Source organism: Microbacterium sp. NPDC057658 (assembly GCF_042799975.1).
In the GTDB taxonomy this organism is placed as follows: domain Bacteria; phylum Actinomycetota; class Actinomycetes; order Actinomycetales; family Microbacteriaceae; genus Microbacterium.
Window position 1 is genome coordinate 904,773 of sequence record NZ_JBHVHT010000001.1, and the last position, 115,343, is coordinate 1,020,115.

At 71.5% G+C, this 115,343-nt stretch carries 94 protein-coding genes (1 of these 94 only partly in view); 65 read left to right on the plus strand and 29 right to left on the minus strand.

The window, feature by feature from the left end:
• Positions 1-84: 84 nt before the first annotated feature.
• The 4 genes from ACFU8V_RS04320 to ACFU8V_RS04335 all read right to left on the minus strand — a co-directional run bounded on the left by ACFU8V_RS04320 (position 85) and on the right by ACFU8V_RS04335 (position 3,964).
• Positions 85-1,377 (minus strand): MFS transporter, encoded by a 1,293-nt coding sequence (locus ACFU8V_RS04320; RefSeq protein WP_378869270.1) that lies wholly within the window; start codon positions 1,375-1,377, stop codon positions 85-87.
• Complete coding sequence (locus tag ACFU8V_RS04325) at positions 1,374-1,853, minus strand: helix-turn-helix domain-containing protein (RefSeq protein WP_161973070.1); 480 nt, start codon at positions 1,851-1,853, stop codon at positions 1,374-1,376. Before ACFU8V_RS04325 ends, ACFU8V_RS04320 begins: the two co-directional genes overlap by 4 nt.
• Positions 1,854-1,964: 111 nt before the next feature.
• Positions 1,965-3,242, minus strand: coding sequence for a phosphoribosylamine--glycine ligase (gene purD, locus ACFU8V_RS04330; RefSeq protein ID WP_378869273.1), 1,278 nt, complete (start codon positions 3,240-3,242; stop codon positions 1,965-1,967).
• A gap of 47 nt (positions 3,243-3,289) precedes the next feature.
• Positions 3,290-3,964, minus strand: coding sequence for an NUDIX hydrolase (locus tag ACFU8V_RS04335; protein ID WP_378869276.1), 675 nt, complete (start codon positions 3,962-3,964; stop codon positions 3,290-3,292).
• A 49-nt stretch (positions 3,965-4,013) separates the two neighbouring features.
• Here ACFU8V_RS04335 and ACFU8V_RS04340 point away from each other — a divergent pair, with 49 nt between their 5' ends.
• Positions 4,014-4,382 (plus strand): sterol carrier family protein, encoded by a 369-nt coding sequence (locus tag ACFU8V_RS04340; protein ID WP_217582796.1) that lies wholly within the window; start codon positions 4,014-4,016, stop codon positions 4,380-4,382.
• Here the strand turns inward: ACFU8V_RS04340 and ACFU8V_RS04345 are convergent.
• Genes ACFU8V_RS04345 through ACFU8V_RS04355 form a run of 3 tightly spaced genes read right to left on the minus strand, consistent with a single transcriptional unit; the run spans position 4,379 to position 7,328 of the window.
• Positions 4,379-5,152: a heme ABC transporter ATP-binding protein gene (locus ACFU8V_RS04345; protein WP_378869279.1), complete on the minus strand. Its 774-nt coding sequence runs from the start codon at positions 5,150-5,152 to the stop codon at positions 4,379-4,381. The genes ACFU8V_RS04340 and ACFU8V_RS04345 overlap by 4 nt on opposite strands.
• Complete coding sequence (locus ACFU8V_RS04350) at positions 5,149-6,222, minus strand: FecCD family ABC transporter permease (protein WP_378869282.1); 1,074 nt, start codon at positions 6,220-6,222, stop codon at positions 5,149-5,151. Before ACFU8V_RS04350 ends, ACFU8V_RS04345 begins: the two co-directional genes overlap by 4 nt.
• On the minus strand, positions 6,219-7,328 hold the full coding sequence (locus ACFU8V_RS04355) for a hemin ABC transporter substrate-binding protein (protein WP_378869285.1): 1,110 nt from the start codon (positions 7,326-7,328) through the stop codon (positions 6,219-6,221). The genes ACFU8V_RS04350 and ACFU8V_RS04355 overlap by 4 nt, the downstream gene beginning before the upstream one ends.
• A gap of 162 nt (positions 7,329-7,490) precedes the next feature.
• Here ACFU8V_RS04355 and ACFU8V_RS04360 point away from each other — a divergent pair, with 162 nt between their 5' ends.
• Together ACFU8V_RS04360 and ACFU8V_RS04365 are read left to right on the plus strand one after the other, a co-directional pair.
• Entirely contained in the window at positions 7,491-10,937 is a 3,447-nt protein-coding gene (locus ACFU8V_RS04360; RefSeq protein ID WP_378869288.1) for an HtaA domain-containing protein, read from the plus strand.
• 94 nt (positions 10,938-11,031) lie between these two features.
• Positions 11,032-11,367 (plus strand): potassium transporter Trk, encoded by a 336-nt coding sequence (locus ACFU8V_RS04365; protein ID WP_378869291.1) that lies wholly within the window; start codon positions 11,032-11,034, stop codon positions 11,365-11,367.
• On the opposite strand, the gene ACFU8V_RS04370 is transcribed toward ACFU8V_RS04365, so the two are convergent.
• Complete coding sequence (locus ACFU8V_RS04370; protein WP_029989711.1) at positions 11,364-11,969, minus strand: hypothetical protein; 606 nt, start codon at positions 11,967-11,969, stop codon at positions 11,364-11,366. The genes ACFU8V_RS04365 and ACFU8V_RS04370 overlap by 4 nt on opposite strands.
• 152 nt (positions 11,970-12,121) lie before the next feature.
• Here ACFU8V_RS04370 and ACFU8V_RS04375 point away from each other — a divergent pair, with 152 nt between their 5' ends.
• Genes ACFU8V_RS04375 through ACFU8V_RS04385 form a run of 3 tightly spaced genes read left to right on the plus strand, consistent with a single transcriptional unit; the run spans position 12,122 to position 13,979 of the window.
• On the plus strand, positions 12,122-12,997 hold the full coding sequence (locus tag ACFU8V_RS04375; protein WP_378869294.1) for a hypothetical protein: 876 nt from the start codon (positions 12,122-12,124) through the stop codon (positions 12,995-12,997).
• Positions 12,994-13,416: a phage holin family protein gene (locus ACFU8V_RS04380; RefSeq protein WP_025104718.1), complete on the plus strand. Its 423-nt coding sequence runs from the start codon at positions 12,994-12,996 to the stop codon at positions 13,414-13,416. The genes ACFU8V_RS04375 and ACFU8V_RS04380 overlap by 4 nt, the downstream gene beginning before the upstream one ends.
• Positions 13,413-13,979 carry a DUF3618 domain-containing protein gene (locus ACFU8V_RS04385; protein WP_378869297.1) on the plus strand — a complete coding sequence of 189 codons (567 nt, stop codon included), beginning with the start codon at positions 13,413-13,415 and terminating at the stop codon, positions 13,977-13,979. Before ACFU8V_RS04380 ends, ACFU8V_RS04385 begins: the two co-directional genes overlap by 4 nt.
• A gap of 73 nt (positions 13,980-14,052) precedes the next feature.
• Here the strand turns inward: ACFU8V_RS04385 and ACFU8V_RS04390 are convergent, their stop codons facing one another.
• The gene (locus ACFU8V_RS04390; protein ID WP_378869300.1) at positions 14,053-15,558 is read right to left on the minus strand and encodes a DUF5979 domain-containing protein; all 1,506 of its coding nucleotides are present in this window, start codon (positions 15,556-15,558) and stop codon (positions 14,053-14,055) included.
• A 232-nt stretch (positions 15,559-15,790) separates the two neighbouring features.
• Between ACFU8V_RS04390 and purM the strand changes: the two genes are divergently transcribed.
• Genes purM through ACFU8V_RS04405 form a run of 3 tightly spaced genes read left to right on the plus strand, consistent with a single transcriptional unit; the run spans position 15,791 to position 19,704 of the window.
• Complete coding sequence (gene purM, locus ACFU8V_RS04395) at positions 15,791-16,903, plus strand: phosphoribosylformylglycinamidine cyclo-ligase (RefSeq protein ID WP_378869303.1); 1,113 nt, start codon at positions 15,791-15,793, stop codon at positions 16,901-16,903.
• A gap of 6 nt (positions 16,904-16,909) precedes the next feature.
• Complete coding sequence (gene purF, locus ACFU8V_RS04400) at positions 16,910-18,382, plus strand: amidophosphoribosyltransferase (RefSeq protein ID WP_025104714.1); 1,473 nt, start codon at positions 16,910-16,912, stop codon at positions 18,380-18,382.
• Entirely contained in the window at positions 18,382-19,704 is a 1,323-nt protein-coding gene (locus tag ACFU8V_RS04405) for a CynX/NimT family MFS transporter (RefSeq protein ID WP_249520689.1), read from the plus strand. The genes purF and ACFU8V_RS04405 overlap by 1 nt, the downstream gene beginning before the upstream one ends.
• Positions 19,705-19,713: 9 nt before the next feature.
• Here ACFU8V_RS04405 and ACFU8V_RS04410 read toward each other — a convergent pair whose 3' ends face one another.
• The gene (locus tag ACFU8V_RS04410) at positions 19,714-20,748 is read right to left on the minus strand and encodes a LacI family DNA-binding transcriptional regulator (protein ID WP_025104712.1); all 1,035 of its coding nucleotides are present in this window, start codon (positions 20,746-20,748) and stop codon (positions 19,714-19,716) included.
• 93 nt (positions 20,749-20,841) lie between these two features.
• Here ACFU8V_RS04410 and ACFU8V_RS04415 point away from each other — a divergent pair, with 93 nt between their 5' ends.
• From ACFU8V_RS04415 to ACFU8V_RS04430, 4 genes are all read left to right on the plus strand, one after another.
• The gene (locus ACFU8V_RS04415) at positions 20,842-22,659 is read left to right on the plus strand and encodes a beta-galactosidase family protein (protein ID WP_378869308.1); all 1,818 of its coding nucleotides are present in this window, start codon (positions 20,842-20,844) and stop codon (positions 22,657-22,659) included.
• Between the two features lie 185 nt (positions 22,660-22,844).
• Positions 22,845-28,028, plus strand: a complete 5,184-nt coding sequence (locus ACFU8V_RS04420) for an endo-alpha-N-acetylgalactosaminidase family protein (RefSeq protein WP_378869311.1) — start codon at positions 22,845-22,847, stop codon at positions 28,026-28,028.
• Positions 28,029-28,195: 167 nt separating this feature from the next.
• Positions 28,196-28,429 carry a hypothetical protein gene (locus ACFU8V_RS04425; protein WP_025104709.1) on the plus strand — a complete coding sequence of 78 codons (234 nt, stop codon included), beginning with the start codon at positions 28,196-28,198 and terminating at the stop codon, positions 28,427-28,429.
• Entirely contained in the window at positions 28,426-28,818 is a 393-nt protein-coding gene (locus ACFU8V_RS04430; RefSeq protein WP_025104708.1) for a type II toxin-antitoxin system VapC family toxin, read from the plus strand. The genes ACFU8V_RS04425 and ACFU8V_RS04430 overlap by 4 nt, the downstream gene beginning before the upstream one ends.
• On the opposite strand, the gene ACFU8V_RS04435 is transcribed toward ACFU8V_RS04430, so the two are convergent.
• From ACFU8V_RS04435 to ACFU8V_RS04450, 4 genes are all read right to left on the minus strand, one after another.
• Positions 28,808-29,728 carry a carbohydrate ABC transporter permease gene (locus tag ACFU8V_RS04435; protein WP_062637376.1) on the minus strand — a complete coding sequence of 307 codons (921 nt, stop codon included), beginning with the start codon at positions 29,726-29,728 and terminating at the stop codon, positions 28,808-28,810. The genes ACFU8V_RS04430 and ACFU8V_RS04435 overlap by 11 nt on opposite strands.
• Entirely contained in the window at positions 29,725-30,699 is a 975-nt protein-coding gene (locus tag ACFU8V_RS04440; protein WP_025104707.1) for a carbohydrate ABC transporter permease, read from the minus strand. The genes ACFU8V_RS04435 and ACFU8V_RS04440 overlap by 4 nt, the downstream gene beginning before the upstream one ends.
• A gap of 89 nt (positions 30,700-30,788) precedes the next feature.
• A complete protein-coding gene (locus ACFU8V_RS04445; protein ID WP_338565336.1) occupies positions 30,789-32,102 on the minus strand; it encodes an extracellular solute-binding protein in 1,314 nt (437 codons plus the stop codon).
• Between the two features lie 290 nt (positions 32,103-32,392).
• Complete coding sequence (locus ACFU8V_RS04450; protein ID WP_025104705.1) at positions 32,393-32,584, minus strand: DUF3073 domain-containing protein; 192 nt, start codon at positions 32,582-32,584, stop codon at positions 32,393-32,395.
• A 149-nt stretch (positions 32,585-32,733) separates the two neighbouring features.
• Here ACFU8V_RS04450 and ACFU8V_RS04455 point away from each other — a divergent pair, with 149 nt between their 5' ends.
• Positions 32,734-33,276, plus strand: coding sequence for a universal stress protein (locus ACFU8V_RS04455; RefSeq protein ID WP_025104704.1), 543 nt, complete (start codon positions 32,734-32,736; stop codon positions 33,274-33,276).
• 63 nt (positions 33,277-33,339) lie between these two features.
• Here ACFU8V_RS04455 and ACFU8V_RS04460 read toward each other — a convergent pair whose 3' ends face one another.
• Positions 33,340-33,966, minus strand: a complete 627-nt coding sequence (locus ACFU8V_RS04460; RefSeq protein WP_378869319.1) for a PadR family transcriptional regulator — start codon at positions 33,964-33,966, stop codon at positions 33,340-33,342.
• Positions 33,963-34,802, minus strand: a complete 840-nt coding sequence (locus tag ACFU8V_RS04465; RefSeq protein WP_025104702.1) for a DUF4097 family beta strand repeat-containing protein — start codon at positions 34,800-34,802, stop codon at positions 33,963-33,965. The genes ACFU8V_RS04460 and ACFU8V_RS04465 overlap by 4 nt, the downstream gene beginning before the upstream one ends.
• Positions 34,803-35,016: 214 nt before the next feature.
• On the opposite strand from ACFU8V_RS04465, the gene ACFU8V_RS04470 reads away from it, so the two are divergent.
• The 3 genes from ACFU8V_RS04470 to ACFU8V_RS04480 all read left to right on the plus strand — a co-directional run bounded on the left by ACFU8V_RS04470 (position 35,017) and on the right by ACFU8V_RS04480 (position 37,167).
• Positions 35,017-35,859: a MerR family transcriptional regulator gene (locus tag ACFU8V_RS04470; protein ID WP_378869322.1), complete on the plus strand. Its 843-nt coding sequence runs from the start codon at positions 35,017-35,019 to the stop codon at positions 35,857-35,859.
• 113 nt (positions 35,860-35,972) lie between these two features.
• A complete protein-coding gene (locus tag ACFU8V_RS04475) occupies positions 35,973-36,356 on the plus strand; it encodes a hypothetical protein (RefSeq protein WP_378869325.1) in 384 nt (127 codons plus the stop codon).
• Positions 36,357-36,360: 4 nt separating this feature from the next.
• Positions 36,361-37,167 (plus strand): nitroreductase family protein, encoded by an 807-nt coding sequence (locus ACFU8V_RS04480; protein ID WP_025104699.1) that lies wholly within the window; start codon positions 36,361-36,363, stop codon positions 37,165-37,167.
• Between the two features lies 1 nt (position 37,168).
• On the opposite strand, the gene ACFU8V_RS04485 is transcribed toward ACFU8V_RS04480, so the two are convergent.
• Positions 37,169-38,698, minus strand: coding sequence for an FAD-dependent oxidoreductase (locus tag ACFU8V_RS04485; protein WP_126894167.1), 1,530 nt, complete (start codon positions 38,696-38,698; stop codon positions 37,169-37,171).
• Between the two features lie 87 nt (positions 38,699-38,785).
• Here ACFU8V_RS04485 and ACFU8V_RS04490 point away from each other — a divergent pair, with 87 nt between their 5' ends.
• The 9 genes from ACFU8V_RS04490 (at position 38,786) to ACFU8V_RS04530 (ending at position 48,942) form a co-directional block, all read left to right on the plus strand.
• The gene (locus ACFU8V_RS04490; RefSeq protein WP_238695654.1) at positions 38,786-39,160 is read left to right on the plus strand and encodes a CrcB family protein; all 375 of its coding nucleotides are present in this window, start codon (positions 38,786-38,788) and stop codon (positions 39,158-39,160) included.
• Positions 39,157-39,516: a CrcB family protein gene (locus ACFU8V_RS04495; RefSeq protein WP_338565341.1), complete on the plus strand. Its 360-nt coding sequence runs from the start codon at positions 39,157-39,159 to the stop codon at positions 39,514-39,516. Before ACFU8V_RS04490 ends, ACFU8V_RS04495 begins: the two co-directional genes overlap by 4 nt.
• 112 nt (positions 39,517-39,628) lie before the next feature.
• On the plus strand, positions 39,629-40,891 hold the full coding sequence (locus tag ACFU8V_RS04500) for a sugar ABC transporter substrate-binding protein (RefSeq protein WP_025104695.1): 1,263 nt from the start codon (positions 39,629-39,631) through the stop codon (positions 40,889-40,891).
• A 4-nt stretch (positions 40,892-40,895) separates the two neighbouring features.
• The gene (locus tag ACFU8V_RS04505; protein WP_378869332.1) at positions 40,896-41,858 is read left to right on the plus strand and encodes a carbohydrate ABC transporter permease; all 963 of its coding nucleotides are present in this window, start codon (positions 40,896-40,898) and stop codon (positions 41,856-41,858) included.
• Entirely contained in the window at positions 41,851-42,741 is an 891-nt protein-coding gene (locus ACFU8V_RS04510) for a carbohydrate ABC transporter permease (RefSeq protein WP_025104693.1), read from the plus strand. The genes ACFU8V_RS04505 and ACFU8V_RS04510 overlap by 8 nt, the downstream gene beginning before the upstream one ends.
• A 3-nt stretch (positions 42,742-42,744) precedes the next feature.
• Positions 42,745-43,800: a LacI family DNA-binding transcriptional regulator gene (locus ACFU8V_RS04515; protein ID WP_371512850.1), complete on the plus strand. Its 1,056-nt coding sequence runs from the start codon at positions 42,745-42,747 to the stop codon at positions 43,798-43,800.
• Positions 43,801-43,841: 41 nt separating this feature from the next.
• Positions 43,842-45,038 carry a Gfo/Idh/MocA family protein gene (locus ACFU8V_RS04520; protein ID WP_197462162.1) on the plus strand — a complete coding sequence of 399 codons (1,197 nt, stop codon included), beginning with the start codon at positions 43,842-43,844 and terminating at the stop codon, positions 45,036-45,038.
• 159 nt (positions 45,039-45,197) lie between these two features.
• Entirely contained in the window at positions 45,198-45,785 is a 588-nt protein-coding gene (locus tag ACFU8V_RS04525; RefSeq protein WP_303709754.1) for a TetR/AcrR family transcriptional regulator, read from the plus strand.
• 16 nt (positions 45,786-45,801) lie between these two features.
• Complete coding sequence (locus ACFU8V_RS04530; protein ID WP_378869338.1) at positions 45,802-48,942, plus strand: efflux RND transporter permease subunit; 3,141 nt, start codon at positions 45,802-45,804, stop codon at positions 48,940-48,942.
• 96 nt (positions 48,943-49,038) lie between these two features.
• Here the strand turns inward: ACFU8V_RS04530 and ACFU8V_RS04535 are convergent, their stop codons facing one another.
• On the minus strand, positions 49,039-49,935 hold the full coding sequence (locus ACFU8V_RS04535; protein ID WP_025104688.1) for an aldose 1-epimerase family protein: 897 nt from the start codon (positions 49,933-49,935) through the stop codon (positions 49,039-49,041).
• A 273-nt stretch (positions 49,936-50,208) separates the two neighbouring features.
• On the opposite strand from ACFU8V_RS04535, the gene ACFU8V_RS04540 reads away from it, so the two are divergent.
• Positions 50,209-52,275: a DEAD/DEAH box helicase gene (locus tag ACFU8V_RS04540; RefSeq protein ID WP_374459626.1), complete on the plus strand. Its 2,067-nt coding sequence runs from the start codon at positions 50,209-50,211 to the stop codon at positions 52,273-52,275.
• A 70-nt stretch (positions 52,276-52,345) separates the two neighbouring features.
• On the opposite strand, the gene ACFU8V_RS04545 is transcribed toward ACFU8V_RS04540, so the two are convergent.
• Positions 52,346-52,885, minus strand: a complete 540-nt coding sequence (locus ACFU8V_RS04545; protein ID WP_378869343.1) for a YaeQ family protein — start codon at positions 52,883-52,885, stop codon at positions 52,346-52,348.
• Between the two features lie 43 nt (positions 52,886-52,928).
• Complete coding sequence (locus ACFU8V_RS04550; protein ID WP_378869346.1) at positions 52,929-54,023, minus strand: Rv2578c family radical SAM protein; 1,095 nt, start codon at positions 54,021-54,023, stop codon at positions 52,929-52,931.
• 74 nt (positions 54,024-54,097) lie between these two features.
• Between ACFU8V_RS04550 and ACFU8V_RS04555 the strand changes: the two genes are divergently transcribed.
• The 10 genes from ACFU8V_RS04555 to ACFU8V_RS04600 all read left to right on the plus strand — a co-directional run bounded on the left by ACFU8V_RS04555 (position 54,098) and on the right by ACFU8V_RS04600 (position 64,685).
• Entirely contained in the window at positions 54,098-55,027 is a 930-nt protein-coding gene (locus tag ACFU8V_RS04555) for a M15 family metallopeptidase (RefSeq protein ID WP_378869349.1), read from the plus strand.
• A gap of 163 nt (positions 55,028-55,190) precedes the next feature.
• A complete protein-coding gene (locus tag ACFU8V_RS04560; RefSeq protein ID WP_025104683.1) occupies positions 55,191-56,354 on the plus strand; it encodes an acyl-CoA dehydrogenase family protein in 1,164 nt (387 codons plus the stop codon).
• Between the two features lie 340 nt (positions 56,355-56,694).
• A complete protein-coding gene (locus ACFU8V_RS04565; protein ID WP_161973074.1) occupies positions 56,695-57,510 on the plus strand; it encodes a GntR family transcriptional regulator in 816 nt (271 codons plus the stop codon).
• A gap of 36 nt (positions 57,511-57,546) precedes the next feature.
• The gene (locus ACFU8V_RS04570) at positions 57,547-58,566 is read left to right on the plus strand and encodes an NAD(P)-dependent oxidoreductase (RefSeq protein ID WP_378869352.1); all 1,020 of its coding nucleotides are present in this window, start codon (positions 57,547-57,549) and stop codon (positions 58,564-58,566) included.
• Complete coding sequence (locus ACFU8V_RS04575; protein ID WP_378869355.1) at positions 58,554-60,158, plus strand: FGGY family carbohydrate kinase; 1,605 nt, start codon at positions 58,554-58,556, stop codon at positions 60,156-60,158. The genes ACFU8V_RS04570 and ACFU8V_RS04575 overlap by 13 nt, the downstream gene beginning before the upstream one ends.
• Positions 60,159-60,180: 22 nt before the next feature.
• A complete protein-coding gene (lsrF, locus tag ACFU8V_RS04580) occupies positions 60,181-61,071 on the plus strand; it encodes a 3-hydroxy-5-phosphonooxypentane-2,4-dione thiolase (protein WP_280569097.1) in 891 nt (296 codons plus the stop codon).
• Positions 61,068-61,442, plus strand: a complete 375-nt coding sequence (locus ACFU8V_RS04585) for a cupin domain-containing protein (protein WP_378869358.1) — start codon at positions 61,068-61,070, stop codon at positions 61,440-61,442. The genes lsrF and ACFU8V_RS04585 overlap by 4 nt, the downstream gene beginning before the upstream one ends.
• A 44-nt stretch (positions 61,443-61,486) precedes the next feature.
• Positions 61,487-62,812 carry an extracellular solute-binding protein gene (locus ACFU8V_RS04590; RefSeq protein ID WP_378869361.1) on the plus strand — a complete coding sequence of 442 codons (1,326 nt, stop codon included), beginning with the start codon at positions 61,487-61,489 and terminating at the stop codon, positions 62,810-62,812.
• Positions 62,813-62,841: 29 nt separating this feature from the next.
• Complete coding sequence (locus tag ACFU8V_RS04595) at positions 62,842-63,747, plus strand: carbohydrate ABC transporter permease (protein WP_249520591.1); 906 nt, start codon at positions 62,842-62,844, stop codon at positions 63,745-63,747.
• A gap of 2 nt (positions 63,748-63,749) precedes the next feature.
• Complete coding sequence (locus tag ACFU8V_RS04600) at positions 63,750-64,685, plus strand: carbohydrate ABC transporter permease (protein WP_378869365.1); 936 nt, start codon at positions 63,750-63,752, stop codon at positions 64,683-64,685.
• Positions 64,686-64,782: 97 nt separating this feature from the next.
• Here the strand turns inward: ACFU8V_RS04600 and ACFU8V_RS04605 are convergent, their stop codons facing one another.
• The 4 genes from ACFU8V_RS04605 to ACFU8V_RS04620 form a co-directional block, all read right to left on the minus strand.
• Entirely contained in the window at positions 64,783-65,658 is an 876-nt protein-coding gene (locus tag ACFU8V_RS04605) for a siderophore-interacting protein (protein WP_085604858.1), read from the minus strand.
• An 11-nt stretch (positions 65,659-65,669) separates the two neighbouring features.
• On the minus strand, positions 65,670-66,488 hold the full coding sequence (locus ACFU8V_RS04610; protein ID WP_249520590.1) for an energy-coupling factor transporter transmembrane component T: 819 nt from the start codon (positions 66,486-66,488) through the stop codon (positions 65,670-65,672).
• On the minus strand, positions 66,485-68,152 hold the full coding sequence (locus ACFU8V_RS04615) for an ABC transporter ATP-binding protein (RefSeq protein WP_378869370.1): 1,668 nt from the start codon (positions 68,150-68,152) through the stop codon (positions 66,485-66,487). Before ACFU8V_RS04615 ends, ACFU8V_RS04610 begins: the two co-directional genes overlap by 4 nt.
• An 80-nt stretch (positions 68,153-68,232) precedes the next feature.
• Entirely contained in the window at positions 68,233-68,778 is a 546-nt protein-coding gene (locus tag ACFU8V_RS04620; RefSeq protein WP_249520588.1) for an ECF transporter S component, read from the minus strand.
• A 175-nt stretch (positions 68,779-68,953) separates the two neighbouring features.
• Here ACFU8V_RS04620 and ACFU8V_RS04625 point away from each other — a divergent pair, with 175 nt between their 5' ends.
• The 7 genes from ACFU8V_RS04625 (at position 68,954) to ACFU8V_RS04655 (ending at position 78,723) form a co-directional block, all read left to right on the plus strand.
• On the plus strand, positions 68,954-72,139 hold the full coding sequence (locus tag ACFU8V_RS04625; RefSeq protein WP_378869373.1) for a S8 family serine peptidase: 3,186 nt from the start codon (positions 68,954-68,956) through the stop codon (positions 72,137-72,139).
• Positions 72,140-72,364: 225 nt separating this feature from the next.
• Complete coding sequence (locus ACFU8V_RS04630) at positions 72,365-74,650, plus strand: carbon starvation CstA family protein (protein ID WP_126894287.1); 2,286 nt, start codon at positions 72,365-72,367, stop codon at positions 74,648-74,650.
• Between the two features lies 1 nt (position 74,651).
• Complete coding sequence (locus tag ACFU8V_RS04635; protein ID WP_081811614.1) at positions 74,652-74,897, plus strand: YbdD/YjiX family protein; 246 nt, start codon at positions 74,652-74,654, stop codon at positions 74,895-74,897.
• A 91-nt stretch (positions 74,898-74,988) separates the two neighbouring features.
• Positions 74,989-76,170 (plus strand): sensor histidine kinase, encoded by a 1,182-nt coding sequence (locus tag ACFU8V_RS04640; protein ID WP_378869378.1) that lies wholly within the window; start codon positions 74,989-74,991, stop codon positions 76,168-76,170.
• A gap of 8 nt (positions 76,171-76,178) precedes the next feature.
• On the plus strand, positions 76,179-76,898 hold the full coding sequence (locus ACFU8V_RS04645; RefSeq protein ID WP_378869381.1) for a LytR/AlgR family response regulator transcription factor: 720 nt from the start codon (positions 76,179-76,181) through the stop codon (positions 76,896-76,898).
• Positions 76,895-77,269, plus strand: a complete 375-nt coding sequence (locus tag ACFU8V_RS04650; RefSeq protein ID WP_378869384.1) for a heavy metal transporter — start codon at positions 76,895-76,897, stop codon at positions 77,267-77,269. Before ACFU8V_RS04645 ends, ACFU8V_RS04650 begins: the two co-directional genes overlap by 4 nt.
• Entirely contained in the window at positions 77,266-78,723 is a 1,458-nt protein-coding gene (locus tag ACFU8V_RS04655; protein ID WP_378869387.1) for a cation acetate symporter, read from the plus strand. The genes ACFU8V_RS04650 and ACFU8V_RS04655 overlap by 4 nt, the downstream gene beginning before the upstream one ends.
• Before the next feature lie 642 nt (positions 78,724-79,365).
• Here the strand turns inward: ACFU8V_RS04655 and ACFU8V_RS04660 are convergent.
• Positions 79,366-80,283: a pirin family protein gene (locus ACFU8V_RS04660; protein ID WP_378869390.1), complete on the minus strand. Its 918-nt coding sequence runs from the start codon at positions 80,281-80,283 to the stop codon at positions 79,366-79,368.
• Entirely contained in the window at positions 80,280-80,648 is a 369-nt protein-coding gene (locus tag ACFU8V_RS04665) for a GNAT family N-acetyltransferase (RefSeq protein ID WP_025104661.1), read from the minus strand. Before ACFU8V_RS04665 ends, ACFU8V_RS04660 begins: the two co-directional genes overlap by 4 nt.
• A gap of 105 nt (positions 80,649-80,753) precedes the next feature.
• On the opposite strand from ACFU8V_RS04665, the gene recQ reads away from it, so the two are divergent.
• From recQ to ACFU8V_RS04730, 13 genes are all read left to right on the plus strand, one after another.
• The gene (gene recQ, locus ACFU8V_RS04670; protein ID WP_062635353.1) at positions 80,754-82,781 is read left to right on the plus strand and encodes a DNA helicase RecQ; all 2,028 of its coding nucleotides are present in this window, start codon (positions 80,754-80,756) and stop codon (positions 82,779-82,781) included.
• A 236-nt stretch (positions 82,782-83,017) separates the two neighbouring features.
• Positions 83,018-85,081, plus strand: coding sequence for an acyl-CoA dehydrogenase (locus ACFU8V_RS04675; RefSeq protein ID WP_378869395.1), 2,064 nt, complete (start codon positions 83,018-83,020; stop codon positions 85,079-85,081).
• Positions 85,082-85,179: 98 nt separating this feature from the next.
• Positions 85,180-86,226 (plus strand): NAD(P)-dependent alcohol dehydrogenase, encoded by a 1,047-nt coding sequence (locus ACFU8V_RS04680; RefSeq protein ID WP_292787816.1) that lies wholly within the window; start codon positions 85,180-85,182, stop codon positions 86,224-86,226.
• A 601-nt stretch (positions 86,227-86,827) separates the two neighbouring features.
• The gene (locus ACFU8V_RS04685) at positions 86,828-87,397 is read left to right on the plus strand and encodes a DNA-3-methyladenine glycosylase I (RefSeq protein WP_378869399.1); all 570 of its coding nucleotides are present in this window, start codon (positions 86,828-86,830) and stop codon (positions 87,395-87,397) included.
• 142 nt (positions 87,398-87,539) lie between these two features.
• On the plus strand, positions 87,540-88,661 hold the full coding sequence (locus tag ACFU8V_RS04690; RefSeq protein WP_249520624.1) for a serine/threonine-protein kinase: 1,122 nt from the start codon (positions 87,540-87,542) through the stop codon (positions 88,659-88,661).
• Positions 88,661-94,579 carry an Ig-like domain-containing protein gene (locus ACFU8V_RS04695; protein ID WP_378869401.1) on the plus strand — a complete coding sequence of 1,973 codons (5,919 nt, stop codon included), beginning with the start codon at positions 88,661-88,663 and terminating at the stop codon, positions 94,577-94,579. Before ACFU8V_RS04690 ends, ACFU8V_RS04695 begins: the two co-directional genes overlap by 1 nt.
• A gap of 34 nt (positions 94,580-94,613) precedes the next feature.
• The gene (locus ACFU8V_RS04700) at positions 94,614-95,603 is read left to right on the plus strand and encodes a MoxR family ATPase (protein WP_126894296.1); all 990 of its coding nucleotides are present in this window, start codon (positions 94,614-94,616) and stop codon (positions 95,601-95,603) included.
• The gene (locus ACFU8V_RS04705) at positions 95,600-96,970 is read left to right on the plus strand and encodes a DUF58 domain-containing protein (RefSeq protein WP_303709727.1); all 1,371 of its coding nucleotides are present in this window, start codon (positions 95,600-95,602) and stop codon (positions 96,968-96,970) included. The genes ACFU8V_RS04700 and ACFU8V_RS04705 overlap by 4 nt, the downstream gene beginning before the upstream one ends.
• Positions 96,967-99,510: a transglutaminase-like domain-containing protein gene (locus ACFU8V_RS04710; protein ID WP_378869405.1), complete on the plus strand. Its 2,544-nt coding sequence runs from the start codon at positions 96,967-96,969 to the stop codon at positions 99,508-99,510. The genes ACFU8V_RS04705 and ACFU8V_RS04710 overlap by 4 nt, the downstream gene beginning before the upstream one ends.
• On the plus strand, positions 99,507-101,027 hold the full coding sequence (locus ACFU8V_RS04715) for a DUF5684 domain-containing protein (RefSeq protein WP_378869408.1): 1,521 nt from the start codon (positions 99,507-99,509) through the stop codon (positions 101,025-101,027). Before ACFU8V_RS04710 ends, ACFU8V_RS04715 begins: the two co-directional genes overlap by 4 nt.
• Entirely contained in the window at positions 101,024-101,851 is an 828-nt protein-coding gene (locus tag ACFU8V_RS04720) for a PP2C family serine/threonine-protein phosphatase (protein ID WP_025104650.1), read from the plus strand. The genes ACFU8V_RS04715 and ACFU8V_RS04720 overlap by 4 nt, the downstream gene beginning before the upstream one ends.
• Positions 101,848-102,519, plus strand: a complete 672-nt coding sequence (locus tag ACFU8V_RS04725; protein ID WP_249521805.1) for a hypothetical protein — start codon at positions 101,848-101,850, stop codon at positions 102,517-102,519. The genes ACFU8V_RS04720 and ACFU8V_RS04725 overlap by 4 nt, the downstream gene beginning before the upstream one ends.
• A gap of 62 nt (positions 102,520-102,581) precedes the next feature.
• A complete protein-coding gene (locus tag ACFU8V_RS04730; protein ID WP_025104648.1) occupies positions 102,582-103,043 on the plus strand; it encodes a hypothetical protein in 462 nt (153 codons plus the stop codon).
• A gap of 15 nt (positions 103,044-103,058) precedes the next feature.
• Here the strand turns inward: ACFU8V_RS04730 and ACFU8V_RS04735 are convergent, their stop codons facing one another.
• The 3 genes from ACFU8V_RS04735 to eccD are packed head-to-tail and all read right to left on the minus strand — an operon-like array spanning position 103,059 to position 107,062.
• Positions 103,059-104,369: a S8 family serine peptidase gene (locus ACFU8V_RS04735; protein ID WP_126894604.1), complete on the minus strand. Its 1,311-nt coding sequence runs from the start codon at positions 104,367-104,369 to the stop codon at positions 103,059-103,061.
• Entirely contained in the window at positions 104,369-105,724 is a 1,356-nt protein-coding gene (eccB, locus tag ACFU8V_RS04740) for a type VII secretion protein EccB (protein ID WP_338565371.1), read from the minus strand. The genes ACFU8V_RS04735 and eccB overlap by 1 nt, the downstream gene beginning before the upstream one ends.
• A 3-nt stretch (positions 105,725-105,727) precedes the next feature.
• A complete protein-coding gene (eccD, locus tag ACFU8V_RS04745) occupies positions 105,728-107,062 on the minus strand; it encodes a type VII secretion integral membrane protein EccD (protein WP_378869413.1) in 1,335 nt (444 codons plus the stop codon).
• Between the two features lie 324 nt (positions 107,063-107,386).
• On the opposite strand from eccD, the gene ACFU8V_RS04750 reads away from it, so the two are divergent.
• From ACFU8V_RS04750 to eccCa, 8 genes are all read left to right on the plus strand, one after another.
• A complete protein-coding gene (locus tag ACFU8V_RS04750; protein ID WP_025104644.1) occupies positions 107,387-107,701 on the plus strand; it encodes a WXG100 family type VII secretion target in 315 nt (104 codons plus the stop codon).
• A gap of 41 nt (positions 107,702-107,742) precedes the next feature.
• Entirely contained in the window at positions 107,743-108,024 is a 282-nt protein-coding gene (locus tag ACFU8V_RS04755) for a WXG100 family type VII secretion target (RefSeq protein WP_081811619.1), read from the plus strand.
• 124 nt (positions 108,025-108,148) lie between these two features.
• Positions 108,149-108,496 (plus strand): hypothetical protein, encoded by a 348-nt coding sequence (locus ACFU8V_RS04760; protein WP_025104642.1) that lies wholly within the window; start codon positions 108,149-108,151, stop codon positions 108,494-108,496.
• An 11-nt stretch (positions 108,497-108,507) separates the two neighbouring features.
• A complete protein-coding gene (locus ACFU8V_RS04765; RefSeq protein ID WP_231729395.1) occupies positions 108,508-109,845 on the plus strand; it encodes a S8/S53 family peptidase in 1,338 nt (445 codons plus the stop codon).
• A 205-nt stretch (positions 109,846-110,050) separates the two neighbouring features.
• Positions 110,051-111,229 carry a hypothetical protein gene (locus ACFU8V_RS04770; protein WP_085604929.1) on the plus strand — a complete coding sequence of 393 codons (1,179 nt, stop codon included), beginning with the start codon at positions 110,051-110,053 and terminating at the stop codon, positions 111,227-111,229.
• Positions 111,230-111,351: 122 nt separating this feature from the next.
• Positions 111,352-112,716 carry a hypothetical protein gene (locus ACFU8V_RS04775; protein WP_139833252.1) on the plus strand — a complete coding sequence of 455 codons (1,365 nt, stop codon included), beginning with the start codon at positions 111,352-111,354 and terminating at the stop codon, positions 112,714-112,716.
• Entirely contained in the window at positions 112,713-113,948 is a 1,236-nt protein-coding gene (locus ACFU8V_RS04780; RefSeq protein ID WP_374459667.1) for an FHA domain-containing protein, read from the plus strand. The genes ACFU8V_RS04775 and ACFU8V_RS04780 overlap by 4 nt, the downstream gene beginning before the upstream one ends.
• Positions 113,945-115,343, plus strand: the 5' end (the start) of a protein-coding gene (gene eccCa / locus ACFU8V_RS04785; RefSeq protein ID WP_378869420.1) for a type VII secretion protein EccCa. Its footprint extends 2,576 nt past the window's final position; the window shows 1,399 of its 3,975 coding nt (coding positions 1-1,399); it begins with the start codon at positions 113,945-113,947; the stop codon falls past the right edge of the window. The genes ACFU8V_RS04780 and eccCa overlap by 4 nt, the downstream gene beginning before the upstream one ends.

The window sequence follows — 115,343 nt, forward strand, 5'->3', positions numbered from 1 at the left end:
CACGTTCCCTTTTCTCAGCTTCCCTCTTCCCTTGTGAACGCATAGCCCCTTCTCCCCCTCTTTTGGAGGCCCCCCCCCCCCCCGCTACTTCAACGGGGACGGTCGCCGACGAATCGTCGCACTGACGAGAGCGGCGACGGCGCACAGGCCCGCGGCGGCGAACCAGGCCGCGGTGTAGTGGCCGGTGTGGTCCCGTACGAGCCCGGCGAGGACGGACGCGATGCCGGCGCCGATCTGGTGCGCCGCGAACACCCACCCGAAGACCAGGGGTCCGCGGTCGCGGAAGACCTCCCGGCAGAGGGCGATCGTCGGCGGCACCGTCGCGACCCAGTCCAGGCCGTAGATCACGATGAACACCACGATGCTCGGCTGCACCTCCGCCGAGAGCAGGCTCGGCAGGAACACCAGGCTCACGCCGCGGAGGGCGTAGTAGGCGGCGAGCAGGATGCGCGGATTCACCCGGTCGGTCAACCATCCGGAGAACACGGTGCCGAGGATGTCGAACACGCCGACGACCGCGAGCAGGCCGGCGGCCGTCGTCGTCGGCATCCCATGGTCATGGGCGCTCGGGATGAAGTGCGTGCCGATCAGGCCGTTCGTCGTGGCGCCGCAGATAGCGAAACCGGCGGCCAGAGCCCAGAACGTCCGCGTGCGGGCGGCGTCACGGAGCGTCGTCAGCGCGAGTCGAGCGGCACCCCACGCCGTCCCGCGGGGGCGCGGAGCGGAGGCGATGGGCTCCGCGCTCTCGCCATAGCGTGCGACGCCGAGGTCGCTCGGGCGGTTGCGGAGGAAGATCCAGACGAGGGGCACCACGGCGAGCGCGCCGCCCGCGATGACGAGCGAGGCTCCGCGCCAGCCGATGTCCTCCGCCGCGGCCGCGATCACCGGGAGGAAGATGAGCTGTCCCGTCGCGCTGCCGGCGGTGAGCACGCCCGAGACCAGCCCGCGCCGGGTGGCGAACCACGTGTCGGTGATGGTGGCCGCGAACACCAGAGCCATCGATCCCGTCCCGAGGCCGATCAGCACGCCCCACGTGAGGATGAGCTGGCCGGGTGTCGCGACGAAGACGCTGAGCGCGGCCCCGGCGCCGATCACGAACAGCGCGACGACCGTCACCGCGCGGATGCCGAACCGTTGCATCAGCGCCGCGGCGAAAGGAGCGATCAGGCCGTAGAGCAGGAGGTTGACGGAGACGGCGAGGGAGAGCTCGGCCGTGGTCCAGCCGAACTCCTCCTCGAGCGGGACCATGAGCACCCCAGGGGCGGCGCGGAATCCCGCGGCGCCGATGAGGGCGATGAGGGCGACGAGTGCGACCGTCCACGCGGGGTGGAGGCGGCGACGGGTCTTGGCGGGGCGGTCGACGGACTCGGCGGTCATGCGGCGTGTCCGCCGTGCAGGGCGAAGGGCTCGCCGCCCATGCTCCGTCGCGCCCAGAGAGTGCTGTCGGCGTCGAGGGGAGCGGCGCACCGGGAGCACCAGTCCGCGGACTCGGCGGCGGTCCCGCACCGGGCACAGGACACGACCAGTCCCCACGGGCCCTCGGGGTCGGTGCGGCGGGAGAACCGTGCGTACGCATGCAGGATGGGCAGCGTCTCCTCGCCGGCTGCGGTGAGCCGGTACCCCTTCCGTCCTTCGCCGCGGTCGTCCCGGGTCACGAGTCCGGCCTCCGTCATCAGGGCGAGCCGACGTGCCAGGACCGAGTCCGCGGCGCCGGAGGCGTCTCGCAGCTCGTCGAACCGGGTGCGGCCCGAGAAGAGCTCTCGCAGGATGAGGAGAACCCACGGGTCGGCGATCACATCGGCGGCGCGGGCGATCGGGCAGGACGCGGAGGACCAGTCGGAGCGGAGCGGCATCCTGCTACTTTCTTGAAGAAAGTGAGGCTTGTCAAGCATCCGCTTCGAATCGCCCAAATGGCTGCATTCCCGGTCGGGATGCAGCCATTTGCGCTACTTCAACGGGGTCGGTCAGTCAGCGACGCGGGCAGCGATGTCGGTGCGGTGGTGGGACCCCTCGAGGCGGATGCGGCCGAGGGCGTCGTAGGCGCGGTCGCGGGCGGTGCGGAAGTCCGGGGCCACGGCGACCACGTTCAGGACACGGCCACCCGTCGCGATGAGCGAACCCCCCGGGGCGTCGGGGCTCGCGGTCGCGGCGTGCACCAGGCGGACACCCTCCACGGCGGCGGCCTCGTCCAGACCCTCGATCGGGCGCCCCGTCTGCGGCGCCTCCGGGTACCCCTCGCTCGCCAGGACCACGGTGATCGCGACCTCATCGCGGAACACGGGCTCCGGCTGGTCCTCGAGCGTGCCGGAGGCGGCGGCGAAGAGGAGCTGGGACAGCGGGGTCTCCAGTCGCGGCAGCACGACCTGGGTCTCCGGGTCGCCGAAGCGTGCGTTGAACTCGATCACGCGCACGCCCTGCGGGGTGAGGATGAGACCGGCGTAGAGGAGACCGATGAACGGGGTCCCCTCCGCGTCGAGCTGCCGGACGACCGGGAGGGCGACGTCGCGGGTGACCTCTTCCACGAACGCCTGCTCGCTGCCGAACTGCTCCGCGAGCCAGGGCAGCGGCGAGTACGCCCCCATGCCGCCGGTGTTGGGGCCGGCGTCGCCGTCGAGGGCCCGCTTGAAGTCCTGTGCCGGGCTGAGCGCGCGCACGGTGTCGCCGTCGCTGAGGAAGAACAGCGAGACCTCGGGGCCGGACAGGAACTCCTCGACGAGGACGGGACCGGCCGGGAGGTACTGCTCCGCGTGGGCCAGGGCCTCGGCGCGGTCGGAGGTGACGATGACGCCCTTGCCCGCAGCGAGCCCATCGGCCTTGACGACGTAGGGGGCTCCGAGCTCGCCGAACGCGGACTCGACCTCGGCGACCGTGGCGGCGCGGACCGCGCGGCCCGTTGGCACGCCGGCGGCGTCCATGACGCGCTTGGCGAAGGCCTTGGAGCCCTCGAGCTGCGCGGCGGCCTTGCCCGGCCCGAAGACGGGGATGCCGCGGCCCCGGAGCTCGTCCGCGACGCCCGCCACGAGAGGGGCCTCCGGGCCGATGACGACGAGGTCGACCGCGTGCTCGTTCGCGAAGGCCGTGACCGCGGCGCCGTCCAGCGGGTCGAGGGCGACGGGTGTCGCGTCCTGCGCGATGCCCGCGTTGCCGGGGGCGACGAGGATCTCGTGCGCGGGGGACTCGGCGCGCAGCGCCAGGATGATCGCGTGCTCACGGGCACCGGAACCGAGGACGAGGATCTTCACCCGTCCAGCCTATCGAGGCGCGTGCGCGGGGTTTCGGTCGGTCCCGGTCAGAGCTCGATGGGACGCTCGTCCGCCGTGTCCCAGGGCACGGTCCAGCCGGTGGCGTCGAACAGGGCGTCGAGCACCATGGCGGTGAAGCCCCACACGATCGTGCCGTCGACGTCGAACGCGGGCCCGCGGAACGTGCGCCCGGCACGGGACAGGGTCGAGGTGAAGCGGGTCGCCGGGTCGAGGAGCTGCGCGACGGGGACGCGGAACACCTCGACGGTCTCCGCGTGGTCGACGGCGACGACGCGCGACGGCGACTGCCACCAGGCGAGCACCGGGGTGACCAGGTGGTTGCTCGCGGCGAGGGGGATCACGGGGAGCGTGGCGAGCACCTCGACTCCCGCGGGATCGAGGCCGGTCTCCTCCTCGGCCTCGCGCAGCGCCGTGGCGACGGCGTCGGCATCGGCCGTTTCGGCGCGCCCGCCGGGGAAGGAGACCTGGCCCGGATGGGAGGAGAGGGTCGGGGCGCGACGCTGCAGCAGGACGTCGAGGTCGCGCGCGACGGCCGCGTCGACGGTCGGTGCGGGGATGCGGTCGAGGACGCCGAAGAGGATGAGGACCGAGGCGTCGTGGGCGCGGCCCGGATCCCCGAGCGGAGGGATCGGCACGCTCCAGGAGTGGTCGGCCGCGGCGGCGAGCAGCTCGGCGCGGGCGCCCTGGGGATGCATGCTCATGCCATCGAGCTTATGACCGGGGCCGCCGCGGCGGATCTAGGGTGGGGGGATGGCCAGGAAGATCGACATCGTCGACGGACGCGCGGCGCTCGGTGCCGTGCGCGACGCCGAGGCCGCGGGGACGAAGCCGGCGCGGCCGGAGCTCGCCACCGCGGTGCGCTACCTGCTGCAGCTGCTCGACGAGAAGGCACCGGGCAACAGCGTCGAGGTGCGCGTCCCGCCGTTCGGAGCCGTGCAGGTGATCCAGGGGCCGCGGCACACCCGTGGGACTCCGCCGAACGTGGTGGAGATGGACGCCGCCACCTGGATCGCGGTCGCGACCGGCGCGGAGGCATGGGCGGACGCCGCGACGGCCGGACGCATCCACGCCTCGGGCACGCGCGCGGATCTCACGGGAGTCCTCCCGCTGCGCCCCTAGCGCCGGGCCACGACGAGCGGCACCCCGGTGTGCGGGTGCGGGAAGACATCGACGGGCTGCCCGTAGACCTCCTCGATCCGTGCGGCCGTGAGGACCTCGGCCGGCGTGCCGGTGGCGGAGACCCGACCGCCCGCGAGCAGAGTGACGCGGTCCGCATGCGCGAGAGCGGCGTTGAGGTCGTGCAGCACGACCGCGACCGCGACCCCGGCCTCCGCCCGCCTGCGGATCACCCGCATGACGTCTTCGTGATGCTTGAGGTCCAGGGCCGCCGTCGGCTCGTCGAGCAACAGGATCCCGGTGTCCTGGGCGAGCACGCGGGCCAGCGCCACCCGCGCGCGCTCACCCCCGGAGAGCGAGGGGACGGAGCGCTCCCGCAGCGCCGTGACCTCGGTCGTCGCCATCGCCGCCGCCACGACGCTGTCGTCCTCCTCGGCGGCCGGGCTCCGCGCCCACGGCGTGCGTCCCATCCGCACGACCTGCTCGACCGTGAAGGGGAAGGTGACGGCGTTCTCCTGCAGCAGCACGGCGCGTTGCCGGGCGAGGTCGCGGGGACGGACACCCGCGACCGGACGGCCGTCGAGGAGGACGGTGCCGGACACCGGAGCGACGTCCCCCGCGAGCACGCCGAACAGGGTGGACTTGCCCGCGCCGTTCGGCCCGACGAGGGCGTGCACCTCGCCGGCGTGGATGGAGATGGCCGCGTCGTCGAGGATGGTGCGTCCGTCCCCGACCCGCACCGTGAGCCCCTGGCCCCTCAGGCGCGGGCTCACGCCCATCCTCCCGACCGCCGCCGCGTCCGCACGAGGAGCCAGAGGAAGAACGGGCCGCCCACGAGGGACGTGATCATGCCGATGGGGAGGTCCGCGAGCGGCACCGCCGTGCGCGCCACGAGGTCGGCGGCCGCGATGAGGAGCGCGCCGCCGAGGGCGGAGGCGATCACGAGCGGGAGGTGTGCGGGGCCGATCAGCATGCGCATCAGGTGGGGCACGACGAGGCCCGCGAACCCGATGATCCCCGCGAAGGCGACCGCGGCGCAGACGAGCAGTGCCACCGTGACGATCACGACCATCCGCAGCAGCTCGACCGGCACGCCCAGGTGCCGGGCGGTGCGCTCGCCGAGGGCGAAGAGATCCAGACCCGGCGCCACGATCAGGGCGACGACGATCCCGATCGCAACGAGCGGCGCGACGAGCTGGATGTTCGACCAGAGGGCGCCGTTCAGCGAGCCGAGCTGCCAGAACACGATCTGCTCGCGCGTCGAGGTCGTGCCGAGGAACGTGAGGAAGGCCATGCCGGCGCCAGCGATGGCGTTGATCGCGATGCCGGTGAGCAGCAGCGTGACCACTTCGGTGCGACCGCCGGAGCGGCTCAGGAGGTAGACGGAGAAGACGGCCGCGAGACCCCCGAGGAAGGCGAAGGCGGGCGTGGTCCACATGCCGAAGGTGGCCAGGCCGAACGTGATGCTGGCCGCCGCTCCGAGCGCCGCGCCGGAGGAGACGCCGATGACGCCGGCGTCCGCGAGAGGGTTGCCGAAGATGGCCTGCATGAGCACGCCGGAGACCGCGAGCGCGGCGCCGACGAGCAGGCCGAGGACCAGTCGGGGGAGGCGGAGGTTGTAGATCACGCCGTCGTCGGTCGCCGCGGCCGGAGTCCCGGCGGTGTCGATGCCGAGGCCGCGCAACAGGACGTCCAGGAGCGCGGTCGGCGACAGGTCGTACTGCCCGCTCGTGATCGACGCGACGCCCGTGACGAGAAGGCCGATGACGAGGGCGATGACGACCGTCGCGAAGCGTAGTCCCCGATGCCGGGTCGGCGTCGGGGTGACGACCTCGCCGGTCACGAGGCGGGTTCCGGCGCGTACAGGGCCCGGGCGAGGGCGCTGATCACATCGGCCGACCGGGGGCCGAAGCTGAGGATCTCGGCGTCCGCCATGTCGATCACCCGCCGGTGTGCTCCTGCGGGGGTCTCGGCGATGGCGGGGATGCGTTCGATGAGCCCGTCGACGCCGCCCACCGATTCCAACCCGTCCGTCATCATCACGAGCACGTCGGGCTGCGCGGCGACGAGTGCTTCCGCGGTCATCGGCTTCATGCCCTCCCAGCCGATCTCCTCCGCGACGTCGACACCGCCGACCGCATCGATGAGGGAGTCCGCCCCGGAGTCCTCGCCGAAGATGTAGTACACGTTGGCGCTCCCGCGTACGTACAGGAAGAGCATGCGTGCGCGGTCCGTCGCGGCGGACGGGGTGACTTCGGCGATCTCCGCGATGGCGGCGTCGAGCTCGGTGTCGAGGCGGGCGATGAGCGCCGTGCCACGCGTCGGGACGCCGAGGGCCGTGGCGATCTCCGTCACGAGCGCGTCGGTGGTGTCGATCCGGCGGTCGCTGGAGATGACGACGACCGCGATGCCCGCATCCCGCAGCTGCTGGCGGACCTCCTTCGGGCCGATCGTGGTGTCGGTGAGCACGACGGTCGGGGCCAGTTCGAGGATGGCCTCCGGGTTGAGCGTGTGCCCGGTCTTGGTGACGACCGGGAGATCCTCGGTGCCGGGGAACTGCGTGGACGCGTCACGTCCGACGACCTGATCGCCGAGCCCGAGCGCGAACACCGTGGCGGCGATCGTGCCGGAGATGTCGATCGGGAGGATGCGATCGACATCCGTGATCTCGACCTCGCGGCCTTCGCTGTCGGTCACGGTGACCGGGAGCGCCGGGGCGGTGTCGTCATCGACGGGCGCGACCGCGTGACTCGCGAGGCACGCGGTCGAGGGGCCCGTCGCTGCGCGCACGTCGGCGACCAGGTCCAGATCGGCGAGAGGAGTCGAGGCCTGCGGGCAGGCGTCGTCGACAGGGGGTGCCGCCGACCCGGGGCCGGAGTCCGACCCGGCGCACGCGGCCAGTCCGAGGGCCAACGCGGCGGCGAGAAGCAGGGCAGGAGCGCGTCGCATTAGGCAAGGCTATCCTAAAACTTGACGCCCTCACTGGCGCCCCTCTACGCTCGGGATCGGCGGCTTGCTTAGCCAAGCCTAACCAAAGTCCACCCTCGCCCGACTGCCGTGCGGCGCCGCAGGGGCGCGCGATCGATCGCGCCCGGCGCGCCGCGGAGAACCGTGAACGCCACAGCACATACGCCCTCAGCGAGCACACGCCTGCGTGTCCTGCTCGCCGCCCTCGTCTCCTTCGTCCTCGTCGCCGCCGGGGCGATGGTCAGCCCACCGGCCCACGCGGCTGCGGCGACCGTCACCGCGGCGGTGTCGTCCGCCGACACCAGCGGCCTCACCGTGCAGGTGCGGGCCGAGGGCCTGCCCGACGTGACGGGCGTCTATGCCGCACTGATCGTGTCGGGCACCGAGAGCGGCATCTCCGCCGGTGGTGGCTACGCCGCGTTCGCGCTGCCCTTCCCGAGCGTGCAGCAGGGGGCCGCGTCCTTCACGCTGCAGGCGCCCGTGGCGTCCCTGGACCGGACGAAGACGTACGAGGTGCTCGTCTGGCAGCAGCACACCGCGCCGACAGCCGCCACGATCTACGGCCGCGGCGACGTCACGGTGACAGCTGCGCAGTGGGACACGGTCTTCGGAACGACGCCCGTCGAGCCGGGTGAGACGGAGCCGGGAGAGACGACTCCAGGCGAGACGGAGCCGGGGGAGACGACTCCCGGCGAGACGGAGCCCGGAGAGACCGAGCCCGGGGAGACCGAGCCCGGGGAGGCCGAGCCCGGGGAGACGGAGCCCGGGGAGACGGCCCCGGGCGAGACCGAGCCGGCGCCCGCCGAAGCCGCCATCGAGGTGTTCCTCGCCGACGGCACGACGCCCGCTGCGGGCGCTCGCCTCCAGGCCGGCGACGAGATCGTCGTCAAGGGCACCGGATACGACCCGGCCGCGAACGTCGGCGGACGCGGCGTCCCGATCCCGTCGAATCTGCCCCAGGGCGCCTATGTGGTCTTCGGCAACTTCGCCGCGACGTGGCAGCCCTCGCAGGGGGCGCCGTCCTCGGCGCGTTCGGTCGGTGCTCAGGCCTGGGCGCTCGCCGAGGATGTGCTGACCCAGGTCCCGACGCAGTACCAGGGTGCGATCCGCGCCCAGTGGGTGGACATCTCGCCCGACGGCTCGTTCCAGGTCACGCTCACGCTCAAGGACACCCCGGCGACGCCCGGCTCCTACGGCGTGTACACCTACCCGGCAGGCGGTGTCGTCAACGCCGACCAGGAGCGCAGCGTCGCTCTGGACTACCGCATCGCCTCGGGGCTGACGACCACCGTGACCGCGGCGACCGCCGAGGACGGCCTCACGGTCACGGCCGCGGCGACGAAGCTCGGTGCCGTCACCGGTGCCTACGCCGCGCTGATCGAGAAGGGTACGGAGGCCGACGTCACCGCCGGAGGCGGCTTCCTCGCGATGCAGTACGTGCGCGGCATCACCGGCGGCGGCTTCAGCGTCGACCTGACCGCGGCGGCGAGTGCTCTGGACCGCTCGAAGACGTACGAGGTGATCGTGTGGCAGCAGCACACGATGCCGACCGCGGACACCATCTACGCGCGCTCCACCGTCACGGTCACCGACGCGCAGTGGAACGCCTTGCTGCCCTCCTCCGGACCGTCGGTCACGACCGCCGTCACCGGCGCCACCGCCGCGGACGGGCTCACGGTGAAGGTCACTGCCGCGGAGCTCGGCGCGGTCACCGGCGCCTACGTGGCGCTCATCGAGGCGGGGACGGAGTCCGAGGTGACCGCCGGCGGCGGCTTCCTCGCCATGCAGTACGTCCGGAACATCGGCTTCGGAGTCTTCGCCGTCGACCTGAACGCGGCGGCGAAGAACCTCGACCGGACGAAGACATACGAGGCGATCGTGTGGCAGCAGCACACGATGCCGACCGCCGACACCATCTACGCGCGCGCAGCGGTCACGATCACCGACGCGCAGTGGCGCGCACTGCTCGGCGAGAAGCCGACCGAGCCGAAGCCCCCGGTCACGCCGATGCCCCCGGTGACGCCGGCGAAGCCGGCCGCGACCGTCCCCGGCGGGTCGCTGCGCTGGGCCATCTCGTCCTCGTTCACGAACTACATCACCGGCCCGATCGCCCAGGGCGCGATCGCCGTGTCCGGTGGCGCCACCCGGTCCGGCGGCCAGTTCCAGTTCGGGCAGACCGTGGGCGGCGACTTCGACGCGGCTTCCGGACGCGGCAGTGTCGTCTACCGCGGTGCCGTGCGCTTCACCGGCCACCACGGGGTGCTCGACGTCACGGTCGCCGATCCGATGATCCGGATCACCTCGGCGTCCTCCGCCACGCTGTTCGTGACGAGCGGGGGTGCGCAGGTGCCGTTCGCGACCCTCGACCTCTCCCGCGCCGTCCGCACGACGGCCGGTGGCGCCGTAACCTACACGGCGGCACCCGCCGCCCTCACGGATGCCGGACGCGACCGCGTCCTCTCGGGGTACGGCACCACGCTCAACCCCGTCTCGTTCACGATCGGCTCCGTCGCCGCCGCTCCGTCGGGTACGACGGGAACGGTCGCGGCGGCCGCGGTCGTCCCGAAGGCCACGCTCCCGACGACCGCGCCGACGGCGGCCGGCATCGAGGTCGACGAGGAGAACCTCGCCGCGCTCGCCGCCGGGAAGACGGCCACGGTCTCCGCCTCCGGCTTCCGTGCGAACGAGGAGGGCATCAAGGTGGTCGTGTACTCGACCCCGGTGCTGCTCGGCACGGTGACGGCCGACGCGGCGGGCGTCGCGACGTGGTCGGGTGCCCTCCCGGCCACACTCGCGGACGGCGAGCACACGCTCACCTTCCAGGGCTCGGTCGATCGCGGTCTCGCGTTCACGCTCGCCAGAGCGACCACGGAGATCGGCGTGTGCACGGTCGAGGGGGCGACCCTGCACTGGGGCTACAAGGAGTCGTTCCGCACGTACATCGAGGGCATCGCGCGGGGCGGCTGGACGCTCACCGACGTGGCCTACGAGTACCCCGCCTTCGTGTGGTCGAACGGCACCGGTTCGCTGGACGACGCGGCGGGCTCGGGTCTGGTCACCTACGGCGGCAGCATCACCTTCACGGGCCACGATGGGGCGCTGAACACGACGCTGGCGAACGCGCGCGTCGAGCTCACGGGCGACACCGGCTACCTCGTGTTCGACGTGACCGGAACCACGCAGGCCGGAGAAGCCGTGGCACAAGAGGGGGTGCGTCTCGCCGAGTTCGCGCTCGCGGACGCCGCCGTCGTCGACGGCGCGCTGACCCTCGATGCGGTTCCCACGACGCTGACAGCGGCCGGTGCCTCCGCGTTCGGCACGTATGAGGCGGGCGAGGAGCTCGACCCGGTGTCCGCCGTGATCCCGGTCGACGGCGCCTGCGGCACTCCCGCCGAGGAGGAGTCCGAGCCGGAGGCCGAGGCGGACGCGGCGGTGACCGCGATCAGCGCGCCGGTCGCCACCGAGGAGGCTCCGGTGTGGCCCTGGATCGTGGGCGGTCTGGTGGTCGTGGCGCTGGCCGCGACGGGCGGGGTGCTGATCGTGCGGCGCACCCGGAGGGGGGAGCCGGCCGAGACGACGACCGAGGTCTGAGTCCGGCGGCTACCGGAACCGCCCTCCCCGGTGATCGGGGAGGGCGGTTCCGCGTGCGGCTGCGTACGCCCGCAGAGGGTGGGACAATGGAGGCATGCCCTCCCACGACACCCACCAGACCGTCGAAGCGACCGTGCGCCGCGTACCGCGGTACGGCGTGCTCATGGGCATCGGGGTCGTGCTGGGCATCATCGCCGCCGGCATCCTGACCATGGTCGGCAGCTTCGAGCAGTCGCAGGCGCTCGACGTTGTCTACCCGCCTGGTCAGGTCTTCGGCTTCCTGCTGCTGTGGACCGTGCCGATCGGGCTGGCGCTGGGTGGCGTCGCCGGTCTCGTTCTCGAGCGGATCGCCCGCCGCCATGACCGCGTCATGAGGGTCGACCGGGAGACCGTCATCGACGAGGACGACACGACGACCGACCGCGCCTAGGCGAGCTCGGCGATCACGGGACGGATGGCGGAGTCGAACGCCACGACGTCCCGGCGGAGCCCATCGGTCACCGCGACCGTGAGGTCGCCGATCCACCAGATCCCGCGCTGCGACAGCGGCAGCACCTGCACGTTCAGCTCGAACGAGTGCGCGCGGCGCCCGATATCGCGTTCGAACTCCGCGATCGCGCTCGCGTACGCCCGATAGGCGTCTCCGCCCGTGTGGCTCTTCATCGACCCGACGTATCGGTCGTGCGCGGCGTTGGCATACCGGAGCGCAGTGCCGGCATGCGGACGGATCGCGGTCGAGAGCGCTTCGGCGCCGGTCGCCGGGAGGGCCACCAGGGTGTCGAAACCGTCGATCAGCTCGAGCGGGACGCCGGAGTGGTGGGCCCGCGGCTCCACGGTCATGTCCCAGTAGCCCTGCCACTGCGTCTCGACCTCGGGGGAGGCGTCCGGAGCATCGGGCGCGCGCACGGACAGGTCGCGGAGGGACGGCAGATCGAGGGGCGCCCTGATGCCCAGCAGCTGGCGCAGGGCGAGCGCGACGAGCACGGGGACGCTCGCGTCTTCGCGGATGAGCCACTGCGGCTTGTCGGCCATGGCCCCCATCGTAGGCGGGTGCGGCAGCCGTGCGGAGTCCCGGCACGGTAATGCCCACTGCGAGCCGCGTCAACCCTCGCTGTGATCGCCGCACCCGGGGGTAGACCTGCTCACACGCCGGCGGCCGTCGGCGGGAGTCGAGAGGAAGAACGATGTCGCAGAGCAATGCAGAAGGTGCCGCGGGCAGCGGTACGACCGAGTCTCCGGGCACCGTCCGGACCGCCGCGCATGAGGCCGCGGGTGTCGCCGACACGGCGAAGGGCCAGGCCGCGGACGTCGTCGAGACGGCGAAGGCCGAAGCCGGGGCGGTCGCCCACGAAGCCAAGGATCAGGTGCGCGACCTGTACCACCAGACCAAGACGGAGCTGTCGGAGCAGGCGGCGGTGCAGCAGCGCCGCGTCGCGGACGGACTCCGGTCCGTGGGCGGGGAGCTGGGCACGATGGCGGAGCGGTCCGACGGCGGTGTCGCCGCCGACCTCGTGCGCCAGGCGTCGACACGCATCCAGGGCATCGCGGGCTGGATCGGCGACCGCGACCCCGGTTCGCTGCTCACCGAGGTGAAGTCCTACGCGCGGGCGAAGCCCGGCACGTTCATCGCGGTGGCTGCGCTCGCCGGTCTCGTCGCCGGCCGGCTGACCAGGGCGCTCTCCGAGGGTGCGGCGGAGTCCGCCTCGTCCGGCGCGGCATCGGGCTCCGGCTCCCCGTCGGTGGCGGGAGCGGCGGCCCCCGCGGTCCCGCCGCGTCCCGTCGTCGCCCCGGCGACCACGCCCGGCGCCGTCCCCGGCAGCGCGGGCGCCGCGGGAGTGGTCGGAGGCGCGGGCACCGCAGAGAACACCACTCTCGGTGAGCCGCCGCTGCCCACCGACGGCACCGTGCCCGGAGCGCCGGACGGCATGAGCGGGATCGATGCCGGCACCGCCCCGTGGGGCGTCACGCCGCGCGGCGAGACGGTCGACGACGGGGACACCCCGCTCTACGACCGCACCGACGCCGCCACCCGCGGATCCGACGAAGAGGGGCGACCATGACCGACGCCACCCCCACGCCCTCGGAGCAGAAGGCCGAGACCACGTCACTCGGCGATCTGCTCAGCGAGGTCACCACCGATCTGTCGACCCTCATGCGGCAGGAGCTGGAGCTGGCCAAGGCCGAGCTCAAGCAGTCCGCCACGCGCGCGGGCCGGGGGGCGGGGATGCTCGGCGGAGCGGGATACGGCGCACTCATGGCCGTGTTCTTCCTGTCGGTCGCCCTCTGGTGGGCCCTCGGCGCCTACGTCACCGGCCTCGGCTGGTCGGCCGTGATCGTCGCCGTCATCTGGGCGCTGATCGCCCTCGTCCTGTTCGTGATGGGACGCAAGCAGTTGAAGAGCATCGAAGGGGCTCCGCGCACCGTGGACAGCCTCAAGCGCATCCCTGATGCGGTGAAGAGGAATGAGGAGAACAAATGAGCGACTCACCCGACGCGATCCGCGCCGACATCGAGCGGACCCGAGCGGAGTTCGGCAGGGATGTCGATGCCCTCGCCGACAAGGTCACCCCCTCGAAGGTCGTGCACCGGCAGACGCAGAAGATGAAGGGCGCCGTGCGCTCGGCGGTCGACCGTGTCATGGGCGCCGCCGACGACGCCGGGGACCGATTGGGGGACGCATCCTCCTCGGTCGCCGACGCCGGACGGCACACCGTGGCCAAGGCGCAGGGCAATCCGCTGGCGGTGGGGCTCATGGCCTTCGCTGCGGGGCTCGTCGTGGCCGCCGTCATCCCCGCCTCCTCGAAGGAGAAGGAACTGGCCGAGGACATCAAGGAGAAGGCGCAGCCTCTCGTCGACGAGGCGACCGACGTCGCCAAGACCATCGGCCAGGATCTCAAGGAGCCGGCGCAGGAGGCCTTCGCCACCGTCAAGGACGAGGCCGCCGGTGCCGCCGCCCACGTCCGTGACGACGCGACCCACGCGGTCGACGAGGTCAAGAGCAGTGCGCAGGACGCCCGCGACAACGTCGCCGGCGGGAACTGATGCCCGCGCACCCGCCACATGAAGGGCCCGGTCCGATCCGTCGGACCGGGCCCTTCGCGTGCCGAGGGCCGGGTCAGGTCTCGATGCCGGTGCGTCCCGGTGCGGAGTCTGCGCGGGTCCGGACGCGCCGGCTGAGCAGGACCCCCGCCGCGAGGGCCAGCACCGCCCCGGCGGCGAGTCCGATCAGGCCGCCGGCGTCGCCGCCGGTGGCCGCGAGGCCCCGGGAGGGGGGAGCGGGCGGCGTCGCGGGAGCCGAGGGGGAGGGTGGCTCGACCGTGGTCGGCGGGGTGGTCGGGGATGGCGGGGAGAGCGTGGTCGGGTTGCGCAGCTCGACGGTCACGACGGAATCCGCGCTGATCGTGAGCTGTGCGCCTCCGTCGGTCGCGGTCACCCCGTCGCCGGTGAACTGCGGGCTTCCCCACACGACACCGGGCACGGCCTCCGCGGTGTGCTCGGACAGCGTCACGACCGCGCCCACCGGGATCTGCGCGACGTCGCGCGCGGTGCCGTCCGCGGGCAGCATGAGCGTTCCGGTCACCGCACCGTCCGCGGTGGGGTAGGAGTAGTCGACGGCGAACGTCGCATCGGCCGGGACGAGGGATGCTCCCTCGCCGACGATTCGTTTCGCGACCGAGAACCCGCCGCGCCCGTCCCCTTCGCCGTCGCCGCCCGCCACGCTCGCGGTCACGGTCGCCGTGGTGGTGGTGACGCTCGATCCGGAGACGGTGTTCGCGAACACCTGGCCGTTGTGCGCATCCGCCGGCAGCTCGGTCTGATACGACAGCCGATACAGGCGGTCGGCCTGCGCCGGCGCCGTGAGCTCCACGGTGAACGACGAGCCGGCGTCGCCCGGCGTGAGGACGAAGTCCGACCCCGCTGAGAGCGGGTGGAAGTCCGCCGGGTCGAACAGGCCGCCTGCCCACGCGTCGGTCGCGACCGAGCCGATCGCCACGGTGTCGGGCAGCAGGTTCAGTCCCGGGGTCGCGGTGTCCGTGAGGGTCGGGCGTTCTCCACCGAGCAGTCGTCCGGGGACCCAGATGTACCACTCGATCGTCCCGTCGGTCGTCTGCACGCCCGACTTGGTCGCATCCGTCGGCACCGGCTCCGGGCGCTGGGGGCCCACGCCGCCGCCGGGGATCTCCACGGTGATCGGACCACCGTCCCCGGTGGTGAACGTCACGGTGTCCTCCTCGGTGGACTCCTCCGCCTTCATCTGGAAGAACAGGGTGCCGTGGACGTTGTCATGCGTGAGGACGTAGTCGCTCAGCGTGCAGGCGATGGCGGTCGCCGCGACGGTGCAGGTGCCGACGGTCGCGCCGGCGGGGTCCCGCAGGGGGAACGTCGCAGCCACCCCGACGAAGCGGGGCGTCGTGGGAAAGGCGAGCGAGAAGGTGTCCCCCGGTTGCGCGCTGTCCGGAACGGCCCAGGTGGCCTCGAGTCGGAGGGTGTCGTACAGGTGGATGTCGCCTGTCGGTTCCACCACCGTCACCGCCGTGATGGCATCCAGCTCCGCCGCCTGCGCCGTCGGCGGCACCGCGAGTCCGACCAGGGCCAGGAGGGCGACGGCGCTGCTCGCCACGCCCCGGCTTCGCCTGCGTCGTCGCTCCGTTCTCTTCTTCTGTATGCGCACAGTCCACCTCTCCTGTTCTTTCCGGGACACCCGGTCGTCGAGCCCGCACGATTCGCCGACAGACTCTCACATGCGCGGATGATTACGCTACATATGAGGACGTTTCGGTATCGCTCGATCCGCCCCGCGCTCGAAGCGGGCCGCGAGCCGACGGGGCGCCCGCGGGCGGTAGGCTGTTCGAGTGGCTGCCTCCCCCACCAACCCCTATTCCGAAGCCGGCGTCGACACCGCGGCGGGTGACCTCGCCGTCGAACTGATGAAGTCGTCCGTGCGCGCGACGCACGGCCCCGAGGTGCTCGGCGGTGTCGGCGGTTTCGCCGGTCTGTTCGACGCCAGCGCCCTGCGCGACTTCCGGCGTCCGCTGCTCGCGACCAGCACCGACGGCGTCGGCACCAAGGTCGCCATCGCGCAGGCCATCGACAAGCACGACACGATCGGCCAGGACCTGGTCGGCATGGTCGTCGACGACATCGTCGTGGTGGGCGCGAAGCCCCTGTTCATGACCGACTACATCGCCTGCGGCAAGGTCGTCCCCCAGCGGATCGCCGACATCGTGCGCGGCATCGCCGAGGCGTGCGCCGCGACGGGCACCGCGCTCGTCGGCGGCGAGACGGCGGAGCACCCCGGTCTCCTGGGTCCGCGCGACTACGACGTCGCCGGCGCGGCGACGGGCGTGATCGAGGCCGACGCCATCCTCGGCGCGGAGCGCGTGCAGGACGGCGATGCGGTCATCGCGGTCGCCTCCAGCGGCCTGCACTCCAACGGCTACTCGCTCGTGCGCCACATCATCACCCGAGCCGGGATCTCCTACGGCGACAACGCCGCAGACTTCGGTTCGACCTGGGGCGAGGCTCTGCTCGAGCCCACGCGCCTCTACACGCTGCCGCTGCTGCGCCTGATCGAGGCCTCCGGCGGGGTCCACGCGCTGAGCCACGTCACCGGCGGCGGCATCGCGGCGAACCTCGCGCGCGTGCTCCCCCAGGGAAGCTGGGTCGAGGTCGACCGCAGCACCTGGTCGCCGAGCCCGGTGTTCCGCGTGCTGAGCGACATCGCCGGTTCCACGCTGGAATCCGCCGAGGGCACCTGGAACCTCGGCATCGGATTCCTCGCCGTGGTGGCGGCGGACAGGACGGACGCCGCGATCGCGGCGCTGAACGCCGAGGGCATGCCCTCCTGGCAGGTCGGCACGGTGGGCTTCGGCCCGCGTCCGGCCGGCGAATTCGAACAGGGCGCCAAGGGCGTCGATGGTGGAGCAGTGCGCCTCGTCGGCGCCTACGCGGACGGAGCGAAGTAAGAGCCCATGTGCGGCATCGTCGGAATGGTGGGCTCTGCCCCGGTCAATCAGGACATCTACGACGCCCTCCTGCTGCTGCAGCATCGCGGGCAGGACGCGACGGGCATCGCCACCGCCGAGGCGAACGGCGTCATGCACAACGCCAAGGCCCAGGGTATGGTGCGCGAGGCGTTCCGCACCCGCGACATGCGCGGACTGCTGGGCAACGTCGGTCTCGGCCACGTCCGCTACGCCACCAAGGGCACCGCGTCCAGTGAAGAGGAGATGCAGCCGTTCTACGTGAACGCGCCCTACGGCATCATCCTCATCCACAACGGCAATCTCACGAACACGCGCGAGCTCGCCGCCGACATGGCGCAGCGCGACCGTCGGCACCTGAACTCGTCCAGCGACACCGAGCTGCTGCTCAACGTGCTCGCCGGTGAGCTGCAGGCCACGACCTCCACGGTCGACCTCGACCCGGACCGGATCTTCGAGGCCGTCGCCCGCACGCATGACCGCATCGAGGGCGCGTACGCGGTGATCGCCGTCATCGCCAACTACGGCCTGCTCGCGTTCCGCGATCCGTTCGGCATCCGTCCGCTGATCCTGGGCCGCCGCCCTTCCACGGTCCCCGGAGCCGAGGGCAAGGACGAGTGGGTCGTGGCGAGCGAGTCCCTCGTGCTGGAGAACGGCGACTACGAGGTCGTGCGCGAGGTCGAGCCCGGCGAGGCCGTGTTCATCACGAACGAGGGCGAGCTGTTCACGAAGCAGTGCGCCACCGAGACGCACCTCGCACCCTGCGCCTTCGAGTACGTCTACCTCGCTCGTCCCGACTCCGTCATGAACGGCATCTCGGTGTACGAGTCCCGCCTGCGGATGGGCGACAAGCTCGCCGACACGATCGCGAAGCACGTGCCGATGGACAAGATCGACGTGGTCATGCCGATCCCCGACTCGTCCCGTCCCGCGGCCATGGAGGTCGCCCGCAAGCTCGGCATCGAGTACCGCGAGGGCTTCTACAAGAACCGCTACGTCGGCCGCACCTTCATCATGCCGGGGCAGGCGGTGCGCAAGAAGAGCGTCCGTCAGAAGCTCAACGCCATGTCGACGGAGTTCCAGGGCAAGAACGTGCTGCTGATCGACGACTCCATCGTGCGCGGCACCACCTCGAAGGAGATCATCCAGATGGCCCGGGATGCCGGAGCCGCCTCGGTGACCTTCGCCTCCGCCGCCCCGCCCGTCCGGCACCCGCACGTGTACGGCATCAACATGCCCTCGCGGCACGAGCTCATCGCCCACGGCCGCACGATCCCCGAGATCGCGGAGGAGCTGGGCTGCGACCACCTCGTGTACCAGGAGGTCGACGACCTGAAGGCCGCGATCACCGAAGGTTCCGTACTGGAAGACCTCGACATGAGCTGCTTCGACGGCCGCTACGTCACCGGCACCGTCACCGACGAGTACCTCGCCTGGGTGGAGGGGTCGCAGACCTCTTGATGTCCGGGTCCCTGAGCTCGCCGCAGGGCCGACCCCTCTGGCAGGGGCGCGCCCTCGCGTTGATCGGGATCGTGCTGGTCGCGTTCTCGCTGCGGTCGGCGGTCGCCTCGCTCTCTCCTGTCCTCGACCACGTCGCCGAGGACTTCTCGGTGGCCCCCGTGATCGTGGGGCTGATCGGCGCGGCTCCGCCCGTCTGCTTCGCGCTGTTCGGACTGCTGACCCCGCTGTTCGAGCGCCGGTTCGGGCTGGAGCGGATGGCGGTCGTGGCGATCGTGCTGATGGCGGCGGGCATGCTGCTGCGCGGCCTCGCCCCCGACTCCTGGAGTCTGCTGGCCGCGACCGCCGTCGTGTTCGCCGGTGTGGGATCGGGCAACGTCCTGCTGCCGCCGCTGGTCAAGAAGTACTTCGCCGACCGGCTCGGCGTCATGATGACCGCATACTCCACGACGCTCGCGGTCTCGACCTTCCTCCCGCCGCTGGTCGCCGTCCCCGTCGCCGACTCGCTCGGGTGGCGGATCTCGCTGGGTATGTGGGGCGTGGTGGCCGCCCTCGCGCTCGTGCCCTGGGTCACGCTGCTGGTGCGCTCCCGCGGCGACGACCGCGCGGTGCCGACGGAGCTCCTGGTTCCCGACCCCACCGACGGCGTGGACGATGTGCGCGACGCGGTCGCCGCCTCGACCGGGCCGATCACGACGCAGTCGGCGAGCCCCCGCGTCTTCGGCCGGCTCTGGCGGCTGCCGTTGGCGTGGGCCCTCGCGCTCGTGTTCGGCACGTCGTCGACCATGGCCTACGTCGCCTTCGCCTGGCTGCCCACCATCCTCGTCGACCTCGGTGGCGTGACCCCGGCGACCGCCGGCTTCCTGCTCTCGCTCTTCGCCCTCGTCGGACTGCCCTGCTCCATGCTCGTGCCGGTGCTCGTCGTGCGGTTCCAGGCCACCCGCCCGCTGTTCTTCGTGGCCGTGGTGGCCGGTCTCGTCGGGCTCGCCGGTCTCCTGCTCTTCCCGACCGTCGCGCTGCCGCTGTGGGTGGCGATCTTCGGGCTCACCGCGATCATGTTCCCGCTGAGCCTCGTGCTCCTGAGCATCCGGGCCCGTACGCCGGAGAGCGCAGTCGCCCTCAGCGGCTTCGTGCAGAGCATCGGCTACGCGATCGCGGCGGTGTTCCCGCTCCTCGTCGGCCTTCTCCACGACACCAGCGGAGGGTGGCAGGTGCCGCTTCTCGTGGTGGCAGGGGTGCTGGTCGTCTCGGTGCCCGCGGGCATCATCGCCGGTCGCCGCCGCACGATCGAGGACGAGTGGGAGCGGCGTCACGGCCGCTGGTGACGATGGCCGTCAACGCGTGACGCGAGGCGGCGCGGTCGAGGAGCGCACGATGAGCTGCGGGTCGGTGGAGGGCATCTCGCCGACCGGGTCGTGGCCCTCGATCTGGGTGATGAGCCGCAGCGCGGCGGCGCGGCCCATGGCCTCGAACGGCTGACGGACGGTGGTCAGGGCGGGGGAGGCGTAGGCGGCGAGGGCGATGTCGTCGACGCTCACGACGGAGATGTCCTCCGGCACGCTGCGCCCCGCCTCATGCAGGGCGCGGATGAGGCCGAACGCCATCTCGTCGCTGCTGACGAAGACCGCGGTCGCCTCGGGGATCGCGGCGATCGTGCGGCCCGCCCGGTACCCGGACTCCGGGGTCCAGTCCGCCGGGATCACGGGCGGCGGGACGATGCCGCGCTCGCGGAGCGTCTGCTCCCAGGCCTCGCTGCGCTGCTGCGTCTCCGTCCAGTAGTCGTCGCCGGAGACATGCCACACGGTCTCGTGGCCGAGGTCGAGGAGATGCTCCACGGCGAGGCGGGCGATCGCGCGCTGGTCGACCGCGAGCGGGGCGTCCTCCTCGAGGGAGGTGCGCTCACTCCGGGTGGCGGGCGTCCGTTCGGTACGCGCCCGCATCGCCGGCGTGTCCAGGGCGATCGGAACACCGAGGATGATGCCCTCCGCGCCCTGCCGCTCCAGGCGATCGAAGGCCTCGAGGAACGCGTCGTCCGAGGCATGGTCGGCCACCGCCGCCGTGGTCACGGTGTAGCCGTTCGCCGCCGCGGCCTGCTGGATGCCGACGCCGAGCGCGGCGGAGGAGTAGCGATCGGTCGAGACCACGATCACGCCGAGCACACGGGTGCGGCCCGAGGCGAGCGACGCGGCGGCGGCGTGCACCCGGTAGCCGAGCTCCTCGACCGCGGCGAGAACCCGTCGTGCGGTCTCCGGGCGGACGTTGTCCTGTCCGGACATCACGCGCGAGACGGTCTGGGTGGAGACGCCGGCGAGGCGGGCGACGTCGACCTGGCTGGGGGCGCGGTCGTCTTTCGGACGGCGAGGGGACATGCCCCAATGGTAGCGATCCATCGGCGGAAAACCAGGGAGCGCGGACATCGGCGATGCGATAATGTGAACGCAAACAATTCAGCTGGGAGTGCAATGTCCGACCTTCTCGCCGCGGCTTCCGACGGCTTCTCCACCGCCGTCGCCGCGCCGACAGACGCCGCCGCCCCCGGCGCCCCCGCCCTGTCCTGGCGCGACGGGGAGATCCTCCGCGACGGTGCGCCGCACCGCATCCTGTCGGGCTCGATCCACTATTTCCGCGTGCACCCGGACCAGTGGGAGGACCGCCTGCGCCGGCTCGCCGCGATGGGCGCGAACACGGTCGACACCTATGTCGCCTGGAACTTCCACGAACGGGTCGAAGGGGACATCCGCTTCGACGGCTGGCAGGACGTCGAGCGCTTCGTGCGGCTGGCCGGCGAGGTCGGTCTCGACGTGTTCCTCCGGCCGAGCCCCTATATCTGCGCGGAGTGGTCCAACGGCGGTCTCCCCTTCTGGCTCACCGGGCGGGTCGCGGCGCTGCGGACGAGCGATCCCGCGTTCCTCGCCGCCGTCGATGCCTGGTACGACGCGCTGCTTCCGCGGCTCGCGCCCCTGCAGGCCGCGTACGGCGGGCCGATCGTGGCGATCCAGATCGAGAACGAGTACGGATCGTTCGGCAGCGACGCCGCCTACCTCGCCCACCTGCGTGACGGGCTCCGGCGACGGGGCATGGTGGAGATGCTGACGACGGCCGACGGGATCACTCCGGACATGATCGCGCACGGGAGCGTGCCGGGCGCGATGACGACGTTCACTTTCGGCACCGGGGTGCCGGTGGCGGCCTCCCTGCGTCGGCACGGGGAGGCGCTCATGTGCAGCGAGCTCTGGGGCGGCTGGTTCGACCACTGGGGCGAGCGGCACCATGTGCGGTCGGCGGACAGCATGGGCGGGACGATCCGCGAGCTCCTCGACGAGGGCGGTTCGGTCAGCCTCTACATGGCGCACGGGGGCACCAACTTCGGCCTGTGGAACGGCGCGAACCACGACCTCGTGCTGCAGCCCACGGTGACCAGCTACGACTCCGACGCCCCGATCGGCGAGGACGGCACCCTCGGGAAGAAGTTCCATGCGCTTCGCGCGCTCTTCGCCCCCTTCCACGCGGACGAGCTGCCGCCGGTCCCCGACCAGCCGCGGCGGCAGTCCGCGGCGTCCGCGCCCCTGGAGCCGCGGGCGGCTCTGCTCGACGTGGTCCGGGCGACCCCTGCGGCGGGCGCGCTCTCGCCCCGTCCACTCACCTTCGAGCAGCTCGGGGCGGAGGACGGCCTTGTCGCCTACGAGGCCGACGTGTCGTTCCCCGACGAGGCGACACTGACCATCGATGGCCTGCACGATCGCGCGGTCGTCTTCCTCGACGACCGTCGCCTCGGTGTGCTCGAGCGGGACGGCGAGACGTCTCTCGCTCTCCCCGTGGACGGCGGCTCCGGTCGGCTGACGCTCGTCGTCGAGAGCCTCGGACGCATCAACTACGGGCCGTATACCGGCGAGGGCAAGGGCATCATGCGCGGTGTGATGATCGGCCGCCGCCTTGTGAACGGCTGGACGCATCGCCTCCTGCCGCAGACGGCACCGGCGGCGGACGCCGCCGGGTCGGGCGGAAAGGACGGCCTCGCCGTCGCCGGGTTCGATGTCGCTGAACCGCTGGACGCGTGGCTCGCCTTCCCCGGCGGCGGCAAGGGCATGGTGTGGCTGAACGGATTCCTGCTCGGACGTTACTGGAGCGTGGGTCCGCAGGAGACGCTCTACGCCCCCGCGCCGCTGTGGCGTGCCGGGCGCAACGAGATCGTGGTGCTCGACACCGACGGCCTCGGGGCGACGGTGGAGATCCGGGAGGCGCCGTCCTTCGGGGAGACCGAGGAGTTCATCGGCTCCTGAGCCGCACACGGGCCGCGGGTGATGACCTTCGGCCAATGTTTGCGCATACTTCGCGTTCAACTCTTGTCTTAAGCCACACCCTCGCTCTACGGTGATAGCGCAAACATCGGTTCCGATCGATGATCCACCTGCGGCGCATCGGGGCGTCCTTTCCTCCGGCCGTCGCACCGTTCGAGAGGCAAGACGTGTCGACACCTTCCCGACCGCCGCGCACCGCCGTCGCCATCAGCTCCCTGCTGGCGACGGCTCTCGCGCTCGGCGGAGCGCTCCTCCCCGCGACCGCTGCACAGGCCGCCGATCTCCTCCCCGTCCCGCAGACGGAGTACCGGTTGCACGCGGTGTCCAGCGAATCGGATCCGTATCCGGCGCCGCCCTCGCACGACGGCACGGCTCTCGGCGCCTTCGACGGCGACTATGCGACGCAGTGGACGTCGCGGTACTCGTCCAACGCGCCCTTCCCGCACTGGATCGCCCTCGACCTGCAGCGGCCCCTCTCTGTGAAGGCGCTGGACTACTCGGTCAAGCGCGGGCAGAGCGTCGCGGCCAAGACCGTCGAGGTGTACGTCACGGATGACGCCGACGCCGCGCGCACCTCGCCGGCCGATGGGGGATGGGGCGCCGCCGCCGCGGCCGCGACACTGCACGCACCCACCGCGAATGACGAGAAGCAGCGCATCACGCTGGAGACCGCGAAGGACGGCCGATACGTCGCGCTGCTCGTCATCGACGCGCAGGGCACCACGGGCGGCGGCGCCGGTGAGATCCAGGTGCTCTCCGACGAGGAGCTCCCGCCGATCGTCACGGAGCCGGAGACGCCGGAGCAGCCGGAGACCGGGGACACCGTCGAGATCGCCGCGGGCGGCACCACCGCCACCGTCTCCGCCGCGTTCCCGCAGATCCTCGGCTACCGCGTGGGCGATGACCGCCTCGGCGGGCAGAAGAGCTCCCCGCGCACCTGGGCGGTCAACGGCACCGCCTATGCGTCGACCACCACCTCCACGGCGACGGCGAGCGGCGTCGACTACGTCTCGACCCTGACCGGCATCGACGTCACGGTGCGCAGCAGCATCCGCGTCGCGGCGAACGGCACGGTCGAGTTCACCGTGACCGGGGTGGACGGTTCCGCCGCGGTGAACACCCTGGCGCTCCCCGACAACGCGTTCCTCTCCGCGACGGCCGCGGACGGCGCCGTCCTCGATCGCACCGTGATCAGCCCGAACAGCACCACGAACGCCGATGAGCACATCGCGGTGGGAGCGGCGACGGCCACCGGGACGAAGGGCGCGGCCTTCGCATTCCTCGGCGACGGGACCCTCGCCGGCAGCGTGATCACGAACGCGACGACGCAGGCCTCCGGCGGCACCGCCTCGTGGAACACCCGGCTCACGACGCGGGTGACTGCGGCCGACGGCCGGACCGCGGAGATCGGCTCGAACACCTGGCTCATCCATCCGACCTCCGCCGTCGACAGCCGGGTGACGACCTACGCCCTTCCGAAGGTCACGGTGCTCCTCACCGCCGACCGCAACGGCGACGAGACCGTGGACTGGCAGGACGCCGCGATCCGCTACCGCGAGGTCGACGCCCCGCGCCTCGGTGCCGACCGGGTGGCCGACCGCGTGGTCAGCCGCATCCCGTTCAACTTCGCCTCGAGCGCCACGAACTACTTCGACCTCGTGCTCGACAACACCAAGCGCATCGCGAACCAGACCGACGGCCTCGGGCAGTGGGTGCTCAACAAGGGCTTCGGCAGCGAGGGACACGACTCCGCGAACACCGACTACGGCGGGAACTACAACGAGCGTGCGGGCGGCCTCGCCGACCTCAACCGCCTCGTCGACGAGGGGGCGAAGCTCAATGCCGACATGAGCGTGCACGTCAACGCCACGGAGATCTACCCGCAGGCGGACGCGTTCGACGCGGCGATCCTCGATGGCACACCGCCCTACAAGCCGGGCTGGAACTGGCTGGACCAGTCGTACTACATCAACCAGCAGACCGATCTCGGCACCGGACGCGTGCTCGACCGCTTCCAGCAGCTGCGGGACGAGGTGCCGGGGCTCAGCGGCGTCTACATCGACGTGTACTACTCCAACGGCTGGGTGGCCGAGGAGCTCGCGGACGAGCTGAACGCCATGGATCTCGAGGTCGCGACCGAGTGGGGCGACAAGTTCGTCGACAGCACGGTCTGGTCGCACTGGCCGAACGACCTCGCCTATGGCGGTAAGGACAACAAGGGCATCAACTCCACCATGGTGCGGTTCATCCAGAACGCGCAGGCGGACGTCTGGAACGACGACGTCCTGCTCGGCCAGCAGCGTCTCGTCGACGCCGAGGGCTGGGTGGGCAACCGCAACTGGGACGGCTTCATCGGCAACATCTGGTCGCAGAGCCTGCCGACGAAGTTCCTGCAGCACTTCGACCTGCAGACGTACGAGGCGGGGGTCGAGGCGACCTTCACCGACGACGTGGCGGCCCGGATCGACGGCGGCACGCGGGTCGTCACGATGGACGGCGCGACCGTCCTGCGGGGCGACTCCTACCTGCTGCCGTGGCAGTCGCTGCCGTCGAGCGCCGAGTCGGGCTCGCCCGTCGACGCGGACAAGATGTACTTCTTCACGGCCTCCGGCGGCGAGAAGACCTTCGGTCTCACGGACGCCTTCCGCGGGAACACGACCTTCGACGTGTTCGCGCTCGGCGACCAGGGCCGCGAGAAGGTGCGCACCGTCACCGCGGTCGACGGCAAGCTGACGCTGTCCGGTGAGAAGGGGACGGCCTACGTCGTCGTGCCTCAGGGCGGAGCGCAGCGGGCGGCGATCGAGTACCGCGACGCGGGCCTGACCGATCCCGGGTTCAACTCGGGCGCGCTCGACGGCTGGAACCCCCGGGGCGACGTGACCATCGAGCGCACGGACCTCGGCGCGGCGAAGAACGCCTCACGGGGCGACAACATCGCGGTCTTCGGCTCGTCCCCCTCCGCGATCTCGCAGACCGTCACCGGCCTCACCCCCGGGAAGCGCTACGCGTTCTCCGCGCAGGTGCAGATCGATCCGACGGCCACGCGCGACGTGAGCGTCGCGGTCGACACCGGGGGCGGCGTCGTGAGCCGCACCTGGAACCTGTCCCCGACGTACAACTACATGCGCGCCGACTCGAAGGCCGGACAGTACTACCAGCGCGGATCGGTGTCGTTCCTGGCGCCGGCCTCCGGCGAGGTGACCGTCTCGGTCTCGGCGGTCGCCGGCGACGCGGCGGTGCGCATCGACAACGCCAGGGTGATGGCGGACACGACGGCGCCGGCCGCAGCCGGCACGGTGTACTCGAACGACTTCGAGGGCAACCAGCCCGGGTGGGGCCCGTTCGTGAAGGGCGACGCCAACGGCATCGACGACCCCCGCACGAGCATCTCGCGGCGGCACGACCCGTACACGACGAGCGACTGGCGCAACACAGCCAAGCCGTTCGACAGCGGAGCCCTCGCGGGGCTGGCGGTGGACACCACCCTCACCGGTGAGCACTCGCTGATGTCCCACTCCGAGAACTCCGGCGTCGTCTACCGGACCGACCCCACGCTGGTGCCGCTGCAGGCCGGGCACACCTACCGCATCGGGTTCGACTACCAGGCCGGCGCGAGCGGGGCCTACCGCTGGCTGACCGGCACCGACGCCGTGCTCGACGGGGAGATCTCCTCGACGACCCTGCGTCGCACCCCCGTCGTGCAGGCCCTGGAGACCACCGCGTTCCAGGAGGACGTGATCGTGGGGTGCGGCGACTACACGTGGGTCGGTCTGGAGCGGGTCGGCGGCCCGGACGTCGACTTCGTCCTCGACGACTTCACGGTCACCGACCTCGGTCCGACGGAGGGTGGCACGCCGTGCGCCACCGTCTCCGGCGAGGCCGTGACCCTGAGCCCCGGGGCGCAGACCCCGTTCACCACGACCTTCACCAACAGCGAGGACATCCTGGCGGAGAACGTCGGCGTGCAGCTCGACCTCCCGGAGGGCTACACCGTCGAGGTCGCAGACGGGTCGTCGAACCTGTTCGCGAAGGTCGCCCCCGGCGAGAGCGTGACGACGGACTGGCTGCTGACGGCACCGGCGTCGGCCGCGGGCTCCGCCGTGAGCATCGGCATCGCGGCCACCTACCTCGTCGACTGCGACGTGCGGACCGTGCAGACCGCGCAGGAGGCGGCTGTGGCCTCCCGCGCCCGCATCCCGAACGCGCAGATCACGGCGACCGCGAGCTCCGAGGAGACCGCGGGTGAGGACGGCCCAGCGACGAACATGCTCGACGGCAATGCCGGGACGTTCTGGCACAGCCGCTGGAGCAGCGACGCCCCCGGGTATCCGCACGTGCTCACGTTCGACCTCGGTTCCGCGGAGACGGTCGACGGCATCTCCTACCTGCGGCGCGGCGCGAACCAGAACGGCCCCATCAAGGGCTTCCAGGTCGCGGTCTCCACCGACGGGCAGACCTTCACCGACGTGGCGGTGGGTGAGTGGAAGAACGTCGCGGAGTGGCAGGATGTCGACTTCGCCGCGACGACCGCGCGATACGTGCGGGTGACGGCGACCTCGTCGATCTCGGGCACGCCGTTCGCGGCCGTGGCGGAGATGGCGGTGTACGGTGTCACGTCCCCGCAGACGGGGCACGCCCCGGAGAAGCGACCAGCGGACGACCTCGGGGCGTGCGCCCCGGAGACCGATCCGGTGCTCACGCTCGGCGCGGATTCCGTGCGCGCAGGGGAGACGGTCGAGGCCGTGCTCTCAGGCTTCGCGCCCGGCGCCGCCGTCTCGTTCTGGCTGGACGGCGTGCGGCTCGCGGACGCGACGGTCGATGCGCACGGCGCGCTGACCACCCGCGTGCTCATCCCCGCGGATGCGACGGTCGGGAAGCACCGCTTCCTCGTCAAGGACGCCTCCGGCGCGGAGGTGGCCGGCGCGGACCTCAAGGTCAAGAAGGCGAAGCCGGCGAAGAAAGCCGTCCTCACCCCGTCGGTCGGCACCGCGGTGGCAGGAGACTCCCTCCGCGTGCAGCTCCGCGGCTTCGACCCCGAGGCGGTCGTGCAGCTCTGGCTCCACTCGGAGCCGGTCCGCGTGGGCGAGGTGACGATCGCCGCCGACGGCGGCGCGGTCGCGACCGTCCTCATCCCGGCGGCCACGCCCGCGGGTGCCCACGCGCTCGTCGCGACGGACACCGAGGGCGCCGAGCTGGCCCGCGCGGATCTGGCGGTCACCGCGGCCGCGACCGCCGCGGGTGGGGCGCTGGCCACGACCGGCACGGAGGGGATGACCTGGCTGGCGGTCGCCGTCGGCGCGCTCGCCCTGAGCGCACTCGGTGCGGCGCTCTGGCGACGGCGACGCAGCTGAGTTCCTCTGCACACGAGAGGCCCGGGGTTCGCCCCGGGCCTCTTCTGCACGCGGCGGGGAGTCTGCCGGTTCTCCACGGGTCGCGGTTCCGGGGCGGGAGAGCGTGCCCCCGCTCCCCGATACTCGAGGGGTAGTCACGAAAGGAGCCGTACATGCATACTGTAAGCATGCCGAACGTCCTCATCCGCGACCTCGATCCGGGCGTGCATTCCGTGCTCGCCGCACGCGCGCGCGAGCGAGGACAGTCGCTTCAGCAGTATCTGTCGACGGAGCTCACTCGCCTCGCCTCGCGCCCGACGCTTTCGGAGTTCCTGAGCCGACGAGCGCGGCAGCCGGAGATGACCGCGCTCACCCCGGAGAGCATCGTCGCCGCCGTGCACGAGGGGCGCGCCGGGCGGTGATCGTCGTCGACGCCTCGATCGTCGTCGACCTGGTCTGCACCGGAACGTCGACCGGTGTCCTGGGGTCGCGGCTGGAGGACGAGTTTCTGCTTGCCCCGGAGCTGTTGCCGGTGGAGGTGGCCAGCGCTCTGCGGGGGCTCGAACGCGGCGGTGTCCTCGACGCCGCGGCGCTCGAATCCGCGGCCGGCGACCTCGCCCGCCTCCCGGTCGACCTGCATCCGACGCTCCCGCTGGTGCCGCGGATCCTCGCGCTGCGGGCGAACCTCACCGCCTACGACGCCGCGTACGTCGCGCTCGCCGCGGTGTTCGACTGCCCGCTCCTGACGCACGACCGGAGGCTCGCGCGGGCGGCCTCCGGTCTGTGCGCGGTCGAGGTGCCTAGCCCTTGACGGCGCCGGCGGCGAGACCCGAGCGCCAGTACTTCTGCAGCGTGAAGAACAGCGCGATGAGGGGGATCACGCCGAGCAGGGCCCCGAGCATGACGGCGCCCTTGTCGGGGGAGAAGTAGCTCATCATGCCGTAGAGGCCGAGCGTGACCGGCTTGAGGTCGGGGCTGGAGATCATCATGAGCGGGAGGAGGAAGTTGTTCCACGTGGCCACGAAGATGAACAGGAAGATCGTCACCATCGCGGGGCCGAGCAGCCGCAGCACGATCGTGAAGAAGATCCGGCCCTCACCGGCGCCGTCGATGCGGGCGGCTTCCAGCAGCTCCGTCGGCACCGACGACTGCGCGTAGACCATGCCGAGGAAGACGCCGAACGGCGAGACCGCCGAAGGGATGATGATCGCCCACACCGTGTTCGTGAGGCCGAGCGCCTGGAACTCGATGTACAGCGGCACCGTGAGCAGGGCGACGGGCAGCAGGAGCCCCGCCATGATGATGCCGACCGCGAGCTTCTTCCCCGGGAAGGCGAACTTGGCGATCGCATAGCCGGCCATCACGGCGAACAGCGTGCCGATGACCCCGGCGCTGAGCGAGTAGAACAGGGAGTTGCCGACCCAGCGCCAGAACAGCCCCTGCGTCCAGCCCATGAGGCTGTCGTAGTTGGCGGCGAGGTTCGGCTCGGCGAACCAGAAGCCGAACGTCGACGTGAGGTCGGTGTTGTTCTTCGTCGAGGCGACCACGAGCCAGAACACCGGCACGAGGAAGTACAGCGTGGCGACGACGAGGGCGATGATGCCGAACGTGCGCGCGGCGGGGCCGGGGGCGATCGACGGGGGAGGGGCGTCCGCCGCCTGCGGCTTCCGGGAGCGCCGCTTCGTCGGCGGAGCCACGGTGACGAGTCGTGTGGTGGTCATGCGTCGCCCTTCCGCCGCTGGAGCAGTGCGTACACGATCGCGAGCACACCCGCGATGCCGGCCATGAGCAGCGAGTACGCCGACGCCGGACCGCTGCCCGACGGCGACAGCTCGCCCATCATCGTGTTGTAGGTGAGCATCATCGGCGTGAAGTCCTTGCCCATCCAGGAGTTCGCGGCTTCCAGGATGACCGGCTCGTTGAACAGCTGGATCGTGCCGATGATCGACAGCAGCACGGCCAGCAGGGCGGCACCGCGCACGAGCGGCACCTTGATGCGGGTCGCGATCTGGAATCCGGTCGCGCCGTCCAGGCGGGCGGCCTCGTAGAGGTCGCGGGGGATGGCCTGCAGGGCGCTCAGGAAGATGAGCATGTTGTAGCCCGTGTAGGTCCACGTCGTCATGTTCGCCATCGAGAAGAGGATCGTCTGCGGCGACATGAGGTCGGTCCCCTCGGGCAGATAGGGCAGGAAGGGCGACACCTCGGGCGTGTAGAGGTAGAGCCACATCATCGCCGCGATGATGCCGGGGACCGCGTAGGGGAGGAAGAAGGCGAGGCGGAACAGCGCGGGGCGGCGCACGATGAACGAGTCCAGCAGCAGGGCCAGGGCGAGGGCCGCGATGATCATCACCGGGATCTGGAACGCCGCGTAGAGCACGACCCGTCCCATGCCGGCCCAGAACGCGCCGTCGGTCGCCGCGGCCGCGAAGTTGTCGAGGCCGACGAACGTGTCGACGAGCTCGCCGCCACCGTACAGGCCGCCGCCGGCGGGTACCTGCGCGAAGAACGACGACCGGACCGACACGATGATCGGGATGAGGAAGACGACGGCGAACAGCAGCGCGAACGGCGCCATGAACAGCCACCCGGTCAGCCCCTCCCGTCGGATCCGCGATCGCCTCGTCGACGGGGCGACGGGGCGGCGCGCGGGAGGGAGCGGCGCCGCTGCCCTCGTCTCGGTCACTGTGGCCATGATGTGCCTCTCGCTCTCACGACGACGGCGGAGTACACGATCGCCCGTGCACTCCGCCGTCGTTCATCCGATGATGCCGTCCGGTCCGGTCATTCCGCGACCGGGAGGCCGAGGTCCTTGAGCGACGCGACGGCCGTGTCCTGCGCCGTCGTGAAGATGTCGGCGACCGAGGCCGTGCCGGCGGCGGCCGCGGCGGCCGTCTCGTTCATGTTCGCCAGGGTCGAGAAGCCGGGGGCGTAGGGGAAGTCGGGGTTGAGGTTCTCGGTGGCGGTGCCGAGCTCGGCGAGCACATCCTGGCCACCGAACTGCCGCAGCATCTTCTCGGGGGTCTCCACCTCACCCTTCGCGGCGACGACGAGACCCTGCGACGCGAGGTCGTCGACCTGCGTGTTGAACCAGTCGTTGAACTCCATGGCGGCCTCGGGGTTCTCGCAGCCCTTCATGACCGAGACGCCGGAGCCGCCGTCGGGGCCGCTCATCGCCCCGGCGCCGAAGTCCGGGAGCTGGGCGACGCGCCACTTCCCCTCGGCCGGGGTGCCGTCCAGCGAGTCGAGGAGGAAGCCGGCCTCCCAGGCCGCGCCGACGTGGCCGATGAGGCTGCCGTCGTTCAGCGCCGCCGTGAAGCCCTCGCCCCAGCGCTCGGTCGCGAGCGTCTGCTTGCCGTCGAGCAGGCCCTGCCAGAAGGCGGCGACGCGCTCGGAGCCGGCGCCCTCGGCGTCCACCTTCCACTCCTCGCCCTCGGTGGAGAACCAGGTGTCGCCGGCGGCCGCGGCCTGTCCGGAGAGCCAGTTCTGCGCCTCGTCCGGAGTGAAGGCGGTGACGAACTTGCCGGCGGCGGCGGCCGTGGCGGAGGCGGCGGTCAGGTCGTCGAGCGTGGCCGGGGCGTCGAGGCCGAGCGCCTCGAACTCCGCGGTGTTGTAGAAGTAGACGAGGGGCCCGGTGTCCTGCGGGAGGCCCACGATGGCGTCGCCGACCCGCATGCCGCTGAACGCTCCGGCCGAGTAGTGGTCCTCGTACTTCTCGGCCTCCGCGGCGACGTCCTCCAGCAGACCCTTCACATAGAGCTGCGGCACCTCGGAGTATCCGGTCTGCGCGAGGCACGGGCCGTTCCCGGCCTTGATGTCGGTCTCGAGCTTGAGGATCATGTCGCTGGCCTTGCCGTCGAACTTCGTGGCCGTGACCTGGATGTCGGGGTGCTCCTCGTTCCAGCGGTCGACGATCTCCGCGACCGTGGTCATGCCCTCGCCGTCGGGCAGGCGGTGCATGTACTCGATGGTGACGGGCTCACCGCCGGCGTCGCCGCCCCCGGATGCGGCCGGCGCGCAGGCCGCGAGTCCGAACGCCGACACCGCGCCGAGGGCGACGACCGCGGCGACGCGGGGGGTGCGTGAGGTGGGTGCCATGCTGTTCTCCTCTTTGAGGTCATGTTCCTGCGGATCGCCCGAAGCGGGGACGCGGCGAGGGTGCGCCGTCGATCACATGCACATCAAATCAGAAAATGTTTGCGCTCACAAGACGCGGAATCGCGGGACGGGGACGAATTCGGATGCCGCGGAGGGAGCGCTGACATCGATCGGCGGCGTCGGGACGGAGTCGGGCACGGCGGGGCGCGGCGGGCCTCCCGCTGAGGGGCTCGCCGCCCGGGTACGACGAAACACCCGCACGAGCCGTGCGGGTGTTTCGAACCGAGGGGCTACGCCTTCTCTAGTTCGTCTTCGTCTTCGTCTGCGTACTCGTCGGCCCACTTGTCGACGTAGGCGTCTTCGTCGGAGTCGCTCGAGTGCGCGAGCTCGCGCTCCAGCGCCGAGTAGTTCACCGACGGACTGTACGCCTTGAGTTCGCGGGCGATCTTTGTGTGCTTCGCCTTCTGACGGCCACGGCCCATGCCTGAGACCCCCTCACGAGTTAAGCTGCGGGCAGACAGGCGCCCGAGTCATTCACGACACCGGCTCGAGGCCGGTAAGAGTAGCATTCAGGATAGCACGCGGGGAACAGACCCTGGCCGCGGCCAGGCCGGCGAAGGGAGCGATCTCCATGACCGACAGCACCTCCACTCCGTCCGATGAGGCCACGCAGAACGCCGCTCTGCAGAAGGCCGTGATCGTCGGGATGCAGCTCGACCAGGACCCGCACGTTCTCGATGAGGCCGTCCGGTTCGCCCGGCTGCTGAACGCCCCGCTCGTGGTGGCCCACGTCGACATCACGCGCTTCGTCACCTACGAGGATCCGGACGGCTACGTGCACTCCGCTCCCATCGACATCAACTTCGACGCGGGGGCTGCCGAGTTCGAGGCGGTCGAGGCGGCTGCGGCCACGATGCTCGACGGCAAGGGAGTCACCTGGACGGCACGTCAGCTCGTCGGCGACCCGGCGCTGGCGATCAAGCAGCTCGCGAACAAGCTCGACGCGCAGCTCATCGTCGTCGGCACCCGGAAGCGCGGCATCGGTGAGTCCATCCGGGAGTTCTTCACCGGCTCGGTCGCCGCGCGCCTCGCCCATCGCCAGCACCGCTCCGTGCTCGTCGTCCCCCTGGGGGAGTCCGTACCGGACGAGCAGAAGGAGATCTGGCCGGAGTGATCCGCACACGACGAGGCCCCGCCGACGGATGTCGACGGGGCCTCGTGCGGTCATGCCAGGGGCTCAGGAGTCCGGTTGACTCAGCGCCACCGTCACGCTCCGGGCGGCCTGGTCCAGCGCGTTCTCGAGGTCGGTGACCACCGACGACGGGAGGGCGCCGCCCTTGGCGACATGGGTGCGCAGGTCGGTGCGGATGTGGGCGCGGAAGGCGTTCACGACGGCGTCGGCGCGGTGCAGCTCCTCGCGGCTGGTCAGCCGTGCATCGTCGCCCGCGGTGCGCGGCCTGTTCTTCGCCGCCGCCCGGTCGTCCTTGGTGGCCGTCGCCAGGTCGGCGCGAAGACTCTTCATCGCCTCCTGCACGCTCTGGCGCACCTCGTTCGCGATGAGGCGGACGGTGTCGGTGATGCCCGCCTCGATGTCGGCGAGGTCGCTCTGGCGCGAGGCCAGCTCGGCGCGTCCGGCCTCGGTGATCGCGTAGATCGTCGTGCGTCCGTCGACGGTCTTGGTGACCAGCCCCTCCTCCTCGAGCTTCGCCAGGCGCGGGTAGATGGTGCCGGCGCTCGGCGTGTACGTGCCGCCCGTCCGGTCCGTGAGGGACTGGATGATGCCGTAGCCGTGCTGCGGGGACTCCGCGAGCAGCGACAGCAGGTACAGGCGCAGATCGCCGTGGGAGAAGACCGCGGGGCTCATGCTTCCCACTCCGGATCGTTCTCGATGGTCTGCGGAGCGCGGCGGAGGACCGTGACCCCTCCGGAGACGGAGTTGGCGCGGAGGTCGACGAAGCGTCCCGCGAGCTCCCCGGTGGTGCCGTTGTAGGTGCTCGGTCCGGACGAGCTGCGCTCGACCCCGTCGATGAGCAGGCGGCCGCTGAGCGAGCGGATGACGTAGTTCGCCGCGAGGGACTCGTCGAGCCGCACCGTGGTGCCGCCGGAGACCGAGTTCACGGTGATCGTGTTGACGTCGCCCGCCGCGTCCACCAGCGTCGCGCCGGAGACGATGTCGACCGTGGCCTTGCGGATGGCGCCCGTGACGGCCACGTCGCCGGAGACGCTGTTGGCGCTGAGCGAGCCGGTGAGGTTGCGGATCTGCACGTCGCCGGAGACCGAGTTCACGCTGAGGTCGCCGATGAGGGTGTCGACGATGATGTCGCCGGACACTGTGTTGAGACGGGTGTCGTTGCGGATGCCCGACACGAGGGCGCCGGCGCTCACGACGCCGAGGGTCAGGGCGATGCTGCGCGGGACGGCCACGCTCACCTCGGCGCGCGGACCGCCGGAGCCGAAGTTCCGGAACACCTCGAGGAAGTTGTCCCAGCCGAGCTGCGGGTGGTCGATCTCGACCTCGCCATCGCGGGACTCGATCCGGAGGTCCTTGGTGGTGACGCCGTGCACCTCGATCCGGATGCCGGGTTCGTCGTGGGCGATGACGTCGACCTGCCCGCCGACGAGGCCCACCTTGAGCCGGGTCGCGGAGGCGATGTCGATGACGCGTTCCTCGCCGGGGGCGATGAGCCACTTCTCGGTCATGTCTGCTTCTCCTGTGTCGAGGGATTCACGATATATCGTGTTGCCGTCACGATAACACGATATATCTCGATCCCGTCACCCCTCTTTCCTTCGAATCGCCTGATTGGTCCCATATCGGCCGGAAATCGAGCCAATCAAGCGATTCGAACGGGGTTGACCTTGACGTAACGGCAACTTCTACGGTGGAGGGGAACGACACGGAAGGGTGGGCGGGATGAGCGAGAAGGACTGGTCGATCCAGGAGATCGCGCGACTGGCGGGGACGACGAGCCGGACGCTGCGGCATTACGACGACATCGGGTTGCTGCCTCCGTCGCGCATCGCGCCCAACGGATACCGGCACTACGACGCAGCGGCGCTCGTGCGGTTGCAGCGGATCCTCCTGCTGCGGGAGCTCGGGCTCGGGTTGCCGCAGATCGCGGAGGTGCTGGGCCCTTCGACAAGCTCAGGGGCCCAGGGCGGGGGCTCAGGGGCCCAGGGCGGGGGCTCGGCGGCGGAGGCGTCGGCGCTCGAGACGCACCTCGCGCTGCTGCGCGAGGAGCAGACCAGGCTGGCGCGGCAGATCGCGTCGGTCGAATCCACCATCACGGCATTGAGAGGAGGTGAGAACCTCATGGCAGAGAACATGTTCGACGGCTTCGACCACACGCAGTACAAGCAGGAGGTCGAGGACCGCTGGGGGAAGAAGGCCTACGCCGACAGCGACCGCTGGTGGCGCGGGATGAGCGGCGCCGAGCGCGCCGAGTGGCAGCAGCGCGTGTCCGACCTCGGACGCGACTGGATCGCCGCGGCGGAGAGCGGGATCGATCCCGCGTCCGCCGAGGCGCAGGAGCTCGCGCGCCGTCACGTGGCCTGGCTCACGGGCATCCCGGGCACTCCCGCCGCCGCGCTCCGGCAGGGACCGGACGCGGATGCCAAGGCCTACGTCATCGGTCTCGGCGAGATGTACGTCGCAGATCCGCGCTTCGGCGCGAACTACGCGACGTCCGCGGGTGGGACCCAGGGCGCGGAGTTCGTCCGCGACGCGCTCCGCATCTACGCGGAAGCCTCCCTCTGATCCGTCGAGCGGCCCCCTTGCGTGCGACCCACCCCGCTGCGGTCGTACTCAAGGGGGTGGCTCGCACGCAAGGGGGTGGATCGGGGGAGGAGGGGAGGGCGTAGGGTCGTGCCATGACGGGGCGACGGAAACGGGGGCACGACGACCGCCCCGCGTCCGGAGCCTTCGCGGTGGCGGCGACGGCCTACGCGGCGAACTGCGCCCTCGGCGCCGCGGTGGCGGCGCGGCTCATCGACACGCGCCGCTTCCGCTGGGTGCACCACGCCCTCTACATCCTGACCTGCGCGACGGCCGGACTCGCCGTCGTCGCGGGTCTCGCCACCCGCACGCCGCGCACCCGTCGCGCCGCCCTCGCTTTCCTCCCCGCTGCCGTCCCCCTGGCCGCGATCCCCTACGCCGGGACGCACACCCGGCGGCACCCGCTCGTCGCCCTCACGGCGGCGCCCTTCGTCCTCGCGGGCCTCGTGGTCTCGCGCCTCCCCTCCGACCGGAAGTGACCGCATGGAACTGCTCGACGCCATCCGCCGCCGCAAGACCACGAACGGGGCGTTCCTGCCCGACCCGGTCTCCGAGGAGCACCAGCGCATCCTCCTGGAAGCGGCCGGGCGCGCGCCCTCGCAGCTCAACAGCCAGCCCTGGCGCTTCGTGGTGATCGAGAACAGGGACACGATCGACGAGATCGCGCGCATCTCCGGCGAGAGCATGACGGAGGCCATGTCGAACGGCACGTTCTTCGAGCGGTACAAGCCGTACTTCCGCTTCAGCCAGGAGGAGATGGAGGAGAAGCGCAGCGGCATGCTGTTCGACAAGCTCCCCGCGCCGCTTCGGCCCTTCACGTCCCAGGTGTTCACGAAGCGCGGCCAGACGCTCATGAACACGTTCGGCGTGCCGAAGACGCTGGGCTCGGAGAATCGCAAGCTCGTCGCCGGATCGCCGCTGCTCCTGGGCGTCATGCTCGACCGGAGCGAGTACCGGCCCGGGCAGCTGTCGTCGTTCTACTCCGTGTTCAGCATGGGGGCGGCCATGGAGAACGTCTGGCTGACCACGGTCGAGCTGGGCATGGGCATCCAGTTCATCTCGTTCCCGATGGAGGTGCCGGGGCGCTGGGACGAGATCGTCCGGCTGCTGCGGGTGCCCGACGATCTCGAGCTCATGGCCGTGTACCGGCTCGGCTACCTGCCGCCCGAGCAGCGCCGCCCGGCGATCGACTGGTCCAGCAGCCAGCGCAAGCTCGTGTCGCAGTACGTGTTCCGCGAGGACTGCGACACCCCGCAGCAGGGCTGGGACACGCCGCCGGCGCGGACCTGAGTCAGGAGCCCCCGACCGTCCGCGGCACCTCCGGGAGATCGTTCAGCGCCGGTCCCTCGATGCGCGTGCCGTCCGCGGCGAACCGCGACGCATGCAGCGGGCAGTCCCACGTGCACTCGGCGTCGTTCCAGTCGAGAACGCCGCCCAGGTGCGTGCAGACGGCGCTGACGGCCCTGGTCACCCCGTCGACCGTGGAGATGGCGACCGGGCGACCGCCGCGGTTCGCCACGACGCCCTCGCCCTCCGCGGGCTGCGGCACGGGGACCGGGGTGGTCTCGGCCTCGACCCAGCCCTTCGTGGCCGCGGCGGCCACCTTCGCCCCCTCGACGGCCCCCCGTGCGAGATCGGCGGGGACGGTGAGCCGGGTGCCGAGGCGCAGCATCCAGGACGGGCGCTCGCGGCGCTTCGTCCCGATGATCTCCTCCGTGAGCCGCAGGGCCGCAGCGGGCGCGTTCGACAGCCCCCACTTCGCATACCCGGTGGCGATGCGGATGCGCCCGAGGCCGCGCGGCAGGGCGCCGACGAAGGGGATGAGGTTGTGCGACTGGTAGTCCTGCGCGGACCAGCGGTGGGTCTCCTCCGCATCCGGGAAGTGCAGGCGGGTCCAGTCCACGAGGTCGTCGATCGCCGCGGTCTCGCCGTCCGAGCGGCCGACCGGATGCCCGTTGCCGCCGACGACGAGCTGCGCGGTGTCGGCGGGGCCGTCGGCGGCGGACACCGGCCGGATGGACCGCGTCGGGCCGTCGGCGGAGATGAACGTCCCCTCCGGCACGCCGCCGGAGACCCGGAACGAGACGCAGTACGACCGCATCCCGGCGACCTTGGAGAAGTACAGGCCGCGGTCGAGGATCGGGGTCCCCGTCGCGAGGACGATGTGCTCGGCGAACATCGGGCCCGCCGTCGTCTCCACCCGTGGCTCCGGCAGGGCGTGGGCGCCGGTCACGCGGACGCCGGTGTGCAGCGTGCCGCCTCCCGCGAGGAACTCCTTCGCGAGCGCGTCGGCGACGGCGACCGGGTCGATCGTCACCTGCGAATCGAGGGCGACCGCGCCCGCGACGGGGAACGGCGTCGACAGCTCGCCCGCGGTGAGCAGCCGGGTCGGAAGCCCCGCCTCCCGTGCGGCGGAGTGCTGGGCTCGGACCGCCTCGAGCCCGTCCGGACCCTGGGCGTAGGTGTGGTCGGTCCGCTCGGTGTAGCTCAGGCCCGCGCTGTCGGCGAAGCCGGTGAGCCACTCCATGCCGGCCCGGTTGGCGTCGACGTACGCCTGGACGAGGGCCGCCGGATGGTGCCTGCGGATGGTGGCGAGCTGCTGCCCCTGGAGGAGCGAGAGCTTGCCCGTGTTGCCGCCCGTCGACAGCTCCGCCACGTCCCCCGCGTCGACGACCACGACGTCGAGTCCGGCGCGGGTCAGGAGCACCGCGGTCGAGAGGCCGGTGAGCCCCGCCCCCACGATCAGCACGTCGTGCTGCGCGCCGGGATCGAAGGGAGTGCCGTGGGGTGCGTCCTGGTCGACCTTCCAGAGGGGCTTCATGCCGACAGTCAACGCCTGTCCCCGCCCCCACCCCAACGCCTTGACATCCGACGGTCGCGCTGTCATGCGGCGACTACAGTGGCGAGCGTGAGTCTCCGTCGTGTCCTGCTCGTCGCGCTCGGCGGCACGCTCGGGACGGCGGCGCGTCTGGGCCTCGGACTCCTCGTGGACGATCCCGGCGGCTTCCCCCTCGCGGTGCTGCTGGCCAACGTGCTGGGCGCCCTGCTCATCGGGGTCGTGGCGGCGCGGCTCCCGGCCTCGGCGGAGCTGCGGCTGCTGCTCGGCACCGGCGTCCTCGGCGGCTTCACGACCTACAGCGCCCTCATGACCGGGACGTTGGCCCTGTGGGGGTCGGCTCCGCTCCTCGCCGCCGCGTATGCCGTGGGCAGTCTCGTCCTCGGTCTCCTCGCGGCGGCCGTGGGGCTCCGGCTGGGGCGCCCGCGCCGGGGAGGGGTGTCGTGAGTCCACTGCTGTTCCTCGCGGCCGCGCTCGCCGGGGGCGTCGGCGCCGTCCTGCGGTACCTCGTCGACCTCGGCGTCGCGCGGCTCGCCGGCCGACGGTTCCCGTGGGGGATCCTCGTCGTCAACCTCACCGGCTCGTTCGCGCTGGGGCTCGTGACGACGGCGCTGCCGGACGCGGCGTTCGTGCTCGGCGCCGGCCTCCTCGGAGGCTATACGACCTTCAGCACCGCGATGCTCGATGCGGTCGCGCTGTGGCGGGACGGCGAGCGCGGCGCCGCGGTGTTCGACGCGGTCGGCATGCTCGTGCTCGGTCTCCTCGCCGCGGGGCTGGGGCTCGCGCTGGGCGCCGCGCTCTAGATCGACGCTTGCGAAGAGCCGACGTGCCGCGCTACTCTCGCTGCTAATCGTTTAACGCTAAACGGTTAACATCGCGCACCGCCTTCTCGTGCACCCGTCAAAGGAGACCTCGATGCCCCGCACCTCTCGCCGCGCCCTGGGCGCCCTCGCCGCCTCCGCGGCCGCCGTCCTGGCGCTCTCCGCCTGCTCCTCCTCCGCGACCGGGGAGTCGTCGGGCGGCGACATCACCCTCAGCTACGCGATCTGGGACGAGAACCAGAAGCCCGCGATGGAGGACATCGCCGCCGCGTACACCGAGGAGCACCCGAACGTCACGATCGAGATCCAGGTCACGCCGTACAAGGAGTACTTCACCAAGCTCCAGACCGCGGTGACGGGCGGCTCGGCCGCCGACGTGTTCTGGATGAATGGCCCGAACTTCCAGCTCTACGCCTCGAACGGACAGCTCGCCCCGCTCGACGACGTGGACGCGGCCGACTACCCCCAGGGGCTCGTCGACCTCTACACCTACGACGACGCGCTCTACGGCGCCCCCAAGGACTTCGACACCGTCGCGCTCTGGTACAACAAGGCGCTGTTCGACGCCGCGGGGGTGGAGTATCCGAGCGCGGGCTGGACCTGGGACGACTTCCGTTCCGCGGCCGCGAAGCTGACCGACCCGGCGAAGGGCCAGTTCGGCGTCGCCGCGAGCCAGTACGGCCAGGAGAACTTCTACAACTCCATCGCGCAGGCCGGCGGCGAGGTCATCTCCGCGGACGGCACCCAGAGCGGATACGGCTCCCCCGAGGCTCTCGAGGGCATCGAGCTGTGGACCGACCTCATCGCCGACGGCTCCTCGCCCACGGCGCAGCAGATGACGGACACGAACCCGGAGGACTTCTTCCTGTCCGGCAAGGTCGCCATGTTCCAGAACGGCTCCTGGGCCGCCATCGCCTACGCGGACAACGCGGACATCGGGGGCAGCGTCGACGTGGCGCCGCTGCCGGCGGGTCCGGAGGGCAACCAGAGCGTGATCCACGGCGTCGGGAACGTCGCGAACGCCAAGAGCGCGCACGTGGAGGAGGCCAAGGACTTCGCCGCCTTCGCGAGCGGCGAGCAGGCCGCGAAGATCCAGGCCGAGACCGGCACCGTGATCCCCGCGTACAACGGCACGCAGCAGGCCTGGGTCGACGCCCTCCCGCAGTACGACCTGCAGGTCTACATCGACGCGCTGGAGACGGCCGTCCCGTACCCCGTGTCGAAGAACACCTCCGCGTGGACGAGCATCGAGAGCGAGGTGCTGTCCCAGGTGTGGTCCGGAGCGGTCTCCCCGAAGGACGGACTGCAGGATCTCGCCGCGCAGATGCAGACCGCGCTGGACGCCGAGCAGGAGTGACCGCGTGACCGTCCTCGCGCCTCGCGCGGTCGCCCCCGCCGCCGGACGGACCCCGGAGGCCCCGCCCTCCGGGGTCCGCCGGCGGCGCCGTACGCCCGGTGCCTCGCCGTGGTGGGCTCTGGTGTTCCTCGGGCCCACCGCCCTGGGCCTCGCCGTGTTCTACCTGTGGCCGACCGTGCGCACGCTCATCATCTCCTTCACGAAGTCGGGGCCGTTCGGCGGCGCGGAGTGGATCGGGTTCGAGAACTACGTCCGGCTGTTCCAGGATCCGGAGCTCCTCGGCGCCCTCCGCAACACCGCGGTCTACACGGTGATCGCGCTCATCGGCATCCCCCTCGCGGTCGGGATCGCCGCGCTGCTGAACACCACCGGTCTCAAGGGCCGCAGCGCCTACCGCACGCTCTACTTCATCCCCGTCGTCACCATGCCCGCGGCGATCGCGCTCGTGTGGCGCATGATCTACAACGGCGACTACGGCGTGCTGAACGCGGCCCTCGGCGCGGTCGGCATCGAGGGGCGGAGCTGGCTGACCGATCCGAACACCGCGCTGGTCGCGATCGCCGTCGTCGGCATCTGGGCGGGCCTCGGGACCAACATCGTCATCTTCCTCGCCGGGCTCCAGGGCATCCCCGACACGATCATGGAGGCGGCCGACCTCGACGGGGCGGGCCCCGCACGCAAGTTCTTCTCGATCACGATCCCGCTGCTGTCGCCCTCGATCTTCTTCGTCAGCGTCATCAGCGTGATCGGGGCGCTGCAGGTGTTCGATCTCATCTACATGATGCTCGGCCGCAGCAACCCCGCGATGCCGAACACCCGCACCGTCGTCTACCTGTTCTACGAGGCGGGCTTCCTCGACAACGACCGCGGCTACGCCGCCGCCGTCGCCTTCCTCCTGCTGCTGATCATCCTCGTGCTGACGATCGTGCAGTTCCGGCTGCAGAAGAGGTGGGTGCACTATGAGTGACGTCTCCCTCGACACCCGCGCGGTCGTCGGTGCCGCCCCCGCACGATCGCGGAGGGCGGGCACCCCACGGAACCGCGGGCTGTGGATCGTCCACGTCGTGCTCATCGTCGGCGCCGCGCTCATGGTGTTCCCGTTCGTCTGGCAGCTGCTGACCTCGTTCAAGACGCTGTCCGACTCGGTGCAGGTGCCGCCGTCGTTCCTTCCGCGCGAGTGGGTGTTCACCAACTTCGCCGAGGTCTTCGACTCGATGCCGTTCGGGCAGATGTTCCTGAACTCCGTGCTCCTCACGGTCGGCCGCACGGTCGGGCAGGTCGCCCTGTGCACCATGGCGGGCTACGCGTTCGCGCGCATCGCCTTCCCGGGCCGGAACGCCCTGTTCGTCGTGTTCCTCTCGGTGCTCATGGTGCCCTCGCAGCTCTACCTGCTGCCGCAGTACGAGATCATCCAGGCGCTCGGCTGGCTGAACACGCTGCAGGCGCTCATCGTGCCCGGCATCTTCAGCGCCTTCGGGACCTTCCTGATGCGGCAGTTCTTCCTCTCGATGCCGGCCGAGCTGGAGGAGGCGGCGCGCATCGACGGGGCGAATCCGTGGCAGACCTTCTGGCGGATCATGGTTCCGCTCGCGAAGCCTGGCATCATCGCACTTGTGGTGTTCACTGTGCTGTGGTCCTGGAACGATCTGCTGTGGCCGCTGATCGTGACGACCGATCCGGCGAAGATGCCGCTGTCGGTCGGACTCTCGCAGCTCGTCGGCATCCACGGCACCGACTACCCGGTGCTCATGGCGGGTGCCCTGCTGGCGACCCTGCCCATGCTGGTGACGTTCATGATCCTGCAGCGGCAGTTCATCCAGGGCATCGCGTTCAGCGGGACGAAGGGCTGAGACATGGCACAGCGTGAGCACGCCCCGAGCCGCCGCCCGACCCTGCGGATGGTGGCCGAACGTGCCGGAGTGTCGACCGCGACCGTCTCGTACGTGTTCTCCGGGCGAGCAGGGGCCAGCGGGGCGGGCGTGGCCGAGGCCACCGCGGCGCGGGTGCTCGCGGCGGCGGACGAGCTCAACTACCGGCCGAACACGGCCGCGAGGGCGATCCGCACGGGTCGCAGCGGCATGGTGCAGCTCTCCCTGCACATGCTGAGCGATCCGTGGTCGCTGGCGGTGGCCGACGCCGTGAACGCCGAGGCGAACCGGCACGGGCTGACGACGCTGATCCTCGCCGACGGCGACTGGCACGCGGCCCTCGACCGTGTCGAGAGCGACGTGGCGTATCTCGACGGCGTCGGCCTGGACGAGGAGGACGCGCGACGGCTGGGCGACCTCGTCAAGCGCGGCCAGCGGCTCGTGGTGTTCTCGGAGCACCTGGAGCCGGACGGCTTCGACGTCATCCGTTCGGACGCGATCCCGGGGTGCGAGCTCGCGATGGATCACCTGCTGGAGCGGCACACGGCCATCGGCTGCATCGCCGCGGAGGGTGCCGTCCGCCTCGCGGGAACCCAGGTCACGCGCTACACGCCGTACGTCGAGAAGCTCGCGGCGGCCGGCATCTCCCCGGATCCGGCGTGGACCGTGACCTATGCGGAGACCCAGGCCAGCGCCTTCACCGCCGCGATCGAGCTGCTGTCGCAGGAAAACCGCCCGGACGCCGTGTACGCGACGACCGACTTCGCCGCGATCGCCGCGATCAACGCCGCGCATATGCTCGGGCTCCGCGTGCCGCACGACGTCGCGGTGATCGGTGTCGGGAACACGCCGGACGCACGGCTCATCGCGCCCACCCTCACCACCGTCGGCCCCACGGACTTCTACGAGCGTCAGGCGCGGATCATCGTCGAGAAGGCGCTCGAGAGCGAGCCCTCGCCCGGGGCGCTGCACGAGTTCCCCTGGGCCCTCGTCCCCGGCGGCTCGACCGACCTCGACGCCCCGGCAGCCCGCGGCCGCTGAGCCGCCCCCTTTCTCTCCCCCTCTGTCACGAAGGACTTCTGTTGGACCTCCACATCGGCATCATCGGCTTCGGCGCGCGCTCCACTCTCCAGGAGGAGGTGCACCGGCCGGGGCACGGCTCCCGCATCACCGCCGTCTGCGACCTCGCCCCGCGCGCCCGCGAGGACGCCAGGGCGCTCGTCCCCGACGCGCTCATCACCGACTCCCTCGACGAGCTGCTCGCATCCGGCGTCGACGCGGTCATGGTGCTGACCCCGGACGACACGCACGCCGCCCTGACCATCCGGGCGCTGGAAGCCGGGGTGCCCGTCTTCTGCGAGAAGCCCCTCGCGATCGATCTCGCCGACGCCGACCGCATGCTGGAGACCGCGCGACGCACCGGCACCCGGCTCTACATCGGTCACAACATGCGGCACATGCCCGTGATCACCCTCATGCGCGGGCTCATCCAGGACGGGCGCATCGGGCAGGTGAAGGCCGTGTGGGTGCGCCACTTCGTGGGGCACGGCGGCGACTTCTACTTCAAGGACTGGCACGCCGACCGGAGCCGCACCACCGGACTCCTCCTGCAGAAGGGGGCGCACGACCTCGACATCATCCACTGGCTGGCCGGCGCGTACACCGAGCAGGTGGCGGCGATGGGCGGCCTGAGCGTCTACGGCGACATCACCGACCGGCGGGACCGCGCGGGGGAGCGGATGCCCGACTGGTTCAGCATGGACAACTGGCCGCCGACCGCGCTCACGGGACTCCACCCCGTCGTCGACGTCGAGGACATCTCGATGGTGAACCTGAGGCTGGAGGGCGGGATCTTCGCGTCCTACCAGCAGTGCCACTTCACCCCGGACTACTGGCGGAACTACACCGTGATCGGCACCGAGGGGCGCATCGAGAACTTCGGCGACGTGGCCGGCAGCGAGGTGAGGCTGTGGAACCGTCGGCATGCCGGGGCGGCCGACGCGGACGAGGTGTTCATCGTGCCCGAGGTGCCCGACGCCGGACACGACGGTGCCGACGCGCTGCTCGTGGCCGAGTTCCTCCGGTTCGTGCGGCACGGTGGTCTCACGGCGACCTCTCCCGTCGCGGCGCGGGAGGCCGTGGCCGCCGGGATCCTCGCGACCGCGTCCCTCCGGGGCGACGGCTCCGCGATCTCCGTCCCTCCGCTCGACCCCGAGCTCGTCGCCTACTTCGAGCGCGGCCAGACCCCCTCCTCCACCCCCTCCTCCTCCGCCGCCTGACCCACCGGCAGGGGAGTGCAATAGGGCACCCGAACCGCGTCTCCCAGGCACGTTTCTGATCCCGCAGCGAGGGGGAGGGGGAGAGGGGTGGGGCTCTCAGGGAGTTCACACCGGAGCGAATGTACAAACGTACATGTACGGATGTCCAGGGGGTGAGCGATGGCGGAGAGCGCGCGTCGGCGGCGTGATCCCGAAGCGCGCCGTCGGGAGATCGTCACGGCTGCCGCCGAGCTCATCATCGAGGTCGGGGCCGACGCCATCACGCACCGCATGGTCGCCGCCCGCGCCGGAGTGCCGCTCGGGGCGACCACCCAGTACTTCGACACCCTCGACGACCTGCGCAGCGCCGCCTTCCGTGCCCTCGCGGACGAGATCGAATGCCGGCTCGACGGGGTGCGGCAGACCCTCGCCGACCGCGGAGCCGGGGCCGACGTCATCGCCGCGCTCGTCCACGACAGCATCCACGACGGACACGCCGTGCAGGCGGATCGAGCGGTGGTCACGGCGGCCGTCCACGATCCGCGTCTGCGCGAGCTCGCGCGCCACCTGTCCGACCGCCTCGTTGACCTCCTGGAGCCGACCTATGGCGCCGACCGGGCCCGAGCGGCGATGATCTTCATCGACGGCGTCATGTGGAGCACGCAGATCCGCGACGTCGATCTCGAACAGTCCTTCCTCGAATCCGCACTGGCGCGGATCCTCGGAGAACCTCTCTCCCTCCCATCCGCAGCGACCGCCACCCCCTGACACCGAGGACCACGCCTTGTCGAAACTCGCCATCCTCAGCCTGAAGAACCGCGCCCTCATCGCGCTCGTGACGATCGTCGCCGCGGTGTTCGGCGGGCTCGCGCTGACCAACCTCAAGCAGGAGCTCATCCCGTCGCTCGAGCTGCCGGCACTCGTGGTCATGACCACGTACCCCGGCGCCTCGCCCGAGGTGGTCGAGAACGACGTCTCGACGCCGATCGAGTCGGCCATCCAGGGGGTTCCCGACCTGGAGTCGACCACCGCGACGAGCACGACCAATGCGTCCATCGTGCAGGCGATGTTCTCGTACGGCACGAACCTCGCGACCGCGGAGCAGAAGATCCAGCAGGCGATCAACCGCATCTCCTCGCAGCTGCCGGAGGACGTCACGCCGCAGGTGCTCTCGGTCTCGATCGACGACTTCCCGGTGATCCAGGTGGCGGTCACCGGCTTCGACGACGCGGACAACGCCCAGGCGCAGCTCGAGAGCGTCGCGATCCCCGACCTCGAGGACGTCGACGGGGTGAACGCGGCCGAGATCGTCGGCGGCGTCGGACAGCGCATCACCATCACCCCCGACCTCGCGAAGCTCGCCGCCGCCGGACAGAGCAGCGAGGCGATCAGCACGGCACTCCAGCAGAACGGCACCCTGTTCCCCGGCGGCGAGATCACCGAGGATGACGAGACCCTCACGGTGCAGACCGGAGCGAAGATCACCTCGGTCGACGAGATCGCCGCCCTGCCGCTCGTCGGCACCGCGGTCACCATCGGCGACGTCGCGACGGTGGAGCAGGTGTCCGACCCGGTGACCTCGATCTCCCGCGTCGACGGCGAGGACGCCCTGTCGATCTCCATCACGAAGCTCCCCGCCGCCAACACGGTCGAGGTGTCGCAGGGGGTCATCGCGGCCCTCGACGAGATCGGGGAGGCGCTTCCGGACGCGGAGTTCACGGTCGTGTTCGACCAGGCGCCGTTCATCGTGCAGTCCATCGACACCCTCGCCACGGAGGGTCTGCTCGGTCTCGTGATGGCCGTGCTCGTGATCCTCGTGTTCCTGATGTCGGTGCGCTCGACCCTGGTCACCGCGATCTCGATCCCGACCTCGGTCCTCATCACCTTCATCGGGCTGCAGGCGTTCGGCTACTCCCTCAACGTGCTGACCCTCGGGGCGCTCACGATCGCGATCGGCCGCGTGGTCGACGACTCGATCGTGGTGATCGAGAACATCAAGCGCCACTACGTGGGCGACGCGGACAAGGGCGACGCGATCCGTCTCGCCGTGCGCGAGGTCGCCGCCGCCATCACCGCCTCGACCATCACGACGGTGGCGGTGTTCCTGCCGATCGTGTTCGTGGGCGACATGGTGGGCGAGCTGTTCCGTCCGTTCGCGATGACCGTCACGATCGCCATGGTCGCGTCGCTCTTCGTGGCGCTGACGATCGTCCCGGTGCTCGCGTACTGGTTCCTCAAGCCCGGCAAGCCGCTCCTCGACGACCAGGGGAACGCGATCGACCCGGAGGACCCGGCCGCCCCGCCGACGCGGCTGCAGCGCGGCTACCGGCCCATCCTCGGCTGGACGCTGAAGCACTCGGGCATCACCGTCGCGCTCGCGGTGGTGGTCCTCGCCGGCACCCTCGCCGCCGCCCCGCTGATGAAGGTGAACTTCCTCAGCGACTCCGGTCAGAACACCATGACCGTGACGCAGGACCTCGGCCCGACGGCGAGCCTGCAGGCGAAGTCCGACGCCGCCGTCCCCGTCGAGGAGGCGCTCCTCGACATCGACGGCATCGAGCACGTGCAGGCGTCCATCGGGTCGAGCGGCTCCGCGCTGCGCGACGCGTTCTCCGGCGGTGCGGGCATCACGTACTCCGTGCTCACCGACGGCGACGCCGACCAGGAGAAGCTGCGCGCCGAGGTGCAGGACGCGATCGACGGCCTCGGCGACGAGGTCGGCGAGGTCGCCGTCGCGGCATCCGCCGGCTTCGGCTCGAGCGACATCGAGATCACCGTGTCGGCCGCGACCGGCGACGACCTCGCCACCGCCACCTCCGCCGTGGTGGACGAACTCGACGGCCGCGAGGGCATCGGGCAGGTGACCGACAACCTCGCCGAGGCGCTGCCGTACATCGCCGTGGTCGTGGATCGCGAGGCCGCCGCCCAGGTCGGACTGTCCGAGGTCGCCGTCGGATCGATCGTGTCGAACACGATGCGTCCGCAGCAGATCGGCTCGGTCGAGATCGACGACACCGCGCTGACCGTGTACCTCGTCAACCCGGAGCCGCCGACGACCGTCGACGCCCTCCAGCAGCTCGCGATCCCCACCGCGGCGGGCATCGTGCCGCTGGAGGACATCGCGACCGTGGAGCAGCGCAACGGTCCGACCTCGATCACCACCGAGCAGGGACGGCGCACCGCGACCGTCACCGTGCCGCCCGCATCGGACAACCTCGCGGTCGCCACCCAGTCGGTCACCGAGGCGCTCGCCGCCGCGGACCTGCCGGACGGCGCCTCGGCCGAGGTCGGCGGCGTCGCCTCGCAGCAGGCCGACTCGTTCGCGCAGCTCGGCCTGGCGATGCTCGCCGCGATCCTCATCGTGTACGTGGTGATGGTGGCGACGTTCAAGTCGCTGCGTCAGCCGCTGCTGCTGCTGATCTCGGTGCCGTTCGCGGCGACCGGCGCCATCCTGCTGCAGATCATCACGGGCGTACCGCTCGGCGTGGCCTCGCTGATCGGCGTGCTGATGCTCATCGGCATCGTGGTGACGAACGCGATCGTGCTCGTCGACCTCGTGAACCAGTACCGGGAGAAGGGACTGTCGACCGCGGAGGCGGTGATGGCGGGAGGGGAGAAGCGTCTGCGCCCGATCCTCATGACCGCGCTCGCCACCATCCTCGCCCTCACCCCGATGGCGCTCGGGATCACCGGGCACGGCGGCTTCATCTCGCAGCCGCTGGCGATCGTGGTGATCGGCGGGCTCGTCTCCTCCACCGTGCTGACGCTCATCGTGCTGCCGACCCTGTACAACCTCGTCGAGGGGGCGCGGGAGCGCCGTCGCGCGCGGAAGGGCGAGCCGCACGACGATGGCGCCCCGGTCCCCGTGCACACGGACGGCACGCCGGTCAGCCGGCGCGAGCTGCGCGAGAACCACGGCGAGTAGTCGCGCGTCCGCAACGCGGAGAAAGGGCCCCGGTCCCGTCGAGGAGACGAGGATCGGGGCCCTTCCGCGTGTGTTCTCCGGACCGGTGGACCGCGGTCAGGCGAAGGAGAGGCCCCACTCCACGGTCCAGGTCTCGCCCGGGGCCAGGCGTCTCAGGCCGCGGCCGCTGTTGAGGGCATCAGCCGGGGCGGTCATCGGCTCGATCGCGACGGCGAGCGGCGTACCGGGATAGTTCGTGGCCGTGTACACCTGCACGAAGTCGAAGCCCTCGCCCTGCCAGAGCGTGACGGTCCGGCCGTCGGGGGCGGTGAGGGTGTGCCGCACCCGGCCGTCCGGGTCGCGGTCGAGGTCGGTGAACCCGGTGTCGAGCGAGACGTCGCCGACGCGGATGCCCTCGCGCAGCTCGGGATCGGCGGGACGGGTGCCGATCGGGAGCATGCGGTCATCCGTCTCGAAGGCGGTGCGGGCGGGCACCCGGAGGACGAGGTCGTGCGGGTCGACATCGCCGATCGTGGGGAACGGGTGAGTGCCGACCGCGACGGGCGCGGGGGAGTCGGACCAGTTGGTGAGCGTGTGCGTGACCTCGATGCCGTCCGCGGTGAGGACATACGCGACGGACGTCTCGATCAGGTACGGGTAGCCGGTCTGCGGGAAGACGGTCGCCCGCAGCGTCGCGGCGCCCTCCGTCTGCTCGATGGCGTACGCCGTGAAGCGCAGCAGGCCGTGACTGGCGTTGTCCGTCTTCGGCTCGGTGATCGCGAGCTGGCGCACGGTGCCCTCGTCGTCCCAGCGGCCGTCGCGCACCCGGTTGGGCCAGGGGGTCAGCACGACGCCCGAGCACGACGGCGTCGGGATGTCGAGCGGATACGGGGAGATGAGATCGACCTCGCCGATCCGGAGGGCACGGAGAGAGGCGCCGACCTGGGCGATCTGCGCGGTCACGTCGCCGAGACGGAGATGGACCTGGGTGCCGGTGGGAGAGACGGAGTTCACCTCGACATCGTAGTGCCGCAGGCCGCCGGAGTGCGGGGGTCTCCCAGGGATGCCGGGTAGACTGAGACGGTCGGCTTCGGACACCCGCGCAGGGCGCGGACGTTTTTCAGTGTGTGAAGTGTGAGTCCAGGGGCCGATGGTGCGCGTCGATCGACGCGAATCAACCATCACAGGAATGGCCCCGGCCGCAGATCGTCCGGACTCCGCTGGATCGGAGTGCTCGCGCGTGCGCGCAGCGCTGTTCTCGTGCGAGAACGCAAGAAGGACACCCGAATGCCCAAGAACAAGAAGCCCCGCGGCGGTCGCGCCGCCGCGAACTTCGAGCCGCGCTACGGCGCCAAGAAGACCTCGTTCCACGACCGCCACCGTCCGGCCGGCGGTCGGGACACGGCTCGCGACGAGCGTCCCGCACGCGACGACCGCGAGGGTCGCGCGACCGGCGGGTACGACCGTCGCCCCGGGAGCCGCAGCCCCGGGCACCGCGGCTACCGCCCGGAGGAGGCCGAGTCCGGTGCTCCGAAGCGCCGCTGGAGCTCCCAGGAGCGCGCCGGTCGCGACGAGGCCCGCAGCATCCGCAACCGTGCGGAGTCCGGGCGTCGCGAGGCCCCGCACCGCCGCGACGACCGCGCCGGTGGCGGCCGGTTCGACGACCGCGCCGAGCGTCCGCGGTACAACGACCGGTCCGGCGCTGGACGGTTCGACGACCGTCCGCGGCGCGACGACCGCGGCGGCTCGCAGCGACAGGGGTTCCGCGACGGCGACCACCGCGACGGCGGACGCCCGCGCTTCGACGACCGCCGGAACGAGCGTCCGCGCTTCGACCGCGACGACCGTCCGCGGCGGGACGACCGCGGCGGCGATCGCACCCGCGGCGGTGAGCAGGGGACCGAGCGTTCGTACGACGCCGCCCGTGCGCGCCGCGCGTTCGACCGCGACCGCACGCAGCGCTCCTTCGAGGGCGGGCGCGAGCGGCCGTCGACCGGAGGGGCCTACCGCACCGAGCGGCCGCGTCGGGACGAGCGCCCTCGTCGCGACGAGCGTCCGACCCGGAGCGACTGGAACGCGAAGCCGAAGGCGGCCTTCGAGCAGGCCGATGACGTCGTCCACGAGCGCCTCGAGGCACAGGCCGTGCAGGCCGTCGAGGTCGAGGGCGTCACGTTCGCCGACCTCGGCCTGGGCTCCAACATCACCGAGACCCTGAACAACATGGGCGCCGCGACGCCGTTCCCGATCCAGGCGGCGAGCATTCCCGCCGTCCTCGAGGGGCGCGACGTGCTCGCCCGCGGACGCACGGGCTCCGGCAAGACCATCGCCTTCGGGGCACCGCTCGTCGAGCGGGTGCTGCAGTCGCAGGCGGGCAAGCGTCGTGAGTTCGGACGGGCGCCGCGCGCGATCATCCTCGCCCCGACGCGCGAGCTCGCGCTGCAGATCGACCGGACCATCCAGCCGATCGCCCGCAGCGTCGGCCTCTTCACGACGCAGATCTACGGCGGTGTGCCGCAGGGCCGCCAGGTGGGCGCGCTGAAGAAGGGCGTCGACATCGTCATCGGCACTCCCGGCCGTATCGAGGACCTGATGAACCAGGGCAAGCTCGACCTGTCCGACTGCCGGATCGCGGTGCTCGACGAGGCCGACCACATGTGCGAGCTCGGATTCGTCGAGCCCGTGCAGCGCATCCTCCGCCGCACGGCCGAGGGCAGCCAGAAGCTCCTGTTCTCCGCGACGCTCGACCGCGAGGTCGCGGCGCTGGTGGACGAGTTCCTCGTCGACCCCGCCGTGTTCGAGGTCGCCGGCGAGGACCAGGGCTCCAGCACCATCGAGCACCGGGTGCTCGTCATCGAGCACCGCGACAAGGCGGACATCCTCACGTCGCTCGTCGACCGCGAGGGCAAGACGCTCGTCTTCGCCCGTACTCGCGCCTACGCCGAGATGCTGGCTGACCAGTTCGACGACGCGGGAATCCCGGCCGTCTCGCTGCACGGCGATCTCAACCAGGCCAAGCGCACGCGCAACCTGGAGAAGCTGACCTCGGGTCGGGTGAACGTCCTCGTGGCCACCGACGTCGCCGCGCGCGGCATCCACGTCGACGACATCGACCTCGTGGTCCAGGCCGACGCGCCGGACGAGTACAAGACGTACCTGCACCGCTCCGGTCGCACGGGTCGCGCGGGGCGCTCGGGCCGGGTCGTCACGCTCATCACTCGGCAGCGCCAGCGCCGGATGACCGAGCTGCTCGGTCGCGCCGAGATCGAGGCCCCGTTCGAGCAGGCCCGCCTGGACGACGACGTGATCGAGGAGATCGCCGGCCGCGTGCCATCCGCCGCCGAGCTCACCTCCTGACCCGTTCGGGATCAGAAAGGCCCCGGAGACTTCGGTCTCCGGGGCCTTTTCGCACTCCGCACCGGCCGGGTCAGGGGAGGGTGTGCTCGTGGAGGGGCGTCATCAGGGACGTACCGTTGAGGTCGAGGTAGAGGACGCCCTCGGTGACCGTGAGGGTCAGGGTGTTGCGGCGGGCGAGGTGGGGCGTGGCGGTGTCGACGAAGCCGGGATCGAAGCTGTAGACCCGGATGTCCTCGGCCCGGTGGATGCGCTTGTCGGCCCACGGCGCCATGACCTTGGCGGGATCGCGGTGCGTGTAGACCACCGTCCGGTCCGCGAGGCGGGTGGCATGATGCAGCCGTGCGGCATCGGGAGCGCCCACCTCGATCCAGACGGTGACCCGCCCCGTGAGGTCGCGCACGAGCACGGCGGGCTCCTCCGTGTCGGAGACGCTGCCGCCGAAGGCGATGCCCTCCGCGAACTCGAGTCCGTACGCGAGCACCCGGGTGAGCATGTACGCGTCGGTCTCGGAGGGATGCCGGGCGGCGCGGAGCGAGACGTCCTCGTAGACCCCGCGATCGGTGTCGGCCAGCTGCATCTCGAACGTGTGGACTGTCGAACCGATCGCCATGATCCTCGAGCCTACGTGGAGCAGCACCCCCTCCGTGACCGACTCAGAACAGCATCGGCTGGGGAGGAGGGGCCGCGGCAGCGCGGCCGCTCGGGGTGAACATCACCGGCCCGGCCGCCGGGGTCTCCGTCTGCACGTGGCCTTGGCCCGGGCGGAACCCGCGCCGCGGATAGTCGTCTTCGTGCCGGCCGTCGAGTCCGTGCATCCGGATGAGGGGACGAGCGCGCTTGGCGAGCCACTGCCGATACGGCTTCGGCGCCTCGACGGACGCTCCGGGATAGAGCCCCCGGTACGACGACACGAGGTCGGGACGGTTCTCGCCGAGCCACTGGAAGAACCACGGCTTGACGCCCGGACGCAGGTGCAGGGCTCCGTAGATCACGCTCCGCGCTCCGGCGGCCTTGATGCGGCGCAGGGCGTCGTCGATCGCGGCGAGGGAGTCGGTGAGGTGCGGCATGATCGGCATGAGGAACACCGTGACCGGGAACCCGGCGTCGGCAAGGGCGCGCACCGTGTCGAGGCGGGCCTGCGTGGTCGGAGCGCCGGGCTCGATCGCTTTCTGCAGCGCGTCGTCGTACATCGCGATCGACATCTGCACGTCGACCGGCACGCGCTGCGCCGCCTTCTTCAGCAGCGGGATGTCGCGGCGGATCAGCGTGCCCTTCGTGAGGATCGACATCGGGGTGCCCGACGCCGCGAGCGCCTCGATGATGCCGGGCATGAGGGCGTAGCGCCCCTCGGCCCGCTGGTACGGGTCGGTGTTCGTGCCGAGGGCGACCGTCTCGTGCTGCCAGCTCCCGCGGCGCAGCTCCCGTTCGAGCACCTCGACGACGTTGACCTTGACGACGATCTGGGTGTCGAAGTCGGCACCGCCGTCGAGGTCGAGGTACTCGTGCGTGCCTCGTGCGAAGCAGTACGTGCAGGCATGGGAGCAGCCGCGGTAGGGGTTGATCGTCCAGGCGAAGGGCATGCGCGACGCCCCGGGGACGTGGTTGAGAGCGGACTTCGACAGCACCTCGTGGAACGTCATCCCGGCGAACTCCGGCGTCGTCACCGTGCGCAGGACGCTGGACCGGTTCTCGAGACCGGGCAGCGCCGCCTCGTCGCTGTCCGCGAGCTTCTGTCCCTGCCACCGCATCGTCCTAGTCGAACAAAGAACCGAATCGAAGTCAAGCGAGTATGGCATCAATGTTCGAATGGAAGAATGGGGCCATGCCCTCCTCGCCGTACGCTCAGCATGCGGCGCCGCGCTCCCCGATCTTCGGCCCCGCCCTCCCGGTCGGGCTGGCGGTGACCGCGGTGGGCGTGCTGCTGTCCCTCACCGGGGCGGCCGCGACCCCTGTCGCCTCGGAGGACATGCCGCGGCCGGTCGCGGTGATGCAGGTGCCGACCGTGGAGAACGCGGCGACGCCCGCGGCGGACCCCTGTGCCGACCCCGGGGTGCAGGAGGCGATCGCGGCGGGGGATGACGCCGCCACCATCGCGGGGTTCGGCGGCGGAGCGCGCTTCCGTCAGGCGGTGGTCGCCGGGAACGCGCCCTGCGTCTCGCTCAGCGATCCCGCCCGGATCTGGGTCGTGGTGAACAAGGGCCGTCCGCTCGATCCGGCCGCCTACGAGCCCGCGGAACTGGGCCAGGTGCCCCTGCAGATGACGACGCCGTCGGGCCGCGTGCGCGCGGAGGTCGCCGACGCGGTCGGGCGCATGGCGGAGGCCGCCGCGGCCGCGGGGGTCGGCCGCATCGGCGCGAACAACGGCTACCGGTCCTACGGGCTCCAGGTCGCGACCTACGGGGCCCACGTGCGGGACCAGGGGCAGGCCGACGCGGACGCCGGCTCGGCGCGGCCGGGTCATAGCGAGCATCAGACCGGTCTCGCCCTCGACGTGGTGGCCTGCGATGCCGAATGCGGCGGTCTCGACGGCTTCGGGGCGACGCGGCAGAGCGAGTGGGTGGCCGCGCACGCCTGGGAGTACGGGTTCATCGTGCGCTACGAGCAGGTCGGCACCGCCGTCACCGGGTACGCGCCGGAGCCCTGGCACCTGCGTTACGTCGGAACGGAGCTCGCGGCGGCGTATCACGAGGGCGGCTTCCACACCCTCGAGGAGTTCTTCGGCCTGCCCGCCGCTCCCGACTACGAGCACTGATGGGGGCGTCCGCGGTGGCGCTCGGTGTGCTCTGAGGCTTTCCACAAAGGCGGTACCCAGTCCCACTCGGGATGGGATGCATTCTCACAATCGCCTGTCCTGCCCCGTGTCCCCGCCGTAGACTCGCCGGAGCAACGACGCACGACACGTTCGGGAGGACGGCATGGAACGCGACATCTACGAAGAGGATCACGAGGCATTCCGCGACCTCGTCAAGGATTTCGTCAAGCGCCACGTCACGCACGAGGCGATCGAGAAGTGGGACGCCGCCGGCGAGGTGGACCGCGCCACGATGCGCGCCGCGGGTGAGGCCGGCATCATCGGGCTCTCCGTGCCCGAGGAGTTCGGCGGCGCCGGGATGCTGCAGGACTACCGCTTCCGCGCGATCGTGAACGAAGAGGTCATCGCAGCCGGAGCGGGTTCGCTCGCCGGCGCCTTCGGCATCCAGGACGACCTGGCCGTCCCGTACCTCGTGCACATGGGCACGCAGGAGCAGAAGGAGAAATGGCTGCCCCGCATGGCCACCGGCGAGGTCGTCGGCGCGCTCGCCATGACTGAGCCCGGGGCCGGCTCCGACCTCCGCGGCATCAAGACCACCGCCAAGAAGGTCGACGGCGGCTACCTCGTCAACGGCGCCAAGACGTTCATCTCGTCCGGTGCGACCGCCGACCTCGTCGTGACCTTCGTCAAGACGGGCGAGGGCAACCGGCCCGACGCGTTCAGCCTCGTCCTCATCGAGAAGGGCATGGAGGGGTTCGACAACGGCAAGAAGCTCTCGAAGATGGGCTTCCACGGTCACGACACCGCCGAGCTGTCGTTCAGCGACGTGTTCGTGCCCGAGGAGAACCTCATCGGCGGCGTCGAGGGCAAGGGCTTCATCCAGCTCATGATGAACCTCCCGCTCGAGCGCCTCTCGATCGGCGTGGCCGGAGCCGCCGCCGCACAGGCCGCGCTCGACTGGACCGTCGCCTACACGAAGGACCGCGAGGCCTTCGGGGAGCGCATCATCGACTTCCAGAACAGCCGCTTCACCATCGCCGACATGTCCGCCACGGTCGACGCGCTGTGGGCCTTCATCGACCGCGCGCTCCTGGCGTACAAGGACGGCAGGCTCTCGGCCGAAGAGGCCGCGAAGGTCAAGTTCTGGGCCACCGAGCGCGAGTGGGAGGTGCTCGACGCCGGGGTCCAGCTCCACGGCGGCTACGGCTACATCACCGAGTACCCGATCGCCCGCGCCTTCCTCGACGCCCGTGTGCACCGCATCTACGGCGGCACGAACGAGATCATGCGCGAGATCGTCGGGCGTCAGATCGCCGGCAAGCGCTGACGCAGGGCCCGCGCGGCGGGCCGCAGGAGAAACGCACCCTCGGGACATCCCGAGGGTGCGCTTTCCGTCTGGAGGCAGAGGGGTGCGGCCCCACTTGTATCGACGAGTGGCGCCGGCGGGGACAGTCGGCCGTGCGGCGTGCCGGTCCCTGGGTTGTCGTTCTGCGCAGAAAAGCCTGATGACGAGCGGATAATTCCGGGTCCGACCAGGGGGCCGACTTTCTTCTGACTTGTCTCTTCAGGGGATACATGTGCTGGTCCATGATCGATACATGTCCGGACAGGCAACGTCCGGCTCGAGGACGCCGATGTCCTCGCACCCGCTCACCGAAGAGGCCGGAATGTCCACGCTCACCCTGCCGCAGCTCGACCGTACGTCGACGGCTCCGATCTGGTTCCAGATCATGCGCGCCGTCGAGGGGCAGATCGCCCAGGGCGCCTGGGCGCCCGGGGACCGCCTGCCGAGCGAGAGCGAGCTGCGCGCGCACTTCGCGGCCTCCCGGACCTCGGTCCGCGATGCGCTGTCCCGTCTCGAGAGCGCCGGGATCATCTCGCGGCAGCAGGGCAAGGGCGCGTTCGTCGAGCGTGCCCAGGGGCCGTCCGCCTGGACGCTGCCCTCCGCGCCGAGCCTGCTCGGCGAGTACAGCGAGGACGGACGCAGCGCCCTGAGTTCGGAGATCCTCCGCGGAGGGATCGAGCCGCTGCCGTCCTGGGCCGCCGCGGTGGTCGGTCGCGACTCGCCCGACGGCATGGGCTTCGTCCTGGAGCGCGTGCGCGCCGTCGGCGCCCGCACCGCCGTCCACGTGATCAACTACCTGCCGACGCGCTTCGTCGGCGTCCTTCCCGACCTCCGCGACCCCCGGGCCAGCCTCTACGCCGCGATCTCCCGCGTCACCGGTGTGCGGATCGCGCGCATGCACCGCACGATCGAGGCCGTCTCGGCCGACCGCATGCTCGCGGGACTGCTCGAGGTCGAGCCGGGGCATCCGATCGTCGTGGTCGAGGCCGTCGCCTACGACCAGAGCGGGCAGCCCATCGACATCTCCCGCGCCTCCGTGCGGACCGACCGTCTGCGCGTGAGCGTGGACACCGGCTTCGACGCGGCGGGCATCTCGAACGAGACCGCTTCCGGCCGATACCCGGCCGCGCTCCGCTGACCCCTTCCCCGTCCCTCGATCCCCCGGGAGCCCTGCATGACCGACCACCGCATCCTCGTCATCGGCGACAGCTACATGACCGCCGAGGTCTTCACCCGCGCCTTCCGGGAGCGGGGGATCGAGACCGACGCGGTCACGATGACGATCGCGGAGCCCACCTGGAACACCGCCGCGATCCGCGAGTTCGAGGGCGATCCGGCCGAGGTCGCCCGGCTCGCCGCGGGGTATGACGTCGTCGCCTTCCATGCCGCCCCCGTCACCGCCGAGGTCATCGCGGCCCTGCCCGACCTCCGCCTCCTCGGCTGCGCGCGGGGCGGCCCCGTGAACGTCGACCTCGACGCGGCCCGCGGAGCCGGCGTCCGCGTGACGACCACGCCGGGCAAGAACGCCGACGCCGTCGCGGATCTCACCATCGGCTTCCTCATCTCCCTGGTGCGCAACGTGCCGGCCTCCCTTCGGGACGTGGACGACCGGGTGGCGGACGGGCGTGCGCTCGCCGAGTCGACGTTCGAGGGCGCCCGGTGGTTCGGACGCGAGGTCAAGGGGCTGCGCCTCGGGCTCATCGGCTACGGCAACGTCGCCCGGTTGGTCGCGGCGCGAGCTCGCGCCCTCGGGGCCGTCATCACGGCGTACGACCCCTTCGTCGATCCCGAGACGGTGACCGATGCGACGATCGTGGGCGACCTCGACGCGCTGCTCTCCGCCAGCGACGTCGTCAGCGTGCACGCCAGGGCGACCGCGGAGAACCGGCACCTGATCGGCCGGGCGCAGATCGAGCGGATGCCGCGCGGCGCGTTCCTCATCAACACCGCCCGCGAGTCGCTCGTCGACGAGCACGCACTGCTGGACGGGCTGCGTTCCGGACAGCTCGCCGGCGTCGCCCTCGACGTCAACGAGCCCGACGGGCCGTGGCGCGAGCTCGTCGCGGAGCCGAACCTGGTCCTCACCCCCCACCTCGCCGGAGCGACACACGAGACGCTCGCCCGCGGTGCGGACATGCTCGCCGCGGAAGTCGAGCGGTTCCTGGCAGGAGGTGATCTGCGATGGGAGCGCTGACCGACGTCTTCCTGGCGATCGACGCCGGGACCGGCTCCGCACGCGCCCTCGCCTTCGACATCGAGGGCCGGCTCGTGACCCACGCCGCCCGGGAGTGGACCCACCGCGCGATCCCGGGCCACCCCGGTGGCACGGCCTTCGACACCGCGAACGGCTGGGAGGCCATCGCCGGCGCGGTCGCCGAGGTCGTCGCGCGGCTGGACGGCCGCCGCGTCGCCGCCGTCGCTGCCTCCAGCATGCGCGAGGGCTTCGTGCTGTTCGACGAGGCCGGCACGGAGATCTGGGCCTGCCCGAACACGGACGGTCGGGCCCGCGCCGAGGCGGACGAGCTCGTGGCGGAGGGCACAGCCGACGAGATCTACCGCACCGCCGGGGACTGGGTGTCGATCACCGCACCGGCTCGGCTGCGCTGGATCGCGCGCCACCAGCCGGAGGTCCTCTCCCGTGCGCGCCACCTCGGCATGCTGAGCGACTGGGTCACCACCCGGCTCACCGGCGTCTTCGTCACCGAGCCGACCTGCGGGTCGAGCTCCGCCCTCTTCGACCTCCGCGCGCGCGGATGGTCCGCCGACCTCGCGGATCTCGTCGGCATCGACCGGCGCATCCTGCCCCCGGTCGTCGCGGCCGGCGAGGTCGTCGGCGCTGTGACCCCCGAAGCCGCGACCGCGACGGGGCTGCCCGTCGGCACCCCGGTCGTCGCCGGCGGGGCGGACACGCAGCTCGCCCTCCACGGCATCGCGGCGCGAGAGGGGACTCCGACGATCGTCGCCGGGACGTTCTGGCAGACGACGGCCGTCGTCGCGGAGCCCCTCGTCGACCCGGATCGTCGTCTGCGCACCCTCTGCCACGTCGACCCCGGCACCTGGATGATCGAGGGCATCGGCTTCCTCTCGGGACTCGCCATGCGCTGGTTCCGGGACGCGATGTGCCCCGACGCGGCGGCGCTCGGACGCGCGGAGGGCCGCTCCGCCTTCCGCATCATGGAGGAGTGGGCCGCGGAGGTCCCGGTCGGCGCGAACGGCGTGGTCGCCACGATGGCGAACGTCATGCAGGCCGACGCGTGGCACCACGCCGCGCCCGCGTTCGTCGGATTCGACATCAACGACGCCGCCGGATCGTCCCGCGGGGCGTTCATCCGGGCGATCGAGGAGTCCGCGGCCATCGTCGCCGGCGCGCACCTGGAGATCCTCTCCGCCCTCACCGCGGGCCGCGCGGTCGCGGACGGCACCGTGACGTTCACCGGCGGGTCGAGTGCGGGAGCGCTGTGGCCGCGGATCATCGCCGGCGTCACCGGCCTGGACACGCGCGTCACCCCCGCCCCCGAGGCCACGTCGTACGGTGCCGCCCGCCTGGCCGCTGCCGGTGTCGGCGCCACGCTCCCGCCCATGGGCGACGCCGAGCGGGTCGAACGGGTCGATCCCGCCGAGCACGAGCAGTACCGCGCGGTCACCGAGCGCTGGCACCGCGTCTACCGCGACGTCCTGGCGATCTCGAGCCCCGACCTCCCTCCGCTCTTCACCCCGCCGGGGGCGGCCCGCGGCCCCCTCGACCCCTCCACCCCCCGCCTCTCGCCCGTCGGCCACGCCGGCTGACGACAACACGAAGGAGACCTCCATGGCAGACCTCGACGGCAACGCCGACGCCAAGCAGTTCCACGTCGGGACGCCCGGCGTCCGGTTCACGCAGAACATCCGTGGCGCCGCCAACCTCGACTGGGGCATGCAGAACCGCCTGTCACGAATCCTCGATCCGGAGACCGGGCGCACGGTCATGCTCGCCTTCGACCACGGCTACTTCCAGGGGCCGACGTCGGGACTCGAGCGCATCGACCTCAACATCGCGCCGCTCGCCGCGCAGGCGGACGCGCTGATGGGCACGAGAGGCGCGCTGCGCACCTCCCTCCCGCCGGCGACGCGTGCCGGGCTCGTGCTGCGCGCCTCCGGGGGCCCCTCGATCCTCAAGGACCTCTCGGACGAGTACACGGCGATGGCGATGGAGGACGCGGTCCGTCTCAACGCCGATGCCGTGGCCGTGCAGGTCTTCGTCGGCGGGGAGCACGAGAGCCGCAGCATCCGCAACCTCACCACCCTCGTCGATCAGGGGTACGCGGCCGGGATCCCCGTGCTCGGCGTGACCGCGGTGGGCAAGGAGCTGGTCCGCGACGCCCGCTACCTCGGACTCGCGACCCGCATAATCGCCGAGCTCGGCGCGCAGCTGGTCAAGACCTACTACTGCGAGAAGGGCTTCGAGGACGTGGTGGCCGGATGCCCCGTCCCGGTCATCATGGCGGGCGGCAAGAAGCTCCCGGAGCTCGACGCGCTCACCATGGCCTCCCGTGCCGTGCGGGCCGGGGCGGCCGGCGTCGACATGGGTCGCAACATCTTCCAGAGCGCGGCCCCCGCCGCGATGATGACCGCCGTCCGCGCCGTCGTACACGACGACCTCGACCCCGCCGACGCCTACGAGCTGTTCCGCGCGGCCACCGAGGCCCCGGTGCCCGCATGAGCGCCGACGTGCTGCGGACCGCCGATGCCGAGCTGCGGTTCGGCGACTGGGGTCCGGGATACCTCGCCCAGGGGGAGGACGCGGCGTTCGGCGTCGTCGTGCTCCGCCCGGGGGACGAGTTCGCGAATCACCTCCACGAGCACCACACGGAGTCCTTCGTCGTGATCGAGGGCCGCGCGGAGATCTGGCTGGACCGCGACACGTGCCGGGTCGTCTCCGCCGGCGACGTGCTGCGGGCCGAGCCGCACGAGGAGCACTTCGTCCGCAACCCCTTCGACGAGACCTTCCGTGCGGTCTTCGTCAAGACCCCCTGGGTGGACGGCGACAAGGTCGACCGCCCCTGGACGCCGGGCCCTCGATCCGGCGACTGACGTTCCCCCCCTCACCCGAGAAGAACCACCGAAAGGACACCACCATGAGCAGGCAACGACGCCCCTCTCCGACCGCGCGCCTCGTGCGCCGTGCCCTTCCCGTCATCGCCGTGGCATCCACGGCGGGCCTCGTGCTCGCCGGCTGCGGCGGGGACGCGGGAGGCGCCTCCGGCGACGGAGGCGACAAGACCCTGAAGGTCCTCATCGCCGCACCCCAGGAGGGTGCCGGTGCCATCCTCGAGGAGGACTTCGAGGCCGAGACCGGCGTCGAGGTCGAGGTCGAGGTCGTCCCCTACGACCAGATCCAGACCAAGGCGATCCTCGACGCGCAGTCCGGCACCAACAACTACGACGTCATCCAGTACTGGTACACGTCGGTCGGTGCCCTCGCCGACGCCGGGGCGCTCGCCGACATCACGGACTGGGTCGAGTCCGACGAGGACATCGACTCCAGCGACTTCATCGAGGCGATCTTCGGACCGTACTCGCAGTACGAGGGCGCCACCTACGGTCTGCCCATCGACGGCGACACGCACGTGCTCTTCTACAACAAGGCGATCTTCGAGCGGAACGGCGTCGAGGTCCCGACCACGTGGGACGAGTACGTCGAGGTCTCGAAGAAGATCACCGACGCCGAGAAGGCGAACGGCGTCTACGGCAACGCGCTGCTCGGCTCGAAGAGCGCGTTCAACATTGGGTCGACGTTCTTCAACCGGCTCGCGACGATGTCGCCCGACCCGATCGACCCGCAGATGCCGCAGCTCGACACCGAGTACGCGGTGGCCGCCGCGCAGTCGATGCTCGACGCCTCGCCGTCGGCCCTCCCCAGTCCGCTGGAGATCGGATTCGAGCAGGCGCTGCCGCAGTTCCTGTCCGGGTCGGTCGGGATGATCGAGTTCTGGACCGACCTGGGCGTGTTCGCGCAGGACCCGGAGCAGTCGAAGATCGTCGACGGCTGGGGCGTCGCCCCGCTGCCGGTGGGCCCCGAGGGCAAGGTCTCCGGAGCGCTCAACGCGGGATGGGCGATGGGTATCAGCCCCAACGCGAGCGACGAGGACCTCGCGAAGCAGTTCGTCGCGTTCGCCTCGTCGAAGGAGACGAACGAGAAGCTCATCACGACGACCGGCTCCGGTGTCGACCCCACCCGCACCTCCACGCTGGAGAGTCCGGAGTACGTCGAGTTCGCCCCCGAGGTCTCGGCGGTCGCCGCCGAGGTGCTGCCCAACGCGCAGTCCTGGCCGACCTCGCCGCAGGCGCCGGAGATGATCCAGTCGCTCAGCGACAACCTGGCGCTGATGCTGCAGGGCGGCCTCACCGCCGAACAGGCGATGCAGAACACCTGGGACACCTGGCAGTCCCTGGCCGACTGATCCCCTCGTCGAACCCGAAAGGACCGCTCATGTCGCACCCCGTCACCTCCCGGCGCCGCGCCCGACGCGCGTCGTGGACGGGACGCGCCCTGCTCGCGCCCGCCGTCATCGCGATCGTCATCATCGCGATCTACCCGCTCGGCTACATCATCGCCGCCTCCTTCTCGGAGTCGTCGCTGGGCCGGCCGTTCACCGAATGGGTCGGGTTCGACAACTTCGCGGCACTGCTGGGGGACGGGGTCACCCTCCCGTCCCTCGGCAGGTCGCTGCTCTTCGCCATCCCCTCCGCCCTGATCGCGCTCGTGGCAGGGTTGGTCGTCGCCCTGTCGCTGGACGCCGCGGTCAAGGGCGGCCGCGTCATCCGGGTGCTGCTCCTGCTGCCGCTGATGACACCGCCGGTGATGGCGGGCGTCATCTGGAAGCTCATGCTGGCCCCGACCGGGGGACTGCTCAACAACATCGGGCAGTCGTTCGCGCCCGGGTCCGAGCCGTTCCTGTTCCTCGGCTCCAGCCCCGCGGCGATGATCTCCGTGATCCTGGTGGACGCCTGGCAGTGGACGCCGTTCTGCGTGCTGCTCGTGTTCGCCGCGCTGCAGACCCTGCCGACCGAGGTGTACGAGGCCTCCCAGGTCGACGGTGCCGGGGTGTGGCAGACGTTCTGGCGCATCACGTTCCCGCTCGTGCTCCCGAGCCTCATCACCGTGCTGCTGCTCAAGCTCGTCGTCTCGTTCAAGGTCTTCGACCTCGTGTTCATCATGACCAGCGGCGGGCCGGGCTTCGACACCACCGTCAGCAGCTACCAGATCTATCGGACCGGGCTGCAGACGTTCGACGTCGGCGCCGCCGCCGCGCAGACCATCGCCTTCCTGGTGCTGGTCACCATCGTCATCCTGCCGCTCAACGCCGTGCGGCAGCGGCTGCACAGAGAGGGCTGACCATGTCGCTCACACTCCGCTCCACGGATCGGGTCGACGAGAGCGCGACCGTCACGCTGGTGGTCCCCGACGCCCGCCGTCGCCAACGGCGCCGTCGGACCGCGAGCATCTCCCGACCCGGACGGCCGTCCGTCACCGTCACGGCGGTGAAGGCTGCCGTGATCGTCGTCGCGATCGTCCTCGCGCTGTTGCCCGTGCTGTACATGGTGAGCATGTCGTTCAAGAGCCCGGACGACATCCTGTCGACCCGGATCCTCCCGTCCCGCCTTGCGTTCGAGAACTGGGTGGCCGCGTTCGAGAACTGGCCCATCCTCACCTACCTCCGCAACTCGATCGGGGCGGCGGTCGGGGCGGTGGTCGTCTCGCTGCTCGTGGCGATCCCGGCGAACTACGCGATGGCCCGGTTGCGTGCCGGCGGGAAGCAGACCCTCGGGCTCATCGTCTCGGCGTACGTCGCCCCGCCGATCGTGGCGATCATCCCGCTCTTCGTCCTGGTGCGCACCGCGGGGCTCATGGACTCGGTGATCGGGCTGGGCATCGTCGAGGGTCTGCTGCTCACGCCGGTGGCGGTGTGGCTGCTCGACGGGTTCTTCCGCTCGATCCCGTTCGAGGTCGACGAGGCGGCGCAGATCGACGGATGCGGTCCGCTACGCACCCTCTGGGCGGTGATCCTGCCGCTCACGGCCCCGGGCATCGTGGCGGTGTCGATCATCGTCTTCATCCTCGCGTACAACGACTTCCTCATCCCGCTGCTGCTCACCCAGAGCGTCGACTCCCAGACGCTCCCCGTGGGCATCGCGCTCATGCAGGGCGGTCGAGAGGTGATGTTCGGGCAGATGGCCGCCGCGAGCCTCTCCGGGCTGATCCCGATCTACCTGCTGGCGCTGTTCCTGCAGAAGTGGCTCGTCGGCGGGCTCACGCAGGGCAGTGTGAAGTGAGGTCAGCGGGCACAACTTCGGAGATTCCCGACGACGCGCCGGGGCGGCCTCTTCCGCCCCGGCGTGTCGTGCCCTGTCTCCGAAGCTGTGCCCGGCCTCAGGCGAGGGGCTCGGCGGCGGCCTCGCGGGCGGCCTTCGAGGCGGGGGAGGCGGCGCCGATCTTCCAGTAGCCGCAGAAGCTGACGGCGTTCTTGTCGACGCTGCGCTCGCCGACGAGCTGCTTGCGGACGCCGGAGGCCAGGGACTGCTCGCCGGCCGCGTACGCGTGGAACGGAGCATCGGGCAGAGCGGTGCGAGCGAGGGCGTCCAGGGCGAGAACCCCGGGCGGGATCTCGTGCGGCCGTACGATCCACACCACGTCGAGCCCCGACGGATGCGCGAACTCCAGGGCGTCCTCCGCGGACGGGACCTCGATGATCGCTGTGCCCGCGGCGTCGGCCGGCAGGGAGGCGCTGATCGACGCGATCGCGGGAAGGGCGGTCTCGTCGCCCACGAGCACCACCCGGTCGGTGCCCCGTTCGGGGTTGAATGTCAGGCCCTCGTCGATGATGAGGACGTGCTCGCCGGGGGCGCAGGTCTCCGCCCATCGGGAGGCCGGACCGGCGGTGCCGTCGGCCGCCGAGCCGTGCAGCACGAAGTCGACGTCGAGCTCGGCGCCGGTCTCGGGCGTGGCCGGGCGGTACGCGCGCACGGTGTAGTTGCGCATCACGGGGCGCTCGCCGTCGGGGATGCGGAGGAACTTCAGATACCCGAACATCCGGTTCGCCTTGGCGGGCACCCGCTCCAGTCCGGCCTCCCCGCCGATCGGCAGGAACAGCCGGAACCACTGGTCGTAGCCCATCGGACGGAAGCGGTCGATCTCGCCGCCGCCCAGGGTCACCCGCACCCAGTGCGGCGCGAGCCGTTCGGTGCGGAGCACAGTGAGGTGCAGGAGCTCGGCCGTCTCCGGCTTGACCATCTTGCTGAATGCCATGCGGGCGCCTTTCAGGGGAGCTGCCAGGGGAAGAAGAGGACGAAGATCGCGGCCGATACGGCGAGCATGACCACGGTGAAGACGGTGTCCCTCGTGCGGAACGGCACGAGGTGCCGCTCGGTCCGTGTCGGATGCGCACCGAACGCCCGGGAGTCCATCGCGAGGGCGACGCGCTCCGCATGCCGGATGGCACCCGCGAGCAGGGGGACGATGTACCCCCAGCCGCGGGCGATCCGTGCGAAGGGGCCGCGGCCGCCGTGGTAACCGCGCACCCGGTGCGCGGCGCGGATGACGGCGAGCTCGTGCCCGAACCGGGGCACGAAGCGGAAGGCGGCCAGGGCCGTGTACCCGATGCGGTACGGCACGCGCAGCTGCTGCACGCTCGCACGCACGAGATCGGAGCCGCTGGTGGTGAGGCCGCCGACGAGCGCGAGCGCGACGATCGATCCGAGCCGGAGCGCCGTGGCGAAGCCGATGAGGAGGGCGCCGCCGTAGAGGGTCCAGTCGCCGATCGTCACGACGGGGGTGGTGTCGGCGACCAGGGCCGCGTCGACCCACAGCGAGAAGCCGACGCCGATCGCGACCATGCCCGCGGGCAGACCGAGCAGGAGCAGCGCGAGGAGGCGCCCCGTCACCCGCGCCCCGACGAGGATGAGGGCGTAAGCGAGCACGAGGAAGGCGGCGGGGGTGGCCAGGTCCCGCACGAAGACGAGGAGCAGCATGGCGGGGGCGAACCCGGCGACCTTCGCCAGCGGGTTGAGGCCGTAGAGGAACTGCCGCCGCGAGGTGGCCGTGAGCGGCGCGTACGGATCGAGCGTGGTCATCGTCATGGCGACACCTCCCACCCGGCTGCGGTGAGCACACGCTGCAACGCGGGGACGCGCAGGCCGGCGGAGGGGAGGATCGCGGGATCGGCGAACAGTGCCGCCGTCGGACCGGCGGCCCGCACCCGCCCGTCGGCGAGGACGACCGTGTCGGTGGCGTGCTCGGCGACGAGCTGCAGGTCGTGCGTGACGATGACCACGGTCGTGCCGTCCGCCCGCAGGCTCTCCAGCAGGTGCAGGAGCTCGGCGGCCCTGGCCCGGTCCTGTCCGAACGTGGGCTCGTCGAGGGCGAGGACGGGGGGACGGGTGATGAGGGCGGTGCCCACCGAGAGCCGTCGCTTCTCGCCGCCGGAGAGGAGGAACGGATGCACGTCGGCCTTGTGCGTCAGCCCGAACCGCTCCAGCATCTCCGCCACCCGCGTGCGGACCTCGTCGTCCGGTACCTGGCGCAGCCGGAGCCCGTGGGCGAGCTCGTCGAACACGGTGGCGGCGATGAACTGGTGCTCCGGGTTCTGGAACACGAAGCCGATGCGCGCCGCGAGCTCCCGAGGCGAGGCCGTCCCTGGGTCGATGCCGTCGACGGAGACCCGACCTCTCGGCGGCGGCACGACCCCGGCGAGAGCCTGGATCAGCGTCGTCTTGCCCGCCCCGTTCGCCCCGACGATCGCGGTGAGGCTCCCGGCGGCGATGTCGAGGTCGACCCCGTGCAGGATCTCGGTGCGGCGCCGGGTCACGGTCAGGCCGCGGGCCCGGATGATGGGCTCCCGGTCGGCGGGGCGAGGGTCGCCGACCGGCACCGAGGACGCGGCGCCGGGGCCGGGAGGCAGTGCGGCGGCCAGCGCCTCGGGCGTCAGCGGCAGCGGGTCGAGGACGATCCCCCGGTCGCGGAGGCGGAGCGCGGCGAGCGTCGCGGCGGGCAGCCAGACCCCCATCGCCACGAGCTCGTCGGCGTGCGCGCGGATGGTCTCGGCCGCCGGACCGTCGAAGACCACCCGGCCCTCGCGGTCGAGCACGATGGTGCGCGTGACGAAGCGCATCGCGGCGTCGAGGTTGTGCTCGACGAGGAGGATGGCCCGGTCTCCGGCGGCCACGACCTCGGTCAGCGCCGCGTACACGTCGTCGATCCCCTGCGGGTCGAGGTTCGCGGTCGGTTCGTCCAGCACGATGAGAGGAGAGCCCATCGCGAGGGCGCAGGCGATGGCGAGACGCTGCCGCCCGCCGCCGGACAGGTGGTCGGGGTTGTCGTTGCGGCGCTCCCACAGGCCGACGCGCCGCAGCGCCTCCTCCACGCGGACGCGCACGGCCTCCACCGGGAGCAGGAGGTTCTCCGGGCCGAAGGCCACCTCGTCGTACACCGTCCCCGTGACGATCTGCGCGTCCGGATCCTGGAAGACCATGGCGACGTGCGTGCTGAGCGTCGCGGTGTGCGCGGTGGTGGTGCCGATGCCGCCGGCCTCGACGGTGCCGGTCATCGTCGCGGGGAGCGCGTGCGGGATGAGCCCGTTGAGGGCGAGCGTGAGCGTCGACTTCCCGGAACCGGACGGGCCGAGCAGCAGCACGACCTCGCCGGGATCGATGTCGAAGGTCACGTCACGGGGCGACGGGTGCGCGGCGTCCGCGTGGGTGAGGGTCAGCTCGCGCACGCGGAGGAGGGGTGCGGATGGGCGCACGGCACGTCCCTGGTTCGACGGAGGGTGTGACTCTAACTTAGCTGAGCCTTACCTGTGCTGCCAGCGGGGCCCGTGCGCGATCAGCGGCGCGCGACCCCGGCGGTGCGCAGCGCCGAACCGATGGCGAGACCGATCGCCGTCCAGGCCACCGGACCGAGGACGGAGATCGTCAGGTACAGCAGCTGAGCCCACAGCGGCATGACCGCGAGGTTCGCCGCGAAGAACACCGCCACCGCCACGACGATGCCGATCACGACCGCCGAGACGAAGAACCGCCAGGCGCCCCAGGAGCGATACCGGGTGAGGGCGGCGACACCCTCCTGGATGAGGCCGAAGAGCAGCGCGGTGCCGATGAACCGCAGCGACCACGCCGGGTTGAAGGCGCTCGCGATGAGGGCGGCGAACACGTGCGTGATGAGCGCCACGAACGGCAGCCGCAGCACCTCCTGCGCGATGATGCCCGGCAGCACGTGCGAGCCCAGCACGAGGCCGTAGAGGAACAGCAGCGGGCTGGCCAGGAGGAGGGGAGTGACCCATCCGGCGATGCCGCCGAGGATGCCCGTGGCGACACCGATCGCCGCGCAGATCAGCAGCACTCTGGTCGACAGGACGGAGGTTCGGGCCACGTCTCCAGCCTACTGGCGACATTCGGAGAGTCGGCCGCCGTCCATCCTGACCGATCGGCACGATCGAGGGCGACCATCGTTCAGTTCTCGATCCGGCGCCGAACGGCGGGGCTATCGTGAGCCGCGGTGCGGCGACGACGCGGCATCGGGATCATCGGATCATCAGGAGCGAGATATGGGTCGAACACCCCTTCGGATCGCAGCAGCCACCACCCTGGCGACGCTGTTCATCGCATCGACGGCAACCGCAGGCCACGCAGCGACCGGGGAGGTGACGCACCCCGTTCCGGTCGCGGGGACCCCCGGGCACTACATCGTGATCATGAAGGCCGATCCCCTCGCCAGCTACGAAGGCGACGTCAAGGGCCTCAAGGCGACGAAGCCCGACGAGGGCGAGCAGCTCGAGACGCAGTCGCAGGACGCGCAGCGCTACGTCAAGCACCTCGAGTCCGAGCAGAGCAGCCTCATCAACGATGTCGGCGTCACCCCGGACACGACCTACCAGGTGGTGCTCAACGGTTTCAGCGCCGACCTCTCGGGTGAGCAGGTGGACCAGCTCCGCGCCTCGAAGGACGTCCTCGGGGTGTATCCCGACGAGATCCGTCACCCCGACGCGCAGACCTCGACCGACTACCTCGGCCTCGGCGACGACCGCAAGGGCCGCGGTGGGGTGTGGCAGCAGACCGGAGGCGTGAAGAAGGCGGGCGAGGGCGTCGTGGTCGGCGTGATCGACACCGGCATCGCGCCCGAGCACCCCTCGTTCGAGGGCAAGAAGCTCAAGCAGCAGAAGAAGCAGAACAGCCGGCACAAGGGCACGGACCCGTACACCGACGGCACCTACGTCTACTTCGACAAGTCCGACGGCGGACAGTTCCGCGGCGCGATGGTCGATGGTCAGGACTGGGACGAGCGCGACTACTCGACGAAGCTCATCGGCGGGCAGTACTTCTTCGCGGGAGCCCAGGCGGCCGGGTTCGACTTCCAGTACGACTACCTCTCCCCGCGCGACGGCGACGGTCACGGCTCGCACACGGCGAGCACCGCCGCAGGCAACTTCGGAGTGGACGCCGAGGTCGAGGGTGTCGACTTCGGAACGGTCTCCGGTGTCGCCCCCGGGGCGAAGGTCGCGGCCTACAAGGCCTGCTACGTCGGCCCGGACACGACCGTGACGACGGATGACATCTGCGCCCTGAGCGACCTCGTGGCCGCGATCGATCAGGCCGTGGCGGACGGTGTCGACGTGATCAACTACTCGATCGGCGGCGGCGCCGCGAGCACCGTGATGGCTCCCGAAGACCTCGCGTTCCTCAACGCCGCGGCCGCCGGTGTCTTCGTCGCGACCAGCGCCGGCAACGACGGCCCCGATCCGGTCACCGCCGACCACGCCTCGCCGTGGTACACGACGGTCGCCGCCTCCACCATTCCGACGTGGGAGGGCACCGTGCAGTTCGACGGCTTCGAGCAGGCCGGGGCCTCGGTGACCGTCCCGTTCGGTGAGAGCGTCTCCGGTCCCTCCATCGCCGCTGCGGATGCCGCGGCCTCCGGTGCGGCGGATGCGCAGCTGTGCCTGCCGGGCACCCTCGACCCGGCGAAGGTCGCCGGACACATCGTCGTCTGCGACCGCGGCGGCAACGCCCGCGCGGAGAAGTCCCAGGTCGTGAAGGACGCCGGGGGCATCGGCATGGTCCTGGTGAACGTGCCCGGCGGCGCGGATTCCCTCGACAACGACTTCCACGCGGTGCCGACCGTGCACCTGAACGCCGTGCACCGTGCGGCCGTGCTCGCCTACGTGCAGGGCGGCGTCGATCGGCCGATCACCCTCGTCGGTGAGAACACCACCGGTGTGACCACGCCGACCCCGCAGATCGCGGGCTTCTCGAGCCGCGGACCGGTCCTCGCCGACGGCACCGACGTCCTCAAGCCGGACATCGCCGCACCGGGAGTGGCGATCCTCGCCGCCACGCACAACGCCCCGGGTGAGGACCCGACCTTCGGCATCCTCTCCGGGACGTCGATGGCCTCCCCGCACATCGCCGGCCTCGGTGCGCTGTACCTCGGGGAGCACCCGCGGGCGACCCCGGGCGAGATCCGTTCGGCCCTGATGACGACCGCCTCCGACACCGTGCTCCCCGACGGCTCGAAGAACACGAACCCGTTCGAACAGGGTGCCGGACAGGTCGATGCGACGCGGTTCCTGAACCCCGGTCTGCTCTACCTGAACGGCTTCAAGGACTGGGCGGCGTTCCTCGACGGGAAGGGGCTGTCGGACTTCCCCGGCATCGACCCCATCGACGGCAGCGATCTGAACCAGGCATCGATCTCGATCGGGTCCCTGGCCAGCGCGCAGACCGTCACCCGCTCGGTCACCTCGACCGAGAAGGGCGTGTTCACGGCGAAGGCCTCCGTCCCCGGCGTGAACGTCACCGTCACGCCGTCCCAGCTCTCCTTCGACAAGCCGGGGCAGACGAAGACCTTCACGGTCACGTTCGACAGCACCACCGCGCCGGTCGAGCAGTGGGCCACGGGTTCGCTCACCTGGACGAGCAAGAAGAACACGGTGCGCTCGCCGATCGCGGTCTTCCCGGTCACGGCGGATGCTCCGGCCGAGATCACCGGCAGCGGCGTCGACGGCAGCACGACCGTCGACATCACCCCCGGCCTCGACGGCGATCTGGCGCTGGGCGTCTCGGGTCTCACGCCGTTCCAGCTCCTCAGCGACCCGGACAACCCCGTCGAGGGGCACTCGGGCAACGAGAACTCGGGCGACGCGAACAAGGACGTGTCCTGGATCGTCGACGTGCCGGAGGGCGCCACGCTCTCGCGCTTCGACCTCGACTCGTCCGACGACGAGGGCAGTGACCTCGACCTCACCGTCTACCGGGTCGTGGGCCCCGACGACCTGCGGTACTACGAGCGCTGGCAGTCGGCGACGGGCTCGGCCGACGAGCAGGTGACGATCCCCGCACCGACCGCGGGCACCTACCTCGTCGTCGCCAACGTGTACGCGACCACCGGGCCGATGACGTGGGACATGACCCACGCCTCCGTGCTGCCGGACGGGGAGGGGTCGTTCACCGCGACGCCGAACCCGATCGCCGCGGTCCGCGGGGAGAAGACGAGCTACGAGCTGAGCTGGACCGGTCTGACCGCCGGGACCCGCTACCTCGGACTCGTCCAGTACGGCGACTCGGCCGTGCGCACCGTGGTGACGGTCACGACGCCCGCGGATGCCGCGCCGACGCCGACTCCCGCGCCGAAGCCGTCGCCGACTCCCGAGCCGACGCCGACGCCGGATCCGACCCCGACGCCGGGGCCGACTCCGGAGCCGACCGCGCCTCCGGAGACCGACGCCCCCGGGTGATCCGGAAACGGTTGCACGACCCGGTCACGGCCGCACGAGGGAATCCCTCGTGCGGCCGTGCCGTCGTCTCCGGGTCGTGCAGACGTGCCGGGCGCAGATCGTCCGGCCCTCCGTTCGTCGCATGGCCCCCGCCGCTCGTCGCAGCGTCCTCGGATCCGGGCATGACGGCGGGGCGCACTCCCTACCGTGGGGAGACGCAATGATGCGCCCCCAGAGGAGAACCCCATGACCGCACCTTCGTCGCGCCGCCGCGACGGCGCCGGGCTCGTCGACGGCGACCCCGTCATCGAGACCGACCCGAACCTCCCACCCGTCGCCCTCTCCGCGGAGCACGAGGCCAAGAGCCGCCGCTGGACCCTGCCGAAGATCCTGCTGTGGACGGCCATCGCCCTCCTCGGCGGCGTCGCCTGGGTGATGCTCGCCATCGTGCGCGGAGAGACCGTGAACGCGATCTGGTTCGTGTTCGCCGCCGTGTGCACCTACCTGATCGGCTACCGCTTCTACTCCAAGGTCATCGAGCGGTACATCACCCGCCCCGACGACCGCCGGGCCACGCCCGCCGAGGTGAAGCAGGACGGCAAGGACTACGTCCCCACCGACCGCCGGGTGCTCTACGGCCACCACTTCGCCGCCATCGCCGGCGCCGGACCCCTCGTCGGCCCCGTGCTCGCGGCGCAGATGGGCTACCTCCCCGGCACCATCTGGATCATCGTGGGCGTCGTGCTCGCGGGAGCCGTGCAGGACTACACGGTCCTCTTCTTCTCGATGCGGCGCGGCGGCCGGACCATCGGCCAGATGGCGCGGCAGGAGCTCGGCAAGATCGGCGGCACGGCGGCGATCATCGCCTCGCTGCTCATCATGCTCATCATCGTCGCGATCCTCGCGCTCGTCGTCGTGAACGCCCTCGGCGAGAGCCCGTGGGGCGTCTTCTCCGTCGCGATGACCATCCCGATCGCCCTCTTCATGGGCGTGTACCTGCGCTACCTGCGCCCGGGCAAGGTGACCGAGGTCTCGATCATCGGCTTCGTGCTGCTCATGGCCGCCATCATCGGCGGCGGCTGGGTCGCCGGCACCGAGTGGGGCCAGGCGATCTTCCACCTCGACCGCACCACGATCGCGTGGGGCATCATCATCTACGGCTTCATCGCCGCGGTGCTGCCGGTCTGGCTGCTGCTCGCGCCCCGCGACTACCTCTCCACGTTCATGAAGATCGGCGTCATCGTGATGCTCGCCGGCGCGATCGTCCTCGTGCGTCCGGAGATCTCGGTCCCCGCGGTCAGCATCTTCGGCGAGAACGGCATGGGTCCGGTGTTCGCCGGTCCGCTCTTCCCCTTCCTCTTCGTGACGATCGCGTGCGGCGCGTTGTCCGGATTCCATGCGCTGATCGCGTCGGGCACGACCCCGAAGCTCGTCGAGAAGGAGCGGCAGACCCGGTTCATCGGCTACGGCGGCATGCTCATGGAGTCGTTCGTCGCGATCATGGCCCTCGTCGCCGCGATCTCGATCGACCAGGGCATCTACTTCGCCATGAACGCCCCGGCCGCCGCGACCGGGGGCACCGTGGAGGGAGCGGTCGCCTTCGTGAACTCGCTCGGGCTGACCGGGGTGAACCTCACGCCCGACATGCTCACCGGCACGGCGGCGGCGGTCGGCGAGGAGTCGATCGTCTCGCGCACCGGAGGGGCTCCGACGCTCGCGCTCGGCCTCGCGCACATCATGCAGCAAGCCCTCGGCGGACAGGCGCTGATGGCGTTCTGGTACCACTTCGCGATCATGTTCGAGGCCCTGTTCATCCTCACGGCGGTGGACGCCGGAACCCGGGTCGCCCGCTTCATGCTGCAGGACTCGATCGGCGCCTGGTTCCCGAAGTTCCGCGATGTCTCCTGGCGCCCAGGGGTGTGGATCTGCACCGCGATCATGGTGGCCGGCTGGGGAGCGATCCTCATCCTCGGCGTCACCGACCCGCTCGGCGGCATCAACACGTTCTTCCCGCTGTTCGGCATCGCGAACCAGCTCCTCGCGGCGATCGCGCTCGCCGTGGTGCTGGCCATCGTCGCCAAGCGCGGTCGCAGCTACTTCCGGTGGCTGTGGATCATCGCGCTGCCGCTCGCGTTCACCGCGGTCGTCACCATCACGGCCTCGCTCTACAAGATCTTCTCGCCGGTGCCGGCGATCGGATACTGGGCGAACCACTTCCGCTACCTGGAGGCGCTGAACTCCGGTGACACCACGCTCGGCGCGCCGGAGGTGCTGCAGGCCGTCATCCGCAACACCGCGGTGCAGGGCACGCTGTCGATCATCTTCGTGGTGCTCGCGATCATCGTCATCGTCATGGCCGTCATCGCGACCGTGAAGGCGATCCGCAACGGCGGCGGCGAGAACACCGAGGACCCGCCCGTGCCGTCCCGCCGCTTCGCCCCGGCCGGGTTCCTCCCCGACGCGGAGGAGCGCGAGCTGGAGAAGCAGTGGGAGCCGATCCTCGCCGAAGAGCGCGCGGCGGCACGGCACTGAGATGACCTCCACGGTGGATCGGACGGATGCCGCGACCTCCCCGCTGCGGGCGCTGTGGAGCGCCCTCGGCCGGGTCGGCCGCGGCATCCGCTGGTACATGACGACGCTGATGGGCGACACCGCGTACGCCACGTACGTCGCCCATCACCGTCGGCATCATCCGGACGAGGAGCCGCTGACGGAGCGGCAGTTCTGGCGTCAGCGGATGGACGACCAAGACCGCAATCCCGGTGCCCGCTGCTGCTGACCCTTCGACAGACTCAGGGCCCCAGGGTGGGTCGCTGAGCCTGTCGAAGCGCGGGTCGCTGACCCTGCCTGCGCGTCCCTAGGCTGAGCGCATGAACGACGTCGTCCTCGCCGCGATCCTCGGCGCTCTCGGCGGCATCGCCCTCACGGCGCTGCTGCTGCTCGCCCGGCGGTTCGCGCGCGGCTCGGCCGACCTCGGCAGCGAGGCGGAGCAGGGGGCGCTGCGGGCGCTGCACCAGGCGAGTCTCGCCGCTCCGCACCTCCGCGGCGGATTGACCGGGCCGGATGCCGTCAAGGCCGCCCGGCACCTGCGGACTCTGCTGGGCAGCGCCGCGGTCGCCATCGTCGGCGAGGACGACACGGTCATTCTCGACGGCGCCGCGGACGGGCTCGAATCCGCCGCCGTGCGCATCGCCGCCCAGGTGCGCGGGTCGGGCCGGCGGCAGGTGTTCCCCGCGCCCTCGCGGACGGACGACCTGGAGGCGGTCGGCGCGCCCATCCTCGTCGACGGGGTGCCGGTCGGGGTGGTCGTCGCCTTCGCGTCCCCGGTGCGGGCCGCGCTCGTGCGGGCGGCGGAGGAGGTGGCCGACTGGTGTGCGGCGCAGGTCGAGCTCGGCGGACTCGAGGCCTCCCGCACCCAGCTCGCCGAGGCGGAACTCCGGGCTCTGCGTGCGCAGATCTCCCCCCACTTCATCTACAACGCCCTCACCGCGATCGCCTCGTTCATCACGACCGACCCCGACCGGGCCCGTGACCTCGTGCTCGAGTTCGCCGACTTCACCCGCTACTCCTTCCGCCGGCACGGGGAGTTCACCACGCTCGCGGAGGAGCTGGGCAGCATCCACTCCTACCTCGAACTGGAGCGCGCGCGGTTCGGCGATCGCCTGCGGGTGACGCTGCAGATCGCGCCGGAGACGCTCGCGACGGTCATCCCCTTCCTCTCCGTGCAGCCGCTCGTGGAGAACGCCGTGCGGCACGGCCTGGAGCCGGGGGAAGACGGCGGCGAGATCCGCATCACCTCCCGCGACGACGGCACGCACACCGAGATCCTCGTGGAGGACGACGGCGTCGGCATGGACCCGGACGGCCTGCGCGCGCTGCTCACGGCGCGCGAGGAGGGCGGTCACGTGGGTCTCCGCAACGTCGACACCCGGCTTCGCCAGGTCTACGGCAGCGGGGGCGGTCTGGTCGTCGAGACCAACGCCGGCGCGGGTACCCTGGTGCGCATGCGAGTCCCGAAATCGCAGCCCCTCCACGACCCGGACGACGACTGAGGAGCGGCATGATCGACGTCCTCGTCGCCGACGACGAGCAGCCGGCCCTCGACGAGCTCGTGCACCTGCTGCGTGCCGACCCGCGCATCGGCGAGATCCTCACCGCGGCAAACGGCGCCGATGCGCTGCGTCAGCTCTCCGCGCGTGCGGTGCGGATCGCCTTCCTCGACATCCACATGCCGGGCCTGCTCGGCACCGAGCTCGCCCGCGCGCTCCTCGGTCTCGCGGAGCCGCCCGCGGTCGTTTTCGTCACCGCCGACGAGGCCCGAGCGGTCGAGGCGTTCGAGCTGCGCGCGGCGGACTACCTCCTCAAGCCCGTACGGCGGGAACGCCTGCGCAGCGCCGTGGACCGGGTGATCGAGCAGGAGGCCGCACCGCGCGGCGAGGACGAGGTGCTGCCGGTGACCGTGGGCGTGTCCGTGCGGTTCGTCCGGCGCAGCGACGTGCGCTGGGTGCAGGCGCAGGGCGACTACGCGCGGCTGCACACGGAGGACGACGGGCCCGGCCACCTCATTCGCATCCCGCTCTCCGAGCTCGAATCCCGGTGGGCGCCGGCGGGATTCCTCCGCATCCACCGTTCCACGCTCGTCCGGATCGCCGCGGTGACCGAGGCGCGGCTGTCGGGTGGGGAACCCGTCGTCGTCGTCGGCACGGCCGTGCTGCCGGTGAGCAGAAGGCTCGTCGCGGCGGTGCGGGAGGCCCTGGTGCGCGGAGAGGGAACGGGATGACCGAGGCGCCGAAGCGGGTGCGGGTCACGGCGGACACCCCGCCCCGCCGCTCCTCCGCTGCCACGCGGGGCATCGCGCTGCCCGGAGCCCCGGTCGCGGAGGCCAACGCCGTCTACGCCCGTGCCCTGATGCGCAGCCAGCTCCGGCTCGCCCTCGGCACCGTCGCCGGCTTCGTGGTGGTCGTCGTCGCCCTGGCGCTCGGGATCGCGCTCATCCCCGAGGTGGACGCCGTCGTCCTCGGCGGGCTGCCGCTGTCGTGGCTGCTCCAGGCCTTCGCGTTCTACCCGGTGATCCTCGTGTTCGCGGTGCTGTACGTGCGCACGGCGGTCCGCAACGAGCGGCGGTACCGCGCCCTGCGGGACCGCGAGTGAACGCCGTTCTCGACCTCGTCGGGGTCGCCCTGGTCGTGATCGCCACCCTCCTCATCGGCGTGTACGGGCTGCGGGTGTCGCGCACGACGAGCGACTTCTTCGTGGCGTCGCGGACGGTGCGTCCGGTCTGGAACGCCTCGGCCATCAGCGGCGAGTACCTGTCGGCCGGCACCTTCCTCGGCCTCTCCGGGCTGGTGCTGCTGGACGGCGCCCGCGGCTTCTGGTTCCCCATCGGGTACGCCGCGGGGTACCTGCTCGTGCTCGTGTTCGTGGCCGCGCCCCTGCGCCGGAGCGGGGCGTACACGATCCCCGACTTCGTCGAGGCCCGGCTCGACTCGACCGCCGCGCGCCGTGTCACCAGCCTCGCGGTGCTCATCATCGGCTGGCTCTACATCGTGCCGCAGCTGCACGGCGCGGGCATCACGCTCGTCGTGGTCGCCGGGCTGCCGGAGTGGGTCGGCGCCGTGACGATCGCGGTGCTCGTGGCGGCGGCGGTCGCGGCGGGCGGCATGCGTGCGATCACCTTCGTGCAGGCCTTCCAGTACTGGCTCAAGCTCACGGCGCTCCTCGTGCCGGTGGTGTGCATCGCGTTCGCCCTGAGCGGCGGGCCGCACGACTTCGATCCCGCGCTCGTCTTCCCCGCCGAGGCCGGGCCGTCCGGTTTCGACGCCTACGAGACCGCGTCGCTGCTGCTCGCCCTGCTCCTCGGCACGATGGGGCTGCCGCACGTCCTGGTGCGGTTCTACACGAGCCCGACCGGAGCCTCCGCGCGGCGGACCACCGTGATCGTCATCGCCATGGTGAGCGCGTTCTACGCCGTGTCGAGCGCGATGGGGCTCCTGGCGCGGATCGCCGCCCCGGACCTCGCGCAGCCGGGGATCGCCGACACCGTGGTGCTGCAGCTCCCGTCGCGGGTGTTCCCTGGGCTCGCGGGTGAGCTGCTGACGGCGCTCATCGTCGCCGGAGCCTTCGCCGCGTTCCTGGCGACCTCGGCCGGGCTCGTGGTCTCGCTCGCGGGGGTCATCAGCCAGGACGTCTTCTCCGGCTCCGTGCGCTCCTTCCGGCTGTCCGCGGTGCTGTGCGCGCTCGTGCCGCTGGGGGTCGCGCTGCTCACGGTTCCCGCGGGGCTCGTGTCGAGCGTGGGGGTGGTGTTCGTCGTGGCGGCGTCGACGCTCTCGCCCGTGGTGCTGCTGGGTGTGTGGTGGCGTGGCCTCACCGCGCGCGGGGCGGTCGCGGGCATGGTGTGCGGCGGCGTCGCGACCGGGCTCGCCCTGCTCGTGCACGCCGCGGTGGACGGGGTCGGCGTCGCGGCGCCCTACCTCGCGCAGCCCGCCGCCTGGACGATACCGCTGGCGACCGGGGTCACGGTCGCCGTGTCGCTGCTCGACCCTCGTGGGCCCTCACCCCGCACGGACCGCTTCCTCGCCCGCGTGCACACACCCGACCGCGCCTGAGCCTGCTTCTGCTTCCCGGACTCTGTCTCCTGGAACAGGCGTTCGCGCGGGTTCAGGCAGGTGAAAGCCCATCGAGCCTGAGCCGGCGCGAGTGCCTGAAGAGCGGGAAGGGTAGGTGTGGTCGGGCCACAGGACTCCGGCGCGGCGGCAGGCACTAGCGCGAGAACAGGCAGGGAGCACCAGGAGCGCCTGAACTGGCGTGGGTGCCTGAACTGGCGCGGGTGCCTGAACTGGGGCGAGTGCCTGAACTGGCGCAAGTGCCTGAACTGGCGCGTCAGCGAGGTCGCGCGCGAGGGCAGGCAGTGGCGTGAGAACAGGCAGGGAGGGTGGGGAGTGCCTGTTTTGGCGGGAGTGCTTGTTCTGGTGTGGATGCCTGTGCTGGTGCGTCAGCGAGGTTGCGCGCGAGGGCAGGCAGTGGCGTGAGAACAGGCAGGGAGGATCAGGAGTGCCTGAACTGGCGTGGGTGCCTGAACTGGCGTGGGTGCCTGTTCGGACGCGTCAGCGGGATGGCGCGCGAGGGCAGGCAGTGACGTGAGAACAGGCATGGAGGGTGGCGAGTGCCTGAATCAGCGGGAGTGCCTGAATCGGCGGGAGTGCCTGTGCGGGAGTGCCTGAATCGGCGGGAGTGCCTGTGCGGGAGGGTCAGAGGGTGCGGCTGCGTGGCATCAGGCGTACCGGGGGGAGCGGCGGCGCGGGGATGCGCTGGTCGTGCCCCTCGACGACGCCGAACCGGGGGGATGCGGCCTCCCAGTCCTCGCGGGCGGCGGCGATCTCGTCGTGGGAGCGCCCGGCGAAGTTCCACCACATGACGATCTCGTCCTCGAACGGCTCACCCCCGAGGAGGAACAGCAAGCCGCCCTCACTGCTGGTCACCTCGACGCCGTCGCGGGAATCGCCGAGGTAGATCATGTCGTTGCGGGTCATCGCGTGCTCGGGGACGGCGGCGTCGCCCTCGACGAGGAGCAGCGCGTGCTCCCACTCCGGCCGCAGCGGCAGGCGCACCGTGGTTCCGGCGGGCACGACGATCTCCGCCCCGACGATCGGCGTGTGCACGGTCGCCGGCGAGCGCACGCCCGCGAACTCGCCGAGCACGACCGTGGCCGTGGCGTCCGATCCGGTCGCGGCCGGAAGGGTCGTCGTCGGCAGGTCGGTGTGCCGCTCGAAGCCGCCGTCCCCGTGGCGCGCGCACTCCGGGAGCACGACCCAGAACTGCAGCGCATCGAGCGGAACGGGCTCGTCGCCGATGGAGTACTCCGAGTGCGAGATGCCGTTGCCCGCCGTCATGAGGTTGAGCTGTCCGCGCCGGAGGTCGGCATCGCTGCCCAGCGAATCGCGGTGCCGGATCTCGCCGACCAGCGGCCAGGTCACGGTCTGCAGACCGATGTGCGGATGCGGCTCGACCCGCATCCGGGTCTCGGCCGGGCCGAACCGGTCGAGGAAGCACCAGGCGCCGATGGTGGGGAGGTTGCGATGCGGCAGCACCCGCAGCACCTCCATGCCGCGCACACCGCCGAGCGGCACCGCCCGGGGTTCGAGGACGAGGCGGCGCTGCCCGATCATTCCGCCCTGCCCGTGGGGTCCTCGTCCGCGCCGGCCGACTCTTTCTGCACCGGGGCGTCCGCCGTCGAGCCCGGGCGCTGCGGCCAGCGGATCTCGGCGCCGGGCACCTCGTGCGTCTGGAGGTACTTCGCGATGTACGGGCAGAGCGGCACGATCGCGTCGCCCGTCGACGCCACGTCGGTCAGTGCCGCCGCGGCGAGCTTCCCGGCCAGGCCCTGGCCCTGGAAAGCGGGGTCGATCTCGGTGTGCAGGAAGCGGATCGCGCCGGGGCGGGTGTCGAACTCGGCGAACCCGGCCAGCACGTCATCGGAACGGATCTCGTAGCGGGAGGCCTCGTCGTTGCGGGTCACGGTGATGTCGGTCATCGGATGCTCCTTCCGGCGTCTGGAACCAACCTACGCCCGGGATCGAGGGTGCGGGCCTGTGGACGTCGCCGTGCCGCTGTCCGTCGGGGTGATTACGCTGGAGGGATGCCGCAGACTCCCCGCGATCCGTACGACGGATGGATCCCCGAGCCGGACGCGGCATCCGACCAGCCCTGGGACGACGGGTGGGAGCCGACCGAGCCGCCGGAGCCGATGGACTGGGAGCCGCAGGGCGCGGGCTTCGAGCCGCCCCTCGACTGGGGTCCGGGTCCGACGACGGCGGTGACCACCGCGCCGGCCGTCCGCCGCGCCACGCCCAGCCGGTATGCGACGGCCCGTGAGGCACTGCACACCGTCTTCGGCTACGACGACTTCCGCGGCGACCAGGCAGCCATCGTCGAGCAGGTCATCGGCGGTGGCGACGCCGTCGTCCTGATGCCCACCGGCGGCGGCAAGAGCATCACGTACCAGGTGCCCGCGCTCGTGCGCGAAGGCACCGGACTCGTCATCAGCCCGCTCATCGCGCTCATGCACGACCAGGTCGACGCGCTGCGCGCCAACGGTGTGAAGGCCGCGTACCTCAACTCCACCCAGTCGATCGAGGAGCGCCGCGAGGTCGAGCGCGCCTATGTCGCCGGAGAGCTCGACCTCATCTACGTCGCCCCGGAGCGGCTGTCGAGCGCGCAGACCACCTCCCTCCTGCAGCGCGGCACGCTCAGTGTCATCGCCATCGACGAGGCCCACTGCGTGTCGCAGTGGGGTCACGACTTCCGGCCCGACTACCTCGCGCTCGGCGACCTGGGCGAGCGGTTCCCCGGCGTCCCGCGCATGGCCCTGACCGCCACCGCGACGCGGGCCACGCACAAGGAGCTCACCGAGCGCCTGCACCTCGACGCGGCGAAGCACTTCGTGGCGAGCTTCGATCGGCCCAACATCCAGTACCGCATCGTCCCGAAGGTCGATCCCCGCAAGCAGCTCGTGCAGTTCATCCGGTCGCAGCCGGAGGGGGCGGCGGGCATCGTCTACGCGCTCAGCCGCAAGTCCGTCGAGCAGACGGCGACCTATCTCGCCGCGCAGGGTCTCGACGCGCTGCCGTACCACGCCGGTCTGCCCGCCGAGGTGAGGGCGGCGAACCAGTCGCGCTTCCTCCGTGAAGACGGCGTGGTGATGGTGGCGACCATCGCGTTCGGCATGGGCATCGACAAGCCCGATGTGCGCTTCGTCGCCCACATCGATCTGCCGAAGTCGGTCGAGGGGTACTACCAGGAGACCGGGCGCGCCGGCCGCGACGGTGAGCCGTCCGTGGCATGGATGGCGTACGGGCTCGGCGACGTCGTGCAGCAGCGCCGACTGATCGATCAGAGTCCCGGCGACCGCACGTTCAAGATGCGCATGGGGCAGCACCTCGATGCGATGCTCGCGCTGTGCGAGACGGTGGAGTGCCGCCGGCAGAACCTCCTCGGGTACTTCGGCCAGGACTCGCAGCCGTGCGGCAACTGCGACACGTGCCTCGACGACACGGCGACCTTCGACGGGCTCGTCCCCGCGCAGAAGCTGCTGTCCACGATCGTGCGGCTCAAGCGCGAGCGGAATCAGGCGTTCGGCGCGGGCCACCTCATCGACATCCTCCGCGGGGCCTCGACCGAGCGCATCCGCCAGCAGCGGCACGACGCCCTCGCGACCTACGGCATCGGCGCCGACCTCTCCGACCAGGACTGGCGGAGCGTGGTGCGCCAGCTCCTCGCCCGGGGCATCCTCGTCGCGCAGGGCGACTACGGCACGCTCGCACCCGGAGAGGCCGCGGCCGGGGTGCTGCGCGGCGAGACCGCGGTACCGCTCCGGAAAGACACGATCGGACGCCCGTCGTCGCCGTCCCGCGCCCGGAAGGCGAGTGCCGCCGACGCCCTCGACGCCGGAGACCGGGAGCTGTTCGAGGCGCTGCGGGCCTGGCGCGCCGAGACCGCCAGGGAACAGGGCGTCCCGGCGTACATCGTCTTCGGCGACGCCACGCTCCGTGCGCTCGCCGAGCATCGGCCGACCTCGCACGCCGACCTCGACGGCATCACCGGCATCGGTGCGAAGAAGCGCGAGGCCTACGGAGACGGCGTCCTCGCCGTCATCGCCGCCTCCTGACCCCGACCCACCGCCTTCCGCGCGAGCCACCCCTTTGCGGACGCTCGCAGGGGGCCGGGATGCACGGAACGGGGTGGGTCGACGGAGCTCCGAACGGGGAACCTGTCGCGAGCCGACAACGACGGGCGCGGACGGGGCGGCCAGGCGTTGGAGGATGCGGACAGGGGACTTCGTGCGGTTTTGTCGCACACCTACCATGAGAGGCATCCACTTTCGTCTCTCCGAGAGGAACGCTCATGGTCGACGCCGCCGTCCGCCCTTCGACGACACCTGACCCGCGCGAGAGCGCGACCGCCCCGCGGATCGATGTCGCCCGCCTGAACGACGCCCTGATGGGCACCTGGGGCGACGTGCGCCGCCAGGCCCGCGAAATGATCAAGGACTCCGCGTTCTGGCGGAAGGACGAGCTCGGCAAGGATGACCACCGGGAGCGCGTGCTCAGCCAGCTCCACCTCCTCGTCGACAACAAGGCCGTGCACCGGGCGTTCCCGAAGCGCTTCGGCGGCGAGGAGAACAACGGCGGCAACATCGCCGGGTTCGAGGAGCTCGTGGCCGCCGACCCGAGCCTGCAGATCAAGTCGGGTGTGCAGTGGGGGCTCTTCGGCTCCGCGATCCTGCAGCTCGGCACGAAGGAGCACCACGACAGGTGGCTCCCCGGTGTCATGGACCTGTCGATCCCCGGCGCGTTCGCGATGACCGAGATCGGGCACGGCTCCGACGTCGCCGCGGTCGGCACCACCGCCACCTACGACCCGGAGACGGAGGAGTTCGTCATCCACACGCCGTTCCGGGGAGCTGTGAAGGAGTACCTCGGCAACGCGGCGCTGCACGGCATCGCGGCGACGGTCTTCGCCCAGCTCATCACGAACGGCGTCAACCACGGCGTGCACTGCTTCTACGTGCCCCTGCGCGGCGAGGACGGCGTGGATCTGCCGGGCATCGGTCGCGAGGACGACGGTCTCAAGGGCGGACTGAACGGCATCGACAACGGCCGCCTCTCCTTCGACCAGGTGCGCATCCCGCGCACGAACCTGCTGAACCGCTACGGCGACGTCGCCCCGGACGGCACCTACTCCAGCGCGATCGACAGCCCCGGCCGCCGCTTCTTCACGATGCTCGGCACCCTCGTGCAGGGACGTGTCTCGCTCGACGGCGCCGCTTCCTGGGCCTCCGCGCTCGGCCTGCACATCGCGATCACCTACGCCACGCAGCGTCGCCAGTTCGACGGCGCGGACGGGCAGGAGGTCGTGCTGATGGACTACGGCAAGCACCAGCGCCGTCTGCTCCCGCGCCTGGCCACGACGTATGCGCAGATCTTCGCGCACGACGAGTTCCTGCAGAAGTTCGACGGCGTCTTCTCCGGCCGCACCGACACCCCGGACGACCGGGAGGACCTGGAGACGCTCGCGGCCGCGCTCAAGCCGCTGTCGACCTGGCACGCGCTCGACACCCTGCAGGAGGCCCGCGAGGCGTGCGGCGGCGCCGGCTTCATGTTCGAGAACCGGCTCGTCGGACTCCGCGCCGACCTCGACATCTACGTCACGTTCGAGGGCGACAACAACGTCCTGCTCCAGCTCGTCGGCAAGCGGCTGCTGACCGACTACGCGAAACAGTTCCAGGGCAAGGACGCCGCGGCCCTCGCGCGCTACGCCGTCGGCATGACGGCCGGCAAGCTGTTCCACGGGGCAGGCCTCCGCCAGCTCGGCCAGGCGGTGACCGACTTCGGTCAGGTCGCCCGGTCGGTGGAGCGCGGACTGCGCGAGGAGCAGCAGCACGACCTCCTCGCAGGGCGTGTGCAGCAGATGGTCGCCGACATCGCGACCCGGCTGCGTGCCGCCGGCAAGGACAAGGTGCTCGGGGCGCGGCTGTTCAACGAGAATCAGGCCGAGCTCATCGAGGCGGCCAGGGCGCACGGCGAGCTGCTGCAGTGGGAGGCCTTCACCGACGCCGTCCACGCGATGGACGACGCCGAGACGAAGAAGGTCATGACCTGGCTCCGCGACCTCTTCGGTCTGCAGCTCATCGAGAAGCACCTCGCCTGGCACCTCATCCACGGGCGGCTCTCCACCCAGCGGGCGGCGGCGGTGTCGAGCTACATCGATCGGCTGTGCGCGCGGCTGCGTCCGTACGCCCTCGACCTCGTGGACGCGTTCGGCTACGAGCCCGAGCACGTGCGGGCTCCCATCGCGAGCGGTGCGGAGAAGCAGCGGCAGGACGAGGCCCGCGCGTACTACGCCGACCTCGAGGCCACCGGTCAGGCTCCCGTGCTGGAGAAGACCCTCAAGCGGCAGACGCGCTGAGCCGTCGGCCCGGGCTGTGTAGACGGCCCGGGCCCTCCGGACAGCGGATTCATCGACGCCGGCGGATAGTCTCGGCGAGTACCGACCCGAGGAGCATCATGTCGACCGTCACCGCCTACGCCGCCCCCGCCGAAGCCGCCCCGCTCGAGAAGACCGTCATCGAGCGCCGGGAGCTGGGCCCGCATGACATCCTCATCGACATCGCCTTCGCCGGCATCTGCCACTCCGACATCCACACCGTGCGCGGAGACTGGGGTCCGCAGCAGTACCCGCTCGCCCCGGGACACGAGATCACCGGAACGGTCGCCGCGGTGGGGTCCGAGGTCACGAAGCACGCCCTCGGCGACCGCGTCGGCGTCGGCTGCCTGGTGAACTCGTGCCGGGAATGCGTGTACTGCCTCCGCGGTGACGAGCAGTTCTGCACGCAGGGCGCCGTCGGCACCTACGGGGCGGTCGACCGCGACGGCACGATCACCCAGGGCGGCTACTCGCAGCAGGTCGTCGTCACCGAGGACTTCGTGCTGCGGATCCCGGATGCCCTGCCCCTGGACGCGGCGGCTCCCCTGCTGTGCGCGGGCATCACCACGTACTCGCCGCTGCGGCATTGGAAGGTCGGCCCCGGCACGCGCGTCGCGGTGGTCGGACTCGGCGGCCTCGGTCACATGGGCGTGCAGATCGCGCATGCCCTCGGCGCGGAGGTGACCGTGCTGTCGCAGACGCTCGCGAAGCAGGACGACGGCCTCCGCCTCGGCGCCGACCGCTACTTCGCGACGGGCGACCGCGACACCTTCCGCGACCTGAGAGGCTCCTTCGACGTGATCCTCAACACCGTGAGCGCCGTCATCGACCTCCGCTCCTACCTCGGGCTGCTCGACGTGGACGGCACCATCGTGTGCGTCGGTGCTCCGGCGGAGGCCCTCGCCCTGAACGCGGGGTCGCTGATCGCCGGACGACGCTCCATCGCCGGCTCGAACATCGGCGGCATCCGGGAGACCCAGGAGATGCTCGACTTCTGCGCGGAGCACGGCATCACGGCGCAGATCGAGGTCATCCCCGCGTCGGCCATCAACGACGCGTACGAGCGCGTCCTCGCGTCCGACGTCCGCTACCGCTTCGTCATCGACGCCGCCACCTTCGCCGACTGACCCCGTCCCGGTCCCGGTCCCGCTCCGCCGCACCCGGTGCCGGATCAAAAGCGCGCCCCCCCACCCTCGCGAGGCGCGATATCCATCCCGGTCCCGTCCCGCTCCCGTTCACACTCCCGTCTCGCTCCCGCTCCCGTCCGGTGCGGGATCAGAAGCGCACCTCTGGTGCTCACACGAGGGACCCTTTTGACCCCGGTCCCGTCCGAGCTGCCCGGAGCGCTCCGGTCTTTCCGCCCGGCCCGTTCCGTCCGGTCCGTCCGGTCCGTCCGAGGCGCCTTCCTGATCCGTCACGGAGGACCTCGGTCCGCTGCCTCCGCGGTCGGTGTGGGATGGGAAAGGTGCCGGAGTTCCGTGTCGGGGGGGTCGGTTTTGATCTCGCGTCCGAGGGGCGGGTGCGGGATGGGAAAGGGGCCGCGGATCTGCGTCGAAGGGCCCTTTTCGATCTCGCGTTGGAGGTGGGCGTCGGGGCGGGATGGGAAACGGGCCTGGGGAGGCGGGGGGAGGGGCGGAAGTGAACTCGCACCGAGGACGGGAGGACGGGAGGACGGGAGGGCGCGGGACCGGGGACGGGGGTGTCGGTGGGGGTGGATACGGTGAGGGGATGACCTCCCTCCTCACGGGGCCCGACTCCCGCGCGCGCTGCGCCTGGGTCGGCGACGACGCAGAATACCGCCGGTACCACGACGAGGAGTGGGGGACGCCGCTGCACGGGGACCGCGCGCTGTTCGAGAAGATGGCGCTCGAGGGGTTCCAGGCGGGGCTGTCCTGGATCACGATCCTGCGCAAGCGCCCGCGGTTCCGCGAGGTGTTCGCGGGGTTCGAGCCGGAGGCGGTGGCGGCGTTCGACGAGGCGGACGTGGAACGCCTTATGGGCGACCCCGGCATCATCCGCAACCGCGCCAAGATCCTCGCGACGATCGGCAACGCCCGGATCGTGGAGTCGATGGCGGACGGAGAGCTCGATGCCCTCATGTGGTCGTTCGCCCCGCCGGCGACCGGAGCACGGCCTCGCGAGTTCGCCGACGTCCCCGCGGTCACGCCGGAGTCGACCGCGCTGAGCAAGGAACTGCGACGCCGGGGTTTCCGCTTCGTCGGGCCGACGACGATGTACGCCCTCATGCAGTCCGCGGGCATGGTGGACGACCACATCGAGGGGTGCTGGAAGGCCTGACGCCTCGACGGAGAAGAGCGCGGGGCCACACGCCCTCGCCCGATATACTCGGCACATCGGGGGATCCCCCGGCGCACGACGCCGGGTGGCTGCAGGCGCGCGGTCTCCCATCAGACCGTGAGGAGCAGGAGTGGCAACGCGCATGGCAGCGACACCGCCGACGCTGGCGGGGTACAGCTATGTGCGTCCGCTCGGGTCCGGTGGATTCGCCGATGTGTTCCTCTACGAACAGGACATGCCGCGCCGCGTCGTCGCCGTCAAGGTCCTGCTCGCGGATGCCGTGAACCCCGAGGTGCTGCAGACCTTCAACGTGGAAGCCGACATCTCCGCGCGGCTGAGCGCCCACCCGTCGATCGTCACCATCTACCAGGCGTCGATCTCGGCGGACGGGCGGCCGTACTTCGCGATGGAGTACTGCCCCGACACGATGAGCGCGCGCTACAAGAAGGCCCCGCTCCCGCTCGCGGAGGTGCTCGACATCGGCGTCCGCATGGCCGGCGCGCTGGAGACCGTGCACCGGGCCGGTCTGCTGCACCGCGACATCAAGCCGTCGAACGTGCTCATCAACTCGCTCGGCGCGCCCGTGCTGGCCGACTTCGGCATCGCCGCGGCCGTCATCGAGGAGGGCGAGGGCGAGACCATCGCGATGTCCGTGCCCTGGAGCTCCCCCGAGGTGCTGCAGGAGCGCGTGTCCGGATCCATCCCCAGCGAGGTCTGGAGCCTCGGCGCGACGCTCTACACGCTGCTCGCCGGCCGCAGTCCGTTCGAACGCGCCGACCGCGGTTCGAACTCGCGCGATCAGCTCACCGACCGGATCATCAAGGCGCGCTACACCGCGGTGCCCGTCCCCGGCATCCCGCCGATCATCGACGACATCTTCGCGAGCGCCATGCACCGTGACCCCGCGAAGCGGCCGGCGAGCATGGCGGAGTTCGCGGAGAAGCTGCGCTGGGCGCAGTATGAGCTCGGCATCTCGCCGACGGCCTTCGAGGCGGCGTCGTCGGAGTGGGCGGCGGCCGCGCCGGTGAACTTCTCGGACACCGCCGTCCGCGGACCGGTCATCACGACGGTCGCACCGGACTCCCGTCGGGCCGCCCGCGCCGCTCAGGCCCAGGCCGCCCCGCGCGACCGCGACGACATCCCCGCGGGCCCCCGCGGCCGCAGCCGTTCGCCGCTGGTCGTCGGCATCGTCGGAGCGGTGATCGGTGCCGCCGTGATCGCGGGCCTCGGGACCGCCGCACTGTTCCTCACCGGGGTCCTCTGATGGCAGCGGGGAACCGTGCCAGGGCGGAGGCCGCGCGCCCGTCTCGGGGGCGGCTGATCGCGCTGGTCTCCGGGATCCTCGCGCTCGTGGTCGTCGTGGCGCTCGCGGTGACGGCCCAGGGGTATCAGTCCCAGGAGGTGCCGCGACTCGAGCCCTCGGTCTGGGTCATGCGCGACAGCGGGCAGTACGCCCGCGTCAACACCGAACTCGCCGAGATCGACACGGTCCGCGACGTCGACGACCCCGAGGCGGTCTGGCAGAGCGGCTCCAGCACCGTGCTGTTCGCGCAGGGGAACCGGCAGCGGTGGGACGTCGATCCGGCCAGCCCGGCCGATCTGCTCTCCGACAGCTCGGAGGAGGGGACGCCGCTCGCTTCGCAGCCCACGCCCGCCGGGACCCGGGACGTCCTCTCCGCCGGGCCCTATGTGGCCTACCGCACCGACACCGGGCAGGTGTCGGTGTCGACCCTCGCGGCCGGAGCGGGCACGGCCCTCGTCGACCCCTTCGCGGAGGTCGAGGTCGAGGAGGGGGAGGACCCGCCGACCTACACCGCCGATGCGATCGGGCTGTCGCCGGATGGCCTGCTCGTCCTCTACTCGGCGGACCAGCAGGCCGTGCGCCGCTTCGACATCGACGAGCACCGGTTCCTCGGGGACGAGTCCCCCGTGGCCGATGCGCCGGAGGCGGGCGAGGGACTGGCGATCGCGGTCGTCGGCGAGCGCTGGGCGATGCTGCAGCCGAGCTCGGGTGCACTGTGGCTCTCCGGGCGCGATGCGGCGGTCACCCTCGACGTCACCGAGGACGCACGCCTGCAGCGCGGTGCCGCCGAGGGCGACGCGGTGCTCGTCGCCGACTCGGACGGCCTCGTCTCCGTGGACCTCGCGTCGGGGGAGGCCGACCGGGTGGCCGAGGCCTCCGGCGTCCCCGCCGCACCGGTCACGGTCCGCGGGGAGACCTACGCGGCGTGGCTCGACAGCGGCGGCGGAACCCTGTGGAGCGCGGGGGAGACCACCCCGCTGCAGGTCCCGGACGAGACGCTCGACGCGGCCGCCATCGACCCGGTCTTCCAGGGCAACGGCGATCGCGCGGTGCTGGTCGAGAAGGGCACCGGCCTCATCTGGACCGCGCCGGAGGGCGTGCTGATCCCGCTCGAGCAGTGGAAGATCGAAGACGACACGGAGCAGCAGGAGGGCACGATCGTCGTCGAGGACGTGGCGGAACAGCTCCCGCCGGTCGCCGTCGACGACGCGTTCGGCGTGCGGGCCGGGGAGCAGGTCATCCTCCCCGTGCTCTTCAACGATCACGATCCGAACAAGAAGGACGTCCTCACGATCGACCCGGACTCGGTCGCCTCCGGGCTGAGCGACCCCGACTTCGGGGATCTGTCGCTCGTGGCGAACGGTCAGTCCCTGGTCGTGAACGTGAAGGCGGGCTCCGGGCAGACGAGCTTCACCTACGCCGTGACCGACGGCGCCGCCGTGTCGCCCCCGGCGACTGTGACGCTGACGGTGGTCGATCCCGGGGTCAACTCCGCCCCGGTGTGGTGCGGTGTCGACGCCTGCACCCAGGAATGGCCGACACCACAGATCCTCGCCGGCGGGAGCACGATCGTCTCGGCGCTCTCCGGATGGGTGGACCCCGAAGGCGATGCGTTCGTCCTGAGCGACGCGTACGAGACGGACTCCTCGTCCCCGGTGATGGTGGCCCCGATGGCCGACGGCCGTGTCGCGATCCGGCACACCGACCCCAATGCCGCGGACGCCGTGATCTCGGTCACGGTCGTCGTGCAGGACGTGCACGGGGCGACGGCGGAGAAGACCATCGAGGTCCAGGTCAGCGGCAGTCCGGCGTTGCAGGCGTCGGCCGTCGCGGTGACCGCGCGCGTGGGCGAGCGGCAATCCCTGCGCATCTCCGATCACCTGTCCGGAGGGTCGGGCTCGTACCGCCTCGTCGACGCCGTCCAGACCGCCGCGACGGCACAGGGCTTCGAGGTCACCCCGAACGCGGCCTCCGGCACCGTCGATCTGACCGCCGCCGAGCCGGGGCAGTACGTGGTCACCTACACCGCGCAGGACGTCACGACCCAGGCCGAGCAGTCCGCGGTCATCCGGATCACCGCTGTCGACGGCTCCGCGGCGCTCGCGATGGCGCCGCTGACGGCGTTCGTCCGCGAGGGCGAGGACACGACCGTCGATGTCCTCGGCGCGGTGCAGAACACCAGCGGACGGGTGCTGCTGCTGTCCGACGCCGTGAGCTCGACGCCGCAGCTCAACGTGCGCGTGGTCGGCAACGAGAGCCTGCGGGTCAACGGCACGACCGAGGACGGCGAGCCCGGCCTGATCGGCAAGGCCACCGTCACGGTGGCAGACGGCGCGGGCGGGGCCGTGCAGGGCACCGTCAGCGTGTTCCTCACTCCGCCGTCGACGGTCACCCGGCCGATCGTCTTCCCGGATGCGGTGACGGTGCGAGCCGGTTCGCTCACGCGCATCGAAGTGGCGGCCAACGATGTGGCGCCGCGCGGGGAACCGCTCCTCGTGCTCCCGGAGGTGACCGGATCCGGCGAGCCGGACGAGCTCGTGTTCGCCGACCGCAACGCACTGCGCTATCTGGCGCCGAAGACTCCCGGCACGTACCGCCTGACGTACTCCGTCTCCCTCGAACGGAATCCGTCGCTGTCGGACGACGGCGTCGTGACGGTCACGGTCGTGCCGCCGGGCACGAACCGGGCCCCCACGCCGACGCCGCTCACCGGCCGCGTCCTGAGCGGCCAGACGGTCTCCATCCCGGTGCCGACGACCGGGATGGACGGCGACGGCGACCGCGTGGTGCTGTCCGGCGTCGAGCAGCCGAAGAAGGGCGGCGGCACGGCAACCATCTCGGCGAACGGTGAGGCGATCGTGTACCGCGCGCCGGCCGGAGGCGTCGCCGGCGGCCAGGTCTCATTCCGCTACAGCGTCCGTGATCCGCAGGGCGAGGAGGGGAGCGCGGCCGTGCGCATCGGCGTCCTCGATGCGGACGTGGACGACGCCGCCCCTGTGACCTTCAGCGACTACGTCCGCGTCGAGGCGGGATCCCGCACGCCGGTCGTGCTGGACCCGCGCTCGAACGATCTCGACCCGGCGCAGAGCGAGCTCGAGATCACCGAGCTCGTGCCGAACGCGCCGCCCGTCAAGGGGAATCCGCTGTACGACCGGCTCAACGCGCTGATCGACTCGGACACCTCGCTGAAGGACGGCCGGGTCGTGCTGCGTGCCGGCGAGACCGCCGGCACCAACTCGTACTTCTACACGGTGAAGTCGTCGCGCACGGGGAGCACGGCGCAGGGCCTCATCGTCGTGACCGTCACCGACGGCACGGTCGCCGATCAGCCGGTCATCGCGGACACCGTGCTCACCGCGCGCGACCGCGACGATCTCGCCGACCGCGGCATCGATGTCGTGACCGACAGGGTCCGCTGGCCCTCCGGCGACGTCGGCTCGCTGCGGCTGCGCCTGTGGGGAGAGCAGCCGGGCTATTCGGTGCAGGGGAACCGCATCGTGGGCACCGCGCCGAAGGAAGGCGCCCTGGTGCCCTTCCAGCTCACCGGAACGGCAGCGAACGGACGCAATGTCGCCGCCTACGGCTTCCTGCGCATCCCGGCGTTCGACGACATGCAGGTGCAGCTCGTCCCCGGTGCGACGCCGGTCGTCGTGGACGAGGACGCGGCCGTCTCCTTCGCCGTGCAGGACTACGCCGACCTCCCGTCGTCCGATGCGATCGAGATCGGCACCGGGTCGTTCACCGCCCAGCGGGCTGCCGCAGAATGCACCGCCGACGGCCCGCGCGAAGCGGAGTACCGGGCCGGCCGCGAGGCGCCGTGGTCGGACACCTGCCTGATCCCGGTGCGCCTGGAGGGGCAGAAGCGGTGGTCGTACCTCGACGTGCCCATCAGCGTCCGCCCGTCCGAGCCGCAGCTGCTGCTCTCCTCCATCTCGCACACGATCGCCCCCGGAGCGACGGAGAGCGTCGACCTCTACGCCAACATGGCCGCGTGGGAAGGGGGCCGGGAGGGCAACGCCTCCTCCCTCGAGTACCGCATCGTCTACTCCGGTTCGGCGTTCCTCGTCACGCAGAGCGGCGGGAAGCTGACGATCGAGGCGCGCGCCGATGCGCGACCGGGCAACACCGAGAACGTCAGCGTCACCGTGCCGCAGTACGGACAGCCGTCGGCGTCCGTCCGCCTCGTCGTCGGCGCGGCCCCGCCGGACGCCCCGCGGGGAGCGACCTTCACCAAGCAGTGCGTCGTCACGAGCGCCAACTGCTCGATCGACGTGGTCGACGTCGCCGGTGAGTACGATCCCTTCGCCGGGAAGCCGGGATCCGGGCTGCGCCTGATGTCGCTCGGGGCCGGCGCGCGCTGCGACGTGGCCTCGGTCTCGACAGCAGGCGCCAAGACCATCACGGCGAGCTGGCCCGGCGGCGGGCAGGCGCCCGGCGGACAGTGCGTGATCCCGTTCGTCGTGTCGGATGCGCAGGGCCGCACCGGCACCGGCACGCTCACCCTCGACCTCCAGGGGTTCCCGCAGGCCCCCGCGAGCGTCACGACGGTCGGCTTCACCCGCACGACCGTCGCGCTGGAAGTGCCGCTCGGCGAGGCGGGACGCGCGCATCCCGCGGTCTCCGGTGTGACGATCCTCCAGGACGGCGCCCCGGCGAATGCGTCCTGCAGCCCGGCCGGCGCCGTCTACCGCTGCACGGTCAACGGGCTGACGAACGGCACCCCGCACACGTTCACCGCCGCGGCCGTCAACGCCGTCGGCACCTCGGCCGCGACGTCGCCGCACACGAGCTGGGCCTACGCCGCTCCTGTCGTCTCGAACGCGACGGCCACGCCGGAGTACCGACCGGGGGTCTCCGACCGGGGACGTGGGGCGGTCCGGGTGTCGATCGACGCCGCCGACGACGCCGTCTCGTTCCGGATCGAGGAGACGGGTGAGGTCATCAACCGCACGGGGGCGACCACCACGGCCGAGATCGCGCTGTCCCCGGGGGCGCAGACGCTGACGATCGTCCCGATCAGCCAGTTCCAGCCGCCGACCGGCGGCGGCAACGAGGGCGGCGGGTTCCGCACCTCGGTGACGGTCGCCGGCTCGGTGTACTTCGACCCGGCGGCGACCCAGGCGACGGTCGTCTCGAACACGGCGGTGAACGTCTCCGGCATCGCCGCGCAGGCCAACGGCAGCGCCAAGGGAGTCCAGGTCGTGTACGTGGCGTGGCGGTCGGGCAACGTCAGCTGCACCGCACGCGGCGACGGCACGCTCGCGGTGTCCGGCGGCGAGGTGCAGTCCGAGTCCCCGTCCCTCCAGGGGCTGCGGCCGTACCAGCTGTACTCCGTCAAGGCCTGCGCCTCGAACGGCTACGGGGTGGCGGAGTCGTCCACCGCGACGGTCTTCACGTTCACGTTCGTCGACGGCCCCGGCGGCGACACGACCTACACGGTCGCGAAGGACCCCCGGCGCGACGGGAACCGCTACGAGTACGGGCTGGCCTCGGCCCCGCGCATCGAGGTGGAGAACGGGTTCGTGCCGAAGTACTACATGTACGGATCGTGGCGCGATGACTTCGCGCTCACCCCGGACTCGTCACCGGGCCAGGTCCTCGCCCGCGCCTGCCATGCCAGCCAGAGCAACTCCTGCTCCGGCGAGGTCACCATCACCGCGACGACCGCACCGACCGTGGTCAACGCCGTGTTCCAACCCTGCATGCCCGTCGTCGAGGGCGACGTCGTGACGGTGTCCGCCGCCGCACGCGGCTCGTACATCCTCGAGGCGACGCCCCTGGTCGACACTCCCGGCACCTTCGACGTGACCATCACGTGGACCGGAGCCTTCGCCACCCTCACCCCCATCACGCATCGCGTCACGGGCCTGTGCCCCTGACCGCCGAGCACACCGACACGAATACTCTTTCCCTATGCCAGCCACCGCAGCAGCCCCCGTCACCATCGCTCCCGAGCAGGCCTCCTGGTTCGCCGAGACGTTCTCGATCCTGACCGGCAACATCGAGCAGGCGATCCTCGGCAAGCGCCACGTGGTCGAACTCGTGCTCGCCACCGCCGTCAGCGGCGGCCACGTCCTCCTGGAGGACTATCCGGGAACCGGCAAGACAGCGCTCGCCCGCGCCGTCGCCCAGACGGTCAACGGGACCAGCAGCCGCATCCAGTTCACGCCCGACCTCCTTCCGGGGGATGTGACCGGCATCACGGTCTACGACCAGAAGGAGGGCACGTTCGAGTTCCACGCGGGGCCCGTCTTCGCGAACATCGTGCTCGCCGACGAGATCAACCGGGCGAGCCCGAAGACCCAGTCCGCGCTGCTGGAGGTCATGGAGGAGGGCACGGTCACGGTCGACGGCGTCACCCGGTCCGTCGGCTCCCCGTTCCTCGTGATGGCGACGCAGAACCCCATCGAGCAGGGCGGCACCTACCGGCTGCCGGAGGCGCAGCTCGACCGCTTCATGATCAAGACCTCGATCGGCTACCCCGACGAGGCGGCGACGATGCGCATCCTGCAGGGCGCCGGTCGGGCGAAGACGGTGCTCGACGGCATCGTCGACACCGACACGATCCTGACGATGGCGGAGATGTCGCGCGGGGTCTACGTGAACCCGCTGGTGTCGGACTACATCATGCGCATCGTCGACGCCACGCGGCGCGCGTCCGAGGTCCGTCTCGGGGCCAGTGTGCGCGGGGCCCTGGCGCTGTCGCGCCTGGTGATGACCTGGGCGGCCAAGAACGGGCGCACGTTCGTGACGCCCGACGACGTGCGCGAACTCGCCGTCGTCGCCCTCGCGCACCGTCTGGTGCTCGAACCGGAAGCCGAGTTCGACGGGGTGACGGCCGTGGCCGTGGTCGGACAGATCCTCCTCGACGTCGAACCTCCGCGCGAGAACGGCACTGCGTGACCTTCAGCACCGAATCCCGCCTGACGCGGACGACCGCCGGCACGAGCACGTCGACGCGGACGTCCACCGTCACGCGTTACGACCGCACGCGCCGCGGTCCCGTGCGCGGCGCGGTCTTCGGCGCGCGTCGGGTGGCCCGCTCCGTGGGGCGCGCGACGAGGGCCACGGTCGGCTGGGTCCGTGAGACGGTCACCACGGCGGGCATGCTCGTCGCCGCGGCCGTGGTGCTCGGCGTGCTCGCCGGGCTGCTGTTCGGCTGGGTAGAGGCCTGGGCGGTCGCCACGATCGCGCTCGTGCTGCTGGTGGCCTGCGTGCCGTTCATCCTCGGCGCCCATGACTACCGGATCGATCTCGTGCTCGACCGCGACCGCGTCGTCGCCGGTGCCGAGATCGGTGCGACGCTCGACGTCCGCAACAACGGCGAGCGCCTCTCGCTCCCCGGCGTCGTGGACGTGCCGGTGGGGGAGGGCCTCGTCGAGGCGCACGTGCCGCTGCTCCGACCGGGCGCGCACCACCGTGAGGAGCTGACGATCGCCGCGCACCGCCGCGGCGTCATCGATGTCGGCCCCATGACGATCACCCGCGGCGACCCGATCGGGATCCTCCGCCGAGAACTGCGCTGGCCGGACGTGCAGCGCATCCATGTGCACCCGGTGACCGTGCGGCTCCCCAGCACCAGCGCGGGCCTGATCCGCGACCTCGAGGGCACGCCGAGCACCACCCTGGTGGACGCCGACCTCTCCTTCCACGCCGTGCGGGAGTACGTCGTCGGCGACTCGCCGCGCCACATCCACTGGAAGTCGACGGCGAAGACGGGCACCCTCATGGTGCGGCAGTACGAGGAGTCCCGGCACGCGCGCATCGCCGTCATCCTCGACCTCGACCCCGAGTCCTACGCGAGCGACGACGAGTTCGAGAACACGGTCAGCGCCGCCGCGTCCCTGGCGCTGCAGGGCGTGCGGGACGGCAGGGACGTGCTCTTCTCGGTGAGCAACGAGATCCCGGAACACGGCCGCGCGGAGGTGCTGTCGATCCGCACTCTGCCCACGGTCACTCCCAAGGCGCTCCTCGACGCGACCTCCACGATCGATCAGGCGGCACGGGTGATGCGGCTCGAAGCCGTCGCCGCCCTCACGGCGCAGTCGTACCCCGACCTGTCGATCGGGTTCCTGCTGACCGGCTCCCTCCTGCCTCTCGAGCGTCTGCGTCACGCGGCGGTGAAGCTCCCGGCGGCCGTGGAGGCCGTGGCGGTGCGCAGTGAGCTCGGTGCGCAGCCGACGATGCGGACGGCCAGGGAGCTCGCGGTGATGACCCTCGGGGCGCTCGGCGACCTCCCGCAGATGCTCGCCCGCGGAGCCCTGCGATGAACGCGGCCGGCCCGAAGCGCGGGCGGCCGCGTCGCGGAAGCCTCCCCTCGGCCCTGACCCTCTGGTCGCTGGGATACGTGCTCGTCGGCGTGCTCCTCGCCACAGCGGCCGCCTGGCCGGTCTACGAGTCGTCCCGGGCCCTCGCCGTGGGGATCGTCGGCGGCCTCCTCGGCATGGCCGTCGCCGTCGTCGCGCGCATCCTGCGCTGGGGAACGCTGCTCGCCGCGCTTGCCGCAGTCGGCGTGTACCTGCTGGTCTCGGTGCCACTGGCCATCCCGTCCGCGCTCACCTCTCTTCCCGCATTCCTCGGCGGCGTGCGGGACGCGGTGCTCGGGGTCGTGCTCGGGTGGAAGCAGATGCTCACCCTGAACCCGCCGCTGGGCGAGTACCAGGCGGTCCTCATCCCCTTCCTCGTCGTGATGCTGTCCGGCTCGTTCGTCGCCACCCTCCTCGTCTGGAGCGGGGGCAGGCGGGCGGTGGCCGCCGTCCCCGTGGTCGTGGCGATGAGCGTCTTCGGCATCGCCTTCGGCGTGAGCGGCACGTCCTCCCCGGTCTCGGTGGCCGGAGTCGAGCTCCCCGCGCCCCGGGAATGGCTGATCGGCGTCGCCGTCTTCGTGGTGTCCCTCGTCTGGCTCGTCGGACGCACGCGGCTGCAGCGCGCCGCCGCCCTGCGCAGCGTGGCGGCGGCGAACATCTCCCGCCGTGCGACCCCCGCCTGGCTCACCGTGCGCCGGCACCTCCTCTCCGCGGGGTTGGCCGTTATCGCCCTGGCCGCGGGCTTCGCGATCGCTCCCGCGGCGGCCGGCTGGTCGGACCGCTCCGTCCTCCGCGACGAGATCGAGCCCATGGTGGTGGTGCAGGAGCAGCCGAGCCCGCTCAGCTCGTATCGATCCTGGTTCGCCGGCGGCATGCTGGACACGCCGGTCGTGCAGCTGGAGGGCGATCCCGGTGCCGTGGATCGCCTCCGTCTGGTCACCCTCGACGCCTACGACGGCGAGGACTTCCACATCGACGCCGACGACCGCTTCAGCCGCCTGCCCCGTTCGGCCCTCCCCGGCCCCGGCCGGGTGACGATGGAGATCACGATCGGCGAGGGCTACCGGGGGATCTGGGTTCCGTCGCCGGCCGGCCTCGCCGAGGCTCCCGCCTTCTCCGGGGAGCGGGCGGACGCGCTCGCCGACGGCTTCCACGTGAACGCCGACGGCGACACCGCGATCACCGTCGCCGACGCGCCGGGCGGCGGGGAGGGGTTGGTGCCCGGGGATCGCTACGCCGTGCTCATCGATGCGCCGGGCAAGCCCGGTGACCTCACAGCGCTCCAGGGCGGACGCTCGACCCTCGACACCGATCGGTACCCGGCGCTCGTCGAATGGGCCGAGATGCAGGAGCAGCCGCGGACCGGCGCCGGCTACCTCGAGGTGATCGATCGCCTGCGGTCCCGCGGCTATCTCAGCCACGCGCTGCTGGAGGACGAAGCGGCCGCCGGTTGGATCGCCGCTCTGCAGCAGTCCGAGGGGTATGCCTTCGCGCCCAGCTATGCCGGGCACTCCGCCGCCCGCATCGAAGAGCTCTTCACGGCGCTGACCGAGCAGGAGCGGCGGGCGGGCGCCGACGCGAAGCCGGAGATGCTCGTGTCGGCGGTCGGCGACGACGAGCAGTTCTCCGTGGCCGCGGCTCTCCTCGCGCAGCACTGGGGGCTGGAGTCCCGGGTGGTGATGGGCGCGCGCCTCGCCGGCGCGGACGAGGTCCCGGGGATCCCCGCCTGCGGCGACGTGTGCACCGGCGCGAACATGAGCGCGTGGGTCGAGGTTCGCACCTCAGGGGGAGAGTGGATCCCCGTCGACACCACGCCCCAGTACTCCATGCTGCCGAGCACCCTCACCGAGGGCGAGCAGCTGCCGGAGCATCCCACGGTCCCCGAGCAGCCGCGGTCCGAGGCGTTGGACCCGCCGCAGGCGCAGAGCGACGCGAACAACGACGCGCCGCCGCTCGCGGAGCCGGCGTCGGAGGTCCTCGCCGTCCTGCTGCCGATCCTCCGGGGTGTCGGCCTCGGCCTCCTCGCCCTGCTGCTGCTCGCCCTGCCCTTCCTCGTGCTCCTCGTCGCGAAGAGCAGGCGCGCACACGCGCGCCGCACGGCCCCGGATCCCGAAGTCCGTCTGGCCGGCGCCTGGGAGGAGCTCGCCGACGTCTACGCCGATCACGACGTGCCCATGGCCGGGCAGGGCACCCGGACGCAGCGCGCGCAGTCGAGCGGTCGCGCGGCCGCGCAACGGCTCGCCGCCCTCGTGGACCGTGCCGTGTTCGCCGAGCACCCGCCGACTCCCGAGGACGCGACGGCCGCGTGGGCCCTCGTGGACGCGGAGCGGGCGGAGCTCGCCAAGACGGGGACACGGTGGCAGCGCCTGCGTGCCCGCATCCGGCCGACCTCGTTCGTGGCCAGGACGCGGTCGCTGCGCCTCCCCGGCTTCGGTGCACGACCCATGCTCGGTACGCTCGGATGGACCGGTTCACTGGATGACCGGAAGAAGGGGGACTCATGACCGCGCCCGCGGACTCCGGTCTGGCCACGATGCTCGTCATCATCGTCGGACTCGGCCTGCTCGTCGGCCTGGCCGTCTACGTCTGGTACGCCCTCGCGCTCTCGCGCCTGTTCCCCCGGATCGACGGGGAGGGGTGGAAGGGCTGGGTGCCCGTCCTGAACGAGGCCGAGATCCTCGCACGCGGGGGAGTGCCCGCCTGGTCGGTGGTGTTCTACTTCATCCCGATCGTCCAGCTCTACGGGATCTACCTCAAGGTCGTCGCGACCCACCGGATCAACCGGCGCTTCGGACGGGGCGCCGGCATGACGGTGCTCGCCATCCTGCTGCCGCCGGTCTGGGCGACTGTCCTCGCCTGGGGCCCCGCCCCCTATCCCGAGGGCGACCGTCTCGCGGCGCTCCAGCCCGGGCCGCGCCGCAGCGCTCCGCCCGCGACGGCTCCTGCGCGTGATGCCTCGGGGTACACGATCCCCTCCCTCGCCCCGGCCGGGACCGGATCGCCGGAGACGCCGTCCCTGATCTTCCCCGACTACGCCGCGCCGCCCGCGGTGGTTCCGGCCCCCAGCGCGCCGACCGCCGAGCCGGCGGCCCCGCGGTCGTTCGCTCCGCCTGCCGCGTCCCCGGCATCCCCGCCGGCACCGTCCGTGGCATCCTCGCCGTCGGCTCCGCCGTCCCCGACCTTCGCACCCCCGGCACCGTCTGCTCCCTCTCCCGCGGCCGCGGTCCCCCCGGCACCGCCGACCCCGCCCGCGGCGCCCGTCTCGCCCCCGGCACCCGTTCTCCCGCCCGCCGCCCCGGCGCCGCAGCCGGAGCCGCCCGTCGCAGCGCAGCCGCCGACGGGGATCATGGCCGCGATGGGCGACGTGCCTCCGCCGGCCCCGCAGCCCGCGCCGGCACCGGCCGTCCCGCCGGCCGAGCAGATCCCGGCCTCCGCGCCGACGACGGAGGCGAATCGTGTCGTGCGCCCGGTGCCGCCGTCGTTCCGCGACGCTGGTCAGGCCGAGGCCCCGCCGATGCCGACGATCCGTCCCGTCCCGTCTCCGGCCGATGCCCCCGCGGCAGCGCAGAGCGCGCCCGTACCGGCTCCGGCTGCGCCCGAGGGCCTCATCCCCGATGTCGACAAGACCGTGGTGACGCCGCGTCCCACCGACGACGACCTCGACGCCACGGTGGTCGTCGCCCGCAAGCGCGGGGTGCGGCGCGTCCTCGTGCTGGACGACGGTCGTCGGTTCTCGCTGTCCGGCGCGAGCGTCGTGATCGGCCGGAACCCCACCGGGGAGCCGGGCGAGCAGCGGCTGGCCATCCCGGACACAACCCGCACGCTGTCGAAGACCCACGCCCGCCTGGTGGTGCAGGAGGACGAGTGGCGCCTGACCGACCTGCACGCCACCAACGGCGTCGTCGTGGTGGCCGACGACGGCTCGGAGACGCTCCTGGACGCCGGTGAGAGCGTGGTGGGCACCGGCCGGTTCATCCTGGGCGAAGTGGGCATGCACGTCGTCGCGGAGCGCGATTCGTGACCGTGGAATCCGTCGTCCTCCGGGTCGCCGCGCTGACCGACACCGGGCTCACGCGGACGGCCAACGAGGACGCGGTGCTCGACGCGCGTCCGGTCTTCCTGGTCGCCGACGGCATGGGCGGGCACGACGCCGGTGATCGCGCCAGCGCGGCCGTCGTCGCCGCCTTCGAGCCGCTGCGCGGGCGGACGGTCGACGTCGGCGACATCAGTGACGCGCTGAGTCGAGCCGCGGCCGTCGTCGAGGGCATCGCCGCCGCGCACGCCCGCGGTGCGGGCAGCACCGTGACGGGTGTGGCCCTCGTGGATCACGAGGGTGCGCCGCACTGGCTCGTCTTCAACGTGGGGGACTCCCGGGTCTACCGGCACCACGGTACCGAGCTGGCGCAGCTCACGATCGACCACTCCCTCGGACAGGAGCTCGTCGATGCCGGGGAGCTCCGCCCCGAAGACCTGGCCTCGTTCTCGCGCCGCAACGTCATCACGCGCGCGGTCGGGGCTCCGGACAGCACCGCGGACAGTTGGCTGCTCCCCGTCGTCGACGGCGAGCGGCTCCTCCTGTGCTCCGACGGACTCACCGGCGAGGTGAGCGATGAGGCCATCCGCGCGACGCTGACCATGAACGGCCGCCCGGAGACCGCGGCGGCGGCCCTCGTCCGCCGCGCGCTGCAGGGCGGAGGACGAGACAACATCTCGGTCCTGGTGATCGATGTCGTCTCCGGCGGCGCACGCACGCGTCCCGACGACGCCACGGGCGGACGGGCCGCCGTGTCCGCGGTCACCGATTCGATGCTCGAGGGCACGACGGTCCCGGTGCGAGCGCGATGAGCGACGACGAGGCCGAGGAGACCGTCATCCTGACACGGCGCGACCGCCGGCGGGCCGAAGCGGCGGACCCGGTGCCCCCGGCGGCCGATGACACATCGTCCGCCGTCGATGAGGCCACCATCGTGGTGGATCGCGCGAAGACGGCTCCGGCTCCCGACCGGATCGACGATGCCGCGGAGGATGCGCCCGAAGGCGCCGTCGCCGATGAGCCGGTCGATGCCGGGTCCGAGGACGCCGTGGGCGAGGCCATCGATGACGCGACCGTGGTCGTCGATCGCTCCGGGCCTCCGGCGGCCGACGCCCCCGAGGACGCCACCGTGGCGGTCGCGCGTCCGGCTCGACGCCTGCGGCGGAAGAAGGGCGCCGCCGCAGAGGGCGACGGCACCGCACCCCAGGCCGCCGAACCGCGGTTCCGCGTCGACTCCTTCGCCGCCCCGGACGGCGCGCCGGCTCCCGCGATCTACAAGCCGCGTCCGGCTCCGCGCACCCCCGCCGCTCCGCCCGTCGTCGTCGGGGCGGCCGCGCCCACGCGGGTGGTGGAGCCCGGGCTGCCGTCGGTCGCCAAGCAGGCGCAGCGATGGAGCGTCGTCACCCTTGTTGCGACCGTCGGGGCGGGCGTCGTGTCGGTCGTCGGTCTCGTTGTGCTGGGCTTCGTCGTCTTCGCCTGAGGAGGCCGGCGCCCTGCGGCCCTCGCTAGGGTGGGGGAAGTCCAAAGAGGGGGGACAGACGGATGGATCGAGATGCGAAGCAGTCGACGGCGACGAGCAGCACGTCGCGCAGGCCGCGTGTCGCCGGCGTGTTCGCCGTCGTGCTCGGTGCTCTGTCGGCGATCGTCGCGATTCCTGCGCTCGTCGCGGTGTCGACCGACCCGGAATTCCTCTTCGGGGGTCTCGTGGCTCTGGTCGTCGCAGCGGTGTCGTTCCTCTTCGCCGGCTTCGCCTTCCGGTTCGTCCGCGAGCCGTCGACCATGCGCACCGCGATGACCCCGTTGCTCTGGCTCGTCGCGGCGGCGCTCTTCGTCGGAGTGCTCGGCAGCATGGGGGCGTTCGTCTACGGTCAGGTCGTTCAGAACCCGCAGAGCGCGGCCGTCGGGTTGCTCCTGCTGCCGTTGGCGGGAGGCGTCATGGTCACCGGTGCGGTGCTTGTGGGGGCGGTCGTCCGGGCGCGACAGGCGGCAGCCGCCGGCCGCTGATCCGGCCTCTGCCTCTCAGGCTTCGGGGTCGGGGCGGTCGAGGAGGCCGCCCTGTCGTTCGACCTCGACCGCCGCGTCGGCGGGGGTCTCCCGGCGTCGCCGGAGGACGATGAGGATGCCGAGGACTCCGAGCAGGCTCGCCCCGGCGATCGCGGCGATGAGGGCCACTTCGCGGGTGAGGACGAACGGCGGCACCCCGTGGTCGGGCTCGACGCTCACGACCGGGGGCCGCACCGCACTCTCCCCGGTGTCGAAGAAGGGGCTGACGGGTCCGCGGGTGGTGGGGTCGGGGAGGAGCTGAATGGCGGCGGAGGGCCGGATGAAGCCCCAGCCGTTCACGTCATCGCGGTTGTCGGCATCCGCGCGAAGTGCGGTCGCCGTGAGCCGGTACGCCCACCCCGCGGGCGGATCCTCCGGGTGCGCCTCGGCGACCAGGGCCGCCGCCGCGCTCACGTAGCCGGTCGCGAAGCTCGATGCCGGGGCGTCGGAGGCGAACAGGCAGTCCCCGCCGCCCGTCGCCGCGGTGAGCACGTTCGCGCCGGGGGCCGTGACTCCGACCTGCGGGCCGTGGATCGAGCTGTCGGTCGCGAGCCCCGTCGCATCGGCCGCGCTGACGCCGAGCGCCTGCTCGTAGGCGGCGGGATACCGGGCTCCGTCTTCGGCCTCCGGGTCGGAGGCCCTGTTGCCACCACTGGCGACGACGAGCGCTCCGACGGCGGCCGCGTGCTCCACCGCCGCGCGCAGCGCAGGCGAGTCCGTCTCCTGCGACGACGAGACGTTGATGATGTCCGCGCCGTTGTCCGCCGCCCAGTTGATGCCGTCGGCGAGGCGCTGGGCGCTCGGTCCCCACCCCTTGTCGATGTCCTGCGGCGAGTCGCTGCGGAACGCGCGCACCGACAGCAGGCGCGCATCGGGGGCGAGCCCCACCACGCCGGAGCCGGAGACGGGCTGCGCCGCGATCTGCCCGGCGATGGCGGTGCCGTGCCCGGTCAGATCGCTCAGGCCGTCGCCGCGTTCGCCGTCGCCGACGAGGTTCACGCCCCCGACGACGACGCCGGCGAGGTGCGGGTTGCCGGCGTCGATCCCGGAGTCGACGACCGCCACGACGACGCCCTTCCCGGTGGCGAGACGGTTCGCATCCTCCGCCCCGAGGGCCGCGAGTGCCGACGGCGCCTCGGGAGCGAACACCACGGTGCCGGGCTCGCAGGCGCCGGTCGCCATCGACACGATCGTCGTGGGAGCGGTCGGCGCGGCCACCGCGGCGGCCGGCGCCCCCCATACGGCAGCGCCCACCACGAGGGTGGCGAGAGCGGCGCGGCGGCGCATCACTCGTCCCCGGAGCCGGGCGACTCTCTCGCGGCCTCTGTGGTCAGCGCCGGCCCGGCGGCGAAGAAGTCGATCCACGCGCTCGGCACCCGCCCGACGTCGCCGGGGGTGTAACCGAGCTGGGCGAGCGGTCCGCTGGCGGCGTCCTCCGCCGACTCGTCCGGCACGGCGCCCGGGATGGCGTACGCGGTACCGGACTCGTCGACGAGCACGGCCATGCCCACCGCCTCGTCCGACGGGCCGCTCGTCTGCACGAGGGCCCCGCCGCCGACGGTGACGGCGACACGGTCGCGGTCCTCCGGCAGCTCGGTGCTCGTGGACCCGAGGACGGTGCGGGCGTCGCCGCCCAGGACCGCGCACGGGGTCTCGCCGGAGGCGAGCGGCGTCAGCGGAAGCATGGGCCAGTCGTCGCCACCGGCGTTCGGAACGGTGGGAACGTCGGCCACCTCCGCCGGGGACACCTCTTCCTCGTCCGCGCCGGCCTCCTGCGCGCTGCCGAGCAGGTAGAGCTGGTACGCGAGCGGGCTGAGGCGCGCGAGCTCTCCGGTCGCGAGGGCCACGTAGCGCTCGTCCGCGGGGCTGCCCTGCACGTGCACGATCGTGCCCGCCGTCAGATTGGTCCCCGGCACCCGGGCGCCGACGGCGTTCAGACGGATCGGCTCGAGGTCGGCGCCGCTCTCGAAGAGGTTGAGCCAGCGTCCGTCGACCTCGATGACGTCGCTGGTGCCGAGGCCGACCGCGCGCAGCACCGCGTTGGCGTCGTCGGCGGGGACGGCGTACCGGAGGCCGTCCGCGATCACGAAGAGCTCGTCGCCGCGTTGCACGACCGCGCCGGTGCCCGTCGACGGCTCCGCGATCGGCGCCCCTGACAGCGAGACGGCGGTCCCGGCAGAGTCGTCGATGCACGCGGTCCATGCCGTGTTGATGAGGGCGCTCGGGGTGGGCAGGTCGTCAGGGGCACCGAGGATGCCGATCGAACCGCCGACCGGGATGCCGTCGAGGGCGGCCTGATCCGTGCGCACGACCTTGAACTCGCCGGCGGGGATGAGCAGGCGGGCGCTGGCGGTGTTGATGACGGGGTACAGCGTCCCCTCGACCGAGACGTAGCGGGCGCCCGTGTCGGTGGCGACGATGAGGCGGTTGTTCTGCCAGTCGCCGGGGAGGCCCGGCTGCATGATGCCCCAGAACACGCCGACGAGGATCACGCCGACGGTGAGGGCGATGCCCGCGATGACGGCGCGCAGCGGCTTGGCCGGTTCGAGCTCCTTGCCGCCGGGGGCACCGCCGGTGAAGGCGGAGAGGAGCCGTCGTCGGCTGAAGCCCTGGGCTTCGATCAGGTCCTTCTTGGTCGCCATCGGTCAGACGAGCCCCGCCGTGATGACCCCGAGCGGGAGCAGGAGGGCGAGCGCGACGACCTCGACCGTGTCGCCGAGCCGCGTGAGGCGGAGGCGGGCCTTCGGCGTGAGCAGCGTGAGCCCGATGAGCACCACGGTGGCGACCACGAGGATGAGCAGCATCCAGGTGCGCACGTCGGGGAGGGCGAGGGCGACGGTCACACCGGTCGCGGCGAGGCCGATCGCCCCGATCGCCATCAGCACGAGTACCCCGAGCCGGGCGTGCATCTGCCGCGACTGGAACATCATGCCGACGAAGGCGAGCACGCACAGCACGGCGCCCATGACGCCGCTGGCGGCGACGAGCGGGGTCGCGATGAGGGCGGCGAGGCCGAGCGCGGCACGGAGCGCGATGAGCGTGCGGGTGCCGGCGGCGGCGCGACGCTTCACCTCCTCGGCGTCGATGGGCTGCGGCGCGGAGAACATGTCGGCGTCGCTCTGCGGCGAGATCACCCGGATGCGGGTGGAGCTCAGAGCCAGCCAGGGGATGCCGTTCGCGAGCAGGGCCGTGGTCGCGAGCATCAGCGCGTACGAGGCGAGCGGGTCGCCGAAGACCGCGGCCGCCGTGGCCGTGATCCCGATCGAGGCACCGAGGGCGATGGGCACGAGGTGGATCTCGGGCTTGTCCTGGGTGACGGCCAGGCTGAGGCCCCCGACGACGACGAGTCCGAGCCCGAGAGCCGCGAGCGGCCAGCCCCAGATGCTCTGCGCGGGGACCGCGAGGTAGCCCGCGAGCCCGCCGTACGCCGCGGCGGTGAGTCCGAGCGCATGACCGGCCTCGGGCTGCCGCAGCCGCATCAGCACGGCGGCGGCGACGCTGAGCACGACCGCGCCCGATCCCGCGATGATCGCCGGGAGCAGAGACGTCGGCGGCGTCGCGACGAGGAGCACGGCGCAGAGGGCGAGGAAGGTGAGGCTGACGAAGAGGGCGGTGCGGGAGCTGTCCGCGGGGGTCCAGGAGTTGTGCTGCTCCGCCGTCGCGTCGATCACGGCTTCCACGACGTCGTCGTAGACGCGCGGCTCGCGCATGAGCCCGCCGCGCACCAGGGTCAGCAGCTCGCCGTCGTGCACGCCCTGGGCCGCAGCACCGCGAGCGGGGTCGAGGGGCGTGCCGTCCGCCCGCTGCAGCGCGTATCCGCCGTGCGTGAGGGTCGGGTCGAGCACGCCGAGACTGCGGGCGAAGCCGGGGATGATCTCGACCAGGGGGACCTGCGACGGCACCCCCACGTCGAGCCTGCGGTCGTCGCTGACCACGGAGATCCGCAGCACGGTTCCTGCCACGGTGCCGCTCTGGCTCATATCGGTGGTGTCCCCCCACGTGTGTGATGCTCTCCCGCCGCAGGCATTGCGGGGGGTCCGGCCCGGACTCACTCTAGTTGACAGGCCAGATACTATCTGTTGCGCACGCGCGGGCTGCGGCTGAGGCGGCTCGGGCCTGCGTCAGGCCATTCATCGATCGAACGTAGAAATTTCGATACGGATCTGTCCAGGCCGTTGGAAATGGGCACCGACCTGCTTTAGCCTATGTGCGGAAACAGATTGTCGGGGGTTGTTCCGAAGTCGTCCCGTATCGGGAAGGCGCTCCCCCGCGTGTGTCCTCATGGGGACCGGAGGGAGTGAGTAATGGCTGATGTCATCTCCGCAGAAGAGGGGGCTCTGCGTCGCGGAGCCCAGGCCGTGCGGGAGACGAAGTCCGGGATCGATCAGCAGACCAAGAAGGTCCGCGGTGAGATCGAGCAGCTGCGCGGGTTCTGGACGGGTGCGGCCGCCGCATCGTTCACCACGCTGATGTCGCGGTGGGACGAGCAGGCTCGTCAGCTCAACGAGGTCCTCGTGACGCTCGAGGATGCCCTCGCCGGCACCGAGCGCGACCAGGCCGCGACCGAAGAATCCCACCAGCAGACCATCGCGGGCCTCGGCTCGATGATGGGCGCCTGAGCGCAGTCCGCAGAGATTTCAAGGAGAACATGATGCAGTCGATGTCCGTTCGCCCGGAGCAGGTCAACGCTCTCGCGGCGCAGATCCGCAGCGGGTCGCAGGGTATTCGTTCCGAGCTGGACCGCCTCGAGTCCGAGGTCAGCAAGCTTCGTGCGGCGTGGGATGGTGCCGCGCAGCAGGCCTACGACCAGGCGCAGGCCAAGTGGAACCGCTCGCTGAGCGAGATGCAGCAGCTGCTCACGCAGATCGCCGGGAAGACCGAGGAGATCTCGGGTCAGTACGTGCAGACCGATAAGTCGGCTGCGGGGCGCTTCGGCGCGTGAACCCGGGGCGCGGGTCTGACGCGGAGATGCGTCGGGCCCGCGCCGTCTGCTGTGCTTTTCGGTGAGCCACCGGACGGCACAGCAGGCGTGACGGGATCGCCGGAGGAAAGAAGAGGGGGCGTCGATGACCATCGGAATCGACTTCGATCAGATCATGGCCGAGCTCAAGCGGCTGGCCCGTGAAGCAGCGGCTTTTCCTGCCGCGAACGAAGTCGCCGTGTCCGAGGGTGGCACGTCGAAGGCGACGGATGAGCTGCGGAACGCGGTGGCCTACGCGGCCGGTCGTCTGAGCGTGGCCACGCAGAATGCTGTGGACTCCTTGAACGAGACGCAGGAGACGATCCGTCAGGCCGTCATGATGATCGCGGAGCAGGACGCAGCCATCGCTGATGACTCGAAGCTGATCCTGTCGCTCCTCGACTCTGCCGTCGCGCAGAGCGACTCGGACACGAGCGCGGAGGCCGACTACTGATGCGACGCGGTGTGCTATCCGGCGCATCCACTGCGGTCGCGTCGATCGTCGCGCTGGCGCTTCTCCTCCCTGCGTCCGCTCACGCAGCGACGCTGGAGTCGGGTCTGTGGTGGTTCGATCGCGGAAAGGTGCAGGCAGCGCACGATGCGGGCTTCGACGGGACGGGTGTCACCGTCGCGGTCATCGACGGTCAGATCAATCCCGACATCGTCGGTCTCCGCGGCGCGGATCTCGAGGTGAAGGACTCCTACTGTCGCGACGCCAAGGGAGACCCGGTGCCGGCGACGTCGACCGATTATGTGGCGGCGTCGCATGCGACGCACGTCGTCTCGATGATCGCAGGGACCGGAGATGCGCCGGCAGGCGGCCTTCCCGTTACCGGGGCCGCGCCTGGTGCGAAGGTCCTCTACTACCCGGCGATCGTCACCGACGGGGTGTTCGATACCGCGATGGGGGAGAAGTTCGACGAGCAGTGTCTGCTCGAAGACGGCAGCACGGTCATGGCTGATGGGACGACCGGGGTGTCGCGTGCGATCGAGGATGCGGTCGAGGATGGCGCCGACATCATCTCCATCTCCCTCGAGGGCTTCGATCTGACCGACGCCCTCGCCAAGGCGGAGGCCGCCGGCGTGATCGTGGTGGCGGCTCTTCCGAACAACTCCGGGGTGGCCTCGCAGCCTGCGTCGGGCAACGGCGTCGTTGCAGTGCAGTCGTTCGGTGCCGATGGGAAGATCCAGAGCTCCACCACCATCGAGGGCGTGGGCGAGCCTTCGCCGAATCAGAGCGACGACGTGATCGTCGCTGCGCCGGGGATGGGTCTGCTCGGGCAGGGCAGCGAGAACTCCTGGGACGAGCAGGTCCTCCTCACCGGCACGTCGTATGCGACGCCGATCGCGGCGGGCTTCCTCGCCGTGGTGAAACAGAAGTACCCGGATGCCACCTCGGGTCAGCTGCTGCAGAGCCTCATCCGCAACACGGGCACCAAGGGCGAGCACGAGCCGGAGTGGAACGACAGCGTCGGCTATGGAGCGGTCTCGCTGACGGGGATGCTCGCTGTCGATCCGACGGCGTACCCGGATGTCAACCCGATCTTCGATGCAGAAGACCCGAACGCCCAGCCGTCGGCGGCCGACGTCCGCGCTGCAGCTGCTGCTGCGACGCCGGCGCCGACCGCCGACAGCGACGAGCCTGGCGAGACTTCGTCCACGCAGGACGCATTGGTGCCGCTGCTGGTCGGGGGCGGCATCCTGGTCGCTGTCCTTCTCGTGGGCGGCATCATTCTCGCGGTCGTGCTCACACGATCTTCACGACGACGGAACAACGAGCAAGGGGGAGCCCATGGCCGGTAAGCAGGCTGGTGGCGGTTACGAAGCGGAACTCAATCGCATCCGAGCTGTTGAGGACTGGCGCATCCCGAAGGCTCCTGCGCTTCAGAACGCGCTGCGCTCGTTGGACAGTGCGCTTGCTGCTGTGCTCGCATCGTCTGCCTGGGAGGGGAGCGCTGCTGAGAGCGCCAGGACGTCGCTGAACACCCTGCGTGCACGGTTCCGCAACGTGGAAGCGCACGTCTCACACATCACGCGGGTCATCGACACGGCGAACTCGATCCGCCGGGAGACCGCAGCGGCAGAACTCCCGAGCGCGCAGGTCGATTCCTTCTGGGCGAACGCCGCGCGCGTCGGCTCGGTGGTCGTCCACCCTGTGTTGGGGCCGCTGGCCGCCGACACCGCACTCGATGCCATCGGGAACTTCCTCGGCAACAAGCGGGAAGAAGAGGCCCGCAAGATCGTCGAGCGGGTCGAGGCGTCGCTCCAGGAGCCGGCCAAGGAACTCCGCGAGTCCTCCGCGCGGGTGGCGTCGCTCGACATGGACGTCACCGTGCCCGGCGGCACGGATGACCAGCCCGGCGGATCCGATCCCGGTGTGACGGCTCCACGGATCTCGTATCCGAGCGGCATCGGCGGCCCGTCCGGCTCCGCACCGGGCGTCGGAGGTGTGCCTCCTTCCGGCGCCGGTGTCGGCGAGTATCATCCCCCGGTCCCGACGAACCCTTCGGTGCCCTCGGTCCCCACCGGGCCGGGCGGCGGAGGATGGGTTCCAGAAGGTCCCGGCGATCGCCCGGGCGATGTGGGTATCGATGATCCCTCAATCGACTCTCCCGGCGGTGGCCTGCTTCCGGGCGGGCCCGGTGGCGGTCTTCCCGGCGGTTCCGGTGGTCCCGGCGGCTCCGGCTCGCTTCCCGGCGGTGCCCTTCCGGGCGGGGTCTTCCCCGGCGGTGGCGGGGGCCTCGGAGGGATCGTGGGCGGCGGCGCCGGTGCGGCGGCGATCGCGGCGAGCTCGAAGATCGCCGGCTTCGGCAGCATGGGCGGACTCGGCGGTGCGGGCCTGGGCCCGGGTGCCGGTGCCGGACTCAAGGCCGGTGGCGGTCTGCTCGGTAACTCCGCCGTCGGTGGTGTTGGCGGCGTCGGTGGTGCAGGCGGCCCTGGCGGTATGGCCGGTACTGGCGGCGTCGGCGGGGCGGGTGCCGCGGGCACCGGGTCTTCCGGCGCGGCAGGAGCCGGTGGCCGACCGGGCATGGGCATGATGGGCGGCGCCGGTGGCGCCGACGAGGAGGAGAAGGCGAAGCGTTCGGGCCTCGGTGGTCCTATCGCGCCGAAGCTGGAGGACGACGAGGAAGCTGGTCCCCGCGCCAAGGGAGCGCGCGCCGGATCCCGCGACGAACCCACCGACTGAATGACGCCGCTCCGGTTCGAGAAGGCGCGGTACGAGGGTCGACGCGGGGGCATCGTGAACCCCGGGAACGCCGGAGGCGGTGCCCCGCAGCGAGAGTCGCGCGCAGTGGATAAGGTGCAGGTGTGTCAGTCGAGATCGTAGAGCGGCGTCGGATCGTCCTCCAGAGCGAAGACCGCCGCATCGACCTCTCCCTGCCGCTCGACGAGACGCTGGAGGACGCTCTCACCCTGAGCGGGATCCCCGACGCGGACCGGTTCGTCACGATCGGCCCCGGGGGATACGAGATCCCCGGCGACACCGAGTGCGAAGACCTCGTCGACGGCGGCCTCTACGCGCTCATCGACCGTACGGCTCTGGCTCCGCCGGTGCGCCCGGCAGAGAAGGCGACGGGCCCGACGCGCGCCGACCACGGCGCACGGTGGTGGCTGCTGGCCGTGAGCGGGATGCTGCTCGTCGCGGTCTTCGCCCAGGGCGCCGTCGATCCCCTGATCCGGCTGCTCGTCGCCCTCCTCGTCGCCGCCGGTGCGGTCGGTGGCGCCGTCGCGTGGGCGCGACGGGACTCCGCGGCGGGAGTGCGCGGCATCCTCGGGGTGCTCGCGCCGGTGCTGCTGTCGTTCGCGGCCGGCGCTCTCCTCATCCCGGCCGGGCTGGAGGACGCGTCGCACCTGTCGACCGCCACCGGGTTCCTCGCGGCCGGCATCACCACCGCGATCATCGCCGTCACGGCCAGGGCTCGGCCGATGCGCGCCGCCGCCGGCACGGCGACGGTGCTGCTCGTGGGCCTCGCCGCCGTCTGGGGCCTCGCCCTGCTGCTGCGGTGGGGGGAGGCGGAGGCCGCCGCCCTCTCGCTCGGCCTCGTGCCGCTGGGCCTGCGTGCCCTCCCGAGCAGCCTCGTCAACCTGCCCGAGGGCTACTTCATCGACTACAAGCACTTCATGACCAGCCGGTGGACCGTGCGCGGAGCCATCCCCGACTCGGTCGGGCTGCTGCGTCCGGAGCGCATCACCGCGGTCGTCGACGATTCCTCCGCGCGACTCATCGCGGGCACCGCCGTGCTGAGCATCGTGGCCGCGGTGATGGCTCCGGTCGCGTTCCTGCGGCCCTGGCCCGACGACGCGTTCGTGGTCTCGGGTGGGATCGCCCTGCTCTGCTGCCTCGCGCTCGCCCTGCTGCTCACGCCGCGGCACACCACCTCGCGCCTCCTCCGGTGGTTCCCCCGTGCCGCGGCCGCCGTGGTCTGCCTCGTCGCCGGCATCCAGGTCGCGGCGGCCCTCGGAAGCGGCTTCCACCTGCTCGGAGCGGCCCTGCTGTTCCTCGTCGGGTTGGCGGCGGTCGCCGTCGTCATCCCGGTGTCCAAGGGCGCGAAGTCGCTGGTCTGGTCGCGGGTCGGAGACGCGTTCGAATGGCTCGCCGTCGCGCTCGCCCTGCCGTCGGCCCTGCTGTACGCGAATGCGCTCTCCCTGGTTCGTGGAATGATGGCCGGATGAGCGGGAACGGCCCATCACAGTCCTGGCCGAGCGGGGGTCCGATCCCGCCGATGGCGCCCGGCGGAGACCGTCCGGGGGAGATCCCTGCGCTGCCGCCCGCCCTGATCGCGGCGCCCCCCGGTGTCGACGGCACGCCGCTGCGCCAGACGCCCGCGCCGCCCACGCCGATCGCCTCGTCGCGGCGCACCGTCCCTCGGCCGGCCGAGGGACTCGGCCCCGCCTTCCGCGGAGCCCCCGCCGGCACCGTTCAGCGGATCGCGGCCTTCACCCTCGACGCGGCTGCCGTGTTCCTCGCTTCCGCCGTCGTCCTCGTGCTGACGCAGAGCGTGCTGCTCGCCGCCATCACGGTCTTCGAGCTCGCCCTGTTCCTCTGGGTGCTGGAAGCGCGGACCGGCCTCACCCTCGGCAACGCCGTGCTGCGCCTGCGCAGCGCGCGCGCCGACCGGCCGTGGTCGCCGGGGATCGGGCGCCAGTTCGTCCGCGGCATCATCACCGGAGCCGGCTTCCTCGTGGCTGTCGGCAGCTGGGTGGTCGTCGCCTCCAGCGCCTGGGATCGCGGCGGCAGACGGCAGTCCTGGGCCGACCGCGTCGCCGGCACCGTCGTGGTCGCCGTGCCCGCCAAGGCGGCCGTCGAGGCTCCGCCGGCTCCTGCCGCGGCGGAAGCCGCTCCGCTCGCTCCGCCGCAGGTCGTGCCGCTGGTGGCGGCGCCGTCCGTCGTGGACGAGGACTCCCAGCCCACCGACGCCCGCGCCGCCTCCCGCCGTACCGAGACCCCGGAACCGGCAGCACCCGGATCGGATCGGCCGCTCTTCACCGTCGCCCCCGCCCCGGCGCCGCAGACGGGCGCCGAGGCTCCCGCGCCGGAGACCGGGGCGCTCCTGCTCATCTTCGACACGGGCCAGCGGGTGCAGCTCGCCCTCCCCGTGGCCGCGAACCTCGGGCGCGGCCCCGTCGCCAGCGCGCACGACGACCGCCTCATCGTCGTCACCGACCCCGACGCGTCCGTCTCGAAGACCCATCTGCGCATCGAGCACTCCCGCGGCCGCACCTGGGTGACCGACTTCGGTTCCACGAACGGCTCCGACGTCCGCAGCGACGACGGCCAGACGACCGAGCTCGTCGCTGGCGAGCGCGTGCTCCTCGACGATGCCGACCGTGTCCGCATGGGCAACCGCAGCTTCACCATCAGCCTCCTGCTAGGTACAGACAGCAGCGCCGGAGAGAGAGCATGACAGGACCCCGTCTCGCCCCGCCCCGTGTCCCCTCCGGGAGGCTCCCGGTCCAGGCCCCGCCGGAGCTGCAGCCGAACGACGGCGGCATCGGGATCCTCGGGTCGCTGCTGCCCATGCTCGGCAGCGTCGGCGCGATCGTCATGGTCACCATGTCGAACCAATCCGTCACCGGTCTGCTCACCGGCGGCATGTTCCTGCTGTCCTCTCTCGGCTTCGTCGCCGTCAACGGCTGGCGGCAGCGCTCTCAGCGGCAGGCGGCCACGCTCGGTGCCCGTCGCGAGTACCTGGCGTACCTGACCGAGCTGCGGCAGACCGTCCGCGTCGCCGCCCGGCAGCAGCGCCGCTCCGCGAACTGGCACCTGCCGGCGCCGTCGACCCTGCCGTACCTCGCGGAGGAGCGCACCCGCGTCTGGGAGCGCGGCGTGAACGACCCCGACTTCCTGTCGGTCCGCGTGGGGGTCACCGACCAGCCGCTGTGCGTCACGCTCGAAGCTCCGGAGCTCCCGCCGCTGGCGCAGCTCGACCCTGTCGCCGCCTCGGCCGCGCACCGCTTCATGCTGACGCACGAGGTCCAGAAGAACCTCCCGCTCGGCGTCACCCTCCGCGACTACGCCCGCATCGAGATCACGGGTGACGAGGACGAGACCCGGGCGCTGGCCAGGGCCATGCTGCTGCACGCGGCCACCATGCACGACCCCGACGTGCTGCAGATCGTCATCGCCGCGGACACCGGGGTGCTCCCGCAGTGGGAGTGGGCGAAGTGGCTGCCGCACACGCACTCGCGCACCGTCCGCGACGGCCTCGGCGCCGCCCGGATGATCGGCTCGCAGCTGTCCGAGCTCGAGGACATGCTGCCGCCCGAGGTGCGCGAGCGCTCGCGCTTCGCCCGCGACGGCTCCGGACCGAAGACGCCGCACATCGTCATCGTCACGGACGGCGCCACGACGTCGTTCAACGACGCCCTCGTCACCGGCGACGGCGTCCAGGGTGTGACCGTGATCGACCTGCCCGCCCGGTGGGGCGACCTCGACGACCCGAACGCCCTGCGCATCGCGTTCGAGACCGGCGGTGCGAGCACACGCGCCGAGCTCGTCAGCCTGCAGGTGCCCGCGCGCCCGTTCGAGGCCGACGCGATCACCATCGTCGAGGCCGAGGCGACCGCTCGTCGGCTTATCGCCCTGTACTCGGGCGGCACGGCGATCGCGAGCAAGAAGAGCGCGACCGGCCAGGCCGAGCTCGTCGAGCTCCTCGGTCTTCCCGATGTGCGCGACCTCGACCTCGACGCCGCCTGGGCACCGCGCCTGGAGCGCGACCGGCTCCGCGTGCCGATCGGCCAGACCGAGGACGGCAGCCCGCTCATCCTCGACATCAAGGAATCGGCGCAGCAGGGTATGG

Coding starts and splice junctions, on each gene's coding strand:
- ACFU8V_RS04320 (WP_378869270.1), bottom strand. CDS start 1,377: ATGACCGCCGAGTCCGTCGACCGCCCCGCCAAGACCCGTCGCCGCCTC.
- ACFU8V_RS04325 (WP_161973070.1), bottom strand. CDS start 1,853: ATGCCGCTCCGCTCCGACTGGTCCTCCGCGTCCTGCCCGATCGCCCGC.
- ACFU8V_RS04335 (WP_378869276.1), bottom strand. CDS start 3,964: ATGAGCATGCATCCCCAGGGCGCCCGCGCCGAGCTGCTCGCCGCCGCG.
- ACFU8V_RS04340 (WP_217582796.1), top strand. CDS start 4,014: ATGGCCAGGAAGATCGACATCGTCGACGGACGCGCGGCGCTCGGTGCC.
- ACFU8V_RS04355 (WP_378869285.1), bottom strand. CDS start 7,328: ATGCGACGCGCTCCTGCCCTGCTTCTCGCCGCCGCGTTGGCCCTCGGA.
- ACFU8V_RS04365 (WP_378869291.1), top strand. CDS start 11,032: ATGCCCTCCCACGACACCCACCAGACCGTCGAAGCGACCGTGCGCCGC.
- ACFU8V_RS04370 (WP_029989711.1), bottom strand. CDS start 11,969: ATGGCCGACAAGCCGCAGTGGCTCATCCGCGAAGACGCGAGCGTCCCC.
- ACFU8V_RS04375 (WP_378869294.1), top strand. CDS start 12,122: ATGTCGCAGAGCAATGCAGAAGGTGCCGCGGGCAGCGGTACGACCGAG.
- ACFU8V_RS04380 (WP_025104718.1), top strand. CDS start 12,994: ATGACCGACGCCACCCCCACGCCCTCGGAGCAGAAGGCCGAGACCACG.
- ACFU8V_RS04385 (WP_378869297.1), top strand. CDS start 13,413: ATGAGCGACTCACCCGACGCGATCCGCGCCGACATCGAGCGGACCCGA.
- purF (WP_025104714.1), top strand. CDS start 16,910: ATGTGCGGCATCGTCGGAATGGTGGGCTCTGCCCCGGTCAATCAGGAC.
- ACFU8V_RS04405 (WP_249520689.1), top strand. CDS start 18,382: ATGTCCGGGTCCCTGAGCTCGCCGCAGGGCCGACCCCTCTGGCAGGGG.
- ACFU8V_RS04410 (WP_025104712.1), bottom strand. CDS start 20,748: ATGTCCCCTCGCCGTCCGAAAGACGACCGCGCCCCCAGCCAGGTCGAC.
- ACFU8V_RS04415 (WP_378869308.1), top strand. CDS start 20,842: ATGTCCGACCTTCTCGCCGCGGCTTCCGACGGCTTCTCCACCGCCGTC.
- ACFU8V_RS04425 (WP_025104709.1), top strand. CDS start 28,196: ATGCCGAACGTCCTCATCCGCGACCTCGATCCGGGCGTGCATTCCGTG.
- ACFU8V_RS04435 (WP_062637376.1), bottom strand. CDS start 29,728: ATGACCACCACACGACTCGTCACCGTGGCTCCGCCGACGAAGCGGCGC.
- ACFU8V_RS04440 (WP_025104707.1), bottom strand. CDS start 30,699: ATGGCCACAGTGACCGAGACGAGGGCAGCGGCGCCGCTCCCTCCCGCG.
- ACFU8V_RS04445 (WP_338565336.1), bottom strand. CDS start 32,102: ATGGCACCCACCTCACGCACCCCCCGCGTCGCCGCGGTCGTCGCCCTC.
- ACFU8V_RS04450 (WP_025104705.1), bottom strand. CDS start 32,584: ATGGGCCGTGGCCGTCAGAAGGCGAAGCACACAAAGATCGCCCGCGAA.
- ACFU8V_RS04455 (WP_025104704.1), top strand. CDS start 32,734: ATGACCGACAGCACCTCCACTCCGTCCGATGAGGCCACGCAGAACGCC.
- ACFU8V_RS04460 (WP_378869319.1), bottom strand. CDS start 33,966: ATGAGCCCCGCGGTCTTCTCCCACGGCGATCTGCGCCTGTACCTGCTG.
- ACFU8V_RS04465 (WP_025104702.1), bottom strand. CDS start 34,802: ATGACCGAGAAGTGGCTCATCGCCCCCGGCGAGGAACGCGTCATCGAC.
- ACFU8V_RS04470 (WP_378869322.1), top strand. CDS start 35,017: ATGAGCGAGAAGGACTGGTCGATCCAGGAGATCGCGCGACTGGCGGGG.
- ACFU8V_RS04475 (WP_378869325.1), top strand. CDS start 35,973: ATGACGGGGCGACGGAAACGGGGGCACGACGACCGCCCCGCGTCCGGA.
- ACFU8V_RS04480 (WP_025104699.1), top strand. CDS start 36,361: ATGGAACTGCTCGACGCCATCCGCCGCCGCAAGACCACGAACGGGGCG.
- ACFU8V_RS04485 (WP_126894167.1), bottom strand. CDS start 38,698: ATGAAGCCCCTCTGGAAGGTCGACCAGGACGCACCCCACGGCACTCCC.
- ACFU8V_RS04500 (WP_025104695.1), top strand. CDS start 39,629: ATGCCCCGCACCTCTCGCCGCGCCCTGGGCGCCCTCGCCGCCTCCGCG.
- ACFU8V_RS04510 (WP_025104693.1), top strand. CDS start 41,851: ATGAGTGACGTCTCCCTCGACACCCGCGCGGTCGTCGGTGCCGCCCCC.
- ACFU8V_RS04515 (WP_371512850.1), top strand. CDS start 42,745: ATGGCACAGCGTGAGCACGCCCCGAGCCGCCGCCCGACCCTGCGGATG.
- ACFU8V_RS04525 (WP_303709754.1), top strand. CDS start 45,198: ATGGCGGAGAGCGCGCGTCGGCGGCGTGATCCCGAAGCGCGCCGTCGG.
- ACFU8V_RS04540 (WP_374459626.1), top strand. CDS start 50,209: ATGCCCAAGAACAAGAAGCCCCGCGGCGGTCGCGCCGCCGCGAACTTC.
- ACFU8V_RS04545 (WP_378869343.1), bottom strand. CDS start 52,885: ATGGCGATCGGTTCGACAGTCCACACGTTCGAGATGCAGCTGGCCGAC.
- ACFU8V_RS04550 (WP_378869346.1), bottom strand. CDS start 54,023: ATGCGGTGGCAGGGACAGAAGCTCGCGGACAGCGACGAGGCGGCGCTG.
- ACFU8V_RS04555 (WP_378869349.1), top strand. CDS start 54,098: ATGCCCTCCTCGCCGTACGCTCAGCATGCGGCGCCGCGCTCCCCGATC.
- ACFU8V_RS04560 (WP_025104683.1), top strand. CDS start 55,191: ATGGAACGCGACATCTACGAAGAGGATCACGAGGCATTCCGCGACCTC.
- ACFU8V_RS04565 (WP_161973074.1), top strand. CDS start 56,695: ATGTCCACGCTCACCCTGCCGCAGCTCGACCGTACGTCGACGGCTCCG.
- ACFU8V_RS04570 (WP_378869352.1), top strand. CDS start 57,547: ATGACCGACCACCGCATCCTCGTCATCGGCGACAGCTACATGACCGCC.
- ACFU8V_RS04575 (WP_378869355.1), top strand. CDS start 58,554: ATGGGAGCGCTGACCGACGTCTTCCTGGCGATCGACGCCGGGACCGGC.
- lsrF (WP_280569097.1), top strand. CDS start 60,181: ATGGCAGACCTCGACGGCAACGCCGACGCCAAGCAGTTCCACGTCGGG.
- ACFU8V_RS04585 (WP_378869358.1), top strand. CDS start 61,068: ATGAGCGCCGACGTGCTGCGGACCGCCGATGCCGAGCTGCGGTTCGGC.
- ACFU8V_RS04590 (WP_378869361.1), top strand. CDS start 61,487: ATGAGCAGGCAACGACGCCCCTCTCCGACCGCGCGCCTCGTGCGCCGT.
- ACFU8V_RS04595 (WP_249520591.1), top strand. CDS start 62,842: ATGTCGCACCCCGTCACCTCCCGGCGCCGCGCCCGACGCGCGTCGTGG.
- ACFU8V_RS04600 (WP_378869365.1), top strand. CDS start 63,750: ATGTCGCTCACACTCCGCTCCACGGATCGGGTCGACGAGAGCGCGACC.
- ACFU8V_RS04605 (WP_085604858.1), bottom strand. CDS start 65,658: ATGGCATTCAGCAAGATGGTCAAGCCGGAGACGGCCGAGCTCCTGCAC.
- ACFU8V_RS04610 (WP_249520590.1), bottom strand. CDS start 66,488: ATGACGATGACCACGCTCGATCCGTACGCGCCGCTCACGGCCACCTCG.
- ACFU8V_RS04625 (WP_378869373.1), top strand. CDS start 68,954: ATGGGTCGAACACCCCTTCGGATCGCAGCAGCCACCACCCTGGCGACG.
- ACFU8V_RS04630 (WP_126894287.1), top strand. CDS start 72,365: ATGACCGCACCTTCGTCGCGCCGCCGCGACGGCGCCGGGCTCGTCGAC.
- ACFU8V_RS04635 (WP_081811614.1), top strand. CDS start 74,652: ATGACCTCCACGGTGGATCGGACGGATGCCGCGACCTCCCCGCTGCGG.
- ACFU8V_RS04640 (WP_378869378.1), top strand. CDS start 74,989: ATGAACGACGTCGTCCTCGCCGCGATCCTCGGCGCTCTCGGCGGCATC.
- ACFU8V_RS04645 (WP_378869381.1), top strand. CDS start 76,179: ATGATCGACGTCCTCGTCGCCGACGACGAGCAGCCGGCCCTCGACGAG.
- ACFU8V_RS04650 (WP_378869384.1), top strand. CDS start 76,895: ATGACCGAGGCGCCGAAGCGGGTGCGGGTCACGGCGGACACCCCGCCC.
- ACFU8V_RS04660 (WP_378869390.1), bottom strand. CDS start 80,283: ATGATCGGGCAGCGCCGCCTCGTCCTCGAACCCCGGGCGGTGCCGCTC.
- ACFU8V_RS04665 (WP_025104661.1), bottom strand. CDS start 80,648: ATGACCGACATCACCGTGACCCGCAACGACGAGGCCTCCCGCTACGAG.
- recQ (WP_062635353.1), top strand. CDS start 80,754: ATGCCGCAGACTCCCCGCGATCCGTACGACGGATGGATCCCCGAGCCG.
- ACFU8V_RS04675 (WP_378869395.1), top strand. CDS start 83,018: ATGGTCGACGCCGCCGTCCGCCCTTCGACGACACCTGACCCGCGCGAG.
- ACFU8V_RS04680 (WP_292787816.1), top strand. CDS start 85,180: ATGTCGACCGTCACCGCCTACGCCGCCCCCGCCGAAGCCGCCCCGCTC.
- ACFU8V_RS04685 (WP_378869399.1), top strand. CDS start 86,828: ATGACCTCCCTCCTCACGGGGCCCGACTCCCGCGCGCGCTGCGCCTGG.
- ACFU8V_RS04690 (WP_249520624.1), top strand. CDS start 87,540: ATGGCAGCGACACCGCCGACGCTGGCGGGGTACAGCTATGTGCGTCCG.
- ACFU8V_RS04695 (WP_378869401.1), top strand. CDS start 88,661: ATGGCAGCGGGGAACCGTGCCAGGGCGGAGGCCGCGCGCCCGTCTCGG.
- ACFU8V_RS04700 (WP_126894296.1), top strand. CDS start 94,614: ATGCCAGCCACCGCAGCAGCCCCCGTCACCATCGCTCCCGAGCAGGCC.
- ACFU8V_RS04710 (WP_378869405.1), top strand. CDS start 96,967: ATGAACGCGGCCGGCCCGAAGCGCGGGCGGCCGCGTCGCGGAAGCCTC.
- ACFU8V_RS04715 (WP_378869408.1), top strand. CDS start 99,507: ATGACCGCGCCCGCGGACTCCGGTCTGGCCACGATGCTCGTCATCATC.
- ACFU8V_RS04725 (WP_249521805.1), top strand. CDS start 101,848: ATGAGCGACGACGAGGCCGAGGAGACCGTCATCCTGACACGGCGCGAC.
- ACFU8V_RS04730 (WP_025104648.1), top strand. CDS start 102,582: ATGGATCGAGATGCGAAGCAGTCGACGGCGACGAGCAGCACGTCGCGC.
- ACFU8V_RS04735 (WP_126894604.1), bottom strand. CDS start 104,369: ATGCGCCGCCGCGCCGCTCTCGCCACCCTCGTGGTGGGCGCTGCCGTA.
- eccB (WP_338565371.1), bottom strand. CDS start 105,724: ATGGCGACCAAGAAGGACCTGATCGAAGCCCAGGGCTTCAGCCGACGA.
- eccD (WP_378869413.1), bottom strand. CDS start 107,062: ATGAGCCAGAGCGGCACCGTGGCAGGAACCGTGCTGCGGATCTCCGTG.
- ACFU8V_RS04750 (WP_025104644.1), top strand. CDS start 107,387: ATGGCTGATGTCATCTCCGCAGAAGAGGGGGCTCTGCGTCGCGGAGCC.
- ACFU8V_RS04755 (WP_081811619.1), top strand. CDS start 107,743: ATGTCCGTTCGCCCGGAGCAGGTCAACGCTCTCGCGGCGCAGATCCGC.
- ACFU8V_RS04760 (WP_025104642.1), top strand. CDS start 108,149: ATGACCATCGGAATCGACTTCGATCAGATCATGGCCGAGCTCAAGCGG.
- ACFU8V_RS04780 (WP_374459667.1), top strand. CDS start 112,713: ATGAGCGGGAACGGCCCATCACAGTCCTGGCCGAGCGGGGGTCCGATC.